The sequence below is a fragment of the Streptomyces malaysiensis subsp. malaysiensis genome (assembly GCF_040653035.1).
In the GTDB taxonomy this organism is placed as follows: Bacteria; Actinomycetota; Actinomycetes; order Streptomycetales; family Streptomycetaceae; genus Streptomyces; species Streptomyces malaysiensis.
In genome coordinates, this window is record NZ_JBEZNG010000005.1 from 56,911 (window position 1) to 171,063 (window position 114,153).

The 114,153-nt window shown below is 70.6% G+C and carries 102 protein-coding genes, 1 tRNA gene and 4 pseudogenes (2 of these 107 cut by a window edge); 51 read left to right on the plus strand and 56 right to left on the minus strand.

Features of this window, described 5'->3' with window-relative positions:
• The 3 genes in view from AB0E24_RS12135 to AB0E24_RS12145 are tightly spaced (at most 59 nt apart) and all read right to left on the minus strand, a layout consistent with a single transcriptional unit that may run on beyond the window.
• Positions 1-1,160, minus strand: the 5' portion of a protein-coding gene (locus AB0E24_RS12135) for a lipid-transfer protein (protein WP_359376459.1). The gene continues 7 nt to the left of window position 1, outside the view; only the first 1,160 of its 1,167 coding nucleotides appear in the window; it begins with the start codon at positions 1,158-1,160; the stop codon falls past the left edge of the window.
• Complete coding sequence (locus AB0E24_RS12140) at positions 1,157-1,660, minus strand: MaoC family dehydratase (RefSeq protein ID WP_359376461.1); 504 nt, start codon at positions 1,658-1,660, stop codon at positions 1,157-1,159. Before AB0E24_RS12140 ends, AB0E24_RS12135 begins: the two co-directional genes overlap by 4 nt.
• A 59-nt stretch (positions 1,661-1,719) precedes the next feature.
• Entirely contained in the window at positions 1,720-2,736 is a 1,017-nt protein-coding gene (locus tag AB0E24_RS12145) for a bifunctional MaoC family dehydratase N-terminal/OB-fold nucleic acid binding domain-containing protein (protein ID WP_359376464.1), read from the minus strand.
• Between the two features lie 653 nt (positions 2,737-3,389).
• Between AB0E24_RS12145 and AB0E24_RS12150 the strand changes: the two genes are divergently transcribed.
• Positions 3,390-4,517: a bifunctional DNA primase/polymerase gene (locus AB0E24_RS12150; protein WP_435865268.1), complete on the plus strand. Its 1,128-nt coding sequence runs from the start codon at positions 3,390-3,392 to the stop codon at positions 4,515-4,517.
• Positions 4,518-5,092: 575 nt separating this feature from the next.
• Positions 5,093-5,827: a hypothetical protein gene (locus tag AB0E24_RS12155; protein ID WP_359376468.1), complete on the plus strand. Its 735-nt coding sequence runs from the start codon at positions 5,093-5,095 to the stop codon at positions 5,825-5,827.
• A gap of 71 nt (positions 5,828-5,898) precedes the next feature.
• Here the strand turns inward: AB0E24_RS12155 and AB0E24_RS12160 are convergent, their stop codons facing one another.
• The gene (locus tag AB0E24_RS12160) at positions 5,899-6,225 is read right to left on the minus strand and encodes a helix-turn-helix domain-containing protein (RefSeq protein WP_359376471.1); all 327 of its coding nucleotides are present in this window, start codon (positions 6,223-6,225) and stop codon (positions 5,899-5,901) included.
• A 257-nt stretch (positions 6,226-6,482) separates the two neighbouring features.
• On the opposite strand from AB0E24_RS12160, the gene AB0E24_RS12165 reads away from it, so the two are divergent.
• Positions 6,483-6,905, plus strand: coding sequence for a hypothetical protein (locus AB0E24_RS12165; RefSeq protein ID WP_359376473.1), 423 nt, complete (start codon positions 6,483-6,485; stop codon positions 6,903-6,905).
• Positions 6,906-7,119: 214 nt separating this feature from the next.
• Here AB0E24_RS12165 and AB0E24_RS12170 read toward each other — a convergent pair.
• From AB0E24_RS12170 to AB0E24_RS12220, 10 genes and pseudogenes are all read right to left on the minus strand, one after another.
• Positions 7,120-8,315, minus strand: a pseudogene (locus tag AB0E24_RS12170) (tyrosine-type recombinase/integrase).
• A complete protein-coding gene (locus tag AB0E24_RS12175) occupies positions 8,315-8,524 on the minus strand; it encodes an excisionase family DNA-binding protein (protein WP_359376475.1) in 210 nt (69 codons plus the stop codon). Before AB0E24_RS12175 ends, AB0E24_RS12170 begins: the two are co-directional and overlap by 1 nt.
• A gap of 2 nt (positions 8,525-8,526) precedes the next feature.
• Positions 8,527-9,888: pseudogene (repSA, locus tag AB0E24_RS12180) on the minus strand (replication initiator protein RepSA).
• A gap of 210 nt (positions 9,889-10,098) precedes the next feature.
• Entirely contained in the window at positions 10,099-10,407 is a 309-nt protein-coding gene (locus tag AB0E24_RS12190; RefSeq protein WP_359376477.1) for a SpdD-like protein, read from the minus strand.
• A 20-nt stretch (positions 10,408-10,427) separates the two neighbouring features.
• Entirely contained in the window at positions 10,428-10,583 is a 156-nt protein-coding gene (locus AB0E24_RS12195; RefSeq protein ID WP_107062703.1) for a hypothetical protein, read from the minus strand.
• A gap of 14 nt (positions 10,584-10,597) precedes the next feature.
• Positions 10,598-10,789, minus strand: a complete 192-nt coding sequence (locus AB0E24_RS12200) for a mobile element transfer protein (RefSeq protein ID WP_359376480.1) — start codon at positions 10,787-10,789, stop codon at positions 10,598-10,600.
• 1 nt (position 10,790) lies between these two features.
• The gene (locus tag AB0E24_RS12205) at positions 10,791-10,985 is read right to left on the minus strand and encodes a hypothetical protein (protein WP_060953033.1); all 195 of its coding nucleotides are present in this window, start codon (positions 10,983-10,985) and stop codon (positions 10,791-10,793) included.
• 22 nt (positions 10,986-11,007) lie between these two features.
• Entirely contained in the window at positions 11,008-11,688 is a 681-nt protein-coding gene (locus AB0E24_RS12210) for a DUF2637 domain-containing protein (protein ID WP_359376483.1), read from the minus strand.
• A gap of 85 nt (positions 11,689-11,773) precedes the next feature.
• Positions 11,774-13,129, minus strand: coding sequence for an FtsK/SpoIIIE domain-containing protein (locus AB0E24_RS12215; RefSeq protein ID WP_359376486.1), 1,356 nt, complete (start codon positions 13,127-13,129; stop codon positions 11,774-11,776).
• A 2-nt stretch (positions 13,130-13,131) separates the two neighbouring features.
• Positions 13,132-13,479: an SCO3933 family regulatory protein gene (locus AB0E24_RS12220; protein WP_359376489.1), complete on the minus strand. Its 348-nt coding sequence runs from the start codon at positions 13,477-13,479 to the stop codon at positions 13,132-13,134.
• A gap of 422 nt (positions 13,480-13,901) precedes the next feature.
• Between AB0E24_RS12220 and AB0E24_RS12225 the strand changes: the two genes are divergently transcribed.
• Complete coding sequence (locus tag AB0E24_RS12225) at positions 13,902-14,945, plus strand: NsdA family TPR-like regulatory protein (RefSeq protein WP_359377014.1); 1,044 nt, start codon at positions 13,902-13,904, stop codon at positions 14,943-14,945.
• On the opposite strand, the gene AB0E24_RS12230 is transcribed toward AB0E24_RS12225, so the two are convergent.
• A complete protein-coding gene (locus tag AB0E24_RS12230) occupies positions 14,929-15,723 on the minus strand; it encodes an NUDIX domain-containing protein (RefSeq protein ID WP_359376491.1) in 795 nt (264 codons plus the stop codon). The two genes, AB0E24_RS12225 and AB0E24_RS12230, sit on opposite strands and share 17 nt — an antisense overlap.
• A 524-nt stretch (positions 15,724-16,247) precedes the next feature.
• Between AB0E24_RS12230 and AB0E24_RS12235 the strand changes: the two genes are divergently transcribed.
• Positions 16,248-17,627 (plus strand): hypothetical protein, encoded by a 1,380-nt coding sequence (locus tag AB0E24_RS12235; protein WP_359376494.1) that lies wholly within the window; start codon positions 16,248-16,250, stop codon positions 17,625-17,627.
• 497 nt (positions 17,628-18,124) lie between these two features.
• Here the strand turns inward: AB0E24_RS12235 and AB0E24_RS12240 are convergent, their stop codons facing one another.
• On the minus strand, positions 18,125-18,430 hold the full coding sequence (locus tag AB0E24_RS12240) for a hypothetical protein (RefSeq protein WP_359377017.1): 306 nt from the start codon (positions 18,428-18,430) through the stop codon (positions 18,125-18,127).
• A 593-nt stretch (positions 18,431-19,023) separates the two neighbouring features.
• A complete protein-coding gene (locus AB0E24_RS12245; protein ID WP_359376497.1) occupies positions 19,024-19,302 on the minus strand; it encodes a hypothetical protein in 279 nt (92 codons plus the stop codon).
• Positions 19,303-19,381: 79 nt separating this feature from the next.
• Here AB0E24_RS12245 and AB0E24_RS12250 point away from each other — a divergent pair, with 79 nt between their 5' ends.
• The gene (locus AB0E24_RS12250; RefSeq protein ID WP_359376499.1) at positions 19,382-20,137 is read left to right on the plus strand and encodes a GntR family transcriptional regulator; all 756 of its coding nucleotides are present in this window, start codon (positions 19,382-19,384) and stop codon (positions 20,135-20,137) included.
• Positions 20,138-20,284: 147 nt separating this feature from the next.
• Here AB0E24_RS12250 and AB0E24_RS12255 read toward each other — a convergent pair.
• Positions 20,285-20,371, minus strand: a tRNA-Ser gene (locus AB0E24_RS12255).
• A gap of 39 nt (positions 20,372-20,410) precedes the next feature.
• The gene (locus tag AB0E24_RS12260) at positions 20,411-22,024 is read right to left on the minus strand and encodes a S1C family serine protease (protein WP_079258232.1); all 1,614 of its coding nucleotides are present in this window, start codon (positions 22,022-22,024) and stop codon (positions 20,411-20,413) included.
• Positions 22,025-22,241: 217 nt separating this feature from the next.
• Between AB0E24_RS12260 and AB0E24_RS12265 the strand changes: the two genes are divergently transcribed.
• The 3 genes from AB0E24_RS12265 to AB0E24_RS12275 all read left to right on the plus strand — a co-directional run bounded on the left by AB0E24_RS12265 (position 22,242) and on the right by AB0E24_RS12275 (position 25,042).
• A complete protein-coding gene (locus AB0E24_RS12265; RefSeq protein WP_093705982.1) occupies positions 22,242-23,075 on the plus strand; it encodes a glycerophosphodiester phosphodiesterase in 834 nt (277 codons plus the stop codon).
• Between the two features lie 140 nt (positions 23,076-23,215).
• Positions 23,216-23,917 (plus strand): ATP-binding protein, encoded by a 702-nt coding sequence (locus tag AB0E24_RS45985; protein WP_435865269.1) that lies wholly within the window; start codon positions 23,216-23,218, stop codon positions 23,915-23,917.
• Between the two features lie 156 nt (positions 23,918-24,073).
• A complete protein-coding gene (locus AB0E24_RS12275; RefSeq protein ID WP_079258235.1) occupies positions 24,074-25,042 on the plus strand; it encodes a DUF5926 family protein in 969 nt (322 codons plus the stop codon).
• A gap of 626 nt (positions 25,043-25,668) precedes the next feature.
• Here the strand turns inward: AB0E24_RS12275 and AB0E24_RS12280 are convergent.
• Entirely contained in the window at positions 25,669-26,343 is a 675-nt protein-coding gene (locus tag AB0E24_RS12280; RefSeq protein ID WP_069861083.1) for a bifunctional DNA primase/polymerase, read from the minus strand.
• 607 nt (positions 26,344-26,950) lie between these two features.
• Here AB0E24_RS12280 and AB0E24_RS12285 point away from each other — a divergent pair.
• Positions 26,951-28,573: a GAF domain-containing SpoIIE family protein phosphatase gene (locus AB0E24_RS12285; protein WP_435865278.1), complete on the plus strand. Its 1,623-nt coding sequence runs from the start codon at positions 26,951-26,953 to the stop codon at positions 28,571-28,573.
• Positions 28,574-28,802: 229 nt separating this feature from the next.
• A complete protein-coding gene (locus AB0E24_RS12290) occupies positions 28,803-30,299 on the plus strand; it encodes an aminopeptidase P family protein (protein ID WP_359376506.1) in 1,497 nt (498 codons plus the stop codon).
• 166 nt (positions 30,300-30,465) lie between these two features.
• On the opposite strand, the gene AB0E24_RS12295 is transcribed toward AB0E24_RS12290, so the two are convergent.
• On the minus strand, positions 30,466-30,996 hold the full coding sequence (locus tag AB0E24_RS12295; protein ID WP_435865270.1) for a carboxymuconolactone decarboxylase family protein: 531 nt from the start codon (positions 30,994-30,996) through the stop codon (positions 30,466-30,468).
• 47 nt (positions 30,997-31,043) lie between these two features.
• On the opposite strand from AB0E24_RS12295, the gene pdxR reads away from it, so the two are divergent.
• Entirely contained in the window at positions 31,044-32,519 is a 1,476-nt protein-coding gene (gene pdxR, locus AB0E24_RS12300) for a MocR-like pyridoxine biosynthesis transcription factor PdxR (protein WP_359376508.1), read from the plus strand.
• 127 nt (positions 32,520-32,646) lie between these two features.
• Here pdxR and AB0E24_RS12305 read toward each other — a convergent pair whose 3' ends face one another.
• Entirely contained in the window at positions 32,647-33,150 is a 504-nt protein-coding gene (locus AB0E24_RS12305) for an ATP-binding protein (RefSeq protein WP_069861091.1), read from the minus strand.
• A 201-nt stretch (positions 33,151-33,351) separates the two neighbouring features.
• Here AB0E24_RS12305 and AB0E24_RS12310 point away from each other — a divergent pair, with 201 nt between their 5' ends.
• From AB0E24_RS12310 to AB0E24_RS12355, 10 genes are all read left to right on the plus strand, one after another.
• Positions 33,352-34,167 (plus strand): hypothetical protein, encoded by an 816-nt coding sequence (locus AB0E24_RS12310; protein ID WP_359376511.1) that lies wholly within the window; start codon positions 33,352-33,354, stop codon positions 34,165-34,167.
• Between the two features lie 98 nt (positions 34,168-34,265).
• On the plus strand, positions 34,266-35,021 hold the full coding sequence (locus AB0E24_RS12315; RefSeq protein WP_371350603.1) for a YcnI family copper-binding membrane protein: 756 nt from the start codon (positions 34,266-34,268) through the stop codon (positions 35,019-35,021).
• A gap of 146 nt (positions 35,022-35,167) precedes the next feature.
• Positions 35,168-35,827 carry an SCO family protein gene (locus tag AB0E24_RS12320; protein ID WP_359376514.1) on the plus strand — a complete coding sequence of 220 codons (660 nt, stop codon included), beginning with the start codon at positions 35,168-35,170 and terminating at the stop codon, positions 35,825-35,827.
• Complete coding sequence (locus AB0E24_RS12325) at positions 35,827-36,327, plus strand: copper chaperone PCu(A)C (RefSeq protein ID WP_100806784.1); 501 nt, start codon at positions 35,827-35,829, stop codon at positions 36,325-36,327. Before AB0E24_RS12320 ends, AB0E24_RS12325 begins: the two co-directional genes overlap by 1 nt.
• Before the next feature lie 6 nt (positions 36,328-36,333).
• Positions 36,334-38,475 (plus strand): copper resistance CopC/CopD family protein, encoded by a 2,142-nt coding sequence (locus AB0E24_RS12330; RefSeq protein ID WP_359376516.1) that lies wholly within the window; start codon positions 36,334-36,336, stop codon positions 38,473-38,475.
• Positions 38,472-39,713, plus strand: a complete 1,242-nt coding sequence (efeB, locus tag AB0E24_RS12335) for an iron uptake transporter deferrochelatase/peroxidase subunit (protein ID WP_069861099.1) — start codon at positions 38,472-38,474, stop codon at positions 39,711-39,713. The genes AB0E24_RS12330 and efeB overlap by 4 nt, the downstream gene beginning before the upstream one ends.
• Positions 39,714-39,827: 114 nt before the next feature.
• Positions 39,828-40,763: a prephenate dehydratase gene (gene pheA / locus AB0E24_RS12340; protein WP_069861101.1), complete on the plus strand. Its 936-nt coding sequence runs from the start codon at positions 39,828-39,830 to the stop codon at positions 40,761-40,763.
• 616 nt (positions 40,764-41,379) lie between these two features.
• The gene (gene serS, locus AB0E24_RS12345) at positions 41,380-42,660 is read left to right on the plus strand and encodes a serine--tRNA ligase (protein ID WP_069861103.1); all 1,281 of its coding nucleotides are present in this window, start codon (positions 41,380-41,382) and stop codon (positions 42,658-42,660) included.
• The gene (locus AB0E24_RS12350) at positions 42,657-43,490 is read left to right on the plus strand and encodes an HAD family hydrolase (protein ID WP_359376520.1); all 834 of its coding nucleotides are present in this window, start codon (positions 42,657-42,659) and stop codon (positions 43,488-43,490) included. The genes serS and AB0E24_RS12350 overlap by 4 nt, the downstream gene beginning before the upstream one ends.
• Before the next feature lie 60 nt (positions 43,491-43,550).
• The gene (locus AB0E24_RS12355) at positions 43,551-43,739 is read left to right on the plus strand and encodes a hypothetical protein (protein ID WP_359376523.1); all 189 of its coding nucleotides are present in this window, start codon (positions 43,551-43,553) and stop codon (positions 43,737-43,739) included.
• Here AB0E24_RS12355 and AB0E24_RS12360 read toward each other — a convergent pair.
• Together AB0E24_RS12360 and AB0E24_RS12365 are read right to left on the minus strand one after the other, a co-directional pair.
• The gene (locus AB0E24_RS12360) at positions 43,723-44,172 is read right to left on the minus strand and encodes a phospholipase (RefSeq protein ID WP_069861105.1); all 450 of its coding nucleotides are present in this window, start codon (positions 44,170-44,172) and stop codon (positions 43,723-43,725) included. The two genes, AB0E24_RS12355 and AB0E24_RS12360, sit on opposite strands and share 17 nt — an antisense overlap.
• A gap of 201 nt (positions 44,173-44,373) precedes the next feature.
• Complete coding sequence (locus AB0E24_RS12365) at positions 44,374-45,378, minus strand: Lrp/AsnC family transcriptional regulator (RefSeq protein ID WP_069861107.1); 1,005 nt, start codon at positions 45,376-45,378, stop codon at positions 44,374-44,376.
• A gap of 177 nt (positions 45,379-45,555) precedes the next feature.
• Between AB0E24_RS12365 and AB0E24_RS12370 the strand changes: the two genes are divergently transcribed.
• From AB0E24_RS12370 to AB0E24_RS12385, 4 genes are all read left to right on the plus strand, one after another.
• The gene (locus AB0E24_RS12370) at positions 45,556-47,100 is read left to right on the plus strand and encodes an MFS transporter (protein ID WP_147965851.1); all 1,545 of its coding nucleotides are present in this window, start codon (positions 45,556-45,558) and stop codon (positions 47,098-47,100) included.
• A gap of 80 nt (positions 47,101-47,180) precedes the next feature.
• Entirely contained in the window at positions 47,181-47,417 is a 237-nt protein-coding gene (locus tag AB0E24_RS12375; RefSeq protein ID WP_359376526.1) for a hypothetical protein, read from the plus strand.
• Between the two features lie 131 nt (positions 47,418-47,548).
• Entirely contained in the window at positions 47,549-48,259 is a 711-nt protein-coding gene (locus AB0E24_RS12380; protein ID WP_079258247.1) for a FadR/GntR family transcriptional regulator, read from the plus strand.
• A 65-nt stretch (positions 48,260-48,324) separates the two neighbouring features.
• Complete coding sequence (locus tag AB0E24_RS12385) at positions 48,325-49,617, plus strand: CynX/NimT family MFS transporter (RefSeq protein ID WP_099014296.1); 1,293 nt, start codon at positions 48,325-48,327, stop codon at positions 49,615-49,617.
• Positions 49,618-49,857: 240 nt separating this feature from the next.
• Here AB0E24_RS12385 and AB0E24_RS12390 read toward each other — a convergent pair whose 3' ends face one another.
• The 7 genes from AB0E24_RS12390 to AB0E24_RS12420 all read right to left on the minus strand — a co-directional run bounded on the left by AB0E24_RS12390 (position 49,858) and on the right by AB0E24_RS12420 (position 56,341).
• Positions 49,858-50,586: an ABC transporter permease subunit gene (locus tag AB0E24_RS12390; protein ID WP_069861118.1), complete on the minus strand. Its 729-nt coding sequence runs from the start codon at positions 50,584-50,586 to the stop codon at positions 49,858-49,860.
• 15 nt (positions 50,587-50,601) lie between these two features.
• A complete protein-coding gene (locus tag AB0E24_RS12395) occupies positions 50,602-51,528 on the minus strand; it encodes an ABC transporter ATP-binding protein (protein ID WP_069861120.1) in 927 nt (308 codons plus the stop codon).
• Positions 51,525-52,424: an ABC transporter permease gene (locus AB0E24_RS12400; protein WP_069861122.1), complete on the minus strand. Its 900-nt coding sequence runs from the start codon at positions 52,422-52,424 to the stop codon at positions 51,525-51,527. Before AB0E24_RS12400 ends, AB0E24_RS12395 begins: the two co-directional genes overlap by 4 nt.
• On the minus strand, positions 52,414-53,526 hold the full coding sequence (locus tag AB0E24_RS12405) for an ABC transporter ATP-binding protein (protein ID WP_079258249.1): 1,113 nt from the start codon (positions 53,524-53,526) through the stop codon (positions 52,414-52,416). Before AB0E24_RS12405 ends, AB0E24_RS12400 begins: the two co-directional genes overlap by 11 nt.
• Positions 53,527-53,776: 250 nt before the next feature.
• Complete coding sequence (gene pspAB, locus AB0E24_RS12410) at positions 53,777-54,361, minus strand: PspA-associated protein PspAB (protein ID WP_069861124.1); 585 nt, start codon at positions 54,359-54,361, stop codon at positions 53,777-53,779.
• Positions 54,362-54,364: 3 nt separating this feature from the next.
• Entirely contained in the window at positions 54,365-55,273 is a 909-nt protein-coding gene (gene htpX, locus AB0E24_RS12415) for a zinc metalloprotease HtpX (RefSeq protein ID WP_069861126.1), read from the minus strand.
• 159 nt (positions 55,274-55,432) lie between these two features.
• Positions 55,433-56,341 carry an LLM class flavin-dependent oxidoreductase gene (locus AB0E24_RS12420; protein ID WP_359376532.1) on the minus strand — a complete coding sequence of 303 codons (909 nt, stop codon included), beginning with the start codon at positions 56,339-56,341 and terminating at the stop codon, positions 55,433-55,435.
• 263 nt (positions 56,342-56,604) lie between these two features.
• Between AB0E24_RS12420 and AB0E24_RS12425 the strand changes: the two genes are divergently transcribed.
• The gene (locus AB0E24_RS12425; RefSeq protein ID WP_269788774.1) at positions 56,605-57,495 is read left to right on the plus strand and encodes a Cof-type HAD-IIB family hydrolase; all 891 of its coding nucleotides are present in this window, start codon (positions 56,605-56,607) and stop codon (positions 57,493-57,495) included.
• A gap of 103 nt (positions 57,496-57,598) precedes the next feature.
• Here AB0E24_RS12425 and AB0E24_RS12430 read toward each other — a convergent pair whose 3' ends face one another.
• The 6 genes from AB0E24_RS12430 to hisC form a co-directional block, all read right to left on the minus strand.
• Positions 57,599-58,444 (minus strand): hypothetical protein, encoded by an 846-nt coding sequence (locus AB0E24_RS12430; RefSeq protein WP_069861132.1) that lies wholly within the window; start codon positions 58,442-58,444, stop codon positions 57,599-57,601.
• Between the two features lie 660 nt (positions 58,445-59,104).
• A complete protein-coding gene (locus AB0E24_RS12435; protein WP_359376536.1) occupies positions 59,105-60,802 on the minus strand; it encodes a sensor histidine kinase in 1,698 nt (565 codons plus the stop codon).
• Positions 60,803-61,155: 353 nt separating this feature from the next.
• Complete coding sequence (gene cydD, locus AB0E24_RS12440) at positions 61,156-65,163, minus strand: thiol reductant ABC exporter subunit CydD (protein WP_359376539.1); 4,008 nt, start codon at positions 65,161-65,163, stop codon at positions 61,156-61,158.
• 19 nt (positions 65,164-65,182) lie between these two features.
• On the minus strand, positions 65,183-66,184 hold the full coding sequence (gene cydB / locus AB0E24_RS12445) for a cytochrome d ubiquinol oxidase subunit II (protein ID WP_283885780.1): 1,002 nt from the start codon (positions 66,182-66,184) through the stop codon (positions 65,183-65,185).
• A gap of 26 nt (positions 66,185-66,210) precedes the next feature.
• On the minus strand, positions 66,211-67,800 hold the full coding sequence (locus AB0E24_RS12450; RefSeq protein ID WP_359376541.1) for a cytochrome ubiquinol oxidase subunit I: 1,590 nt from the start codon (positions 67,798-67,800) through the stop codon (positions 66,211-66,213).
• A 203-nt stretch (positions 67,801-68,003) separates the two neighbouring features.
• On the minus strand, positions 68,004-69,083 hold the full coding sequence (gene hisC, locus AB0E24_RS12455) for a histidinol-phosphate transaminase (RefSeq protein ID WP_069861139.1): 1,080 nt from the start codon (positions 69,081-69,083) through the stop codon (positions 68,004-68,006).
• A gap of 404 nt (positions 69,084-69,487) precedes the next feature.
• Here hisC and AB0E24_RS12460 point away from each other — a divergent pair, with 404 nt between their 5' ends.
• The 4 genes from AB0E24_RS12460 to AB0E24_RS12475 all read left to right on the plus strand — a co-directional run bounded on the left by AB0E24_RS12460 (position 69,488) and on the right by AB0E24_RS12475 (position 74,065).
• Positions 69,488-70,588 carry a LacI family DNA-binding transcriptional regulator gene (locus AB0E24_RS12460; RefSeq protein WP_079152833.1) on the plus strand — a complete coding sequence of 367 codons (1,101 nt, stop codon included), beginning with the start codon at positions 69,488-69,490 and terminating at the stop codon, positions 70,586-70,588.
• Positions 70,589-70,819: 231 nt separating this feature from the next.
• Entirely contained in the window at positions 70,820-72,016 is a 1,197-nt protein-coding gene (locus AB0E24_RS12465) for a metallophosphoesterase (RefSeq protein ID WP_435865271.1), read from the plus strand.
• Between the two features lie 191 nt (positions 72,017-72,207).
• Positions 72,208-73,056, plus strand: coding sequence for a hypothetical protein (locus AB0E24_RS12470; protein ID WP_100806774.1), 849 nt, complete (start codon positions 72,208-72,210; stop codon positions 73,054-73,056).
• 241 nt (positions 73,057-73,297) lie between these two features.
• Entirely contained in the window at positions 73,298-74,065 is a 768-nt protein-coding gene (locus AB0E24_RS12475) for a BRO-N domain-containing protein (protein ID WP_359377026.1), read from the plus strand.
• A 132-nt stretch (positions 74,066-74,197) separates the two neighbouring features.
• On the opposite strand, the gene thiC is transcribed toward AB0E24_RS12475, so the two are convergent.
• Complete coding sequence (gene thiC, locus AB0E24_RS12480) at positions 74,198-75,961, minus strand: phosphomethylpyrimidine synthase ThiC (RefSeq protein WP_069861149.1); 1,764 nt, start codon at positions 75,959-75,961, stop codon at positions 74,198-74,200.
• A 180-nt stretch (positions 75,962-76,141) separates the two neighbouring features.
• Here thiC and AB0E24_RS12485 point away from each other — a divergent pair, with 180 nt between their 5' ends.
• Positions 76,142-77,584 carry a YibE/F family protein gene (locus AB0E24_RS12485; protein ID WP_283885774.1) on the plus strand — a complete coding sequence of 481 codons (1,443 nt, stop codon included), beginning with the start codon at positions 76,142-76,144 and terminating at the stop codon, positions 77,582-77,584.
• 279 nt (positions 77,585-77,863) lie between these two features.
• Here AB0E24_RS12485 and AB0E24_RS12490 read toward each other — a convergent pair whose 3' ends face one another.
• The 3 genes from AB0E24_RS12490 to AB0E24_RS12500 form a co-directional block, all read right to left on the minus strand.
• Complete coding sequence (locus tag AB0E24_RS12490) at positions 77,864-78,301, minus strand: SsgA family sporulation/cell division regulator (protein WP_044572700.1); 438 nt, start codon at positions 78,299-78,301, stop codon at positions 77,864-77,866.
• A gap of 444 nt (positions 78,302-78,745) precedes the next feature.
• Positions 78,746-78,940, minus strand: a complete 195-nt coding sequence (locus AB0E24_RS12495) for a DUF5326 family protein (protein ID WP_020870014.1) — start codon at positions 78,938-78,940, stop codon at positions 78,746-78,748.
• Positions 78,941-79,182: 242 nt separating this feature from the next.
• On the minus strand, positions 79,183-79,500 hold the full coding sequence (locus tag AB0E24_RS12500; protein ID WP_069861154.1) for a cupin domain-containing protein: 318 nt from the start codon (positions 79,498-79,500) through the stop codon (positions 79,183-79,185).
• Positions 79,501-79,566: 66 nt separating this feature from the next.
• Here AB0E24_RS12500 and AB0E24_RS12505 point away from each other — a divergent pair, with 66 nt between their 5' ends.
• The 5 genes and pseudogenes from AB0E24_RS12505 (at position 79,567) to AB0E24_RS12525 (ending at position 83,500) form a co-directional block, all read left to right on the plus strand.
• A complete protein-coding gene (locus tag AB0E24_RS12505; protein ID WP_069861156.1) occupies positions 79,567-79,947 on the plus strand; it encodes a phage holin family protein in 381 nt (126 codons plus the stop codon).
• Between the two features lie 24 nt (positions 79,948-79,971).
• Positions 79,972-80,484: pseudogene (locus AB0E24_RS12510) on the plus strand (low molecular weight protein-tyrosine-phosphatase); the annotation flags it as partial.
• A gap of 164 nt (positions 80,485-80,648) precedes the next feature.
• A complete protein-coding gene (locus AB0E24_RS12515) occupies positions 80,649-81,812 on the plus strand; it encodes a cystathionine gamma-lyase (protein WP_069861157.1) in 1,164 nt (387 codons plus the stop codon).
• 215 nt (positions 81,813-82,027) lie between these two features.
• On the plus strand, positions 82,028-82,924 hold the full coding sequence (locus AB0E24_RS12520; RefSeq protein ID WP_069861159.1) for a LysR family transcriptional regulator: 897 nt from the start codon (positions 82,028-82,030) through the stop codon (positions 82,922-82,924).
• A gap of 42 nt (positions 82,925-82,966) precedes the next feature.
• The gene (locus tag AB0E24_RS12525; protein ID WP_099017007.1) at positions 82,967-83,500 is read left to right on the plus strand and encodes an NUDIX domain-containing protein; all 534 of its coding nucleotides are present in this window, start codon (positions 82,967-82,969) and stop codon (positions 83,498-83,500) included.
• Between the two features lie 175 nt (positions 83,501-83,675).
• Here AB0E24_RS12525 and AB0E24_RS12530 read toward each other — a convergent pair whose 3' ends face one another.
• The 4 genes and pseudogenes from AB0E24_RS12530 to AB0E24_RS12545 all read right to left on the minus strand — a co-directional run bounded on the left by AB0E24_RS12530 (position 83,676) and on the right by AB0E24_RS12545 (position 88,454).
• Entirely contained in the window at positions 83,676-83,831 is a 156-nt protein-coding gene (locus AB0E24_RS12530; RefSeq protein ID WP_162496072.1) for a hypothetical protein, read from the minus strand.
• 1,227 nt (positions 83,832-85,058) lie between these two features.
• Positions 85,059-85,745: pseudogene (locus tag AB0E24_RS12535) on the minus strand (pyridoxamine 5'-phosphate oxidase family protein); the annotation flags it as partial.
• 185 nt (positions 85,746-85,930) lie between these two features.
• The gene (locus AB0E24_RS12540; RefSeq protein WP_069861161.1) at positions 85,931-87,469 is read right to left on the minus strand and encodes a globin domain-containing protein; all 1,539 of its coding nucleotides are present in this window, start codon (positions 87,467-87,469) and stop codon (positions 85,931-85,933) included.
• 352 nt (positions 87,470-87,821) lie between these two features.
• Positions 87,822-88,454, minus strand: a complete 633-nt coding sequence (locus AB0E24_RS12545) for an HAD family hydrolase (protein ID WP_069861163.1) — start codon at positions 88,452-88,454, stop codon at positions 87,822-87,824.
• A 227-nt stretch (positions 88,455-88,681) separates the two neighbouring features.
• Between AB0E24_RS12545 and AB0E24_RS12550 the strand changes: the two genes are divergently transcribed.
• From AB0E24_RS12550 to AB0E24_RS12560, 3 genes are all read left to right on the plus strand, one after another.
• Positions 88,682-89,188 carry a DUF2269 domain-containing protein gene (locus AB0E24_RS12550; protein WP_069861165.1) on the plus strand — a complete coding sequence of 169 codons (507 nt, stop codon included), beginning with the start codon at positions 88,682-88,684 and terminating at the stop codon, positions 89,186-89,188.
• A gap of 67 nt (positions 89,189-89,255) precedes the next feature.
• Positions 89,256-89,735 (plus strand): MarR family winged helix-turn-helix transcriptional regulator, encoded by a 480-nt coding sequence (locus AB0E24_RS12555; protein ID WP_069861167.1) that lies wholly within the window; start codon positions 89,256-89,258, stop codon positions 89,733-89,735.
• An 80-nt stretch (positions 89,736-89,815) separates the two neighbouring features.
• A complete protein-coding gene (locus tag AB0E24_RS12560; protein WP_359376550.1) occupies positions 89,816-90,271 on the plus strand; it encodes a GNAT family N-acetyltransferase in 456 nt (151 codons plus the stop codon).
• 131 nt (positions 90,272-90,402) lie between these two features.
• Here AB0E24_RS12560 and AB0E24_RS12565 read toward each other — a convergent pair whose 3' ends face one another.
• Both AB0E24_RS12565 and AB0E24_RS12570 read right to left on the minus strand, forming a co-directional pair.
• Complete coding sequence (locus tag AB0E24_RS12565) at positions 90,403-91,686, minus strand: SGNH/GDSL hydrolase family protein (RefSeq protein ID WP_359376552.1); 1,284 nt, start codon at positions 91,684-91,686, stop codon at positions 90,403-90,405.
• Positions 91,687-91,986: 300 nt separating this feature from the next.
• Complete coding sequence (locus AB0E24_RS12570; RefSeq protein WP_359376554.1) at positions 91,987-93,375, minus strand: serine hydrolase domain-containing protein; 1,389 nt, start codon at positions 93,373-93,375, stop codon at positions 91,987-91,989.
• Between the two features lie 118 nt (positions 93,376-93,493).
• Here AB0E24_RS12570 and AB0E24_RS12575 point away from each other — a divergent pair, with 118 nt between their 5' ends.
• The 3 genes from AB0E24_RS12575 (at position 93,494) to def (ending at position 95,144) form a co-directional block, all read left to right on the plus strand.
• A complete protein-coding gene (locus AB0E24_RS12575) occupies positions 93,494-93,925 on the plus strand; it encodes a MerR family transcriptional regulator (protein ID WP_359376557.1) in 432 nt (143 codons plus the stop codon).
• 126 nt (positions 93,926-94,051) lie between these two features.
• The gene (gene trxA / locus AB0E24_RS12580; RefSeq protein WP_069861177.1) at positions 94,052-94,390 is read left to right on the plus strand and encodes a thioredoxin; all 339 of its coding nucleotides are present in this window, start codon (positions 94,052-94,054) and stop codon (positions 94,388-94,390) included.
• A gap of 115 nt (positions 94,391-94,505) precedes the next feature.
• Positions 94,506-95,144, plus strand: coding sequence for a peptide deformylase (gene def / locus AB0E24_RS12585; RefSeq protein ID WP_347212716.1), 639 nt, complete (start codon positions 94,506-94,508; stop codon positions 95,142-95,144).
• A gap of 17 nt (positions 95,145-95,161) precedes the next feature.
• Here def and AB0E24_RS12590 read toward each other — a convergent pair whose 3' ends face one another.
• Positions 95,162-95,764 carry a class I SAM-dependent methyltransferase gene (locus AB0E24_RS12590; protein ID WP_359376561.1) on the minus strand — a complete coding sequence of 201 codons (603 nt, stop codon included), beginning with the start codon at positions 95,762-95,764 and terminating at the stop codon, positions 95,162-95,164.
• Between the two features lie 110 nt (positions 95,765-95,874).
• Positions 95,875-97,332 (minus strand): replicative DNA helicase, encoded by a 1,458-nt coding sequence (gene dnaB / locus AB0E24_RS12595; RefSeq protein ID WP_069861183.1) that lies wholly within the window; start codon positions 97,330-97,332, stop codon positions 95,875-95,877.
• 479 nt (positions 97,333-97,811) lie between these two features.
• Here dnaB and AB0E24_RS12600 point away from each other — a divergent pair, with 479 nt between their 5' ends.
• Positions 97,812-99,152 (plus strand): MATE family efflux transporter, encoded by a 1,341-nt coding sequence (locus tag AB0E24_RS12600; protein ID WP_099014318.1) that lies wholly within the window; start codon positions 97,812-97,814, stop codon positions 99,150-99,152.
• Positions 99,153-99,406: 254 nt separating this feature from the next.
• Here the strand turns inward: AB0E24_RS12600 and rplI are convergent, their stop codons facing one another.
• The 4 genes from rplI to rpsF all read right to left on the minus strand — a co-directional run bounded on the left by rplI (position 99,407) and on the right by rpsF (position 101,167).
• The gene (gene rplI / locus AB0E24_RS12605; protein ID WP_069861187.1) at positions 99,407-99,853 is read right to left on the minus strand and encodes a 50S ribosomal protein L9; all 447 of its coding nucleotides are present in this window, start codon (positions 99,851-99,853) and stop codon (positions 99,407-99,409) included.
• Positions 99,854-99,871: 18 nt separating this feature from the next.
• A complete protein-coding gene (gene rpsR / locus AB0E24_RS12610; RefSeq protein WP_003978893.1) occupies positions 99,872-100,108 on the minus strand; it encodes a 30S ribosomal protein S18 in 237 nt (78 codons plus the stop codon).
• 107 nt (positions 100,109-100,215) lie between these two features.
• On the minus strand, positions 100,216-100,794 hold the full coding sequence (locus AB0E24_RS12615; protein WP_359376563.1) for a single-stranded DNA-binding protein: 579 nt from the start codon (positions 100,792-100,794) through the stop codon (positions 100,216-100,218).
• Between the two features lie 82 nt (positions 100,795-100,876).
• The gene (gene rpsF / locus AB0E24_RS12620) at positions 100,877-101,167 is read right to left on the minus strand and encodes a 30S ribosomal protein S6 (protein WP_020869989.1); all 291 of its coding nucleotides are present in this window, start codon (positions 101,165-101,167) and stop codon (positions 100,877-100,879) included.
• A gap of 229 nt (positions 101,168-101,396) precedes the next feature.
• Here rpsF and AB0E24_RS12625 point away from each other — a divergent pair, with 229 nt between their 5' ends.
• The 3 genes from AB0E24_RS12625 (at position 101,397) to AB0E24_RS12635 (ending at position 104,048) form a co-directional block, all read left to right on the plus strand.
• A complete protein-coding gene (locus AB0E24_RS12625) occupies positions 101,397-101,714 on the plus strand; it encodes a hypothetical protein (RefSeq protein ID WP_079258271.1) in 318 nt (105 codons plus the stop codon).
• A 117-nt stretch (positions 101,715-101,831) separates the two neighbouring features.
• Positions 101,832-102,950: a lipid II:glycine glycyltransferase FemX gene (locus AB0E24_RS12630; RefSeq protein WP_069861193.1), complete on the plus strand. Its 1,119-nt coding sequence runs from the start codon at positions 101,832-101,834 to the stop codon at positions 102,948-102,950.
• 66 nt (positions 102,951-103,016) lie between these two features.
• Entirely contained in the window at positions 103,017-104,048 is a 1,032-nt protein-coding gene (locus AB0E24_RS12635; RefSeq protein ID WP_069861195.1) for an alanine racemase, read from the plus strand.
• 34 nt (positions 104,049-104,082) lie between these two features.
• Here the strand turns inward: AB0E24_RS12635 and AB0E24_RS12640 are convergent, their stop codons facing one another.
• Complete coding sequence (locus AB0E24_RS12640; RefSeq protein ID WP_069861436.1) at positions 104,083-105,567, minus strand: glycosyltransferase family 87 protein; 1,485 nt, start codon at positions 105,565-105,567, stop codon at positions 104,083-104,085.
• A 217-nt stretch (positions 105,568-105,784) separates the two neighbouring features.
• Positions 105,785-108,445, minus strand: coding sequence for a transglycosylase domain-containing protein (locus AB0E24_RS12645; RefSeq protein ID WP_079258273.1), 2,661 nt, complete (start codon positions 108,443-108,445; stop codon positions 105,785-105,787).
• Positions 108,446-108,802: 357 nt separating this feature from the next.
• On the opposite strand from AB0E24_RS12645, the gene AB0E24_RS12650 reads away from it, so the two are divergent.
• From AB0E24_RS12650 to AB0E24_RS12660, 3 genes are all read left to right on the plus strand, one after another.
• Positions 108,803-109,513: a PadR family transcriptional regulator gene (locus AB0E24_RS12650; RefSeq protein ID WP_069861199.1), complete on the plus strand. Its 711-nt coding sequence runs from the start codon at positions 108,803-108,805 to the stop codon at positions 109,511-109,513.
• Positions 109,514-109,562: 49 nt separating this feature from the next.
• A complete protein-coding gene (locus tag AB0E24_RS12655; RefSeq protein WP_093701340.1) occupies positions 109,563-110,645 on the plus strand; it encodes an inositol-3-phosphate synthase in 1,083 nt (360 codons plus the stop codon).
• A gap of 85 nt (positions 110,646-110,730) precedes the next feature.
• The gene (locus AB0E24_RS12660) at positions 110,731-112,068 is read left to right on the plus strand and encodes an MFS transporter (protein WP_359376570.1); all 1,338 of its coding nucleotides are present in this window, start codon (positions 110,731-110,733) and stop codon (positions 112,066-112,068) included.
• Positions 112,069-112,073: 5 nt separating this feature from the next.
• On the opposite strand, the gene AB0E24_RS12665 is transcribed toward AB0E24_RS12660, so the two are convergent.
• Complete coding sequence (locus AB0E24_RS12665; RefSeq protein ID WP_102935185.1) at positions 112,074-113,564, minus strand: CCA tRNA nucleotidyltransferase; 1,491 nt, start codon at positions 113,562-113,564, stop codon at positions 112,074-112,076.
• Positions 113,565-113,745: 181 nt separating this feature from the next.
• On the opposite strand from AB0E24_RS12665, the gene AB0E24_RS12670 reads away from it, so the two are divergent.
• A protein-coding gene (locus AB0E24_RS12670) for a DUF6049 family protein (protein ID WP_102935186.1) crosses the window boundary here: on the plus strand, positions 113,746-114,153 show its beginning. Its footprint extends 1,950 nt past the window's final position; only the first 408 of its 2,358 coding nucleotides appear in the window; its start codon is at positions 113,746-113,748; its stop codon lies beyond the right edge, outside the window.

A 114,153-nucleotide genomic window follows, 5' to 3' on the forward strand; every position in this document is an offset into this window, starting at 1 on the left:
TCTGCGCCGAGGAGAAGCCCGGATGTCGGTACCCCGGTGCCCGCGGTGACCAGGGCGCGGGCGGCCTCCGGCACCTGGTTGACGGAGGTGCCGCGGATCTGGCGGACGGCCTCGGCGATCCCGTTCATCCCATGCAGATACGCCTCACCGAGCTGACCGCCGTGCGTATTGAGCGGCAGCGCGTCCTCGGCGACGAATCCGGCCGCCTCACCGCGCCCGCAGAAGCCGAACTCCTCCAGCTGCATCAGCACAAATGGCGTGAAGTGGTCGTAGAGGATGGCCACGTCGATGTCGGCGGGGCGCAGTCCGCCGCTACGCCACAGCTGACGGGCGACCACCCCCATCTCGGGCAGCCCCGTCAGATCGTCACGGTAGAAGCTCGTCATCTGCTCCTGGCCACGGCCCGCGCCCTGCGCCGCAGCCGTGATCACGGCGGGCGGACGCGGCAGATCGCGCGCCCGCTCCACGCTGGTGACCACGATCGCCTGGCCGCCGTCCGTCTCCTGGCAGCAGTCGAGCAGCCGCAGCGGCTCGACGATCCAGCGGGAGGCGGCGTGCTCGGCGAGGGTGATCGGCTTGCCGTGGAAATACGCGGCCGGGTTGGTGGCCGCGTGACGGCGGTCGGTGACCGCCACATGGCCGAAAACCTCAGGTTTCAGCCCGTAGGCGTACAGATAGCGCTGGGCGGCCATGGCGACCCAGGAGGCCGGGGTCAGCAGCCCGAAGGGCAGCGACCAGCCCAGCGCGGCGCCCTCGGCGGACGGCTCGCGGTGCTGTACGCCGGAGCCGAAGCGGCGCCCCGAGCGCTCGTTGAACGCGCGGTAGCAGACGACGACCTCGGCGACCCCGGTCGCGACCGCGAGCGCGGCCTGCTGCACGGTGGCGCAGGCCGCGCCGCCGCCGTAGTGGACGCGCGAGAAGAAGGTGAGATCGCCGATGCCGCACGCCTGCGCCACGGAGATCTCGGGGCTGGTGTCCATGGTGAAGGTGACCAGCCCGTCCACATCGGCCGGGGTGAGCCCCGCGTCGTCCAGGGCCGCCTGGACGGCCTCGACCGCCAGCTTCAGCTCGCTGCGGCCCGAGTCCTTGGAGAACTCGGTGGCGCCGATGCCGACGATGGCGGCCCGGCCGCCCAGGGTGTCCGCTTTGCGGGCGCTCATCGGGCGTCCGCTGTCGCGGGGATGTCGGTCGTGGGGACGTCGGCGGCCGCGGGGACGTCGGCTGTCGTGCGGACATCGGCGGCCGCGGGGACATCGGCTGTCGTGGGGACATCGCTATGGAGCCGCACCGTGACCTTGCCGGTCACATGGTGGCCGATGCCGTTCCTGCCGATGACGGCGACCTCCGCCGTGCCCTCCGCGACCGAGGTGACCTCGCCCGTCAACACCATCTCATCCCCGGGGTAGTTGGGCGCCCCGAGCCTGATCGCGACCTTACGGAGCCGGGCCCGCGGCCCGAAGTGATCGGTGACGTACCGGCCGACCAGCCCATTGGTGGTGAGGATGTTCATGAAGATGTCCGGGGAGCCCTTCTCCCTGGCTGCCTCGGCGTCGTGGTGCACATCCTGGTAGTCCCGGGATGCGAGGGCGCCTGCGACGATCAGGGTCCGGGTGATCGGGATACGCAGCGGGGGCAGCTCATCGCCCGTACGCACCGTCATAGGTCCGCCTCCTCGTCCGTCCCTCATGCCACGTCCGTTCCCCTCATTCCTCACGCCCCTCACGCCTCCGCGCCCCGGAACACGGGCAGCTCCAGCTCCTCGTCCACACGCAGGAACTCCAGCTCGACGGGCATGCCGATGCGCACCTTGTCGTACGGCACCCCGGTGATGCCGCTGACCATCCGCACCCCCTCCGCGAGCTCGATCAGGCCGACCGCGTAGGGCGGGTCGAAGGCGGGGAACGGCGGATGGTGCATGACCACATAGCTGAACACCGTGCCGGCGCCGGACGCCTCGACCGCCTCCCACCGCTGGGAACCGCACCCCCCGCACCCGGGCAGCCAGGGGAAGCGCGGGGCGGCGCAGTCCAGGCAGCGCTGGATGAGCAGCTGATGCCGGGCGACGCCCTCCCAGAAACCGGCGTTGTCGCGGTTGATGACGGGGCGGGGGCGGCGGGGACGGTCGGCCGTGGGCTCCGGCTCCCGCTTCGGCTCCGAGGCCGGTTTCGGCTCCGAGGCCGGTTTCGGCTCCGGCTTCGCCTTCCTCTTCGGCCGCGCGGGTGCGTACTTGAGGATGCGGAAGCGGTGGGTGCCGACCAGCTCACCGCCGTCGCCGTCCTCACCGTCCCCCGCGCGGACGTTCATCCGGGTGGTGACGAAGTATCCGGTGCCCAGCTTGGTGGTCTTGCGCGGCGACACCGATTCGATGACCGCGTCGAAGGTGACCTGGTCGCCGGGGCGCAGCGGCCGCAGGTACTCCTGCTCGCAGTCGGTGGCGACCACCGAGGCACAGCCCGCGTCGTCGAGCAACGCCAGCAGCTCGTCGTACGCCTCGGAGCGGGTCGAACCGCCGGGGTGCCCGGCCAGCCCGCCCATCGTCCACGCTTGCAGCATCGTCGGCGGGGCGATACCCGGATAGGCGGGGTTGCTGTCGCCCATCGCCTCGCACCAGTGCCTGATCATCGGCTCGTTGACGGGGTCCCGGCCCGTGCCGCCGCTCGCGGCCGTCCGTCCCTCGTACGCCTTCAGCCGTCCGTACAGCTCGTCCGGGTCAACACCCAGCTCATCGCGCGTCATCGCTTCCCCTGCCGCATGTCTGCCGTAGAAAGCTATCTGACTATCCGTCAGATAAATCGGCGCTGTCAAGAACGCTGAAGCACACCACCACGTACGATCGCGCGATGGCGTCGATACGCCACCGCGCGACCGTACGACCTCACCCGTCCCGTTTCGCTCAATGAATCACCACAGCTCACTCAGATCGATCGGACACCGCTTCGCGCCTGCGTCTCCCTTACGAGCGCTCACGATGGCGGCGACCTGCCTCCGTGCGATCGGGTCAGATCCCAGGAGCCGCGCCCCGCCCTGGACGCGGAGAGCGGCGACGCGGCGATGACGCGGCCGGTACGGCCAAGAGCTGTCCGGGTGTCCGCCATCTCGATTCCTCCGTTGCTCCGACTCCTCCGACGCTCGCTCGGGAAGCGTCGCGGAAGCAGAGTTGCCCACCGATTCCCGGACGATGCATATGAGCCGCTGGAATTACCACGCAAGCATGACGAACTTGTTTTAAACACCCCTCCCGCCCCCACTCCGGCCGCCGCGCCAGTGCGCCGGTACACCACCTCGCCGGACGACAGGGCAAGCCCTACAGGGGAGCCGGTTCCACATGATTTCGGCCATCCTCGGCGACTTGCCGGGCCCTCTTCCCATTACCGAACACTTGTCCGAAAATGGATGGCATGGCGAATCCCTCACTCGCCCATGCTCTTGCCCACGCCCTGACCGCCGCCGCCCACGGCTTCCGCGTGATCCCGCTGACCCGCGCGAAGCTGCCCGCCGTGCGCTCCCCCCACCACCACGACCCGGCGCCCCTGCCGTGCCGCGGCGAATGCGGGCGGCTGGGCCATGGAGTCCATGACGCGTCGGCGGACCCGCGGGCGATCCGCGCCCTGTTCGCCGCCGCCCCCTGGGCCACCGGCTACGGCATCGCCTGCGGATACGCCCCGTACCACCTCATCGGCATCGACCTCGACCTCAAGGACGGCCGGCCGGGATATCCCGGAGAGCCCGGAAAGCCAGGAAGGCCGGGAAGGCCGGGAAAGCCGGGAAGACCTCAGGTGGCCGGGGCCGGGGGAGCGACGGGCGACCGGGACGGTCGGCCCTGGAGACCCGATGCGAACCGTAAGGACGGCATGGAGGACGGTGAGAACGGTAAGGACGGCACGGAAGACGGTAAGAGCGGCCTGGAGCACGGTAAGGACGGTACGAACGGTCTGGCCGCCCTCGCCCGGCTGGCCCGCGAGCATGCCTTCGCCATCCCCCGTACGGTCACCGTGCTCACCCCGAGCGGTGGCCGCCATCTATGGCTGAGCGGCCCACCCGGCCTCGCCGTCCCCAACTCCGCCGGCCGCCTGGCCCCCGGCATCGACGTCCGCGGGATGGGCGGCTATCTGGTCGGCCCCGGCTCATACGGTTCGCACGGCGGCTACCGCCTCGCGCCCGGCTCCCCCGCCTGGGACCCGGCCCCCGTCCCGGCCGCCCTGCTGCGCCTGCTCACACCCCCGCGCCCGGCCCCGCCCCGCTCCTACCGCCCCGGCCCGCCGTCCCATGACCCGCACCCCGCCGCCCTGGAGGGGCTCGTGCGGTTCGTCCGCGCCTCACGGGAGGGTCAGCGCAACGACCGGCTGTTCTGGGCGGCCTGCCGCGCCTACGAGACGGGCGCCGGGCCGGAATTGGCCCCCGCCCTGATCGATGCCGCGCTCGACACCGGCCTGCCCCCGCATGAGGCCCGCGCCACCGTCGCCTCCGCGGCCCGCAGCGCCGCCCGCCACCTCCAGCCCCCGGAGGCGTGGGCCTGACGCGTGCCGGCCGAACGCCCGACGCCCTGGGCCGGATGAACGGAGCGGAGGCGCCAGACGTACGGCAGAACGCCAGAGGCGGCGCGATCCAGCGGTACACGGACGGTGAGCCGTGCGCTATGGGAACGAAGAGCACTATCGTGACCACGCGACGAGGCGCTCCGTACAGGAACCGAGGGGCGCGGGCACCGAAGGACGTCGGAACCAGGCGGCGCAGGGGACCGAACGGCGCGGGGACGAGGCGACGTAGAGCCGAGCCACTGTAGGACCAACCGGCATAGCCAGACGGCGCAGGAACCGGACGGCGCGGGCACCGAACGGCCCAGGAACCACACGCCCACCCGCCGGTGCTTCCGCCCCCGAGGCGGACGGTGAAGGGATTCCCGCTCTCCCCGCGACCGGTGCACCACGACCGGTGCTACCCGCCCGGTGCACCGCGACCGGTGCCCAGTGCCCGGTGATCGGCCGACCGCCTCCGGCGCACCGGCACCGAGGCGCGAGCAGGGGGAGCATTGCACGAGCTCTACGCACAGGGGTGGTTCGCGGATGTCGCGTTACCCATAGGCGTCTGCGCGATGGTCACGTGGATCTCGCTGGTCCATCGCTTCGCCGACAAGGGCCGTCTGCTGGAGACCGTACGGTCCACGGCACTGTGCTGCGGAATCATCGCCTGCACCTGCGCGGCGGCGCTGCTCACCATCACCCTGCTGCTGCCGCACGCCGCCGATGTGCCACCCGCCGTGGCCGCTGCCGCCGCGGGCGGGGCCCTGGCGCCACGCGTCCGTCAACAGCAGAACCAGCAGTCCACCCCGCCCTTCGTGGCCGTGATCACGCTGGGCATCGCGGTACTGCTGAGCGAGCTGGAGCGACGGCTCGTCCACGACATGTACATCCACTGCCACCGGCTGGTCAGGGACTTCCAGAACGTGTCCCAGCTGCGCATATTCGCCTTCGAGGCCCGCCGCCACCTACGCGGCTGCGCCCCCGCGGCCAAGGACAAGACGACGATCAACACCCTGTACGAGGAGGTCGACCAACTCCTGGACGACGCGGCCAAGGTCGAGGCCGACATCGAGGCGAAGTGCCGGCAGCGCGAGGTCCAGGAGTTCCCGCCGGATCTGCACACCCCCACCCGTGAGGAGGCGGAGGACCGCCGCCAGGCCCTGGCGATGGCCATGGACGCCTGCGTCCGCATGCTGGAGTTCGGCTACCGCACCGGCAAGCGCAGCGGCGACCGGGAACTCATACGCCTCCGGGACGAGGCCCTGACGGTGCGCCCACTCGCCACGACGGGCACGCCACACCCCTGAAGCGACGCGGCACAACACCCCCCGGCGACGCACACGGCGCCCTCAACCGACGCCCCTCACCCAACGGGCCCTCAAGGAGCATAGACAAATGCATCGGACCCATCACCCAGCCCATGCGCCCGACGGGACCCGTCGTCCTTGGGCTCCACAAAACTGATCTTGACGTCCAGCTCCAGGGCCTCGGCCACGGCAGCGAGGCTCCGCAACGTCAAATTCTCATCCCCGGACAGTATTTGACTCACCCGTCCCGGGCTGACGCCCATGAGCCGGGCGAGGTCAGCACGGCTCATCTCCCGCTTGCCCAGCAACCCCGCGACCTCCACCGTGGCCTGACGCGCCAGCCGGGCCCCCGCGCGGTCCGCGGCCTCCGCCTTCTCACCTTTGCTCTTCCACGGCACGCTCAATCACCCTCCCAGCGCATGGTGCCGACGTCGGGCTTCGAGCGCCCTCGCTTACAGATTCCCACCTTTAGCTACAACTAAAAGCCCACTTCCGGGATCCCCACCCACGACCAACCCCCACACCGCCGATCCCCCGGCCCTGACCTGCACCAACACCCCACCCATAGCTTTTCGGCCAGATCTACCCACCACCGGGCCAGGCATCGACACCACGTCGCCGCGGCGAAGCGCAGCCCGCCTCTAACATCCGCACCGTGAAAATCGGCGAAGCAAAGACCCCCTCTGACGAAGCCCCCTACGTACGCTTCCAGAGCCCGATCCGGAACCAGCGCGGTTACTTCACCGGGGTGTTCGGCCTGGTCAACCTCCTGGCACGGAACGGAAAGCTGACCCCCGAGCAGGAACACTTCAGACGAGCCAACAACGACTGGTACAACGCGGCCTACCCCGACCCCTCAACCGCGGACCCAACGGTCTACGACCACGAACTCCACCCCGGAGCAGCGGCCTGGTTCAAGTCCACGTCCCAGCATCTGATCGCGCGGGTGGACGGCTACCTGGAGATCCTCGCCGCTCACGAAATCGAGTGCCGAATGATCCAGTCGTCCAGCCCGGGAAGGATCGTCTACGAGGACGAGCACCAGATCGTCGTCATACCGCACGAGAACCCACCTTGAGCCACGGTCGGGCATCAGAGCGCAATTCCAACGCCCCAGAGCGAGCCGCCGAGATCACGCAGAAGGGGCGCCCCCGAACCAGGGACACCCCTTCTGACCAGCTAGTTCGCTGACCTCTGCGGAGGCTGAGGGATTTGAACCCTCGGTGACATCGCTGCCACGACGGTTTTCAAGATCTCTCGCCGGTTTGCTGGGCCGGACGCTCCACCGCAGGTCAGACGGGCGCGAGCACCCCAGCGGAGCCGTCCTCATCGTCGTCGTGCCCGCTACGTGCCCCAGGGGCAGGGTCATGCCCGCTGAGCCAGGAGTCGGCCGCCTCGGCGACCTGGTCGTCACGACCGGCGACCGGTCGGGCGTAGTGCCGGGTCGTGACGCTCGCGTTCGAGTGGCCAAGCCGGTGAGCGGCGGTCATGACGCCGTACCGGTCGGCGACCCAGGTTCCGTGTGAGGCACGAAGATCGTGTGGGGTCACGTCGGTCAGCCCGGCCGACGACACAGCAGGGTCGAAGTACGCCTTGCGCCACTGGTTGTAGCGCAGCGGCTTGCCGCCGGGGGTCGTGAACAGGAGCGCGTCATCTCCGCCGGGCAGAGTCTCCAGATGCCGCCCGAGCCGCTTCGCGAGGGACGGGCCGACTCGCAGGAGCCGCTTCTGGTGGGACTTCGGTGTGTCGAAGACCAAGGCGCCATTGGCCTCCGCCAGGTTCTCATCGACCAGGACGAAGCCGCCGGACACGTCGATGTCCACGCGGCGGAGGGCGAATGCCTCGCCGACGCGAAGTCCCGCGTACGCGAGGAGCGCGATCAACAGGTCATGCGGCTTGTCGGCACTCCGTACGATCCGGGAGGCTTCGAGCGGCGTGAGGATATGCGGCTCGGTCTGCGGCATCCGAGGCAGCTTCACGCCCCGGCACGGCGTCTGCGCGGTCATGTCGTTGTCGACAGCCGCCCGCATGATCTGCGACAGGACCCGGTACGCCTGCCGGATACGTGAAGCGCTGAGCCCCTTGGTCTTCATCGCGCCGACCCACTCAGCGATCGTGATCGGCCGGAGGGTCGACAGTTCGCGGTCCCCGAGGGCCGGATTGATCAACGAGTTGATCAGCGAGCGGTACGAAGCCTGAGTCTTGTGCTTGAGCTGCGGCGAGACAGCAGCGAGCCAGCGGGCAGCCCAGTCGCGTACGATCGTCTGCCCCTCGACCGGATCGAGCCAGCGCCCCTCTTCGATCTCGATGCGCTTCCGTATCAGCCAGCGATCCGCGTCCGTCGACGTCGCGAAGGTGCGATCCGCCGGACGCAGGACACCGTCAGGACCCGGATACCGTCAGGTCCCGGATACCGAGCCTGGAACCGGCCGGAGGGCAGCTTGCGGACGCGTCCAAAGTTCCGGCGGGACTTGCGCTTGCCAGCCATCAGGCAGCCCTCCTGAGACCCGTAGGCCGTAGGGCGATCGACTCCACCGTATTGGCGCCCACGAACGCCTCTACTGCGCTCTCAGGAATGCGGACGTGCCGACCGACCTTGACGAAGGTGATGCGGCGTTCCTCGATGAGGCGGCGGGGGAAGCGGACGCCCGTACCGAGCCGCTCCGCGACCTCGTACAGGGTGAGGAGTCGGTCCATGGTCACCACTCCCCCTCGTTAGCCAGGGCCTCACGAGCTGTCTCGCGGTTGAGTTGCAGGTCGCGATGGATGGTGGTGGCAAGGGCGGATTCGCCGGGGGTGTGGCCGTGTCCTGCGTAATGCCAGTCGGCCAGGACGAGAACGGTGTCCGGCTCAACGTCCTTCAGGCCGAGGGCAGCGGTCTCCTGGGCAGCCCGGTAGTCGGCGCGTGCCTAGCGCAGGACGCCCAGGGTGGTGGAGTAGCGGCGGGACTTGGAGGAGAAGTGGCCCCGGAAGCCGAGCATGTGTGCCCAGGCCCATAGGCGCCGGTCGGCGTAGAGCGGGTCGAGCCGCTTGCAGGCGTCGATCAGGCGACGGGTGTGGTCGGGGACGTGGTGGCGGTCGAGTTCGGAGAGTTCGCCGATGCGGCGGTCCAGGGTGCCGGTGGTCTCGGCGGCTTTGGTGGCGTACTTGGCGACGTAGGAGGCGACGGCCTGTTCGGTGATGTCCGAGCCGTCTCCGAACGCCTTCACGGGCCGTACGTCGAGCTGGTTGCCCCAGCGGAAGGTGCGAGCGGGCTGGTCCTCGGCGGCCGGGACAGAGACGGAGGTGTAGGCATGCGAGACGGCGGCGTGGATGGCATCGGTGAGGAGCTGCACGGTGGCCCAGGACGGTGGCGGGGTGTTGGGTCCGTCGGGGCCGTCGAGGCGGATGACGGCGTGGAAGTGGATGGCGCCGCGCTTCTGGAACTCGGCGACCTTGCCGTACGAGAGGCGGGCGCACTCCTTCAGCTCTCGCCGCGTGATGCCGGCACGGGCGGCGATCTCGCGGCGTAGCCGGTTGGTGAAGCGCTGCCAGAGCTGTCCGGCATGGTTGTTGAACAGCACGGCGCCCGCGTAGTCGTAGCTGACCGGGTCGAGGGCGGTGCCCAGCTCCGGTGCGTCTGGAGCGTGGTGGGTGCCGCAGCGGCAGGCGCCACGGTCGGGGCGGTTGTGGACCGGGCCGAAGGAGGGGGCAGTAAGGGTGGCGAAGACGCGGGGGTGGTCGCGGACGGTGGCGCGGATGTCTCGGCGGTCGTCGCCAGCCAGGCCCGCGCGGATGAGGTGGTACGTGTCGCCCGCGTAGGTCCAGGCGCAGGCCGGGCAGCGGGAGGCGCGGCGGTTGCCGCAGGCGACACGGAGCCGTCCGCCCGGTTCGTCAGCGGTGGTGTAGTGGTGCAGCGTGGCGCCGGTGGTCTTGTCCTTTTGGATCACCCAGCCGCGCAGGTGGATGGGGTCGGCGCAGCCGCCGGTGCGGCGAATCTGGTCTTCCCAGCGGGTGTAGTCGGAGGCCGATGCCACCCTCAGTAGGTCGCCGAGGGTGGTCGGGTCGAGCAGGTTAGACACGGGCGCCCTCCCGGTTGCGGCGGGTGGTGCAGGTACCGGTGCCGTGGCAGGCCGGGCAGTCGGCGGTGATGGTGTGGAGGTGGCCGCGCTGATCGCGTCCGCCGGTGGTGATGGCGGCGGAGGCGAAGCCGTCGCAGTTCGGGCAACCGCGGGGCGTCGGGCTGGCGGGCGGCGGATGCTTGGCGGTATCGAAGCCGCCCGGGGGCCGGTTCAGCGGCGCTTGGTGTCGGAGGCGAGCAGGGAGCGCAGGACAACGGCGCAGACGGCGACCGAAACGCCAGTGATGGCAACGGCCAAGAGCATGGAGACCAGCACGGCACCGACGACCAGGACCACGGCCGTGCCGCCGCCGACGAGGGCTATCGCGCTGCTGGGCGTGAGCTGCACGACCGGCCGGGTAGAGGCCGGGGCGTTGGGTGTCGGCGGCGGGGCCGGAGTGCCAGGGGTGATGGTGGTTGGGGTCTGCGGGGCGACCAGGCCGGTCGGCTGGGGCATGGTCGGGTACTTGGGCCGGAGCATGGGTGGTTCTCCTTCCTGGGTTACTTGACGGTGGTGTCGACGACGGAGGCCAAGCCGCTCTCGGCGAGGAGGTAGCCGCCGAAGAGGAGTACGGCGATGAGCCACCAGGGCGGACGGATGAGCTTGACGCCGAGCCAGCCGACGACGATCAGGGCGAGCCAGAGCGGGACGTCCATGGCGGAACCTCCGGTCAGTTGATGCGGCAGCGGTGAGTGCGGGCGGCGAGTTGGGCAGCGGACCGGCTGGAGTAATCGGCGCACCAGCCGCACCGGTCGGCGGTGCACACGGCGGCGTGCACGGTGCGGCCGTTCCGGTCGCGGTGAGTGCCGATCTGCACCGGGCCGATCCGCATGACGGAGTGGAAGTGGTCGCGGGCGGGCATCTCAGTCGATCTCCGTTCGTGTGGTCGTCGGGTCGGGGAAGCTGGCGCGGATACCGGCTGCGGTGGCCGGGTCGGTGGTGCGTTGGGCGGCTTCCTCGGCGAGCAGGTGGGCGAGGAAGGGCCGGTCAGCGGCAGCCATCTCGCGGGCGCCGTCGAGGTAGTCGGCAACGGTCAGGTCAGCCGGATCACGGGTCATGGGGCGTCGCTTCCTTTCGGAGTCAGGCGAGCTGGGCCGCGATGGCGTCGGCGAGCTGGGGCGGGACACCGAGGCGGGCGCGGAGGGTGTCGGTGTCGATCGGGTTCCCAGTGCGGGCGTGGTGGTCGGCGGCGACCTTGCGGGCGTGGTCGACCAGCGCGGCCGGAACCAGCACGGCGGGAGCAGCGGTCGGGGCCGGGGCGGTCTGAGGCTCGGGGGCGGGAGGCGCGGCGCGTTCCTCGACGTCGGCCACCGGCGCGAGTGCGGATTCGGGCTTCAGCTCGTCCTCGACGGCCGGGCGCTGGGGTGTCGAGCCGGGGTGCGCCGACGCTTCCGGCTCCGGGTGGGTGGTGGTGTGGGCAAGGAGGGTGCCGCCCATGAAGGCCAAGGCAGGCCAAGCAGCGACGAGAATGCGCAGCCAAGCAGGGACGTGACGCATGTCGAGGAGTCCGGCGGTGGCGACGTTGGCGCCGAGGGAGGCAGCCAGGGCGATGAGGAACCAGCACCAGGCCAGCCGGGCGGGCCCGCCAGTGCGCAGTCGACGCCAAGCGGCGACCAAGAGCAGGTCGACGCTGATCGGGTAGGCCCAGGCTTTCCAGCCGTCCTGTCCCGCAGCGGCGGCCAGATCGTGCAGGTGGGCGAAGGACAGCGCCCCGGCTATGACCGCCTGGACCAGGACGGCGTCGACACGCAGGCGGGCCATCACGGGTTCCTTCCTGTCGTCGGGCATGGGAGGGGTACGGACCTGGCGCGAAGACGGTCACGCCGACCGGAGAAGAAGGTGAGGGTCAGGCGGAAGCGGGGGCTGTCTTGGACAACCGATCCCGGGCCGAGGGCACCGCTGCGGTGATGGGGCGGAAGGCCGCCAAGGCAGGCACGTCAGGGGTGCGGTGGGCGTGCTTGTTGCAGATGTTTCCGGCCTCGCGCAGCGAGGTGTGCGGGGCGCGGATGCGGTGCCATCCGCCAGTCGAATCACCCGCGATGGCCAGGCCGCGGGTCTCGGCCGGGATCTGGATCGCTGCCAGCACGGCGTCGGGGGCGATGTCGCCGAAGGCCATGTTGGCGGACGTTTCGTCGTTGACGCGGTGGGCGGTGCGGCCGGTGAGCTGGGCGCGGAGCATGGTGATGCCCTTGCCGAGTTCGGAGCCGAAGCGCTGCCCGCAGATCTCCAGGTAGATGCCGGCCGCGCGGCCGAGCTGAGCGATGCGGACGAGAGCGGTGATGATCCGGTCCCGGCGCTTCTCCTCGTCCTTACTGGCGTACAGGGCGAGTTCGGCAACCTCGTCGACCAGGACCACGACCGGCACCGGCCGGATGTCCTCGGGCAGGGCCCAGACGTCGGCGGCGATCTCCGCATCCGGCACGGCGACGCTGATCCTCTGCTCAGCCCGGATGAGCTGGTACACCTCCTCCATGTGCGTCACCAGCGCCTCCAGCAGTTCCAGCGCGGTGTCGGCGTTGTCGGCGAGCGCGGAGAACCGGCGGGCCAGCGGGAACAGCTCCACGCCCTGCTTGCAGTCGATGCCGACCAGGGCGACATGGTGCGGGGCGAGCCCGGCGACCAGGTTACGCTGGTAGACGGACTTGCCGGACTCCGTGGCACCGAGGGTCAGCCCGTGCGGGACGGCGCGGTAGTCGCGGTAGTGCACCGAGCCGTCCTCGCGCAGGGCGACCGGGATGCGCATCGGCCGGGTATCGAGCCGGGCGGGCATCTGCACCCGCTTGAGCACGTCGTAGCCGGTCATCCGCACCTCCACCACGCCCGAGCGGATCTCACGGGAGGTGACCCCGTACAGGCCGAAGGAGTGGCGGAGCCGGTCAGTGGTGGCGGCGACATCGAAGGCGTCCTGTCCGGGCCTGAGCTTGAGCCGTAGCACCAGGCCGGTGCGGGTCGGGCGCAGACGCAGGATGCGCGGCGGGCGGGGGCCCGGCACCTCCCGGCCAGCCATCCGAGCCAGGGTCAGGCGCCAGCGGGCGGGCGGGACGGTCAGCCCGCAGGCGTCCATGACCGAGGCGTAGCGGACCAGGACCCGCACGGTGGCGAAGGTGACGCCGAGGGAAAGCCAGTACCAGGCGGGGCGCCGCCACCGCAGGAGACCCGCAGCAGCGACGACCATCACCACAGCGACCATGGACCAGGTCATGATCAAGCCGCCCTCGCGCCCGAGGCAGCGAGCGAGGTGACCGCGAGTGCGCGGAAGGCGATCCCGTGCCGCCGCTGACCGTTGAACTCGTTCTCCCACGGCCGGGCGATCAGGCCCGTGAGCGCGACCGGGGTGCCCATGGCCAGGTCACCAGAAATACCGGTCTCCGGGACGGCGATGGACAGGATCTCAACGTCGTCGTTGGCCGCGAACATCACGTCCACGGTCATCAGCTTCACACCGTCCGCGTCCAAGGCGATCTCACCGGTACGGCGGTCACGGACCTTCGGCTGGGCGGGCTTGGCGACCATCACGGTCGCGGCGGACGTGTCGACGGGAATCTGACGCATGATGGAGGTCCCTTCAGGGGCGGGAGCGGCGTACTTGCTTGGCGGTGGGTCGCCGCTCCTGAACGTTGATTGAATGCCGCAGCAAACCTGCGGAGTGTTTGCGCCTCCAACTGGTGCGCACCAGAAGGTTGCATCTGGTGCGCACCAGATGTCAAGCGCTGTCGCTGGCCCGGCATCTCAACTCGCCCGACTGCGACGGTTCCAGGTAAGCGCGTCGAGCAACGCCGGTAGCCAACAGGGGTTAACAGCGGATTGGTTAACCCCTGCCGACCTGGGCCGATGTAGGGCATGCTGCTATTACGGCTCAACACCCCAACGCGGAGCGGCAGTACGCGATGAGTGGACTCAAAGCAGCGAGGACGGCACGGGCATGGTCGCAAGAGCGACTTGTGCGGGAGATCGAACGCCATGCGCGCCAGAACATGCTCACCGTCGCCTCAACCGCGAGTTTGCGAGTGTACGTATCGGAGTGGGAGAACGGCCGACGGACGATCTCCAGCCACTACGCCAAGATCCTCCGCGCGCTGCTCGGGATCACCGACGACGAGCTGACGGGCGGATCACAGTCGCCGCTGGCAGTCGCCACGGCCGACGGGTACGACGAGCTGATCGGCCGGATCGATGAGGCCCGGAACGTCAGCCTGACGATGGTCAAGACGTTCATGGAACAGACCGAACTGCTCCGGACCATTGACCGGCAGATGGGCGCCGCCAGCCTGGTCGACCAGATGACCGCCCACCTGACGCGGCTGGAGGACGCCCTCACCTTCGCGGTACTCCCGGAGACCCGACGCCCAGTCGCTCTGGCTCTGGCCGGAGCAGCCACCTTGGCGGCCTGGCAAGCCCTCGACGTCGGAGCCGTGGAACGAGCCTGGCGTCACTACGAGCTGGGGAAACGCGCCGCCCAGGAGGCCGAGGAGCCCATGTACCTCGCGCACGCCACCGCCGAACAGGCATATGTGCTCTGCGACGCCGGACGTCCTGAGCTGGCGGTGCAGCTGGTCCGAGATGCGCAGCGGCTCGGTGGAAAGGGCATGTCTCCGCGCCTCAGGGCTTGGCTGTACGCAGCCGAGGCGGAGATCTGCGCCCGAGCTGGGCTTCAGAACGAGTGTCGACAGGCTCTTGAGCTTGCGATGCGACACCTGCCCGCAGGAGAAGACGCCCGCGATCCGGACATGCTGAGCATCTTCCTGAATGAAGGGCACCTCACCAGGTGGCGCGGGAACGCCCTCGCCCTGATCGGCGACGCCGAAGCAGTGGACAGCCTGTACGCCGCGCTGGAGACGACCGACCCCACGTTCATCAGGTCCTCGGCGGGGCTCCACTGCGACTTGGCCCAAGCCCACCTGGCCCGCGGCGAGCACGACCAGGCGCAGAAGCACCTGCGGCAAGCCCAACTGGTGGCAAGCCGGACCAGGTCAGTACGTCACAGGCGCCGGATCGAGCAGCTCACGCAGCGCTTGTAGGCGACGCACCGGTACCTCGCGAAGCGAGCACATGAAGGAGGGCGACCAAGGTGCCGGACCCCATCAGCTCACCACGAGCCATCAGCCCGGGAATGTCGGACAGAGACACCCAGGCGATGTGACCGGCCTCTTCTAGATCGGTCGGCTCACCGACCAGCTTCGCCCCATGACCGATGAAGATTTCATGCGGCGAGTCGACCATGCCGACCATGGGCTGGTACGTGACCACATGTTGCAAGGCGTCCGGCCGCCAGCCGGTTTCTTCCTCGACTTCACGCAGGGCGGTCTGAAGAGGTTCCTCCCCCGGGTCGACGATGCCGCCCGGCAGCTCCCAGCCGAAGGAAGCAGGGACGAAGCGGTACCGCCACATCATGAGCACCCGGTCCTGGTCATCGATCACGGCGGCGATGGCCACATGGTGGAGCTTGACGACATGGTGCTCAAAGCGCTTCACGCCGGGCGGTTCCACGTCGACGAGGCTCAGCTTCACCCAGGGGTTGTCATACAGCGTCCGCTCACCATGGATCTGCCAGGGCTCGAGGTCCGTCGGCGCTTCGGTGGTCACTGACCGATCCGGCACCCGGTAGGAGCTACGGCCATGGACTTCGACGACGCCCTCAGCAACGAGCCTGGCCAGCACCTGCCGCAGGGCCGTACGGCCAATCTCCAGATCCTCCGACAGGGTCCGCTCGGACGGGAGCTTGGAACCTGGCGAGTACTTGCCCGTAGCGATCCACTCGCGAATCGTGCGGTAGACCCGCTCCGACTTGGGTCCCATCCGGTGAGCACGCTCCTGCCGTTCTGGTTAGTCGTTGCATTTGTAGCGACAACCAGGGTATCCACATGCCTACTCACGTGAGTAGGCATCGACCGACCAAGACGATCAACCAGAGCGCGGTAGAACTTTCCCTACTCGATCAAGGCGGCTCGCTCCGCTCACCGCGCGCGGCCCGGCCCCCGGCCGGGCCTGCGCTCCTGTCTCCGCCCCGCTCCAGCCCGGCCGCCGACCGTGCCGCGCTCACAGCAAGCAGCCGCCTGATGCCAGAGAAGGGGTACGTCGTGGCTGGGGCGGTCGGCTCCACGGCTTTAGGCACCTCCCCAGTCCGGGTCCCGCGTCGGGCATGGCCAGGGGGCCACTCGTGCTAATTGCGGGCAGGTCCAAAGCCTGCCCGAGTTGCCAACCAGCGTACGGCCCCCTGGCCATGCCCGACCCCAGACCGGGCAGGACACCGCCCAAACCCGCTCCGCCGCCCGCGATCTACAGATACCCTTTCGTCCAGCCAACGTAGGGGGAGACGAGCTATGGCCACTCAGGATCATGAAGAAGACTGGGGCGACGCAGAGCTGTCGGAGGAAAGCGAACAAGGAGAGAACTCACCGCCGGCAGCGGAAACAGCTTCGGAGCGCCGAATGATCCGCGAATTGGCCGAGCACAACATTGGACTCAAGAATACGACAGTCGATTCTTTTCAGTTTAGTGCACACCCTAAGTGGAACTCCACGATACATCGAGAAGTTCGCCTTCCTAGAAGCCACCACGCCACGCTTTTAACTCAACTCCAAAAGAAGGTCGAGCACACGAAAAGATGGGCCGGGATCATGACCCCCTCGGAAGGGTATCTGGAGGTACTTCTGGGCCCCAATCAAGCACAGATGCCCCCCTCCTACATTTCGAGGAGATTATCGGCACTGGTCGCCGACAGCACCGAAAGCGAATGCACCCGCCGCCACGAACCCGACAACTCTTCCTCCGTTCACTTTAGGCGGTTTCGAGACGAAAACCGCCCAGTCAAAATTCACCTGACCGGCGAGGATGCCTGTATAGAAATCTCTGGCCCCTCCCCGGCCTGTCACATCCTAACTAATTACGGCTTCAGCGATAGGCCGCGATACGCCACTTCCCTGCGTATCTTCTACGACAGGCCCATGAAGCCAGAGGAGCTTGAGGCATCAGCAGAGCCACTCATCGCCTCATTCCTGTACGAACTTGATGTTCGCAACCAGTTGAACATGCGACCACCTAAGTGGCCCAGCCAAACGGATCGGCGGCGCCCCGCGAATGCGGAGCAACCGGAGCGGATCGTCCGTTTCCCGGAAACTGTCATTGAGCCTGAGGTTTCTGTGCTATTCCGCTTCGCTGGAAGCGCCACGGAGAATCCTCCACTCGCCTTCCTGTCGTACTATCAGGTTCTGGAGAGCTTCTTTCCAGTCGCAGGCAGGAGAAGTGCGCTCAAAAAGATCGAACGGGAACTAACCAACCCACTTTTCAACCGCCGCAACGATAAGCACCTAGTGCGGCTACTCAACGTTGGCGAGAGTGCCGCAACAGCATCCGAGGCGGCACACCTTAAGATGCTGCTCGACGAATTCGTAAGACGCGACATCCTCGCAGACTTCTTCAAAGAAAATCACTGGGGCAAGCACTTCACGAAGCAAGGACCAATCAAAGGCATCGAAGAAAACATTAACTTGGAGAATCGACAAACCCCACTGACTCACCAGGTCGCCGAGCGCGTATACAGAATTCGGAACCGAATTGTACACGCAAAGGATGATCCTAAATATCAAGAGACTCCGGCCCTCCTGCCACAAAGTGACGAGGCCGAGGCTCTATGGCCTGACATTAATCTCGTAAGACTACTGGTTTGTGAGGTCATCCTCAGTGACCAAGTACGCGTCTGAGTTGTCAAAGCATGCAACATGCTATGGCACAAAAATCCCGCGCCCCGGCCTGCCCCCAGCGCAGCGAGCCCATGAAGTCCGGCAGCTTCGTTCCTCTCAAAGCGAGAGGACAATGGCCAACAAACCCGCCGGACGTCATGGAGGTACTGGTCGACGTGTCTAGTGGCGCTGGGCCGACCGGCCGGATGGCTCGTGGAAGTTTGCTCGGTGCCGCAGCTGTTGCGTTGACGCCCAAGGCTGACATCAACGCTCCAGGACGGCGGCGGCACACAACAGCCACGCGTGGCATCGGTGCACGGGACGAGCCCCGACCAGACCGAGGGGAGATCGAACCCCTAGAGCGGGTGTCGCAGGACCGACGTGTCACTTGAGCGCAAGAGAATTGTCCGTTCGCACGTGCGTCATACAAGAGAAGCAGGGAGGACTCGAATCGTGTCCGAGGCTCCCTGCTGTACTACACATGGCCCGCTCTGGGGCCACCGTCAACGATCGATCGGTCATTCCCCTTCAGAAGGATTCGGCGTTGCCAGACGGCTTCCGCGGCTGGTCGCCACGCGCAGCACGTCCCGCAGTGCGCCAGCCAACTGCGCGGCGACGAGCCTCAGTTTCTCTAGATCTGCGGTCTCGTCGTCGAGTACCTGAAGCGCTTGCCTCAGCAGTTCGGACGCCATCCCGAGTTGCTCCGTCTCGATGTGGTCCGCCAAGCGGGACATGTAGCCCTCCCGGTCATCGGTGTCCAGGTAGCACGGCTTGCCCTCTGGCCCAGCCCACGGGAGAAGCCTCAGCTCGTGCTGTGCCGTCATCCCTGCATCTGCCTCTCGTTGGATCTCGCCACTGGATGTCGGCGCACCGCCAGGTGCCCAGTCGCTCATTGCTTCGCCTCCGCTGGCCGGTCCTGGTCGGACGCCGAGTGACACGGGCAGCCACACGCCTCGTAGATCAACGGCACGTCGACCGGTGCCGGAGCTGGAGAGGACTCCGCGCAAGCCTGGTGCGTGCCGATTCGGCAGGCGGGCGAGCGGTAGGGGGCGGCCGAAGCGGCCGGGCTGTGGGTCTGCCGTCGAGAAAACATCAGCAAGCCCCCAGAAGGGCCGATCGGGCCTCGGTCGGCAGATGGGGAGCAACGACCACCGTCGGGTGCTGTCGTACGCGCCTTTCCCAGGCCAGCACGTACGGGCGGACGAGCGCGGTCTCCTCAGCCATGAGCGAGTAGCGGCGCCTCGCCCAGTCGGAGGCCCGGCTCAGGACAACCGTCGGTTCGTCTGCGGGCGCAGACGCGACGGGAGCGACCGGAGGGGGCGGCGTTAAGGGGCGGCGGTGCCTGCCCTTGGAGAAGTGACGCGCCCTGGTGAGGGAGACGGCACGGCGGATACGGTTGAGCACGTTGAATCAGCTCCTATCGCTGATGGCCCGGTCCCCTGACATCGCCCGTCGTGGGGACCGGTCTTTCTACGACCGCCCGGAGAGTGCGGCCGTTCTGGCAGGTGACGAGGAGCCCGAACCGATCGGCCTCGGCCAGCGCCGCCAGGACCTCCTTCCATGACTCGGCGGAGAGTGATTCCGGCACCTCCGCTTCGACCGATGTGAATCGGGCGTGCTCCTCCACGCGCGTGGGGAGCCCGACGGCGGACAGCCGGGCGGCGATGGCCGCCGCGCTAACTCCCGAAGCGGGCACAGGGCAGCCTCCGTCAACTGGCGATCACTTTCAGTAAAGCTAGTTAACTAGATTAGAGCTAGTGGACTAGATTTTCCATATGCCTGAGCAGCCGCCCTATCTCCGCATCGCCGACGAGCTCCGGCGGCGGATCGCGGAGCACGTATGGGAGCCGGGAGACCGTCTGCCGTCCCGCGCCCAGATCGGCCAGGAGTGCGGGGTGGGCGAGAACGTGGTCCGCCGGGCGCAGGAGTTGCTGATCTCCCAGGGTGTGCTGGAGGGCCGAGCCGGATCGGGCACATACGTCGCCGAGCCCCGGCAGCGGGTGCGGGTCGTCCGGTCGTCGGCGCGCGAGCAGCCTGAAGGGTCGCCGTTCCGCGCGGACATGAGGGCTGTCGGCAAGCACGGCGACTGGGAGAGCCGGACCGACGCCAAGGTGCCGGCCCCGGCGGACATCGCGGCGCGGCTCGGTATCGCCGAGGGCGAGTTGTGCGTCCGGACGTCGTACGAGTTCCTGGCCGACGGCAGGCCGGTGCAGCTCTCGACGAGTTGGGAGCCGTACGACCTCACCGCCGGCACGCTCGTCGTTCTCCCCGAGGGAGGGCCGCACGCCGGGGCGGGCGTCGTGAATCGCATGGCCGTTATCGGAATCACCGTCAGCCATGCCGTGGAGCAGCCGGAACCGAGGCAGGCGACCGCCGAGGAAGCCTCGCTGCTCGGGATCCAGAAGGCCGCGCTCGTCACGCACATCCGGCGGACGTACTACAGCGACCAGGGGCGGCCCGTGGAGACGGCGGACATCGTCGTACCCGCCGCTCACTGCGAGATCGTGTACGAGATTCCGATCAATCGGTAGTCGGCGTGGGGCCCATTCAGTCGGTGTCCGGCCGTGCCCCTTCCGTGCCCGATCGGTCGGGGAAACATGGGGAACGGCGGTCTCCGGCGGGTGGCGCGCATGGCGACGGCCCCCGACCGTCTTACCTGGTCAGGGGCCGTAACCCTGCGGAGGCTGAGGGATTTGAACCCTCGGTGACATCGCTGCCACGACGGTTTTCAAGACCGTTCCCTTAGGCCGCTCGGGCAAGCCTCCCCGCGCCATTCGTGGTGGCGCGGGGATCAGCCTAGCGCGTCAGCTGTCGCCCTTGCGCTTGCCCAAGGTGAGGTCGACCTTGGACACCTTGCCGCCGCGCTTGTAGGTGAGGGTGACCTTGTCGCCGGGCTGGTGGGTCCAGATCTCGCTGATGAGGGTCGGGCCGCTGTCGATGACCGTGTCGTCCAGTTTGGTGATCACGTCGCCGGACTTGAGGCCGGCCTTGTCGGCCGGGCCGCCGGGGACGACGGCGGGGCTGCCGCCGGCGCCGCCGGAGGCGATGGTGGCGCCGCTGGAGGAGTCCTTCATGTTGACCGTGGCCTCGATCACCGGGTAGACGGGCTGGCCGGTCTTGATCAGTTGCTCGGCGACGTTCTTCGCCTGGTTGATCGGGATCGCGAAGCCGAGGCCGATGCTGCCGGACTGCTGGGACTCGCCGAGACCGCTGCCGTTGCCGGCGGACTGGATGGCGGAGTTGATGCCGATGACACCGCCGTCCGCGTTGAGCAGCGGGCCGCCGGAGTTGCCCGGGTTGATGGAGGCGTCGGTCTGGAGGGCGCTCATGTACGAGGCGTTGCCGCCGCCTCCGTCGCTGGAGGCGACCGGGCGGTTCTTGGCGCTCACGATGCCGGTGGTGACGGTGCCGGAGAGGCCGAAGGGGGCGCCGATGGCGACGGTGGCGTCGCCGACGGCGACCCGGTCGGAGTTGCCGAGCGGCAGCGGGTCCAGTTTGGCGCCGGAGGCGTTCTTGAGCTTGACCACGGCGACGTCGTAGCCCTGGGCGCGCCCGACGACCTGGGCGGTGTACCGCTTGCCGTTGGAGAAGGTGGCGGTCAGCTTGCCGTTGTCGGCGGCCGAGGCGACGACGTGGTTGTTGGTGAGGATGTGGCCCTGCTTGTCGTAGACGAAGCCGGTGCCGGTACCGCTCTCGCCGTTGTTGCCCTGGGCCTCGATGGTGACGACGCTGGGCAGGGTCTTGTTGGCGATGCTCGACACCGAGCCGGGCGCGCGGCTCTCCGTCTTGGGGTTGCCGTAGGCGGAGACGGTGGTGGTGTCGCCGTCGCTCTCCTGGTCGGCGGCCCAGAAGCCGATGCCGCCGCCGATGCCGCCCGCGACCAGCACGGCGGCCAGGACGGCGGCGACCAGCCCCCGGGGCTTGCGCTCGGACGGGCCGGAGGAGGGCACGGGAGCGGTCCCCCACGGTCCGCCCGGGCCTCCCTGTCCGCCGTGTCCGCTCTGTCCGCCCTGCCCGTCGCCCGGGTCGCCGCCGTGCGGCTGCCCGCCCTCGGCCGACCACCAGGCGCTGGACTGCCCGGCGTCCGGTCCGGGGCCCGGGGCACCGGGTGCGCCGCCGCCGGATCCGTCGTCCGCGCCGGCCGACGCCGAGACGGCCGGGGGAGCGGCCGGTGACGCGGGCGGGGGCGTCGACGGGGGTTGGGCGGGGGGCGCGGCCGACGGTGCGGGGCCGGGGGCTCCCGGCGACCCTGCTCCGTCAGGCGTGCCTATTGGCGCGTCCGGTGCGGTCGGCCGCGAGCCCGCGGTGGGCTCATAGTCCGGCGCGGGCGGCACCGCTGGGTTCGGGTGCGGTGCCGGAGGGGCCGGATGCGACCCGGGCGCGGGCGGAACGGCAGAGCCCTCGTTCTCGGTGCTCACAGCTCTCTCCTCAGGTGCACGACAGTTTTCCTCGACGGCCCATGTGTGCGTCTTACCGTCGTCAGCTTTTCCCACAGCGCGTCAGACCGCCGTAAGGAGCGGCAGCCTCGCGGACTACCACCCTTTATCCCGGACAATTCGCCCTACCGCCATTCCGTGCGAACGAACGGAGGGGCCGCGTCGACCGGCTCACACCGGGCGGTGGCACCATAACGCGGTGACCTATGCGCGCCCTGCCCGGGACAGCCGCCCCTGGCCGCACACCGTCTCCGTCGTCGCCCATCGCGGCGCCTCCGAGGACGCTCCGGAGCACACCCTGGCCGCCTACCGCAAGGCCATCGAGGACGGCGCCGACGCCCTGGAGTGCGATGTCCGGCTGACCGCCGACGGCCATCTCGTCTGCGTCCACGACCGCCGCGTGGACCGCACCTCCAACGGCCGGGGCGCGGTCTCGGCACTGGAGCTGTCCGATCTGGCGGCCCTGGACTTCGGCTCCTGGCGCGGCCGGGCCACCGACAAGGAGGAGCCGGACCGCGACAGCCGGGACAGCACCTCCGTCCTCACCCTGGAACGGCTCCTGGAGCTCATCTCCGACGCCGGACGCCGCGTCGAACTGGCGATCGAAACCAAACATCCCACCCGGTGGGCGGGCCAGGTGGAGGAGCGGCTGCTCGCGCTGCTGCGCCGCTACGGCCTGGACACGCCGCCGCCCGGCGAACCTTCACCCATCCGTGTGATGAGCTTCTCAGCGCGCTCACTGCACCGGGTGCGGATCGCGGCCCCCGCCATCCCCACCGTCTACCTGATGCAGTTCATACTGCCTCGCCACCGGGACGGGCAGCTGCCGGCCGGGGTGCGGATCGCGGGGCCGAGCATCCGGATCGTACGGAACCACCCCGGGTATGTGGCGCGGCTCCAGCGCGAGGGGCACCGAGTGCACGTCTGGACCGTCGACGAACCGGAGGATGTCGAGCTGTGCCTCCGTCTGGGCGTTGACGCCCTGATCACCAATCGCCCCAAACAGGTACTGTCCCAACTCGGACGCTCATAATGGGCATTACAAGGCGTGCACCGGCGCGTTCGGTACGTATTCGATCGTGACGAGTGCGTCACGCGATGCCACTTGGCCGGTTTCCGCTCCAGCGCCGCGGGGCATTCATCCCGTGGCGTGGGGCTAAGGAGGTCTCGGGGGTGGCGTTGGTGGTGGCACGGCAGGTGCCGACGTCGTCGACCATGGCCGTACCCCATGGTCCTGCGGGCGTCCGCGCGGCAAGACAGCGGATGCGTGTGGATTTGGGCAGGACTGGGGTATCGGATTCGGTCATAGACGACGCTGTATTGATCCTTTCAGAACTACTCAGCAACGCATGGCGACATGGCCGCCCTTGGCGTTCCGGCCATGATGGGGCCACGGTTCGGGCTGCATGGAGTGTCGACGAGGACGACCGGTTGACGGTCGAGGTGACGGACGGCGGAGGGCCAACAAGGCCACTTCCGGCCAATCCCTCGGTGACCGCACGCGGCGGCCGCGGACTGAACATCATCACGTCGCTGGCCGAGGACTGGGGCGTGCGGGACGACATTGGCGAGGTCACCGTATGGGCCCTTCTTCCACCTGATGATGATTTCGCCCATCGCGTCACGATTCCCTCGGACATCTCCCCCGACCTGGGTGCGGGGCTGGCCTCCGGGCTGCGTCCGAGCCTCGACGCGAATCTCGAGACGAACCTCGGGGCGACTCTGGGGCCCCATCTCGAAGCCGGTCTCGACCCGAACCTCGGCACGAATCTCGGGGCGAATCTCGGCTCGAACTTGGGCTCGAACATAGAGGCGAACATCGACCCCGATTTCGATCGCGAGCTGGACTTCGCCGATCTGGACGAGCTCGCGTAGCCGACGCGGCTCATGGAGCCGACGTGGTTCGGCCAAAGGGCTAGGCTCGCGCCCGTACCAGTCGTACGCGCCGTAAGAGCACCGCCGCGGCCGTACGCAGACCGTCACGGGCGTACGAGCAAGCCCTGAGCCGCACGATCGGGAGACAGCCTCACCATGGCCAAGAAGCGCCGCCCCCAGACGAAGGCCACAGGCCCACAGGTTGCCACCGGCGAGATCCCTGTGGTGGGCGCGCGGGAGCCGTGCCCGTGCGGCTCGGGCCGTCGCTACAAAGCCTGTCACGGCAGGGAAGCCGCACACGCCGTCACCGAGCTGGTGCAGCGCCCCTTCGAGGGGCTCCCCGGCGAATGCGACTGGGTGGCCCTGCGCGAGCTGGTGCCCGCCGCGACCGTCGAGCTCACCCTCGCCGAGGGGCTGCCCGAGGGGGTTCCGTCGGTGACCCTGGCGACCGTGCTGCCCATGGCGTGGCCCGCGCTGCGCCGCGACAACGGCACCGTGCTGGTCGGCCTCCAGAACGACACGCCCTCCGGCGACATCAGCCGCGACCTGGCCGACACCCTGCGCCGGGCGCTGATCGCCGAACCGGGCACTCCGGTGACCGCCGAGCGGGCCCCGGGCGACGGTCCGCGACTCCAGGATCTGCTCGACCCGAAGGGCACTTTCTCGCCGACCCTGCACGAGGGTTTCGAGTTCTGGCTCGAGGACGCCGCGAACGCGACCGGAGAGGTCGCCGCGTCCCTGGAACGGGCCAACGCGGCCGCGATCCCCACCGCCCGGCTCACCGGCGTGGAGGCGGCCTACTGGTGCCGGACGCCGGAGAAGAACCACCTGCGCTGGGTGATGTCCCACCCCGAGGAGAAGCTGCTGGACGCGCTGGCCCGGCTGCACGCCGCGGGCGCCTCCTCGCTCGGCGAGAACACCCGGCTGGTGGGCTCCTTCCGGGCCCATGGGCTCACGGTGCCGGTATGGGATCTGCCGCTCGGGATGAGCGCCGAGGACACCGAGAAGCCGGCCGTGGACCTCGCCGAGCGGCTCGCGGAGGCCCTCGCCTCCGACACCCCGCTGACGCCCGAGCAGCGCCGCGCCCGGGGCGGTCTCACCAACCGTCAGGTGACGCTGAGCTGAGGGTAGCCGGACGAGTGGCGGGCGCCTCCGGAGTACGTGACGCTGCTCACAACTGACTGTTACGCCCTGCAAATAGACGTCCGGAAATCCGCGATCGAATTTGCTAACAGCCGATCTCTTGTTACGGTTCTAAAAGCCCGGTCGCTGGTGCATCCCCCGTCGCCAGCGACCGGGCGCTTCCATGTCCGCTCGGCGTCCGCGTCCGGACGGCGACGCGGGACGGCCGACAAGGTACGGACCAACTGACCGCGGCACCGCGGGAGTTGCTTCCGGAACCGGGCCCGCGACCGGCACCGGCACCGGCACCGGCACCGAGAGCGAACCCGAAGCACGGGGGCTCCGGCCCCGGAGAAAGTCCTGAAGCCGAGCGCCCGGGCCGCGGAGTTCCGTACACCGGAAAAAGCTCTGTACGCCACCCCGGAAAAGCTCTGTACGCCGCACAGGCCGCCCACGGAGCCCCGTGCGGCCGTGCCCCCCGGAAACGCCGGGCCCGGAGCCCGGGAAGTCGCCTCCCCGGCCTCCGGGCCCGTTTCCGAGTTCCAACGTCGAGCCCGCCTCCGAGCCCGCACAACGCCCCTGAGCCTCGCGCTCAGCGGCCCCCGAACCCCCGCACCCGGGGCCCGCCCTCAGTAGGCGAGCCGGCTGCCCCCGTCGGGCGCACTGGTGCTCGCCTCGACCAAGGCGTTCACCACTGTGGCCACCTGAGGCAGCCAGGGCTGCCCGGAGCGGCGCAGCGGCGGCCGCTCCCAGCGCACCCGTCCGAGGCCCGTCTGGGACGGCGGCAGCACCACATAGCCGCCTTCTCCGTGGAACCGCAGCGAGCTGGGCACCCAGTCCTGCTGGTGCAGCAGCTCGCCGAGGTCCTCGAGGGAGTACGGCTCCACCAGCAGCGACCAGCGGGTGGGCGTGGCGACCACCGGGCCGAGCCGCACTCCGGCCCGGTCGAAGACCGCCAGCGCCCGCGCCCCGGCGACCGCCGGCAGGCTCACCGCGCAGGGCGCGCGGCCGCCGGTGGCCAGGAGGAGGGGAGCGGAGGGGCGGTTGCTCCACCACCAGCGCACCATGCGCTCGTCGGTGGTGGCAGCAAGGAGAACAGGATCAAACGGGTGACCGCCCGGAACCGCACATTCCGGGTCGGGGCAGCCGCATACCCGCGGCCGACCGCCGCCGGACCGGAGTCCGACGCCGGGGACCACAGGCCACTGCCACTCGGTGGCGCAGGTGAGCGCCGCACGCAGCAGCGGCGACCGCGCGCCGCGCCGCAGCGAGAACTTGCGTCGCCTTCCGAGGATCTCGCGCATGAGCGCTCGTTCCTTTCCGTTAACGCCGAGGGCTGTCCGTCGCACTACATCGCACTTCAGATGGCACTTCACTTGAGCACTACGTGGCGCTGTCCGGCATCGTTCGGCCCGTCACAGCAGGTGGATCACAAGTCACTGCGCGTACAAGGCAGCGCATCATGCCGCAGGCCGAGCGTGGAACGTGGCGAGGGGTGGCGCGCGCATGGCGCTTGCCGTCCGGTTGGTGCTTTTCCTCGCCACTCGGGGATGGGCGCGGCCGTTGTGGTCTATGACGCCTGGACCGGCCGCGGGGTTCCGGGGCGATCCGAACTGCCCCTGCCCCTCTCCGAATGTGTACCCGCCGCGGTGGAGACGACGCGCTGTCGAATGACGTCAGTCGACCTCGAAGGTACAGCGTAATGGCTTTTTTTCGGCCAAGTTCAATTCCCCCCAGACACCAACAAGACCACCGGGACGATGCTGGACATCGCATCTCCGCTCCGTGTACATCTGGAGACAGTAGCGGCACAGTAGCGGCGCAGCACGACAGGGGGTTTGCGATGCTATTGAGCGAGCCGGACGCGGTGGGCGGAGGCAGCGGGCCATGAACTCGCCCCACGCGCCGAAAGTGGCTGGAATCGATCCTTCCCTCCCCTCGCCCACGCAAACTGCGGACCCCGTCACTCCGCCCCTGGCGGCGCCCAACTCCGGTGTCCAGGACCGGCTCGCGAGCTGGGTGTCGGATCTCACGACCCTTCATGAGCTCACGGAGCGGCTGGTCCGGACCGACACGCTCGACGAGGCGCTGCGCGAACTGCTGCGCGCGGGCGCGGCCCTGGTCGGCGCCCAGCGCGGACTGGTGGCGCTCGAACCGGCCGACGGGCTCGGCCCGGTGACCACCGTGGGGCTCGGTCTCGGCCACGCCGACCTCGGCCAGATCGAGACCATCCCGCGCGGCTCCGCCTCCGCCGGCCATCTCCTCGACGGGCTGCCCGAGCCGGACGGTGACCGGCGTGCCGATGTGACACACCCCGATATCGCCGGCGAGGCCGATCTCGACCCGCGCCACCGCGAGGTGGCCGCACGGCTCGGTTTCTCCGCGAGCTACGCGGTGCCGCTCGACCCGTGCCGGACCGGCCCGTGTACCGCGCCCGGTCTCACCGCCGTCCCCACGCCCGGCCTCACTGCCATCCCGGCGCCCGCCCCCGGTGCCGACGCCCATGGCGCCGGCTGCTCCGCGGGCGCGGGCGGCCATCCGCCCCCCGGCGCGGCGAGCTCCCCGAACGCCACCAGCGGCACCGGAGCGGGCCACGGGCGCGTCGCGCCGCCCGCCGCGGCCCCGCCCGGCATCGCCGCCGCCATGGGCGCCGGCGGCCCCTCAGGGCGGCTCGGCGGAGTCGCCTGGCTCTATGACGAGCCCGCCGAGCCCGCGGAGCGCCAGCGCCATCTCGTGGGCCTGTACTGCCAATACGCCGCCGCGCACATCACCCGGCTGATCGAGCTCTCCCGCGCCCGCGCGACCGTCGCGACCGTGCAGGAGGAGTTGCTGCCCACCCGGCTGCCCCGGGTCCCCGGGGTGCGCCTGGCCGTCCGCCACCACCCCGGTCCGCACGGCGGCGGGGACTGGTACGACGCGCTGCCGCTGCCGGACGGGGCGCTCGGGCTATCCGTGGGCGGGGTCACCGGCTCCGGGCCCAGCGCCGTGGTCGCCATGGGGCGGCTGCGGGCCTCGCTGCGGGCGTACGCGGTGATGGAGGGCGAGGACCCGGTCGCCGTCCTGTCCGATCTGGAGCTGCTGCTGCGGCTCACCGAGCCCGCCCGCTCCGCGACCGCCCTCTTCGCCTACTGCGAGCCCGGGACGCGCAAGGTGGTGCTGGCCGGGGCCGGGCACTGCCCGCCGCTGCTCACCGGGCAGCGGCGCACCGAGTTCGTGGAGACCACGCTGTCCGCGCCGCTGGGGATGCTCTCGTGCTGGGAGGCGCCCAGTGTCGAGATCGAGCCGTCCTCCGGAGAGACCCTCCTCCTCTACAGCGACGGGCTGCTCCACCGTACGGGGGAGCCGATGGACCGGGCCTTCAACCGGCTGCACACGGCCGCGGCGAGCGCTCCCAGGGGCGTGCGCGGCGATCCGGACGCCTTCGCCGACCATGTGCTCCGTATGGTCCTCCCCGATGGCCTCGCGGCCTCCGTGGGGCGGGCCTCGGAGGACGGCACCGAGGACCTCGTCCTGCTCGTGGCCCACTTCGACTGATGCACGGCGGCTCGTCTCATTGGCCGCCGTTGAACGGCGCGTCTCCTTGGCCGCCGTTCGAACGGCTCGTCTTATGGCTGTCGTTTGAACGGCTCGTCCACTCGTCCAGTGGTTCGTACCTGATTCATGGCCCGCGTGGACCGAGGCCGGAGCGGGACCACGGCCTCGGTCGGAGCCATGGTCACCCGGTGCCATGGGCCCTCCCTGCCGTCGGGCGCCCGCACATACCATGGGAGGGGTCCAGTTCGAGGAGGATGACGTGACCGAGGAGCCCACTCCAGAAGCCCCGGAGACCCCGGAAGGCGAGGAGCCCATCAAGCAGCGGAAGAACGGCCTCTACCCAGGCGTTTCCGACGAGCTCGCCGAGAACATGAAGTCCGGCTGGGCGGACACCGAGCTGCACGATCTGGAGCCCGTCGAGCAGGCTCCGCACACCGCCCGCCGCCGTGTCGCGCTCTCCGCGCGCTTCCCCGGCGAGCGCCTGGTCATCCCCGCGGGCAATCTCCGCACCCGCTCCAACGACACGGACTACAGCTTCCGCGCCTCGACCGAGTACGCGTACCTCACCGGCGACCAGACCGAGGACGGTGTGCTGGTGCTGGAGCCCGAGGCGAGCGGTGGCCACACCGCGACGCTGTATGTGCTGCCGCGCTCCAACCGGGAGAACGGCGAGTTCTGGCTGGACGGCCATGGCGAGCTGTGGGTCGGCCGCCGGCTCAGCCTTACGGAGGCCGAGAAGCGGCTGGGCCTGCCCGCCAAGGACGTCCGCAAGCTGGCCGACGAGCTCACGGACGCCACCGGCCCGGTCCGTATCGTGCGCGGTCACGACGCCGGGCTGGAGGCCGCCCTGACCGACAAGGTCACCGGTGAGCGCGACGAGGAGCTGCGGGTCTTCCTCAGCGAGCAGCGCCTGGTCAAGGACGAGTTCGAGGTCGGTCAGCTCCAGGCGGCCGTGGACTCGACGGTCCGTGGCTTCGAGGACGTCGTCAAGGTCCTGGACAAGGCACAGGCCACATCGGAGCGCTATATCGAAGGAACGTTCTTCCTTCGGGCCCGGGTCGAGGGCAACGACATCGGCTACGGCAGCATCTGCGCCTCGGGCGCCCACGCCACCACCCTGCACTGGGTCCGCAACGACGGCCCGGTCCGCTCCGGCGATCTGCTGCTCCTGGACGCGGGCGTGGAGACCACCACCCTCTACACCGCCGATGTGACCCGCACACTGCCCGTGAACGGCACCTACAGCCCGGTGCAGCGTCAGATCTACGAGGCGGTGTACGAGGCGCAGGAGGCGGGCATCGCCGCGGTCCGGCCGGGCGCGAAGTACCGCGACTTCCACGACGCCGCCCAGCGCGTCCTCGCCACCAAGCTGGTCGAATGGGGCCTGGTCGAGGGCCCGGTGGAGCGGGTACTCGAACTGGGGCTCCAGCGCCGCTGGACCCTGCACGGCACCGGCCACATGCTCGGCATGGACGTCCACGACTGCGCCGTGGCCCGCACCGAGACCTATGTGGACGGCACCCTGGAGCCCGGGATGTGCCTGACGGTCGAGCCGGGGCTGTACTTCCAGGCCGACGATCTGACCGTGCCCGAGGAGTACCGGGGCATCGGCGTCCGGATCGAGGACGACGTCCTGGTGACGGAGGACGGCAACCGCGTGCTGTCGGCCGCGCTGCCGCGGACCGCGGACGACGTCGAGGCGTGGATGGCCCGCCTCACCGCCTGAGGCGGCGGCTCATCGCCTGATCGCATGGGAGGCACTGTGGGGAGCGGCGGCGCCGCTCCCCACGGTTCGTTCTCGGGCCCTTCCCGGTCCGGCACCGGCCGTTCTCGGGCCCTCCCTGGTCGTTCTCGGGCCTGCCTTGGCCGCTCTCAGTCCTGTCCGGCCGCTCTCAGTCCTGCCCCGGCACCTTGCGGGTGGTCACCGCGATCCGGTTCCAGGAGTTGATCGTGAAGATGAGGGCGATGAGCTGAGCCAGCTCCCGCTCCTCGAAGTGCCGGGCGGCCCGCTCGTAGACCGCGTCCGGGACGCCGCCGGGCAGCAGCGTGACCGCCTCGGTGAACGCCAGGGCGGCCTGCTCCTTCTCGGTGTAGAACCCGGCCTTCCCGGCCTCCTCCCAGACGCCCGCCAGGGCGATGCGCTCGTTGCTCTCGCCCGCCTCATGGGCGTCGGTGGTGTGCATATGGAGGCAGTAGGCGCAGTTGTTGAGCTGGGAGGAGCGGATCTGCACCAGCTCCACCAGGGCCGGGTCCAGCCCCTCGCGGGCGGCCGCGTCCAGGCTGATCAGCGCCTTGAACGCCTTGGGGGCGGCCTTCGCGAAGTCGACCCGCCCGGTCTCGCGCGCCGTCGTCACCGTCTCGGCGGTCATCGTCCCGGCCGTCGTCCCCGCCATCGTCGCTGTGGTCGTCGCCGAAGTCGTCATGGGGATGAAATTAGGCCGCTAAGCGACCCTCTGTAGGGTGCATTTTCATGGCGGATTCATGGGTCAATTCGGCGGAGATCCTCGGCAGTGACCTCCATCTGGAGCTCACCCGCGCGGGCAGCCGCAGGACCGCTCTGATGGCCGCGCTGCGCGAGGCCATCCGCGACGGGCGGCTCGCCCCGGACACCCGGCTGCCGCCTTACCGTTCTCTCGCCGCCGACCTGGGCATCGCCCGGAACACGGTCGCCGACGCCTACGCCGAGCTGGTCGCCGAGGGCTGGCTCACCGCCCGCCAGGGCTCCGGGACCCGGGTGGCGTCCCGTCCCGCACCGCCCTCGCCCGGGCGGCGCGCGGCCCGCCGGGCGCGCGGCGGGCAGCCGCCCCTGCCGACCGGCGGCCGCCGCGGGCCCCGGCCGGCCCCGCGTCCGGTGCACAGCCTGCTCCAGGGCCAGCCGGACGCCGCCTCCTTCCCCCGCGCCGCCTGGCTCGCCTCGGCCCGCCGCGCCCTGACCGCCGCGCCCAACGAGGCGTTCGGCCCCGGCGATCCGCGCGGCCGCCCGGAGCTGCGCCGCGCCCTGGCCGACTATCTGGCCCGCGCCCGTGGCGTGCGCACCGACCCCGAGCGGATCGTCGTCTGCTCGGGGTTCGCGCATGCGCTGCGGCTGCTGGGCGAGACCCGGCTGACGCGGCCACGGATGGCCGTCGAGTCCTACGGGCTGGCCTTCCACCGCTCGCTTCTCAGATCCGCCGGGATCCGTACGGTCCCGCTTCCGCTGGACGCCGATGGCGCCCTTACGGATGGACTGGCCGACCTCGACGGCGTACGGGCGGCCCTGCTCACCCCCGCCCACCAGTTCCCCACCGGCGGTCCGCTGCACCCCGGGCGGCGGGCCGCGGCGGTGGCCTGGGCGCGGGAGAGCGGCGGTCTGGTCCTGGAGGACGACTACGACGGGGAGTTCCGCTACGACCGCCGCCCGGTGGGTGCCGTCCAGGGGCTCGACCCCGACCGGGTGGTCTACCTCGGCTCGGTCAGCAAGAGCCTCTCCCCGGCCCTGCGGCTGGGCTGGATGGTGCTGCCGGACCATCTGGTCGACCGTCTGCTGGCCGTCAAGGGGGAGCGTGAGGGATGGACCGGCGTCCTCGACCAGCTGACCCTCGCGGACTTCATGGAATCGGGCGGATACGACCGCCATGTGCGCCGTATGCGCCAGCACTACCGCCGTCGGCGCGATCAGCTCGTGGCGGCCCTGGCCGAACACGCGCCCCATATCCGGGTCTCGGGGATCGCGGCCGGTCTGCACGCGGTCCTGGAGCTGCCGCCCGGCACCGAGCGGTCCGCACTCCGCGCCGCCGCCTGGCAGGGGCTGGCGCTCGACGGCCTCGGCGGCTACCGCCACCCGGAGGCCACCACACCGCGTCTCGACGGGCTCGTGGTGGGCTACGCGACCCCGCCCGAACACTCCTTCGCGGGGGCGCTGGACGCGCTGTGCCGCGCTCTGCCGCCCGAACAGACGGCCGCCTGACTCCTTGAGCTTCCTGACTCCTCCCGCGCTTCCCCGGCTCGCTGAATCCCGCTGAGCCCGATGAGGTCGCTGAGGTCGCCGGTCTTGCTGAGGTCGAGGTTGAGGTTCCTGAAGGACCGTGACGCGCCTACGACGCCTTGAGCAGCGCCCCTTCACGCCACTTGAGGATCTTGTCGAAGCTCACCACCACCCCACCGCGGCCCGGACGGTCGCGGTAGCGGACATGGTCGGTGAGGGCCTCGATGAGAAAGAGCCCCCGCCCGTGCTCCGCCTGTGGCGGAGCCGGACTGCGCGGCTGCTGCGGTCTCGGCGGACCCGCCGGACGCCGCTCGCTCCGGGTACGTGCCCCACGGCGGACGGTGCCGCGTCCGGCGAAGCCGGGACCGGAGTCGGTGACCTCGATACGGCAGGTGTCGCCGTCGATATAGGCCGTGACTCGATAATCCCCGCCCGCGCCGTCGCGGCCCCCGTGCTCCACCGCGTTCGCACACGCTTCGGAGAGGGCGACCGACAGATCGTAGGAGATCTCCGGATCGACTCCGGCCGTCTCCATGGTGCCGAGGAGCAGTCGTCGTGCGAGCGGAACGCTCGCCGCCTCGCGGGGCAAATGGAGTGACCACCAGATGCTCATGCTCCAGCCTCCCGGCCGCGGCTCGACATACCGTTACGTATTGCCTGGGTCCATGGTCCGTAAGCGTCTTATCAACGTGACTCCGCTCATTCGGCGGACGCGCTCGATGCGCGAACCGGTGTATGGGCCTGTCCCGGTGTGCGCCGGTACGCCCCACCCCCTGTAGGTAACGCGGCCCCCCGGTGGGATGATGGCGCGGCCATGGCTTCCCCAGTCGCCCGTGCCGGCGCCGATCTGCGAATGCTGCGGGCCGCGGTGTTCACCGCGGTCTGCGTCGTGCTGTCCGCGGCGGGGCATGTGCTGGGGTCCTGCGCGACCGTGCCGCTGTGGACGCTGGGCGTGGGCTGCGCTGCGATGTTCACGGTGGCGCTGTCGCTGGCCGGGCGGGAGCGGTCGCTGCCCGGGATCGCGCTCCTGCTGGCCACCGGGCAGCTCGCGCTGCACACGCTCTTCGCGCTCGGGCAGGACCGGGCGGCGGCCGCCGAGGAGGCCGCCCATCGGGCCGACGCCGCCCAGGGCCATGTGATCGGCCTGGCCGCCAGGCTGCTGTGCGCATCGGGCCCCGGGCGGCTCGACGCCGCGACGGCCCACCGGATCGTGGCGCACGCGGGCATCGACCCGTCCGCCTCGCACGGCGCGCACGCCATGCCGGCGGCCACCGCCCCGGTGGAGCGGGCGGCGGGGATGGAGAGCCTGCTGCCGTCGCTGCCCATGACCCTGGGCCATCTGCTGGCCGCGCTGGCCATCGGCTGGCTGCTGCGCCGGGGCGAGGCAGCCGTATGGCGGGCGGTGCGGCTGTCGGTGGACGGGGCCCGGGGCGTCGCGGAGGCCGCGCTCGTACGGGCGCTGCGGGCCGCCCTGAAGCTCGTCAGGGTGCTTCTGGCCCCTTCGGCGGCGCCTTACGGCGGGCCGCGCCGTCCGCGCACGGCCGAGCGGGACGAGGGCGGGACGACGGCCCTGGTCCTCCAGCACAGCGTGATCAGACGGGGACCACCGGCCTGCGACCTGGCGGCCTGACCGACGCGACGCTCCTCCAGCGGGACCGGAGGGTGGCCGCGACGTCGCCGCACGCGCGCCCACCCATCTGCTCATTCCTGTCTTCCTGGAGTGTTGACATGAACGCCATGCGTCTTCGCCGTCTGCCGGTCATCGGAGCCCTCACCGCGGGCGGCCTGGTGCTGCTCACCGCGGGCCCGGCCTTCGCGCACGTCAGCGTGCAGCCCGGCCAGGCCGAGAAGGGCGGCTACAGCACCATCAACTTCAAGGTGCCCAACGAGCGCGACGACTCCTCCACCGTCAAGCTCGAGGTGAACCTGCCCGCCGACCACCCGCTCGCCTCGGTGATGCCCCAGCCGGTGCCCGGGTGGGACGTCAAGGTCACCAAGTCCAAGCTCGCCAAGCCCATGGAGATGCACGGCGAGAAGATCAACGAGGCGGTCACCAAGGTCACCTGGACCGGCGGAAAGATCGAGCCGGGGACGTTCCAGCAGTTCCCGCTCTCGGTCGGCCAGCTGCCCGAGGACGCCGACCAGCTCGTCTTCAAGGCGCTCCAGACGTACGACAACAAGGAGGTCGTGCGCTGGATCGAGGAGCCCCAGGAGGGCGCCGCCGAACCCGAGAACCCGGCACCGGTGCTCAAGCTGGTCGCCCCGGCCAAGGGCTCGGACGGCCAGGACGCCGCCGCGGCCTCCGGACAGGGGCAGGGCAAGGACTCCGAGAAGGCCGGAGCCGAGAATTCCGCCTCCGAGGACGCCTCGGACGACAAGGACGGCAGCGACACCACCGCCCGGGTGCTGGGCATCGCGGGCATCGTCATCGGCGCCGCCGGTGTCGCCTTCGGCGTGGTCGCCAGCCGCCGCCGTTCCGCCTGATCACCGACGACCAGCCGAACGACACACGCGTACCGCCGGTGACCGCGGGTCCTGAACCGACCGCGTGATCCCGTCGGGGGCGGCGGGCCCCGTGCCCGCCGCCCCCGCGCGCCACCGATCCACCCCTCTCCTGGGAGAACAGCTCCATGCGCACCAAAATCCTGGCCACCGCGCTCGTCGCCACCGCCGCGCTCACCCTCAGCGCCTGCGGCGGCTCGGACGGCGGGGGCAAGGGCGACAACGCCGCCGCCGAGGTCAAGGGCGGCCAGAAGTCGGGTCAGGCCATCGTCCTGGACCAGGCGAAGGCCAAGCCGGACCTCGTCCTCACCGACACCGACGACAAGAAGTACGACCTGCTCAAGGAGACCAAGGGCCGGCCCACCCTGCTCTTCTTCGGCTACACCCACTGCCCCGACGTCTGCCCGCTGACCATGAGCAACGTCGGCATCGCCGTGAAGAAGCTCTCCAAGGCCGAGCGGGAGAAGCTGCGCGTCGTCTTCGTCAGCACCGACCCCGCCCGGGACACCCCCAAGCGGATCCGGTCCTGGCTCGACGCCCAGGGCGGCACCGACTTCGTCGGCCTGACCGGCGACTTCAACACCGTCGAGGCCGCCGCGCGGCCGCTGGGCATCTATATCGAGAAGCCGAAGAAGGAGAAGGACGGCAGCATCACCGTCAGCCACGGCGCCGAGGTGATCGGCTTCTCGCCCAAGGACGACAAGGCCCGCTGGATCTACACGACGGAAGCCACCGCCGACCGCTACGCCAAGGACCTGCCGAAGATCATCGAGGGGCGGAACCCGTGATGAGGACGGGTCCCGGCATCCGTAAGGCGGCCGCCGCGGTCCTCGCCCTCGGTCTGTCCGCCGCGCTCGCCGCCTGCTCGGACGGCGGCGACGGTGGCGGGGGCGGCGGGGACGGCACCGGCCATAAGGGCGCCCCGAAGCTGTCCGTGAGCGGCGCCTACGTTTCGCAGCCGCCCATGGACGACATGGCGGCGGGATACCTGACCGTACGGAACACCGGTGGCGGCGCCGACGAGCTGACGTCCGTCACCACCCCACTCGCCTCCGAGGTCACCCTGCACAGCACCCAGGGCACCCGGATGAAGCAGGTGAGCTCGCTCGATGTCCCGGCGAACGGCCGGCTCGAGCTGACCAGCGGCGGAGATCATCTGATGCTGACAAACCTCACCCACCGGCCCAAGGTCGGTGAGAAAGTCAACTTCACCCTTCACTTCGCCACCTCCGCCCCCATCGAGATCAAAGTCCCGGTCGAGCCCACGACGTACCGCCCCAAGGACTGACGCCCGATGCCCTCGCTGACCTCCCTGGCCCCCGCCGGACCCACCGCGACCCGCTCCCGGACCACCGCGACCGCCCGGCGGCTGATGGCGATCTGCGGCACCCTGCTCGCCGCGCTGCTGTGCGCGCTGAGCGTGGGCGCGAGTTCCGCGTCCGCGCATGCCGCGCTCACCTCGACCGACCCCGCCGACGGCTCGGTGGTGAAGACCGCCCCCAGGGAGGTCACGCTGAACTTCTCGGAGGGCGTGCTGCTCTCCGGCGACTCGGTGCGCGTGCTCGATCCCAAGGGCAAGCGCGTGGACACCGGGAAGACCGCCCATGTCGGCGGCAAGTCCTCGACCGCCGCCGCCGGGCTGCACTCCGGGCTTCCGGACGGCACCTACACGGTGGCCTGGAAGGCGGTCTCGGAGGACAGCCACCCGGTGAGCGGCGCGTTCACCTTCTCCATCGGCGCCCCGTCCAAGACCACCGCGAAGGTGTCCACGGGCGGCGAGTCCGACGGCACGGTCGGCACGCTCTACGGGATCGGCCGGTACGCCGCCTACGGCGGTTTCGCGGCGCTCGTGGGCGGCTGTGTGTTCGCCGGGCTCTGCCGGTCCTCACGCCCGGTGCGGAAGATCGCCGTGGGCGGCTGGGTGACGGTCTTCACGGCCACCCTGCTGCTGTTGCTGCTGCGCGGGCCGTACACGGACGGCGAGGGCATCGGCGGGGTCCTCGACCTCGGCAGGCTGGGCGATGTGCTGTCCACCAAACCGGGCGCGGCGCTGCTGTCCCGGCTGCTGCTGCTCGGCGCGGCGGCGATCTTCCTGGCCGTCCTCTTCGGCTCGTACACCCGCCGCTCCGGGGATGCGGAGGTGGACGCCCGCCGCCGCCAGGACCTCGCCTTCGGGCTCGGCTTCGGCGGCACGGTGATGGCCGTGGGCCTCGCCGCCACCTGGGCGATGGCCGAGCACGCCTCGGTCGGCCTCCAGCGGCAGCTGGCCATGCCGGTGGACGTGATCCATCTGATCGCGGTCGGGGTGTGGATGGGCGGCCTCGCCTCGCTCGCGGTGACGCTCTGGGCGGGCGAGCCGATCGAGCGGGCGGCCGTGCGCCGCTTCTCGCGGCTGGCCTTCGGTTCGGTCGTCGCCCTGGTGGTCACCGGGCTGTACCAGTCGTGGCGGCAGGTGGGCTCCTGGGGCGCGCTGACCGACACCGAGTACGGGCGATGGCTGCTGGTCAAGGTGGGTCTGGTGGCGGTGCTCGTGGGCATCGCCGCCGTCTCGCGACGCTGGACCGGGCGCCTTACGGATGCCACGGCGGAGGCGGGGGCGGAAAAGGAGACGGAGGCGGAGGCGGAGAGCGCGTCGGAGGCGGCCTCGGACGCGAAGGCCACGACGGAGGCGCGGGCAGAGGCCGGGACCGACGCCGAGACGGCAGCAGCGGTGAAGGCCGCCCAGCCGACCCGTACCGGCGCGGCCGACGCGGCCATCGACACCCCCGCCGAGGCCATGTCCGCCAAGGCCAAGTCGGCCGCGGCCAAGTCCGGTGAGGCCGAGTCCGGTGAGGAGTCCGACGACGGCGATCCCGTACGCGCCGCCCAGCTCGCCCGTCAGCGGGCCGCCAAGGGCAAGGCCACCACGCGGCGGGAGCGGGACGCCGACCGTGAGCGCAGCGGTCTGCGCCGGTCGGTGATCGCCGAGACCGTCGTGGCCGTCGTGCTGCTCGCGGTGGCCACCGTGCTGAGCGGCACCCAGCCCGGCCGGGCCGAGACCGAGCAGGCCGGTGCCGCGGCCACCCAGCCCGGCCGCGACCGGCTGAACGTCGACCCGGTGAGCGTGCTGATCCCCTACAACACGGGCCCCAAGAGCGGCCGCGGCAAGGCCGTGGTCATGATCGAACCCGCCCTGCCGGGTGACAACGCGCTGCATGTCTTCACCACCGACCTGGCCGACCGTCCCGTGGACGTGCCCGAGGTCAAGCTGTCGCTGACGCTCGGGTCCAAGGGGATCGGGCCGCTGCGCATCCCGCTCGAGCGCCTCTCGACCGGACACTGGAGCGCCAGGACCGTCCAACTGCCCATGGCCGGGACCTGGCAGCTCTCCCTGACCGTACGAACCTCCGACATCGACCAGGTGACGGAGACCAGGAACGTGAAAGTCGCTCAATGACCACAGAGCAAGCACCCTCGTCCGGCATCTCCCGGCGGCGTCTGCTGGGCTCGGCGGGCGCCGCCGGCGCGGCCGGGCTGGTCGCCGGCGGAGCCGCCGGAGCCTACGCGGCCGAGGCCACCCGGAGCACGCCCGAACCCCTCAACTCCCTGGGCGCGACCGCCGTGCCCTTCCACGGCAGGCGCCAGCCGGGTATCACCACCCCTCTCCAGGCCCATGGCCATCTCATCGCCTTCGACCTGGCGCCCGGTGCGAACCGTAAGGCGGCCGCCGCGCTGCTGCGCCGCTGGTCGCGCACGGCCCAGGAGCTGATGGCGGGCGAGGCCCCGCCGGAGGACACGGGGATCGCGCTGGACGCCGGTCCCTCCTCCCTCACGGTCACCTTCGGCTTCGGCCGGACCTTCTTCGGCAAGGCGGGACTCGGCGGCCAACTGCCGGAGGCGCTCGCTCCGCTCCCCGACTTCGTCTCGGACGCGCTCGACCCCAAGCGCAGCAACGGCGATCTGTGGATCCAGATCGGCGCCAATGACGCGCTGGTCGCCTTCCACGCGCTGCGCGCACTCCAGCGGGAGGCCGCGGACACGGCCCGGCCGCGCTGGCAGATGAACGGCTTCAACCGCACCCCCGGCGCCACCGACCGCCCCATGACCACCCGCAACCTCATGGGCCAGATCGACGGCACCAACAACCCCAAACCGGCCGATGACGACTTCGAGCGGCGGATCTTCGTACCGGAGAAGGGCGAGCCCGCGTGGATGGCGGGCGGTTCCTACGCGGTCGTCCGGCGCATCCGGATGCTGCTGGACTCCTGGGACCACCTCTCCCTGAAGCGGCAGGAGAAGGTGGTCGGCCGCCGCAAGTCGGACGGCGCCCCGCTGTCCGGCGGCACGGAGACCACCCCGGTCCGGCTCGACAAGGTCAACGAGGACGGTTCGCTGGCCATCGCGGGCGCCGCCCATGTGCGGGTCGCGGCCCCAGCGTCCAACCAGGGCGCCGCGATGCTGCGCAGGCCCTTCTCGTACCACGACGGCTTCCGCGACGACGGGGCGCCGGACGCCGGACTGCTCTTCATCGCCTGGCAGGCGGATCCGATGAAGGGGTTCGTACCGGTGCAGCGGAAGCTGGACCTGGGCGACGATCTCTCGCGGTTCCTGCGGCACGAGACCAGCGCGCTGTTCGCGGTGCCTGCGGGCTGCGCTCCGGGGGAGTACGTGGGTCAGGCACTCTTGGAGGGATAGGGAAGGGACGAGCCGCCCCTGACCCCTCGCGTCCGAGCGTTCGGCAGGCGAGTCGGCGGGCCGGGCGGGCGCGGGTATCGTGGCGGTCTCGTCTGATCACAGGGAGCGACCGTGATGTCGGCCAGCCGCTATGCCTACCTCGGCCCCGAGGGCACCTTCACCGAGGCCGCCCTGCGGTCCATGCCGGAGGCCGCCACCCGGGAGCTGGTGCCGATGGTCTCCGTGCCGGTGGCACTCGACGCGGTGCGCTCCGGCGCCGCGGCGGCCGCGCTGGTGCCCATCGAGAACTCGGTCGAGGGCGGGGTCACCGCGACCCTCGACGAGCTGGCCACCGGCGAACCGCTGATGATCTACCGCGAGGTGCTGCTGTCGATCAGCTTCGCGCTGCTGGTGCGGCCGGGCACCGCGCTCGCCGACATCAAGACGGTGACCGGGCATCCGGTCGCCCAGCCCCAGGTCCGCAACTGGCTGGCGGCGAACCTCCCGGACGCCGTCTGGGAGTCGGCCGCCTCGAACGCGGACGGTGCGCGGCTGGTGCAGGAGGGGCGGTACGACGCGGCGTTCGCGGGCGAGTTCGCGGCGGCCACGTACGGGCTCGAGCCGCTGGTCACCGACATCCATGACGCGCAGAACGCGATGACCCGCTTCGTCCTGGCCGGCCGCCCCGCCCGGCCCGCCGCCCGGACCGGCGCGGACAAGACATCCGTGGTGATCTGGCTCGGCGACGACCACCCGGGCGCGCTGCTGGAGCTGCTCCAGGAGTTCTCCGCGCGCGGGGTCAACATGATGCGGATCGAATCGCGCCCGACCGGCGAGGGCATCGGCCGCTACTGCTTCTCGGTGGACTGTGAGGGGCACATCACCGACCGGCGGGTGGGCTCGGCCCTGATGGGGCTGAAGCGGATCTGCCCGAAGGTGCGGTTCCTGGGCTCGTACCCCCAGGCGGGGGTGGTGGCGGAGGAGATGGCGCCGCTGCGGCACGGGACCTCGGACGAGGCGTTCACGGAGGCGGCGGAGTGGCTGGCCCGCTGCCAGGACGGCCGGGCCTGAGCCGAAACCGCCCATGGCGGTCATAACGGGCCATCCATGGCGGGTCGCCCGCAGGGGCTCGCACCCGTCCGCGGGTCCGAGGCCGGGGAGCGCCGGAATTGCTGCGGAAAAGTTATCCACAGGCCGATGGTCCGCGCTGGGGATAAGTCGACATCACCAATCCGGCGAGGCGGACCTTTCATGACATTCAGCGCATCCGCCGCCATCGCCGGACATCCCTCACCTGTCACCCCAATTCTCTCCATCAACTCTTTGGAGTGAGGGATTCCTCTCTTGAGGAGTGTGTGAACGCGGTTTGATAGGGGAATCCATCGCCGAGCACCTGGGCGACCTAAACGATCACCGCGACATCCACAGATCTCACACACAGCCTGTGGATAACTTCTGGGATTCGCCCCGTGCCTGTGGACAACGAACCCCCAACTCACCCTGGACACACGGGAAGAAGGTCGACTCGGCGCCACCCCTTTGCCCCTTTTCGGGGAATGCGCAGGCATTCCTTGACGGTGACCATCACAGGAATTCCCCGGTTTACCCACAGCCCCAAAAGGGGGCAAAGCGGGACGCAAAGGAATATCGCGTCGAGCACCCGAGGTCACACCGGTAACCTGGGGGGGTGATTGACCTTCGCCTGCTCCGTGAGGACCCCGATCGTGTGCGCGCCTCCCAGCGCGCTCGTGGAGAGGACGTCGGCATCGTCGACGCGCTCCTGACCGCCGACGAGCGGCGCAGGTCCTCCAGTGTCCACTTCGACGAGCTGCGCGCCGAGCAGAAGGCGCTCGGCAAGCTCATCCCCAAGGCCGCCGGTGACGAGAAGGCCGAGCTGCTGAAGAAGGCGGGCGAGCTGTCCGCGGCCGTCAAGGCGGCCGACGCCGAGCAGGACGCGGCCGCCGAGGAGACCCAGCGGCTCCTGCTCCGGCTGGGCAATCTCGTCCACCCGGAGGTCCCGGTCGGCGGCGAGGACGACTTCGCCGTCCTGGAGACCGTCGGCACCCCGCGCGACTTCGAGGCCGAGGGCTTCGCGCCCAAGGACCACCTGGAGCTCGGCGAGCTGCTCGGCGCGATCGACACCGAGCGCGGCGCCAAGGTCTCCGGCTCCCGCTTCTACTACCTGACGGGCGTCGGCGCCCTGCTGGAGTTCGCTCTGGTGAACGCGGCGATGGCGCAGGCCACCGCGGCGGGCTTCACCCCGGTGCTCACCCCCGCGCTGGTCAAGCCGAAGGCCATGGAGGGCACCGGCTTCCTCGGCCAGGCCGCGGAGGACGTCTACCACCTCGACAAGGACGACCTCTACCTGGTCGGCACCTCCGAGGTCCCGCTGGCCGCGTACCACATGGACGAGATCCTGGAGGCGGACGCACTGCCGCGGCGCTACGCCGGGTTCTCCTCCTGCTTCCGCCGGGAGGCCGGGTCGTACGGCAAGGACACCCGGGGGATCTTCCGGGTGCACCAGTTCGACAAGGTCGAGATGTTCGTCTACACGACCCCGGAGGAGGCCGAGGCCGAGCACCAGCGGCTGCTGGAGTGGGAGAAGCAGTGGCTGACCTCGCTGGAGCTGCCGTTCCGGGTGGTCGACCTGGCCTCGGGTGACCTGGGCTCCTCGGCGACGCGGAAGTTCGACTGCGAGGCGTGGATCCCGACGCAGGGCAAGTACCGCGAGCTGACCTCGACCTCCAACACCACCGAGTTCCAGTCGCGGCGGCTGTCGATCCGGATGCGCGAGGGCAAGCGGGTCCGTCCGCTGGCCACGCTCAACGGCACGCTGTGCGCGGTCACCCGGACCATCGTGGCGATCCTCGAGAACCACCAGCAGGCCGACGGCTCGGTGCGGGTGCCCGAGGTGCTGCGGCCGTTCCTCGGCGGACGCGAGGTCCTGGAACCGGTAGCGGCGCGGTGACGAACGCCGGACGGACCGACGAGCTGCCCTACCGACTGATCGCGACCGATCTCGACGGGACGCTGCTGCGCCCCGACCACACCGTCTCGGCGCGGACCCGTGACGCGCTCACCGCGGCCACCGCGGCGGGCGCCGCGCACATCGTGGTCACCGGACGGACCGTGCCGGTGGCCCGGCACATACTCGACGACCTCGGCTACCAGGGGCTCGCGGTGTGCGGCCAGGGCTCACAGCTCTACCACGCGGGCGAGCACCGGCTGCTGACCTCCGTCACGCTGGACCGCCAGGTGGCCCAGCTGGCGCTGGCGAAGCTCGAGGCGGAGATCGGTCCGCTGGCGCTGGCCGCGGCCCGCGACGGGCTGGACGGCGAGGTGCTGTTCGGCGAGGGGTACCGGATGGACCACGAGGGGATGTCCCTGGTGTCGTTCACGGACCCGGACGAGCTGTGGTCGGAGCCCATCAGCAAGCTCTACATCCAGCACCCCGAGCTGGGCGACGACGCGCTCGCGGACGCCGCCCGGACGGCCGCCGGCGGCCTGGTCGGGGTGACGATGGCAGGCGCCGGGCTGGTGGAGCTGTTGCCGCTCGGGCTGACGAAGGCCACGGGACTCTCGCTGGCCGCGCGCCGGCTGGGGATGACCGCCGCCGACGCGATCGCCTTCGGCGATATGCCCAATGACATCCCGATGTTCGGCTGGGCCGGGCACGGGGTCGCGATGGCGAACGCACACCGGGATCTCAAGGCCGTGGCCGACGAGATCACCGCCTCCAACACGGAGGAGGGCATCGCCGTGGTGCTGGAGCGGCTCTTCCCAGCGGCGCGCCGGTGAACCGGCCGGATGCCGGTGCGGCCGCCTCGGCGGACCGCCCGGCATCCGGGCTCGGCAGCGGTGATCGGACCCTCGGCCGCGGCGTACGGGCCCGATCCGGGACAGGGTGGCGGGATCGGCAGGTTCAGCCGGGTCAGCCGGGTCAGCTGGTTCAGCCGGGTCAGCCGGGTCAGCCGGGTCAGCCGGGTCAGCCGGGTCAGCCGGGTCAGCCGGGTCAGCCGGGTCAGCCGGGTCAGCCGAAGATCTTGACCGCCTGGTAGTACGTCCAGGCCGTACCGTCGCACGACGTCTTGGTGGCACCGCTGTAGGCGCCGCACACTCGCTTGAGGTCCTCGTAGAAGGCGCTGTCGAGACGCGCCTTGTTGGCGTCGAAGATGCCCATCGCCTTGTGGTTGCGGTAGCCGAAGTCGTGCCGGGCGCAGGCGGTCTGGAAGGGGAAGCCGAAGGGGTTGTCGGGGGAGCTGCTGCAATAGTCGGTGGACCAGTCGAACTGGTAGGCGGACCAGGAGCCCTGGTTGTTCCGCGCCGCGAGCCAGGTGTTGTAGCTGCTGGCGCTGGTCTGGGTCCAGCTGGCGAGGACCTGCTGCTTGTCCGCGGGGACCGCTTGGGCGGGTGCGGCCAGGGCGATGGTGGCGGCCGCGGTGACCGCGGTGGCGGCGAGACTCGTGACGAGGCGACGCATTCTGGTTCCCTCCGTTTTCACTCCTGACACCCCCTCAACCGCTTGTGGCAAAGGGAGGGGGCGGCGCGGTGTGATCCAGCGCACGCCAAGAGTTCGCCAGGTCCCTGACAACCGTCAAGATCTACATCGACGTAGAGATGAACAGAGTTCGACCACCGGAGTTTCGGAGATTCCTCCAACTACAGCCGCCGCGCGGGCCGTTCAGGAAGCGCGCCAGGGCACCTGGGAAGGAGGGGTGAGCAACGGCCCCGGACCCTTGATCCTGCGCAGGATCGGGGAGGTCTCCATGTCCCGTACGGAGGGGAGTTCGGCGATACGGGTGGTCAGATAGGTGTAGAGGGCCGGGACATCGGCGCAGACCACGGACGCCATCAGATTCTTGGTTCCGGTGGTCGCACATGCGAACGCCACCTCGGGGTGGTCGGCGAGCCGCTGCCCGGTGGCGGCGAGCTCCGACGGCCGTACCGACAGCCATATCGTGGTGGTGACGGTCTGGCGGAACATCCGGTTGGTGTAGACGACGTCGAAGTACAGGGTGCCGTCCGCGCGGAGATCGGCCAGTCGGCGGCGCACCGTCGACTGCGACCAGCCGGTGGCGGCGGCCAGTTCGGCCAGCGGAGCCCGCCCGTCCCGCGCCAGGACGTCCAGCAGCTTGCGGTCCTCGGCGCTCACCGGTCCGCGCGGGCCTTTCGACCGGTCCACGACGGGCGCGCGCAGCCGCCGGATCTGCTCGGCCGTCAGCGCGTCGGACTTGTTGACCAGGTTCTGCTCCCCGCCGTAGTACTCATGGAGCACGCAGTGCGCGCTCACCCCCACCACCCGTGGGGTCTGCGGGAGTTTGCGCAGCAGCAGCGCGTCGCTGTCCCGGCCGGACGCCACTCGTGTCGCCGCGGCGACCTCGGTGCCGTCGGAGAGGACATGCACCCAGGAGGTGTCGGCCCGCCGGGCCAGCGCCTCGGCCACCGGCAGGGCGGCATCCGGCAGACATCGCACCCGCACCAGCCAGACCACCTCACCGACCGCCGCCGGGTCGGTGAGCCCCAGCACCCGGAGCGCTCCCGTCGTCCGCAGCCGGGTGTAGCGGCGGGCCACGGTCTGGTCGGAGACGCCCAGCACCTCGGCGAACCGGCTGAAGGGGGCCCGGCCGTCGAGTTGGAGGGCATGCACCAGCGCGCGGTCCAGGTCGTCGTACGCGTCGGATTCCACCGCACAAAGCTAGCGGATGTCGGATATCGCCGCCGGGGCGGTGCCGGCTGGAGGTGCGGCCGGGCCCGGGACGACCGTAAGGGTCGCGGGAACCGCCAATGGGGCCGGCCACCGCGTCCCTTTGTCGGAATGTGCCACATCCCCTCGCCGGAATGTTGCCGGATCCCGGAGTCAGTCATGCGCAGATCATGGTGGCCGCTCGCCGCCATCACCCTCGGCAATTTCATGCTGTTGATAGACGTCACGATCGTGAACACCGCACTGCCCCAAGTGGCGCGGGGGCTGGACGCGTCGTTCACCTCCCTCCAGTGGGTGATGGACATCTACGCGCTGGCGCTGGCCGCGCTGCTGATGGTGGCCGGTTCGGCGGCGGACCTCTTCGGACGGCGGCGGCTGTATCTCGTCGGCCTCGCCGTGTTCGCGCTCTCCTCCCTGGCCTGCGGTCTGGCACCGGACGCCGGGGTGCTGATCGCGGCCCGCGCCGTCCAGGGGCTGGGGGCCGCGGCCATGTTCGCCACCAACACCCCGCTGCTGATGGCGACGTACTCCGGACGCGACCGCGGTATCGCCTTCGGGGTGTGGGGCGGTACGAGCGGGGCGGCCGCGGCGGTCGGCCCGGTGCTCGGCGGAGTGCTGACCGAGTATGTCGACTGGCGGGCGATCTTCCTGGTCAACCTGCCGCTGACGGCGATCGCGGTGTGGATCACGGTCCGTTCCATCGACGAGTCGCGCGGCGTGCCGGGGGTGCGGATCGACTGGCCGGGCGCCGCCTCGTTCACGGTGTGCGCCGGGGGGTTGACGTATGGGCTGATGCGCGGCGGCGAGGAGGGTTGGGCTGACACCGGCACGGTCGCCTCGCTGGTGGTGGCGGCCATCGCGCTCCTCGCCTTCGCCATGGTCGAGCGCGGCAAGCGGCAGCCGCTGCTGGACCTCGCGCTGCTGCGCCGCCCGACCTTCGCGGTGCTGATGGCGGCGGCCCTGCTGCTCCAGGCGGCGGCCTTTCCGTACCTCACCTACGCCGGGCTGTGGCTCCAGTCGGTGCTGGGCATGAGCCCGGTGCAGGCGGGGCTCGCGGTGACGCCGATGGCGGGCGTCTCGCTGGTCGTCGGCGCGGCGGGCGGACGGCTGCTGGAGCGGGTCGCCCCCGGTCGGACGCTCGGCGGCGGACTGCTGCTGGTGGGCACGGGCGCGCTGGTCAACGCGGCGATGGTGACCCCGGACGCGGACTGGACGGCCTTCGCGCCGGGCCTGGCCCTGGCCGGGCTGGGGATCGGCCTGGCCATGCCGGTGCTGGTCTCGGCGGCCCTCGGCTCGGCCCCGCCGGAGCGTGCGGGCATGGCCAGCGGCGCGGTGAACACCTTCCGGCAACTGGGCTACGCACTGGGGATCGCCGTCCTGGGCACGGTCTTCGCGACGCGGGTACGGGACATGGTCGACGACAGCGGCAGCGTCCCGGCGCGGGCGGCCGGCCAGGCCGCCGAGGCCATCAGCGGCGGCCACGCGGACGCCGTGATCGCCGCCGCGCCCCCGGCCCGCGCGGACGCGGCACGGGCGCTGGTCCACGAGTCCTTCGCGGCCGGACTCGACCGCATCTGCGTGATCGCCGGCATCGCGGCACTGGCGGCGGGCCTGCTGGTCCTCGCGGTCGTCCGCGGCGGCCCCGGCGGCCCGCCCCGGAAGCCGACCACCGAGAAATCCCCGACGGAGCCGGTCCACGCCTGAGCCGTGGGCGGCATACGAAACGAGGGGCGGGCGCCCGACGGCGCCCGCCCCTCGTGGCGTTGAGGCCAGGGTCCGTCAACGTGCGTGGCACGAGTAACCCGGAGTCGCGCGCGCTGCGCGACAGCGTCATCGAACGGACGGATGTCCTCGACAAAGTCAAGATCCCGACCATGCTGCCCGATGGGTTGCATATCACCACACGCATGGTCGCGGAGTACTTCGAGGTTGGAGAAGAAGCCGTCAAGAGTCTGGCCAAGCGGCATCGGGCGGAGTTCCAGAGCAACGGGATGCATATCCTCCGAGGTCTGATCCCATAGGTTCGTTTTGGACCTATGGAAGGCTTGCAGGTCAGAGCCGCGGGGTGACGACCCGCCCATCGGGCTTTCCGGGCAGGAGTTGTAGGATGACTGGGCAACCGGGTGAATCGAGGGCGAGGGAGCCGAGAGGGATGGCGTTGCGGGCGGCCGGACGGCAGTCGCTGGTCGACACCGTGGTGGAGCAGTTGCGCGGGCAGCTCGCCGAGGGCGAGTGGAAGGTAGGCGACCGCGTGCCCACCGAGCATGCCCTCGCCGAACAGCTCCAGGTCGGCCGGAACACGGTCCGCGAGGCGGTCCGGGTCCTCGTACACGCGGGGATGCTCCAGTCCCGGCAGGGCGAGGGCACCTTCGTGGTCTCCACGACCGACCCCGCCGAGGTCATGCGGGATGTGAGGCGCGCCGGGATCCGGGATGTGCTGGAGCTGCGGATCGCGCTGGAGGCCGAGGGGGCGCGGCTGGCGGCGCTCCGGCACAGCCCCGCCGATCTGCGGCGGATGCGGGCGGCGCTGGAGTCGCTCGAGGCGTTCGAGGACGCCGGGGAGCAGTCCGCGTCCGGCCACCATGAGCTGCACGCGGCCCATGACCTCGAGTTCCACACCGCCGTGGTGGACGCCGCGCACAACGCCGCGCTGAGCGCGACCTACGGCTGGTTCAGCAGCTCGGTGCGCGACTCACTGGTGGCCTCGCTCGGCGACCGCGAGGTGCCGAGCATCGTCCCCGCCGATCACCGCGCCCTGGTCGAGGCCATCGCCTCCGGCGACCCCGCGGCCGCCGAGGCGGCGGCACGGGCCCTGCTGGAGGCGCCGAAACGCGCCATCGAGGCGTTGCTCGCCACCGGCTGAGTCCGCTCGCCGGGCCTCATCCACCACCGCCTCACTCATCTGAGCACCATGGAACGGAGTTCTTCTTGGCACGCCCGCACACCCCCGGCCCCGCGGCCGAACCCCTGCTCGTGGACGCCGAGACCGATCTGCGGCCGACCCCCGAGGTGGCCGTCGCGCGGCGCGCCCTGCGGGCCCACCCCGCTCTGCTCCTGATCGGCATCGTGCTGGCGTCGCTCAATATGCGGGCCGCGCTCGCCGGGGTCTCCCCGCTGCTCGGGGAGATCAGCGGCCATTTCGGGCTGTCCGCGACCATGGGCAGCCTGGTCACGACCATTCCGCTGATCTTCATGGGCCTGGCCTCGCCCTTCGCGGCCCGGTTCGCCCGGCGCTGGGGCACCGAGGCGGTGCTGCTGGGCGCGCTGGTGCTGCTGCTCGGCGGCATACTGCTGCGCGTGGCGCCGCCGGTGATGGCGCTCTTCGCCGGGGGCGCCCTCGTCGGCAGCGGAATCGCGTTCCTGAATGTGCTGATGCCGGGCCTGGTCAAGCGTGACTTCCCGCATCGGGCCGCCGGGATGACGGCCCTCTACACCACCTCGATGATCGGCGGGGCGACGGTCTCCGCCGCCTCCGCCGTGCCCCTGGAGAACGCGCTCGGCGGCTGGCGGGGTTCGCTCGCCTCCTGGTCGCTGCTGGCGGCCGTCGCGGCGCTGGTCTGGATACCGCAGACGGTGCTCGCACGGCGCGGAACGCACCACCGTGAGCCCGCGGCGACGCCCGTGAGGACGACGCCGGACGCGGGGCCGAGGCTGGGGCGCTCCGCGCTGGCCTGGCAGGTCACGCTGTTCATGGGGCTGCAATCGTCGATCGCGTACGTCTGTATCGCATGGCTGCCGACGATCTTCACCGACCATGGCATGAGCAAGAGCGCGGCCGGGCTGGTGTTCGCGTTCAGCACCATGTTGCAGATGGTGGGTTCGTTCGTGGTGCCCACCCTCGCGGGGCGGATGCGCGCCCAGCGGATGCTGGCCGTCGTGGTCGCCGCGCTGATGGCCGCCGGTATGGCGGGCCTGCTGGTGGCTCCCGTCGCCGGGGCGTGGGTGTGGGCGGCGCTGATCGGTGTCGGACAGGGCGGGTCCGTGGGGCTCGCGCTGACCATGATGGTGCTGCGGACCGGGGACGCCCACACCTCGGCACGGCTGTCCGGGATGGCGCAGACCTGGGGCTATCTGCTGGCCGCTGTGGGCCCTCTGGCGCTCGGCGTGGTGCACCAGACCACGGGCGGCTGGGGGCTGCCGCTCACACTGATGCTGGCGGTGTGCGGGGCGCTGGTGGTGCTGGGCCTGGGCGCGGGCCGCGACCGCAAGATCCGGGCCTGAGCCGCTCACGTTCTCACACCGTGACCGCCACCCTGGATCAGACCGGCGCAACCCCGGACACACCGCGGCGGCGGCCGTCACGACGACCGCCGCCACCGGGGAGACAACCGGGGCCGCTCCACCGTCCCGGCGCGGTGGCGACCGTAAGGCGGGCACGAACTCCCGGCGGCCTTCTGCGGCAGCCCCCGGATAAACCCCGTACGGGCCCCAGGCCGCCGGGGCGTCAGCTCATGCGGGTGGTCACTCCTCCCCCGCGAGTGTCAGCGAGCGCAGCTTGCGGCCCGCGTACCAGGTGGCGCCCACGGTCACGACCAGCAGCAGGATGACGCCGGTCGCCAGGCCGACATCCGAGGTGATCACATCGCCGTCCGCGACCTTCTGGCCGAGCGCCAGCGCCCACTGCTGGACGCTGAGCTTGCGGGCCCCGGCGACCACGCTGCCGAAGAACGTCTCCCACACCAGGGCGTAGACCAGGCCCGCGATCACCGCGTGGCGGGTGACGGTGCCCAGCAGCAGGAAGACCGCGCTGTAGGCGACCGAGGCCACGGCGGCGGCGACGGCGTAGCCGACGGCCAGCTGATTGGCGTTGCCGTTCAGTACAAAGCCCGCGAGCAGGGTGGGGATCGCGGAGAAGGCGGCCGTGACGCCGATGGCCACGATCAGCTTGGTGACGATGATCGTCGGCCGCTTCACCGGCTTGGCGAGCAGATAGATGACCGAGCCGTCGTCGATCTCCGGGCCGATCGCGCCCGTACCGGCGATCACGCCGATCAAGGGGACCATGGTGGCCATGGCGAAGCCGCCGAGGATCGCGTCGGCCGTGCCGTCGTCCGATCCGGTCAGCAGCCGTACGGCGAGCGAGATGATCAGCAGCAGCCCGGGGAGGGTGAAGAGGATCAGCGCGCGGCGGCGGCCGAGCAGGGCCCGGTAGGTGAGCCGGGCGACGGTGGGGTGGTAGAGCGAGGACATCGCTGTGGGCTCCTTTCAGGCCGCGACGAGGTAGGAGAAGACGCTCTCCAGGGACTCGTCGGAGGGCGAGACCGTGAGAAGCCGGATGCCCTGGTCACGGGCGACCCGGGGCAGCAGTTCGGTGAAGCGGGCGAAGTCCACCGCCTGGATGTGCAGTCCGCCGTCGACGCCGGTGCTCGCGTCGACCTCGATACCGGTGGTCGACGGGTCGGCGATCAGGGCGGCCGCGAGCGCGCGGTCGTCGCTGGACCGTACGAGATAGCGGTGCGGACGGTCCGTCATCAGCCGGCGGATCTTGCGGAAGTCGCCGGAGGCGGCGTGCCGTCCGGCGACGATCACCTCGATATGCGCCGCCAGCTGCTCGACCTCCTCCAGGATGTGCGAGGAGAACAGCACGGTGCGGCCCTCCGCGCCCATCCGCCGCAGCAGATCCATCAGTTGCATCCGCTGCCGGGGGTCCATGCCGTTGAACGGCTCGTCCAGGAGGAGCACCGACGGCTCGTGCACCAGCGCGGAGGCCATCTTCACGCGCTGGCGCATGCCCTTGCTGTACGTGGCGATCTTCCGGGAGCCCGCGTAGTCCATCTCGACCGTGTCGAGCGCCTTACGGGCGGCTCCACGCGGATCGGGCAGCCCGTGCAGCTCGGCGTTGGCGATCACGAACTCACGGCCGGTGAGGAAGTCGTACATCGCCTCGCGCTCGGGGACGATGCCGATGTGGCGGTACGCCTGCTCATTGCGCCAGATCGGGTCGCCGTCGAGGGTCACGGATCCGGTGGAGGGGGCCAGGAAGCCGCCCATCATGTTGATGAGGGTGGACTTGCCGGCGCCGTTGGGGCCGAGGAGCCCGGTGACACCGGGGCCGATGTTCATGGTCACGTCGTTGACGGCCACGACGTTCCCGAACCAGCGGGAGACGTTGTCGATGGCGATCGTGGTCACAGGCCGACCTTCCGGTAGCGGCGCATCAGCAGCCCGTACGAGCCGGCGATCAGGCCGAGGAGAACGAGGACGTAGACGAGCCCGGTGCCGGTGCCGGGGCCGACCCCGCCGGGGAAGGAGGAGGTGGCACCGAGGAACGCCGTCTGCACGCCGTCGATGATGGTGATCGGCGAGAACAGCCCGATCCAGCTCACCGGGCCGGAGTTGCCCTGGTCCCAGGCGATGGCCTGGACGGCGGACACCGCGCCATAGGAGATGGTCAGCAGGGCGATGACGGCGGCGACGCCGAAGCCGCGGCGCGGGGTGAGCGCGGCGATCACCAGGCTGATGCCGGCGAAGAGGAGCGAGAGCAGAGCCACGGAGACCAGTCCTTGTGCGAAGCCCTTCGTCTGATCGGCGAAGTCCAGCTTGGCGAGCAGTGCGCCGACGTAGAGGATCAGCAGGGGCACACCGGTGAGGATGAAGAGCGCGGAGGCCATGGCGGCCAGCTTGGCCACCACGTAGTCCATCGTTTCGATGGGGCGCGAGAAGTAGAGCGGAACCGTCTTGAAGCGCAGGTCCCGGGAGACGGACTGCGGCGCCTGGGAAGCGGTGTAGAGGCCGATGACGGCCTGAAGCATGATCGCGTAGCGGGTGTACTTGACGGGGAGCTCGTCCACGCTGGTGGCGATGGCCACCGCGACGATGATCGCGGCGGGCATGCACATCACGGCCAACAGCAGCATCGGCGCCACCTTGGACTTCGCCGAGCGGCCGAGGCCGTAGGCACCGCGCAGGCTCTGGGTGAAGAGCGAGCGGCGGGCGTAGGCGCGGCCGAGGCGCGGGCCGTCGTAGTGGCGGTAGCCGATGTTGTGAATGACGTCGGCGCGCTGCTGGGTCACGGTCTCAGGCGGCATCGACGGCACCCCCCTTCCCGTGTGCGCTTGCGGCGGCCGGTGCTCCGGGCGCTCTCGTGCCGTCCACGGCTTCCACGGCGTCCGTGGCCTCCGCCTCGTCGTCGGACCGGAAGATCTCCGCGATGCGGTGGCGGCGCTGCTCCATGCGGACCAAGCCGAGGCCGAGTCCCGCGATGGTGTCGCGGACCGTGTCGTACGTCTCCTCGCCCACCACGTCGACCAGCAGCACATGGTCGGAGCCGGGCGCCCCGTCGGCGCCGCGGCCGGCGGGCTGGACGGTGAGCCCGGCCCGGTCGAGGGCGGTGCGCAGCGCCGTGGTGCCGTCCGGGTGGTCGGCGGTGTCGGTCACCTCGACCGCGAGCGAGGCCGTCGCCTGGGTGAAGTCGCTGGTGGAGCTGGAACGGAGCAGCTTGCCGCCGTCGATGACCACGACGTGGTCGCAGGTGCGCTCCAGCTCGCCGAGCAGATGCGAGGTGACCAGCACCGAGATGCCGAAGTCGGTGTGGACGCGGCGGATCAGCCCGAGCATCTCGTCGCGGCCGACCGGGTCCAGTCCGTTGGTCGGCTCGTCCAGCAGGACCAGGCGCGGGTCGTGCACCAGGGCCTGGGCCAGTTTGACCCGCTGCTTCATGCCCGTGGAGTAGCCGCCCATGGGGCGGTACCGCTCCTCGTACAGCCCGACGTGGCGCAGGGTGTCGGCCGTGCGCTCACGGGCGGCGGAGGGCGGCAGCCCGGACATGCGCGCCATGTGGACGACGAACTCGGTCGCCGAGACATCGGGCGGCAGGCAGTCGTGCTCGGGCATGTATCCGACGCTTTCGCGGATGGCGCTGCCGTCCTTGGCCACATCGAGACCGAGCACGGAAGCGCGGCCCTCGCTGGCGGGGGACAACCCGAGCAGGATCTTGATCAGCGTGGACTTACCGGCGCCGTTGGCACCCACCAGGCCGGTGACCCCTGGTGCGATGTCTACGGACAGCCGGTCGAGCGCGGTGACGCGGGGGAACCGCTTGCTCAGACTTTCGGTGGCGATCACAGTCACGCGTTCGACGGTAGTGGGCCCGGACACAGGCGGCGTCCCTCCAGACGGTCGGATTCGCATCGTCCTCGGGTCTGACGCGCCCGTAGGGGGCGGGGCCCGACCGGAGGGGGTTACCGCGGGTATCCACAGCCGTTCCGTGGCCTTATGCCCGGTCTGCGGCCGGTCGCGGACTCGTGCCCATCCTGGGTACGACGCGGTGAACAGGCCGGAAGTACGAACCGGGCGCTGAACCGCCAGCGCCGCCACGGCGGCCGGACCGGCCGAGACGACCACGGCCGGAGCCACGGCGGAGACGGCGTCTCCAAAGGCGCTAGAGACCCGGTGCGCCCCAGACCGGGAACCAGCGGCTCAGGTCCTCCTCGATCCGCAGATCGTCCCCGAGCAGCGCCCGCATCTGGAGCTCCAGCGCGTTGTCCCGCTTCTCCACGGCGCCCGGCAGCGGTGCGAAGGGGTAGAAGGTGCCGCGCTTGTAGAGATACACCAGCGCGAGCGAGCGGCCCGACGTGTCCTGGAAGCCGATCAGGGAGCACAGCAGCTGGGGGCCGAACCCCCCGTCCTGGAGCAGCGAATTGACCGCGTGCACATCATTGACCAGGGAGGCCACGTCGTCGGGCGCCTGCCGCGCCAGCAGCCAGGTGTAGCCGTACGCGTCCTGGCTGAACTCCACGGGGATCCCGCCCCGGTCCGTATCCGCGTCCAGCAGCTCCCGGACGTCCCGCTGGAGCTGGGAGAAGGCGCCGCCCTCCACGCTCGCGAAGCAGACCGAGCCCCGGCCGGTGGAGGTGAACCCCGCCCCCGCCTCCAGGGTGACCGCAGCCCCCGGAAGCCCGAAGAGCCGGTCGAGGTCGGGCCGCGCCGGCTTGCTGCGGCCCAGGATGGCGTCCCACAACCTCACGCCTCAGCCCCTTCCCGCCTGGCCCAGCTGGGCGGAGATCCGGCCGAGCTGGTCGAGCCGCCGCTCCAGCGTCGGATGCGAGGAGAACAGCCGGCTGACGCTCTCGCCGGAGAGCGCGGGCGCGAAGAAGAAGGCGTTGAACGGCTCGACCTTGCGCAGATCCCGGGTCGGGATCCGGGCCATCTGCCCCGTCACCTTGGTCAGCGCGGCGGCGAGCGCCGAGGGCCGCCCGGTCAGCAGCGCACCGGCGCGGTCGGCGGACAGCTCGCGGTAGCGGGACAGCAGCCGGGTCAGCAGAAAGCTGATCGCATAGACCACGGCGCTGATCAGCGGGATGAGCAGCACCGCGATGCCCACGTTGTTGTTGCGGCTGCCGCGGCTGAGCCCGCCCCACAGCGCCGCGCGGGTCATGATGCCCGCCAGCACGCCGAGGAAGGAGGCGATGGTCATGACCGCCACATCGCGGTGCGCCACATGCGACAGCTCATGGGCGAGCACGCCCTCCAGCTCCTGCGGCTCCAGCCGGCGCAGCAGCCCCGTGGTGGCGCACACCAGCGCGTTCCGCTGGTTGCGCCCGGTGGCGAAAGCATTCGGCACATCGGTGTCGGCGATGGCCACCCGCGGCTTGGGCATGTCCGCGAGCGCGCACAGCCGGTCCACCGCACCGTGCAGCTCGGGGGCCTGCTGCGGGGTGACCTCCCGGGCACCCATGCTGAACGCCGCGATCCGGTCGCTGAACCAGAACTGCGCCACGAACAGCCCTCCCGCGATGATCACGATCAGCGGCCAGGCGCCCTTGAACACGGCGAGCAGCACACCGATGAAGACCACGTAGAGCAGCCCGATGAAGAACATCGTCGTGACCATGCGAGTGGTCAGCCCCCGGTCAGGGGCATAGCGGGTACGGGGCATGAGGTGCCTCCCCAGTGACGCGACGCCAAGGGCTCTGTACCGATGGCGCCAAAGGCTCTATACCCGATTCTGCCGCTTATCGGACGATCCGCGCCGCGTCCCTGGTCCCTTATTCGGTGATCTGCATTCGGTGATCTGCTATTCGGTTTCGGTGATCTGCTATTCGGTGATCTGCGCCGCGCCCTCCAAGGCAATCTTCTCGAAGACCCCGAGGTCGGCCGCGAAGATCGAATCGGGGATCGGCCAGTGCAGCACGATCTCGTCCATGCCCAGCTCGGCATGGCGTCCGGCGAACTCCACGAACGCGTCCACCGAGCTGAGCGGCCCCGCCGCCTCCGGGGTGAAACCGGTGAGCAAGATCTTGTCGAGCTCGCCCGGGTCCCGCCCGGCCTCCGCGCACGCCCGGCCCAGCCGCTCGATCTGACCGCCGATGGCAGCCAGCGAATCGTCCGGGGTGCCGGTCTCGGAGATCTTCGGATCGCCCGTGGTCACCCACGCCTGGCCGTGTCGCGCCGCGAGCCGCAGCCCGCGCGGACCGGTGGCGGCCACCGCGAACGGCAGCCGCGGCCGCTGCACACAGCCGGGGACGTTGCGCGCCTCGTGGGCGCTGTAGTGCGTGCCCTCGTACGTCACCACGTCGTGCGTCAGCAGCCGGTCGAGCAGCTCGACGAACTCGCCGAACCGGTCCGCCCGCTCCCGGGGCGACCACGGCTCCTCACCGCCCCGCAGCAGCGTCGTCGCGTCGAAGCCGGAGCCGCCCGCGCCGATGCCGAGCGTGATCCGCCCGCCGGACACATCGTCCAGCGTGATCAGCTCCTTGGCCAGCGTCACCGGATGCCGGAAGTTCGGGGAGGTGACCAGGGTGCCCAGCCGCAGCCGCGAGGTGGCCGCCGCGGCCGCCGTCAGCGTGGGGACCGCCCCGAACCAGGGTCCGTCGCGAAAGCTGCGCCAGGACAGGTGGTCATAGGTGTACGCGGCGTGGAAACCCAGCTCCTCGGCGCGCTGCCATATCTCCCGGCCGCTCTCGGACCAGCGGTGGACGGGCAGGATCACGGTGCTCACTCGCATACCGCGACCCTAAGCGGTGGGTGTGACAACGCCGCACCCGCGGGACGCCCGGGACCGCAGCGCAGGGCGACCACGCGCGCCACAGGCCGCGAACGAGCCTCGCAGGACGCGCAGCAGCACCCCAACGGCACCTCACCTCACTACTAGCACCTCACCTCACTACTAGCACCTCACCAGCACCGCGGGACGCGTACGAGCGCGCAGGGCGCGGGACGCCTACGGGCACCGCGCACCGGCACCGGCCCCTCACCGATGAGTGGCATATGCGGGAGGATGTTGCCGTGACTCCTGCGACCGAGCGGCCGAACACCCCGGCCACAGAGCGTTCCCGCCCCGCCCCGGCCCGGCCCCGGCTGATCGCCACCGACCTCGACGGCACCCTGCTGCGGGACGACAAGACGGTCTCCGACCGCACCGTGGCGGCGCTCGTGGCGGCCGAGCGCGCGGGCATCGAGGTGTTCTTCGTCACCGGCCGCCCGGCCCGCTGGATGGATGTCGTCAGCGCCCATGTGCACGGCCACGGCCTGGCGATCTGCGCCAACGGCGCCGCCGTGGTCGATCTGCACCAGGGCGGGCTGCCGATCGAGGTCCGCCCGCTCGCCACCGACCGGGCCCTCGCCGTCGTGGAGGCGCTGCGCGAAGCGGCCCCCGGCACCACCTTCGCGATCGAGCGCAGCGGCGGGATCTTCTACGAACCGCGGTACCCGCCGTTCCACCTCGACCCGGGCGCGATCGTCGCCCCCGCCGAGAAGCTGCTCCACGACGGGTTCGCCCACGCCGACATGCCGGTCCTCAAGCTGCTCGCCCACCACCCCGAGCTGGCGCCCGACGCCTTCCTCCAGCTGGCCCGCTCGGTGGCCGGGGCCCACGGCGACTTCACCCGCTCCAGCCCGTCCGCCCTGCTGGAGGTCAGCGGGCTCGGGGTCAGCAAGGCCAGCACCCTGGCCCGGTGCTGCGCCGAGCGCGGGATCTCGGCCGCGGATGTCGTGGCGTTCGGGGACATGCCCAACGACCTGGAGATGCTGATGTGGGCGGGCACCTCGTACGCGATGGCCAACGCCCATCCGGATGTGCTCGCCGCGACCACCCACCGCACGGCGAGCAACACCGAGGACGGCGTCGCCGCCGTCATCGAGCGGATGCTGGCGGGCTGACGAGCCGACGGGCCGACCCTGACGGGCCGATCCTGACGGGCTGAGCGCGCTGTGCCGCCCCCCGGCCACCGGACCGGGGGGCGGCGGGTTCACACGGCCGTGCTTACCAGAAGAAGACCAGGTAGCCGTTGCCACCGGCGGTGCCGGCGGAGCCCGCGCTGCCCGGGGTGTTGCCACCGGGGCCGCCGACGCCGCCGTCGCCGCCCGCGCTGGTGTTCGTCGGGGGCAGCTCGACGATGCCGTCGACCGCGTCGCCGCCCTCGCCGCCGTCGGCGCCGGAAGCCCCGTTCTCACCGGTGCGGTTCACCACGGAGAGGCTGTTGCAGGCGCCGGTGCCACCGGTGCCGCCGGTGCCCGGCGTGCCCGGGGCGGCCGTGCCGCCGCCACCGCCGGTACCGCCCGTACCGCCGCCGGCGATGAGCTGGACCCCGCTGGAGGAAGTCAGGGTGGTCGCCCCACCGTTGCCACCGGTACCCCCGGCACCACCGGGGTTGCCGCCCGCGGGGCCACCCGGACCTGCGGTGCCGGCGGTGCCACCGGTGCCCAGGTCCACGGCATAGCTGGCGAACGGCGTGACCGGGATGACGCACCAGGTGAAGCCGCCGGATCCGCCACCCCCACCGGTACCACCGGCGCCGGTCAGCGTCGCGCTGGCACCACCGCCACCACCGCCGCCACCGCCGCCCGCGCCCCACGCCTGGATGTGCACCGAGGTGACACCGGCGGGAGGCGTGAAGGTGCCGTCCGCGGTGAACTCCTGGATCCCGTGGATGATGGCCGGCGGCTTGGGCGGCTTCGGCCGACCGAAGCCGCCGCCCGTGGTGTCATCCGCCTGGGCGGCGGGGGACAGGGTCATCACCTGTCCGATGAGGGCCGCCGCGGTGACGGTGGCGAACAGGACCCGGCGACGCGTCCGGGATCGCTTGGGAGTGGGACTCTGGCTGTTCACGTCATGACTTCCTTCCCCGCGATCGGGCCAACATCTGTCGCGGAGTGCGATGGGATACGAAGGACCGAACGGCCCGCGAGGCTCATCCCACCGTCGGCCACCACGACCCGCACTCTGACGAGGCGCTAGTTGGCCCGCGTAGGTGAGCCGTTGAGCCGCCCGAGCGACAAACGCCGCCCCGGGGCGGCGTGTCAGACGCGGAGCGACCGGTCAGGCGCGTAACGGCCGTGAGGCGCGCAGCGGCCTCGTCAGGCGCCCATCGGGATGACCGGCACGAGGCCCACGGCGGCCCCGTCGAGCGCCTCATGACCACCGGCACCTTCAGGGTGGGACTGCCACCCGGCCGTCCTCGACACGAGGCACACAGCCGCCCGTCAGGCGCATAGCGGCGTCCGACACACAGCGACGGCCAAGCGCATAGCGGCCATGAGCCGCCAAGCGGCATGGAGTCCGCAGCAGCCCGCGAGGCACCCGGCGCCATGCGGCGCACAGCCGCGCGGCCGCCCGTCAGGCTCGTAGCGGCCATAGGGCGCGCGGCGGTCTCGTCAGATGCTCGGCGGCCCAGGGGCCATACCAGCGCCCTCAAGCGCCCAGCCGCGTGAGGCTCGCCACGTCAGCCCCTCAAGCACCCAAAACGTTAGCGAGACACACAAAACCCCATCAAGCGCCCTCGCCAGGTAGTGGTGCCTCCCACGTCACCGCCGTGCCGCGACCGCCCTCCCCCAGGCCGGGGCCGAAGGCGCTCGATCCGCCCAGGGCCTCGGCCCGCCGAGCCAGGTTCGCCAGGCCGCTGCGCCGGCCGCCCGCGGGCACGCCCACGCCGTCGTCGGCGACCGTCAGCCGGACCGCCGGGCGCCCGTCCGCGAGCCGAGCCGTGGCGTCCACGACCACCTCGATCCGCTGTGCCCGGGCGTGCCGGAAGGCGTTGGACAGCGCCTCGCGCAGTGCCGCGACGAGATGGGCGCCGGTCATCGGGCCGACCTGGTCGTCCACCGGGCCCACGAAGGTCAGGGACGGCTGGAAGCCCAGCGGTACGGCGGCCGCCCTGACCTCGCGCAGCACCCGGCCGCGCAACCCGGCCGGGGTTTCGGGCGGGGCCTGCTGGAGCGCGTAGATCGCCGTCCGCACCTCCTGGATGGTGGCGCCGAGTTCCTCGACGGCCCGCTCGATCCGCGCCCGCACCTCCGGCGCGTCCGACCGGCGTTCCGCGCTTTCCAGCAGCATCGCGGCCGCGAAGAGCCGCTGGACCACGAGGTCGTGGAGATCGCGGGCGATCCGGTCGCGCTCCTCGAGGACCACGAGCCGTTCCCGGTCGCGCTGCGCCTCGGCGAGCACCAGCGCGATCGCCACCTGCGCCGCGAACTGGGCGGCCAGAGCGCGCTCGCTGGCCGTGAACGGGCGGCCGCCGCGCTCGCGCGCGGTGGCCAGCGCGCCGAGCACCCGGTCGCCGCTGCTCATCGGCACCATCAGGCTCGGCCCGTAGCGCCCGGGGGCGCTGGTGCCGAGCAGCGGGTCGGCGGCCGGATCCTCGATGAGGACCGGCTGCCCGGCCAGCAGCCTCGGCACGGCCGGGGAGCGGGCCGGAAGCGCCGTGCCGAGCAGCCCGGACGGCTCGTCGGCGGCCACCGCCGCGACCTTCAGCCCGCCGCCACCCTCCTCCGGCAGCAGCACGATCCCCACCGCCGCGTCCGCGAGCTCCCGGACCTTCTCGGCGACCACGGACGGCCCGCCGCCCATCCCGCCTCCGGCACTGTCCCCGGCGCCGCCGGACAGCAGCGCCTGGGTGACGGCCACCGCCCCCTCGATCCAGCGCTCGCGCTGCCGGGTGGCCCCTTGGACGCGGGTGTGGCCGATGGCGATCCCCGCCTCGGTCGCCAGCACCTCGACCAGATGCCGGTCGGACTCGGTGAACGGACCGCCGTCCCGCTTCCCGGCGAGGCAGAGGGTGCCGAAGGTCTCCTCCCCCACCCGCAGCGGAACGGCCAGATACGAGCCCTGCGGCCCGGCGGCCGAGGGCACCCCGGTGCGGCGCGCCTCGGCGAGCAGTTCCGCGCACCCCTCCCGGTCGGCCTCGGTCTCGCCGTACGTGACCACATCGGCCAGGCCCCCCTGGCCCGCGGCCGCGTCGCCCTCGGCATGGTGCACCCCGATCGCGGCGCGGCGGGCACCCACCAGCTCGGCCGCAGTGCGGACGATCCGGTCGAGGACGGTGTGCGCGTCCGGCCCGGTGCCGAGCGCGCGCATCGCCTCGAGCAGCCGCGGCAGCCGGGCCGTGAGCTCGGTGGACAGCCCTCGCAGACCGCGGGTCGCCTCCGCGGCCACGTCCAGAGGGTCGGGGGAGGGGGCAGCGGCCGCCATGCCGTCGAGCCTAATGAATGCGGCGGATGAACGCCCTGCCGTGCCAGGCCCTGTCCGGTGGACTTTGGCGGCGCCTGTGGCACGACGGGCCGACGCCACGGAGCCCCGCCGTGGCCGGGGGCGCTGGGCGCCGCGTCGGCAGGCCCGTGAGGACCCGCCGACGGGGCCTGGTGGGCGCCCCGTGCCCGGCACCCACGGGCGCCGGGCCGGGCCGTCGCGGGCCCCGCGGCATCAGCCACACAGAACCTGCCCAAGCCCCCACCAGCACTCCACCCTCCACGTCGTCCTCCCGCCAGGGCCACACCTGCCCGGCACCCACCGCGCCAGGCCAGGCCGTCACCGACCCCACAGCATCAACCGCACAGAACCTTGCCGACACCCAGGCGCCCAGCCCCCACCAGCACTCCACCCTCCACGTCCTCCCGCTCCAGCATCCGGCGGAACGGTCCGTCGGCCGAGGCCAGCTCCTCGTACGTCCCGCGCTGGACGGCCCGGCCCCCGTCGAGCACGATCACCTCGTCCACCGCGGCCAGGCCCGCCAGCCGGTGGGTGATCAGGACAGTGGTGCGCCCCCGGGTCGCCGACAGCAGGTCGGCCGTCAGCGCGTCGGCCGTGGGCAGATCCAGATGCTCGGCCGGTTCGTCCAGCACCAGCACCGGGAAGTCCGCCAGCAGCGCGCGGGCCAGCGCCAGCCGCTGCCGCTGACCGCCGGAGAGCCGTGCGCCCTGCTCGCCGACGAGCGTGTCCAGGCCGTCCGGCAGCCCGTCCACCCAGTCCAGCAGCCGGGCTCCGGCCAGCGCCGAGCGGAGCTCGTCATCGCTCGCGCCGGGGCGCGCCAGCCGCAGGTTCTCGCGCAGCGAACTGTCGAAGACATGGGCGTCCTGGGCGCAGAGGCCGACGAGCCGCCGTACCGCGTCCCCGTCCAGGGTGGCGGCGTTACGGCCCGCCAAGGTGTAGGTGCCGCCCTCGGGGTCCAGGAAGCGGAGCAGCACCTGGGCGAGGGTGGACTTGCCCGCCCCCGATGGGCCGACGACCGCGACCCGGCGCCCCGGGCGCAGCTCCAGCCCGAACCCGTCCAAGGCGGGTGCGGACTGCCCGGGGTGGCGGGCGGTGATCCCGCGCAGTACGAGCGGATACGGCGTGCTGGGCGCCTCCTCGCGCCGCGCCTCGTCGGGTTCGCGCACCGGAAGCGGCTCGTCCAGCACCTCGTACACCCGCTCCGCGGCCCGCCGCACCCGCTGCCGGTGCTGCACCGCGAGCGGCAGCCCCGCGACGGCCTCGAAGGCGGCGAGCGGGGTCAGCACCACGACCGCCAGCCACACCCCGTGGATCCGACTGTCCGCCACGGCCGGCACCCCCACCCACGCCGCTGCCGCCACGGTCAGCCCGCAGACCAGCGCGGACAGCCCGGCACCGGTGCCGGCGGCGGCCGCCGTACGCCGGGCGATCCGGGTGAGCGCCCCATCGGCGCGGCGTACCTCGTCCAGCCGGCGCGGCAGCGCGCCCGCGACGGTCAGCTCGGCGGCACCCGCGAGCAGATCGACGACCTGCGCCGAGAGGGCACCGCGCGCCGGTGCCAGGCGGCGCTCCGCCCGCCGCGCGAGCGCCCCGGACACGGCGGGCACTACGACCCCCGCCACCAGCAGCCCCGCCGCCAGTACGGCCCCGGCCTCGGGCAGCACCCAGGTGAGGAAGCCCACCGAGGCCGCGCCGACGATCAGCGCGGTGCCGACCGGCAGCAGCCAGCGCAGGAAGTAGTCCTGGACGGCGTCCACGTCGGCTACCAGCCGGGAGAGCAGATCGCCGCGCCGCGTCCGGCCGAGCCCGGCGGGCGCCAGCCGCTCCAGCCTCCGGTAGACGGCGACCCGCAGCTCGGCCAGCACCCGCAGCACGGCGTCATGCGAGACGAGGCGCTCGGCGTAACGGAAGACGGCCCGCCCGATCCCGAACGCCCGGGTCGCGGTGACCGCCACCATCAGATACAGCACGGGCGGCTGCTGCGCGGCCCGCGAGATCAGCCACCCGGAGACGGCCATCAGCCCGACCGCGCTCAGCAGAGCGAGGCTCCCAAGCAACAGGGCCAGCCCAAACCGCCCCCGCCCACCACGAGCCCCCACCCGCACCCGAGCCAACACACCGCGCGGCGAACGTGCCCCGGTCCGGTACGACGAGACCGAGCCGCGCGACACGGCCAGGCGAGCGGACGCGACCGGGCCATCCGCCGCAGCCAGCCCCGTCCCGTCCAGCCCAGGCCGCGCCTCGCCCAACCGCCCACCGCGTCCGGCATCCGCCATCGGCCCACGCCCGCCACCGGACACAGCAGCCGGTACCCGCTCCGCACCCGCATCCGGCACGGCCAAACCGTGCGACGCAACCAGGCCATCCGACCCGGCCCGCGCCTCGCCCAACCCCCGGCCGCACCCGGCATCCGACGTCGGCGCCTGCGCGGCGCCCGATACGGCGGCGGGCGTGCGCTCCGCGCCAGCGGCCGCATCCGCCATCGGCTCATGCGCGCCACCGGGAACATCAGCCCGTGCCCGCCCCGCACCCGCGGCCGCTTCCAACTCGGACAGTCGCACCTCTGCACACCGACGCACGGATACGCACGCCTCGGTGCGTAGGTCCCCGGCCGCACCCGCGCCACCCCCCGCCGTCTCGCGCCCGGCAGCCGGCAAAGCAGCCACAGGGGCCCCGGCACCGGCACCGGACCCGGCACCACCCTCCGGCCCCGCCAGTCGCAGGACGCGGTCGGCCAGCGGAAGCAGTGCCGGGCGGTGGACCACCAACAGCACGGTGCGGCCCTCGGCCAGCCTCCGCACCGCCTCGACGACCGACGCCTCCGTCTCACCGTCCAGGTTCGCCGTGGGCTCGTCCAGGAGCAGTACGGGCCGGTCGGCCAGGAAGGCGCGAGCCAGGGCGATCCGTTGTCGCTGGCCCGCGGACAGCCCCGCGCCCATTTCGCCGAGCCGGGTCTCGATCCCGTCCGGCAGGACGGAGACGAAGCCAAGCGCGTCCGCGTCCCGCAGGGCGGTCCGTACCGCCTCGTCGTCGGCGTCCGGCCGGGCCAGCCGGACGTTCTCGGCGATCGTCCCGGCGAAGAGATAGGGGCGCTGGGGCACCCAGGCGATCTGGAGCCGCCAGCTCTCCGGGTCGAGCGAGGCCAGGTCCCGGCCCCCGATCAGCACCCGGCCCTCGTGTGGCGCAGCGAAGCCCAGCACGGCGTTCAGCAGGGTCGTCTTCCCGGCACCGCTGGGGCCCACGACGGCGACCGTCTCACCCGCGCGGATCTCGAACGAGGTCCGGGCGAGGGACGGTTCGGCACGTCCGGGATGACGGACCACCAGCCCGTCCAGCGCCAGTGCGGCGCCCCGGGCGTCGGGGGCCGGTGAACCGCCCGCCTCCGAGGGCTCGCGCTCCAGCACCGCGAACACCTCGTCCGCCGCCGTCAGCCCCTCCGCCGCCGCGTGGTACTGCGCACCCACCTGCCGCAGCGGCAGATACGCCTCGGGCGCGAGCACCAGCACCACCAGCCCGGTGTAGAGGTCCATCTCGCCGTGCACCAGCCGCATTCCGATGTCGACCGCGACCAGCGCGACCGAGACCGTGGAGAGCAGTTCCAGGGCGAGGGAGGAGAGAAAGGCCAGCCGCAGCGTCTTGAGGGTGGCCCGCCGGTAGTCGGCCGTGATCGCGCGGATCGAGGCGGCCTGGGCCTTCGCCCGGCCGAAGACCTTGAGGGTCGGCAGCCCGGCGACGACATCGAGGAAGTGCCCGGACAGCCGGGACAGCAGCCGCCATCGACGGTCCATCCGGGACTGCGTGGCCCAGCCGATGAGCGCCATGAACAGCGGGATCAGCGGCAGCGTCGCGACGATGATCAGCGCGGAGATCCAGTCCGCGGTGACGATCCGGGCGAGCACCGCCACCGGTACCACCACGGCCAGCCCCAACTGGGGCAGATAGCGTGCGAAGTAGTCGTCCAGGGCGTCGATGCCCCGGGTGGCGAGGGTGGTGAGCTCACCGGTCCGCCGGGAGTCCAGCCAGCTCGGCCCCAGCCGCACGGCCCGCTCCACCAGTCGCAGCCGCAGCTCCGACTTGACCGCCGCACCGGCCCGATGGGCGGCCAGTTCGGTGAGCCAGGAGACGACCGCCCGGCCGACGGCGACCAGGGCCAGCAACCCCAGCGGAAGCGTCAGCGCCCGCACACCGTCGCCGTGCTGGAAGGCGCCCACCACGATCTCGGCGATCAGCATCGCCTGTGCGATGACCAGCCCCGCTCCGGCCAGGCCCAGCGCCACGGAGGCGGCCAGGAAGAAGCGGGTGGCCCGTGCGTACCGCAGCAGCCGGGGGTCGATTGGTTTCACGTGAAACACCGCACCCGCGTCAGTGGGCCGCGGGGATGTGCCGAGTGCCGATGCGCTTCCGGAAGACCCAGTACGTCCACGCCTGGTAGGCCATGATCAGCGGCATCATGATGACCCCGACCCAGGTCATGATCTTGAGCGTATAGGGGCTTGAGGAGGCGTTCGCCGCGGTCAGGCTCCACTCCGGGTCCAGCGAGGACGGCATGACATCGGGGAAGAGGGCCAGGAAGAGCATCGCGACGGCGGCCGCGATGGTCACCCCGGACAGTGTGAAGGCCCATCCCTCACGCCCCCGCTGGTTCATGATCAGCGCCGCGGCCAGCGCCAGGACGGCGATGGCGACCGCCACCAGACTGGACACGTTCCCGCTGTCCCCCTGCGTCCAGACCAGGAACGGCACCGCGACCACGACGGTGGCCAGGCCGAGCCGGGCCGCGCACCGCCGTGCCCGCGTCCGGATGTCCCCATCCGTCTTGAGCGCGGCGAAGACGGCGCCGTGGAAGGTGAACAGCACCAGCGTGACCACCCCGCCCAGCAGGGCGTACGGCGTGATCAGATCCGTCAGACCGCCCGCGTAGTTCCCGTCACGGCCGATCGGCACCCCGTGCACCAGATTGGCGAAGATCGCTCCCCAGAGGAACGCGGGCAGCAACGAGCACCAGAAGATCACCTGCTCCCAGTTGCGCTGCCAGCGGTCCTCGGGGCGCTTGTGCCGGTACTCGAAGGCGACACCGCGCAGGATCAGGCAGACCAGGACGGCCAGCAGCGGCAGATAGAAGCCGCTGAAGAGCGTCGCGTACCAGTCGGGGAAGGCGGCGAAGGTCGCCCCGCCCGCCGTGATCAGCCAGACCTCATTGCCGTCCCACACCGGCCCGATGGTGTTGATCAGGACCCGGCGCTCGGTGCGGTCGCGGGCGAGCAGCTTGGTCAGTACGCCGATGCCGAAGTCGAAGCCCTCCAGGAAGAAGTAGCCCGTCCACAGGACGGCGATCAGCAGAAACCAGAAGTCGTGAAGGTGCATGATCCTCTCCCGATCCTCTCCGGCCGTCAGTATGCGAAGGTCAGCGGCTTGTCGGCGTCCTCGTCCTCGACGGCGCCCCCGCCGACCGGACCGCCCGAGGGCAGCCGCAGCTTCGGGTCCTTGGCGGGCGGCTTCTCGTCGGTGTCCGGTCCGGCCTTGGCGTACTTGGCCAGCAGCCGCACCTCGATCACCGCGAGCGCCCCGTACAGCAGCGTGAAGACGCCGAGCGAGATCAGCACCTCGGTCCGGCCGACCCCGGGGGAGACCGCGTCGGCGGTCTTCATCAGCCCGTAGACCGCCCAGGGCTGACGGCCCATCTCGGTGAAGATCCAGCCGAAGGAGTTGGCGATCAGCGGGAAGCCCATGGTGAGAATGCCGATCCGCCAGGACCAGGTGGACAGCAGCGGGGCCATCTCACGCTTCTTGGTGAGCATGAGCCGGGGCACCTCGTCCTCGCCGGTGCGGAAGGCGGGCGCCAGCCACAGCTTGCGCCGGGTCGTCCACAGCCCGATCAGCCCGGCGACGAACGAGGTCATCCCGAAGCCGATCATCAGCCGGAAGCCCCAGAAGGTCATGAAGATGCTGGGGATGTAGTCATCGGGCTGACCGCCGTAGGCGTCGGCCTCCCGCTGGGCGATGTCGTTGATCCCGGGGACGGAGTCGGTGAAGTTGCTGTGCGCCAGGAAGGAGAGCACCCCGGGGACCTCCAGCTCGACGCTGTTGTGCCCCTTGCTGACATCGCCGACGGCGAAGACCGAGAAGGGTGCGGGCGCCTGGGTCTCCCAGAGCGCCTCGGCGGCCGCCATCTTCATCGGCTGCTGCTCGAACATCACCTTGCCGAGCTGGTCACCGCTGATCGCCGTGCCGAGCCCGGCGATGACCGCGACCACCAGGCCCACCCGCAGCGAGGTCCGCATCGCCCCGATCTGCTTCTTCCGCCCCTCGCCCAGCTCCTCGCCGCGCGCCCGGAGGCGCTTGGCGCGCAGCAGATGGAGGGAGGAGATGCCGATGATGAAGGCGGCGCCGGTGAGGAAGGCCGCGGTCAGGGTGTGGAAGACCACGACGAGGGTGGTGTTCTGGGTCAGCACCGCCCAGATGTCGGTGAGCTGGGCCTTTCCGGTGGCCTTGTCGATGGTGTAGCCGGTCGGATGCTGCATCCAGGAGTTGGCGGCGAGGATGAAGTACGACGAGAGGATCGTGCCGATCGCGACGATCCAGATACAGGCGCAGTGGATCTTCTTGGGCAGCTTGTCCCAACCGAAGATCCACAGACCTATGAAGGTGGACTCGAAGAAGAAGGCCAGCAGGGCCTCCATCGCGAGCGGGGCGCCGAAGACATCACCGACGAAGCGGGAGTAGTCCGACCAGTTCATACCGAACTGGAACTCCTGCACGATGCCGGTGACCACACCCATCGCGATGTTGATCAGGAAGAGCTTGCCCCAGAACTTGGTGGCGTGGAAGTACTTCTCCTTGCCCGTACGGACCCAGGCGGTCTCCAGACCCGCCGTGATCGCGGCAAGAGAGATCGTCAGCGGCACGAAGAGGAAGTGGTAGACCGTTGTGATGCCGAATTGCCACCGGGCCAGCGTCTCCGGCGCCAGAGCCAGATTCACCTGAATCTCTCCTTACGGTCGTGCCTGCTCGCGGACGAGCTTGTGAACGTATTCACATTCACAAGCAATGATACGCACACGGCTTCGCCCCCTCCCACCAGGGGGGTGGGAGGGGGCGAATGCGGCACGTATGGATATCCTTCGCACCTCGCAGCGGGGCCGATGCCCCCTTGGCGGCCCCGCGGACGGCCGCCCCGCGCGGCTCAGAGCTCCTTGCGGAACTCCTCCGCGGTCCGCAGGAAGATCTCGTTCGCCTCGCGCTCGCCGATCGTCACCCGCACCCCCTCGCCCGGGAACGGACGGATGACCACGCCCGCCGCCTCGCACGCCACCGCGAAGTCGGCCGTGCGCTCCCCCAGCCGCAGCCAGACGAAGTTCGCCTGGGAGTCCGGGACCGTCCACCCCTGGGCGGTCAGCGCCTCCCACACCCGGCCCCGCTCGGTGACCAGCGCGTCCACCCGCTCCCGCAGCGCGTCCTCGCTGCGCAGCGAGGCCACCGCCGCGTCCTGGGCGAGCTGGCTCACGCCGAACGGCACCGCGGTCTTGCGCACCGCCGCCGCCACCGGCTCATGGGCGATCGCGAAGCCGACCCGCAGCCCGGCCAGGCCGTACGCCTTGGAGAAGGTGCGCAGCACACACACATTCGGCCGGTCGCGGTAGATGTCGATGCCATTGGGGACCCGGTCGTCCCGGATGAACTCGATGTACGCCTCGTCCAGCACCACCAGCACGTCGGACGGCACCCGCTCCAGGAAGCGTTCGAGCTCGGCGCGGCGCACCACGGTGCTGGTCGGGTTGTTGGGATTACAGACGAAAATCAGCCGAGTGCGGTCGGTGATGGCGTTCGCCATCGCCTCCAGATCGTGCTCCTCGGCATCGGTCAGCGGCACCTGCACCGCCGTCGCACCGGCGATCTGAGTGATGATCGGATATGCCTCGAAGGACCGCCAGGCGTAGATCACCTCATCGCCCGGTCCGGCCGTGGACTGGACCAGCTGCTGGGCGACACCGACCGAGCCGGTCCCGGTGGCCAGATGCTCCAGGGGCACATCGAAGCGGCTCGCGAGCTCGGCGATCAGCGCGGTGCAGGCGAGGTCCGGGTAGCGGTTGAAGGAGGCGGCGGCGTTCGCCGCGGTCTCCAGCACCCCGGCCAGCGGCGGATAGGGGTTCTCGTTGGAGGACAGCTTGAAGGCCAGGGGGCCGCCCGCGGCGGCCGGCTTACCGGGCTTGTACGTCGGAATGCCGTCCAGCGCGGCGCGCAGCTTGGGGCTCTTCTCGGTCACCGACAGTCCTCCTCGACCCATCCTGTCCCGGCCGTGCACAGCATTCGCACACGGCAATACTGCACACCTTATGAGGATTCCCCCGTCTCGCGTACCCGCCGGGGGGAGCCGCGTACCCGCCCCCGGCGCCCGCGTACCCACCGGGGGGAGCGCCCCACTTTTCCGCGTGCGCCCGTGGCGAGCGCCGTGGCGCGCATCACTCGTGCAGGTGAGTTGAGACCTCTTCGAGACATGTATCAATCAGCAGGTGTGGATATGCCAGGGGCGTCCAGAGGCCCGGTGGAACCCCCAACTGGCTTCACTTCCAAGGGAATTGGGGAAGGCGCTCATGCAGAAACGTGCCTTCCGAATACCGATGGCGGAATCGCGCAACCCTCCCACCCGCGCCCTACTATCGGCTGGCCATGACAGCAGCAGGGAAGCACCAGGTGAGCCGGTCGACCGGCCGCCGGTTAGGGCGGGCGGGCATCCGGGACGTGGCCGCCGCCGCCGGGGTCTCGATCACGACCGTCTCCGACGCGCTCAACGGCAAGGGACGGCTTCCGGAGGCCACCCGCCGCCATGTCCGCGAGGTCGCCGAGCGGCTGGGCTACCGCCCGTCCGCAGCGGCCCGCACCCTCCGTACCGGCAAGTCCGGCCTCATCGGCCTGACCGTGACCACGTACGGGGATGAACCTTTCACCTTCACCGAGTTCGCCTACTTCGCCGAGATGGCGCGGGCCGCCACCTCCGCCGCGCTGGCGCGCGGCTACGCCCTCGTCATCCTCCCCGCCACCTCACGCCACGACGTGTGGTCCAACGTCGCCCTCGACGGCACCGTGGTGATCGACCCCTCCGACCACGATCCGGTCGTCGCCGAGCTACTGCGCCAGGGCATCCCGGTGGTCAGCGACGGCCGCCCGGCCGGCTCCCTCCCGGTCACCGCCTGGGTCGACAACGACCACGAGGCGGCGGTGCTCGGACTGCTCGACCACCTCGCCGAGGCCGGCGCCCGCCGGATCGGGCTGCTCACCGGGACCTCCACCGACACCTACACCCGCCTGTCCACCACTGCGTACCTCCAGTGGTGCGAACGGGTGGGACAGGATCCGGTCTATGAGGCGTACCCGGCCCACGATCCTTGTGCCGGTGCCGTCGCCGCCGACCGGCTGCTCGCCCGCCCGGACCGCCCCGACGCGGTCTACGGCCTCTTCGACCCCAACGGCACCGACCTGCTCGCCGCCGCCCGCCGCTATGGGCTGCGCGTCCCGGACGATCTGCTGCTGGTGTGCTGTAGCGAATCGACCGTCTACCGGACCACCGAGCCGCCCATCACGACCCTCTCACTCAAACCCCGCCGGATCGGCACGGCGGTCGTACAGTTACTCATCGACGCCATCGAGGGCCTTGACGGCGACCAGCCCGTTGAACAGGTCATACCCACCGAATTGATGGTGCGGACGTCGTCACAGCGCCGTCCGCCACGTACGACGGTCAGCGCCCCGCGCAGCCGCTCCGGAGGCTGACCTGAGGGTGACTCAAGGATGACCCGAGGAGGACCTGAGGCCAATGGGCTTCCCCTACTGGGCCAATCCGGGATAAAAGTCCGACCAAGCAGGAGCGAGCAGCGATTGACGGCACCCTGGTGCGTCACAAGCCCTCACGGTCATTCCTATGATGGGCGGACGACACCGCGGACCGCCGTCGACCAGGCAAGGTCCACAAGGTGGCACGGCGGCGTGATGGTGGAGGGGTCGATGACTCAGGGGGCCGGTCTGGAAGCCACGGCAGGGACCACGGCTGCGATCCCGCTCGTGCCCGCGTACGGGGCGTCCACTCCGCCCAGCATGATCGCGCCCGGGGCCGTACCGCCCGGGGCCGGGCCCGCGCCCACCGCGCCGGGCCCCGCCGCGCCCGTACCGGCGCCAGCGCCCGCGCCCGAGGCGCCGGCTCCCGGGGCGCCCGCGCCCACCACGCCCCCGCCCGCCGAGTACACCCCGACCGAGCGGCTCCCGGTCATGGGCCCGGGGCACACCATCCCGGACACCCCGCTGGTCCCGCCGCAGGACCGCCCCACCGTGGCGCTCACCCCGGTGCCCGAGCCCGAGCAGGGCCCGCTCTCCCAGGACGAGGGGCCCGGCCCGCTGTACGTCGTGGGCGATGTCCACGGCTACCACGAGGAGCTGCGCGAGGCGCTCGCCGCCGAGGGCCTGATCGACGCCAAGGGCAACTGGTCCGCGGGCAACGCCCGGTTGTGGTTCCTCGGCGACTTCACCGACCGCGGCCCCGACGGCATCGGCGTCATCGACCTGGTCATGCAGCTGTCCGCCGAGGCCGCCGCGGCGGGCGGCTACTGCAAGGCGCTGATGGGCAATCACGAGCTGCTGCTGATCGGCGCCAAGCGGTTCGGCGACACGCCCGTCAACTCCGGTGCCGGAACGGCCTCCTTCCAGGCGGCCTGGCTGCTCAACGGCGGCCAGCGCACCGACATGGAGCGGCTCGAGGACCACCACCTCCAGTGGATGTCCCGGCTGGACGCCATGGCGGAGGAGGACGGCCATCTGCTGGTCCACTCCGACACCACCGCCTATCTGGAGTACGGCGACTCGATCGAGGCCGTCAACGACACCGTCACCGAGACCCTCCAGCGCAGCGACGCCGACGAGTGCTGGGACCTGTTCCGCAAATTCACCAAGCGGTTCGCCTTCCGCGACGAGGACTCCGGGCCCACGGCGGCCCGCGAATTGCTCGACACCTACGGCGGGGAGCGCGTCGTCCACGGCCACAGCCCCATTCCGTATCTGCTCGGCGAGGTCGGCTCCGAGGACGAGGACGGCGGCGCGCCCACCGTCGAGGGCCCGCATGTCTACGCGGACAATCTCGCCGTGGCCATGGACGGCGGCATCACGATGGCCGGAAAACTGCTGGTCGTGCAACTTCCCTTGGCGAACTGAGGGTTCAGCGAGCGCTGTCCGGGGCAGATAGAGAGCTTCACCGACGCGGGAGCAATTCACGAAACTTGCTGTCACCCCACGCCGGATCGGCTCTACCATCGGCTTATCCGTCGCAGGCTCTCCTCCGTTTCCGCCCGACTGCCCGGCGAAAGCCGGGTGTCACGGCCTTACGGAGCATCGGGGGATGCACCATGAAAAGCGCTCCGCACCTGCTGACCGAGGACCGCCCGGAGTTCGAGCGGGTTCTCGACGAGGCACTGCGCACCACCGACCGCCGCCCGGACCTCACCGGTGCCGGGCAGCGGCTCACCGCCGAGCAGCTGCGCACAATGGCGCTCGGCGCCTCGGCAGCGATAGCGGCATGCGCCGCCGCCGAATATCAGGACTACCGTGAAACTCGCGCCAAACTGCGCGAGCCCGCGCCGCTCTTCCCGCTCGCCGGGGACGTGGGCGAGCGCGAGCAGCCGGATGGCACGGTGGGGCTCGCCGGCGCGATGCAGGACGCCACGGGGGCGGGGCTCTTCGCCATGCTCGCGGTGCTGGCCCCGGTGCTCGCCGGCACCGCCGCGATCATCTTTCTCCTCGTCGGCTACATCCTCAACGTCCTCGATCCGGCGCCCTCCATCGCCGGGCCGATGGTCACCGCGGGCTGGCTCTTCGCCGCGCTGACCGCCGCGGGCATCCTGATCGCCGGCATCGGACTGCTGCTGACGGCGCTGCGCAACGGCTCCAGCGCGATCCGGGGCGAGGCGCGCAGCGAGCGGCTCGAGGAGGTGGACCGCGCCAGAGAGGTCTGGCGCCAGGCCCTGCTGGAGCGCGGCATCCTGCCGTTCCTCCACGAGGCCCTGGCCAACCCCTCGGCCCCGTCCCCCTCGGCCTACGTCCCGATCAACCCCGAGACGGTCAGCCGCACCCCGCACCTCGGCTACAGCCGCCCCGGCTTCAGCACCGACGGCGAAGGCCCCAAGGCCCGCCCCCGCTACAGCAGCCCGGACTACACCAGCCCCGACTACGGCGGACCGGAGCACCAGCCGGATTAGCACGGGTGCCGGATTAGCACTGATGGGCGGTTCGCCCTCGGATTGATCGCTTACCATCCTATCGAGCGAACTTCCGCCTATTCGGGGGAATTGATGGGCGGTGATGTTTAGCGTCCGTCAGTGGAGGTGATGCGCGATGCGCAAACACAACACACCGCCGGGCCCGTCCGCTCGGCACGACGCCATGGACGTCAACGACTTCGTCTACGCGGCCACGGGGGCCCGGCTTCGCCGACTGACCATGCCGGACGGCGAGCACTGGTTCCCAACGGTCGACGTCTGCGCGGAACTCGGCCACACCAACCCGCGAAAGGCGTTGGCGGACCATGTACAAGCTGGCGGAAAGTCTACGCTCGAGAACGTAACCTCACGTTACGGTCTCAGCATTCCAGCAGGTAGGGAGTGGCGCCGAGACTTGCATCTGGTGAATCTGCAAGGGCTGATTCAGCTCGTGAACGGCTGCACCAAGCCCGCGTGCCTGCCCTTCAAACAGTGGGTTTCCAGAGTGATCGCCACCGTCCAACGCGAGGGCTCATACGCGCTGGAGGTCTCCGAGATCTCCCGCCCCACTCCACCGAGCGAGCTCATGGACGCGATCGTCCGACTGGAGATGCGGACCGAACGCTTCCATACGGAGGTACTGGAGTCCCTGCACCGGTCCGAGCAGGCGTGGTCACAGATCCTCGACGCGCTGGGCTGCCGACCGGGCGCTGAGCCCGAGGCGGACAAGCGGGAGCTGAGGCTCAGGACGGAGAACCTGTTCGCACAGTGGAAGGACCGGCTGAGCATCACCGAGGACGTGTGGGCGGTGGCCGTCTACATCCTTCCCACGCTGGCCGAAGCCGGCCAGGTCGGCCACTCGCTGGAGACGCTCTCGACCAAGACGGGGCTCACTCGGCAGCGGGTGCACGACTGTCTGCGCTTTCTCCAGAAGCACCGCTGCATCCGTCAGAACGGGATGACGGACAGCGGGAACCCGATCTACGTGGCTGACCTTCCGCCCGCGTAGCGGCACGCTGAGGGTCCGAAGTCGCAAAAAGACGTTGCGGCTTCGGACCCGCCTCGCAGCGTATCGCCTGGTTCAATCCGCGGGCGCCGCTTTGCCGGACTCCACCCGCGATTTCGGCCTACGCGTCCGGGCTCAGTCCGCGAGCGGCAGGTACACGCGATTGCCCGCTGCCGCGAACTCCTTGGACTTCTGCGCCATACCGGCCTCGGCTTCCGCCGCGTCCATCGCGCCGCCGTGCTCACGGCGGATGTCTTGGGAGATCTTCATCGAGCAGAACTTCGGCCCGCACATCGAGCAGAAGTGTGCTGTCTTCGCCGGCTCCGCCGGGAGGGTCTCGTCGTGGAAGGAGCGGGCCGTGTCCGGGTCGAGGGCCAGGTTGAACTGGTCCTCCCAGCGGAATTCGAAGCGCGCGTCGGAGAGCGCGTCGTCCCATGCCTGGGCGTCCGGATGGCCCTTGGCCAGGTCGGCCGCGTGGGCGGCGATCTTGTAGGTGATCACGCCGGTCTTGACGTCATCGCGGTCCGGCAGGCCCAGGTGCTCCTTGGGGGTGACGTAGCAGAGCATCGCCGTGCCCCACCAGGCGATCATCGCAGCGCCGATGCCCGAGGTGATGTGGTCGTAGGCGGGGGCGATATCGGTGGTGAGGGGGCCCAGGGTGTAGAAGGGGGCCTCCTCGCAGACCTCCTGCTGGAGGTCGACATTCTCCTTGATCTTGTGCATCGGGACATGGCCCGGCCCCTCGATCATCGTCTGGACGCCGTGTTCCTTGGCGATCCGGTTGAGCTCGCCGAGCGTGCGCAACTCGGCGAACTGGGCCTCGTCGTTGGCGTCGGCGATCGACCCGGGGCGCAGTCCGTCGCCCAGCGAGTAGGTGACGTCGTACGCGGCGAGGATCTCGCACAGCTCCTCGAAGTGCGTATAGAGGAAGGACTCCTGGTGGTGGGCCAGGCACCACGCCGCCATGATGGAGCCGCCGCGGGAGACGATGCCGGTCTTGCGGCGGGCGGTCAGGGGGACGTACGGCAGCCGGACTCCGGCGTGGACGGTCATGTAGTCAACGCCCTGCTCGGCCTGTTCGATGACCGTGTCCTTGTAGATCTCCCAGGTCAGCTCCTCGGCCCTGCCGTCGACCTTCTCCAGCGCCTGATAGAGCGGCACGGTGCCGATGGGGACCGGGGAGTTCCGCAGCACCCATTCGCGGGTGGTGTGGATGTTGCGGCCGGTCGAGAGATCCATGACCGTGTCGGCGCCCCAGCGGGTCGCCCAGGTCATCTTCTCGACCTCCTCCTCGATGGAGGAGGTGACTGCGGAATTGCCGATGTTGGCGTTGACCTTCACCAGGAACCGCTTGCCGATGATCATCGGCTCGATCTCCGGGTGGTTGACATTGGCCGGGAGCACGGCGCGGCCCGCCGCGATCTCCTCCCGGACCACCTCGGGGGAGACGTTCTCACGGATCGCCACGTACTCCATCTCCGCCGTGACCTCGCCCCGCCGCGCATAGGCGAGTTGGGTCACGGGGACGCCCGGCCGTCCGCTCCGGGGCTGGCGCGGACGGCCGGGGAAGACCGCGTCGAGGTTGCGCAGTCCGCCGCGGGGCGAGGTGTGCTTGATCCCGTCGTCCTCGGGGCGGACGGGGCGGCCCGCGTACTCCTCGGTGTCGCCGCGGGCGATGATCCAGTTCTGCCGCAGCGGCGCCAGGCCGCGGCGGACATCGGTCTCGATGTTGGGGTCGGTGTACGGGCCGGAGGTGTCGTACAGCGTCACGTCCTGGCCGTTGGTGAGGTGCACTCGGCGGACCGGGACCCGGAGGTCCGGGCGCGAACCCGCGACATATCCCTTATGCCAGCCGAATTCAGCCTTTTCGGCGCGCGATTGTGCATCCTGCTGAGTCATGAGACCCACTCCCTACGCCGGCATTACCCGGTAACAGGTTCAGCGGTCGGCGCAGCTTCAGCGTCAGCGCCCTCTCAGCCCGGTGCTCCGAGCTCCCGCGATTGCAAAGGTTCGTCACCACGCTAACGGTTTATCCACAGCGCTGAACAGAGGGCCCACGTCTCTTGCGATGATGCGACCGTGACCGCCATCCAGCAGGACCACCCGCCCGAGCAGCCCCACCACCCCTCCGATCATGCGCAGGGCCACGGCCCTCCCCATGGCCACTCCCATGGCCATGGCCCCGCCGCACCCGTCTCCACCCGCCTCCGCAAGATCATCGCGGCGGTGCTCATTCCCTTCGCGGTGGCCGTCGTCGCCGGTCTGATCGCGCTCTGGCCGGGCGGCACGCCCGACCACAAGGCGCACGGCCGCAGCGGTCTGGGCTTCGACCAGGAGACCGTCGCCGGACGAGTGGTGAAGGTCGAGGAGGTGAACTGCGCCGATGTCAACGCCCAGCCGCAGGCGCCCACCGAGCCCGGCCAGGACAGCGCCGCACAGAACGGTGCCCCTGGGCAGAGCACGAAGAAGAGCGTCTGCGAGAAGGCCACCATCGAGGTCACCTCGGGGAAGGACAAAGGCCGCACTTTCCCTGAAATCGTCCAGCCCAACGCCTCGCGTCACTTCAGCGCGGGCCAGGAGCTGAAGCTCGCGTACGCGCCCAAGGCGCCCAAGGAGCTCCAGTACTCCGTGTCCGACGTCGACCGTTCGATGCCGATGGCGCTGCTGGCGGGGCTGTTCGCGCTGGCCGTCGTGGCGGTGGGGCGGCTGCGCGGGGTGTTCGCGCTGGTGGCCCTGGCGATCAGCTTCGGGGTGCTGACGCTGTTCATCCTCCCGGCGATACTCCAGGGTTCCAATCCGCTGGTGGTCGCGGTCGTCGGGGGCAGCGCGATCATGCTCCTCGCGCTCTATATGTGCCATGGACTGACGGCCAGAACATCGGTCGCCGTACTCGGCACCCTGGTGTCACTGCTGCTGATCGGGGTGCTCGGCTCGCTGTTCATCGGCTGGGCGAGCCTGACCGGCAATACGGACGACCAGACCGGGCTGGTGCACGGCCTCTATCCGAACATCGAGATAAAGGGGCTGCTGCTCGCGGGCGTGATCATCGGCTCGCTGGGCGTGCTGGACGATGTGACGGTCACCCAGACCTCGGCGGTGTGGGAGCTGCGGGACGCGGACCCGACCGTGTCCCGGCGCAAGCTCTACGGCGCGGCGATGCGGATCGGGCGGGATCACATCGCCTCCGTCGTGAACACCCTGGTGCTGGCGTACGCGGGCGCGTCGCTTCCGCTGCTGCTGCTGTTCTCCATCGCGGACAGCGGGGTGGGCGCGGTCGCCACCAGCGAGATCGTCGCGGAGGAGATCGTACGGACGCTGGTGGGCAGCATCGGGCTCGTCGCGTCGGTGCCGGTGACCACGGCGCTGGCCGTGCTCGTGGTCTCCGCGGACCGCGCCCCGGTGGCGGACGGCGGCGTGCGGCCGGGGGCCGACGCGGGCGGCGCGGGCGGCGCGCAGGGCGTTCAGGGAGCCCGGAGCGGACGGGGCGGACGCGGGCGGCGGCGCCGGGCGAAGACGCGCTGAGAGGACGGTCGCGACCTGCCGAGGCAGCGGACAAGACCTGCCGAGGCGACGGACGAGACCGCTGGGCCTGTGGGCGCAGGCGCGCCGAGCCGCCGGGCGAAGACCGCCCAGACAACGGGCGAGGACCGCCGAGCCGGCGGGTGAAGACCGCCCAGACAACGGGCGTGGCAGGCTGGCCGACGGGCTGGCACGCTGAGCCGATGGGCATGGCACGCCGCACCCGCGGCGGCTCGGTCAAGGCGCGGCACCGGCCCCCGGCCCGCCGCGCGCACCCGGCTCTCAGCCCGCGTATCGGTCCTCGGCCAGGATGCGGTGGAGTTCGGCGTCGAGATCGCCGACCGGATCGCAGGCCGCCGGCTCCTGGCCGAAAGGCACCACCCGGTCCGTCCGGTCGAGGAAGGCCACCAGAGGAGCGGCCCCGGCCCGGAACAGGGCACGTTCACAGCCCACTTGGAGTCTGATGAAGACGTCCGAAAGCCCCTCGGGGGAGGCGGGGGCGATGCGCACATCCCCCTCGCCGGTGGGTTTGCTCAACCCGTCCAACAGCAGCTCCCGTGCGAAGGCCCAGCTCACTGGCGCATCGCCGGGCAAATGGAAGGTGATCTCGACGGCGTAGGGGTCGCCGCTGTCGTAGGACAGCTCGACCGGGATCCGGAAGGAGAGATCCTGCGAGACCAGGAAGGTCATCGTCACTTCCGCCTGAACCGTGTCACGCATCTCACGCATCGTTCGCCGCCCCGGGTTGTTTGCGCTTCGCCGACTCTGGAGCGTAGCGACTCGATTGCGGTGCGGAGTCGGTTTGCCTCGTGTGAGGGAACGAAAATGGCCAGTGTTGCCGTGAGGAAACCCGCGGGGCCGGACGGCGCGGACGAGGCGGGTCCGGTGGGCGGGAGATCGGGGCCGGCGCACCGGCCGTATCGAAGATCGCTGTCGTCAACAGGCACCCCCGGGGTGTTGTTGCGAGGCAGACGCCGAGAGGAAGAACGCCGAGGACTCGCACTTTAACGGCAGGGGTGGCGCGGGGCGGTGCTCCCGCCCCGGCGGTATCCCTCGCGCGGCGTATCCACGCGCCGCGGGGGGCGTCAGGGCCTGCGGGGACGCGTCAGGCCCTGGGCGACACGCAGGCGCCGCGGGCCACGGCGGGCGCCGCGGGGCGGCGGGTCAGGAGGTGAACTTCCTCACCACATAGATCAGCCCGGCGATCAGCACCACCAGCAGCAGCGCCTTGAAGACGAGGCTCACCACGAACCCGATCACGCTCATGATCAGACCGCCGAACACGGCGAGGACGAGGACCGGTATCGCGATCCAGGTCACCCACCATGGCAGACCCTGGAATATCCCCTTCGTGGTCACGTAACTCCCTGCTTTCTCTCCGAGCCGTTGGGTCCGGACGCCGACGGCCGGTTTTCCCTGCCATCGATGCTAGGGCGGGACGGAAGCGCGCGGGCGCCCCGCGCCCCCCGTCCTCCCCTGACCGGACCCCTACGGGACCGGCCCACCGCACATCGGCTCCACGGTGGACGGGCCCGGCCGCGGAATCGGCTCTCCCGCGGTATCAGCTCCCCGGCTGCATCAGCCCCGGGGCGGCACCGGCATCAGCCCTCCGGGGGCGAGAACACCACCAGCACCCTCAGGTCCTCGGTGATGTGGTGGAACTTGTGCGCCGCGCCCGCCGGGACGTACACCACACTGCCCCGCGCCACCTGCGTCGTCTCCATTCCCACCGTGACCGACGCCCGGCCGCTCATCACGACGTACACCTCGTCCTGGCCGTGCGGCGACTGTGGGTCGGGCTGGCCCGCGTCCAGCGCGTACAGCCCCACGGACATGTTCCGCTCCCGCAGAAACTGTAGATACGCGCCGTTGTTCGCGGCCCGCTCCGCCTCCAGCTCATCCAGCCGGAACGCCTTCATTCGTCTCTCCACCCCTGCTCAAGGTGCCCCTGCCCATCGCGGGGCCCGTCTGCGACGATCTCAGCCATGAAGAATTTTCTCGTCAAGACGATCGCGAACGCCGGCGCCCTCGGCGTCGCCATCTGGCTGCTCAAGGACATCACGCTCACCGGTGAGAACACCGGCCGCCAGGCGCTCACCCTCATTCTCGTCGCCCTGGTCTTCGGCGTGGTGAACGTGGTGGTCAAACCGATCGTCAAGCTCCTGGCATTTCCGTTGTTCATCCTGACCCTCGGCCTGATCACGCTGGTGATCAACGCCCTGATGCTGCTGTTGACCTCCTGGCTGGCCGGAAAGCTGGATCTCAGCTTCCACGTCGACGGCTTCGGCACCGCGGTGCTCGGCGGCCTGATCGTCTCCATAGTCGCGTGGGCCCTGCATGTCGTGCTGCCCGATGACGATGACTGATCGCCGCCGGGGATGATGGGAAGCATGAGAGACCCGTCGCCCTACCGTGTCTGCTTTGTCTGCACCGGCAACATTTGCCGCTCGCCGATGGCCGAATCCGTCTTCCGCGCCCATGCCGTGGAGGCCGGTCTGGACGGCCGCGTCGAGGTGGACAGCGCGGGCACCGGGCCCTGGCACGAGGGCGACGGGGCCGATCGCCGCGCCATCGACGCGCTCACCGCCCATGGCTATGAGCAGGATCACATCGCGCGCCAGTTCCGTGCCGAGTGGTTCGATCGCCTCGATCTGGTGATCGCCCTGGACAGCGGCCATCTGCATGAGCTGCGCGCGCTCGCGCCGACCCCGCACGACGCCGCCAAGGTGCGGCTGCTGCGGAGCTACGACCCGGACGCGGACCAGGACGCGCTGGGCGGCCTCGATGTGCCGGACCCCTACTTCGGGGGTCCGGACGACTTCGAGGAGTGCCTGGAGATGATCGAGGCGGCGGGCGGCGGGCTGCTGGAGGCGGTCTCCGAGGCCGTAGACGCCATAGCGGCCATGGACGCCACGGAGCGGGCCGCCGACGAGTCCGCGGGGCGGATCCCCGCCGATGAGTCCGAGCGGCGGATCGCGGCGAAGGCCGCCGGGAGCGGCGCCGAGCGCGCCGGGAGTATGGAGAGCGCGTCGGCCGCCGATGGCCCCGGCGCGGGAAAGGAGCCCGCATGACCGGTGACGGCACCCGCACCGTACGGGCCGGACTGCCCGAGGCCGAGGCGTACGCGCCGACCCTGCCGGGCCCGGTCTTTGCCGCCCACTACCACCTGCCCGGCGACGCCGTCGGCCCCTACACCTACGGCCGGGACGGCAACCCCACCTGGTCCCTGCTGGAGCGGGCGATCAGCGAGCTGGAGTCACCGGGCACCGACGCCGAGACGGTCGTCTTCTCCTCCGGGATGGGCGCGATATCGGCCGTGCTGCTGTCCCAGCTGCGCCAGGGCGACGCGGCCGTCCTGCCGTCCGACGGCTATCAGCTGCTCCCGGCGCTGGTCGAGCGGCTGGCGGGCTACGGGGTCACGGTACGCACCGCCCCGACCGGCGAGGACGCCCAGCTGACCGCCCTGGACGACCGGACGAAGCTGCTGTGGCTGGAAACTCCGTCCAATCCCGGACTGGATGTCTGCGATATCCGCCGGCTCGCCGAGGCGGCGCACGCCCGGGGCGCACTGGTGGCCGTCGACAACACCCTCGCCACCCCGCTCGGCCAGCGCCCGCTGGAGCTCGGCGCGGACTTCGCCGTGGCGAGCGGCACGAAGGCGCTCACCGGCCATGGTGATGTGCTGCTCGGCTATGTGACCTGCCGCGATCCGCGGCTCGCCGCGGAGGTGCGGGCCTGGCGCAAGACGGTCGGCGCGATCCCGGGCCCCATGGAGGCATGGCTCGCCCACCGCTCGCTGGCCACCCTCCAGCTGCGCGTCGACCGCCAGGCGGCGACCGCGCTGGCCCTCGCCGAGGCGCTGCGCGACCGCCCCGAGATCACCGGGCTGCGCCACCCCGGGCTGCCGACCGACCCCGCCCACCAGGTCGCGGCCGGGCAGATGCGCGGCGGGCGCTTCGGCTGTGTGGTCTCCTTCACCCTGCCGGACAAGGAGCGTGCGGACCGCTTCCTGGCCGCGCTGCGGCTGGTGGACGACGCCACCAGCTTCGGCGGGGTGCGCTCCACGGCGGAGCGGCGCGGACGGTGGGGCGGCGACGCGGTGGCCGAGGGCTTCATCCGGTTCTCGGTGGGCGCGGAGGACCCGGACGATCTGATCGCCGATGTGCTGCGGGCGCTCGACGCGGCGTCCGCCGCCGCGTCCGACACGGCGCCCGCCGCGGCGGGTGGCTGACCCGCCACGGGTGGCTGAAAGCGGGCGGGTACGTCTGAACGGGCGTCTCAAGCCTCCCCCCTCGTGGCTTGAGACGCCCCGGATCCTCTCGTGGAGAACCGCTCGAACAAGGCTAGTTGACTCAGCGTCAGTGTCCAATCACAGTAGCGACATGGACCTATCGGCATATTTATAGTTGGCATGCGTTCGGGGCTCGACGAGGCGAGGGGAACCGCATGGATCTGGCCCTCTTACGCACCTTTGTCGCGGTTCACCGCGCCGGGTCCTTCACCCGCGCCGCCGGGCTGCTCGGGCTCTCCCAGCCCGCCGTCACCGGCCAGATACGCACCCTGGAGCGGCAGCTCGGCCGCCCCCTCTTCCTCCGTACGGCGCGCGGCGTCGTCCCCACCACCGTCGGGGACGAACTCGCCCACAAGACCGCGCCACATCTCGACGCCCTGGTGGAGATCGCCGAGACGGGTCTGGACAGCCGCTCGGCCCTGCGCACCCTGCATCTCGCGGGCCCGCCCGAGTTCACCGCGCTGCGCGCCCTGCCCGCGCTGACCGCCCTCGTCGCCCAGGGGCTGGCGGTGCGCTGCGCCTTCGGCAGTGCCGAGGAGCTCTTCGAGGGGCTGAGCGCCGGCCACTACGACCTGGCCATCGCCACCGCCCGGCCACGGGGCCGACTGCTGGCCGCCACCCCGCTGTGCGACGAGGAGCATGTGCTGGTCGCGGCCCCGCGCTGGGCCGCCAGGCTCGGCGGTCCAGCGGTGCTCCAGATCAAGGGGGTGAGCGCGCTGGAGGCGCTGCCCGTCGTCGAGGTGCACGAGAGCCTGCCGCTGGTCACCCGCTATTGGTCGACCGTCTTCGACGCCCGGCCCGTCACCGCCGGCACGATCATCGCGCCCGATCTGCGCGCGGTGCTCGCCTGCGTCGCGGAGGGCGCCGGGCTCGGCGTCCTGCCGCGCTATCTGTGCATGGACGCCCTGGACACCGGGCAGGTCGTGGCGCTGCTCAACCCGCCCGTACCGCCGCTGCGCACCTATTTCCTGGTGGTGCGGACGGGGGCACTCGCGCTTCCGCATATCGCGCGGGCGCACGAGTGGCTTCTGCGTGCGGCTGTCGATTGGTGAGTAAGTGGTTTCGCGGGGCGAACGGTGCGGCAGATGTCCTGCATGACCGAACGACCCGTGGTCAAACGCACAGCCCGCGCCATTCTCCTCGAGGGCGACACCGCCGCCCCCCGGATGATTCTGATCAAGCGCACCAAGCCCGGCGAGGCGCCGTACTGGATCACTCCGGGCGGTGGGATGGAGCCCGAGGACGCGACCGTCGTCGAGGCCCTGCACCGCGAGGTGGACGAGGAACTGGGCGCGAAGGTGACCGATGTGGTGCCCGCCTTCGTCGACACCGTCCCGCACACCGCCGAGGGCCCGGCGGGGGCGGACGGCACCGAGAGCGCTGAGTGCGCCGAGGGTGCGGTCGGTGTGAAGGTGCAGCACTTCTTCGTCTGCCGACTCGCCTCGATGGACCTCTCCCGGCGGCACGGCCCGGAGGTGGACGAGCCGTGCGGGGAGTACGACGTGGTGAGAGTCCCGTTCACCCGCGAGGGGATCGCCTCGGTCGGGGTGGTGCCGCCCTCGCTACGGGCCTACCTCGACGCCAACATCGAGGGCGTGCTGGCCCTGCTCGCGGACGACCTCGGCTAGGCGCCGCTGCCCGGCAGATCTTCCCGCGACAGGCCCCGGCGGGGCAGGGTCCGGGGGCGGGCGGGACCGGGGAAGCGGGCCCCGCGCGGGCAGGGCTCGGCGGTGACAGGATCTGGTGGTGACAGGATCCGGCGGTGACAGGATCCAGTGGTGACTGGATCCGGCGGGGACTGGCCTAGCGGAACCAGCCGCTGAACGGCTGCTGGGTCTTCCGGGCCGCCCGCTGACGCGCCTCGGCCAGCACCCGCTCGGCCTCCTCGCGCCAGGACTCGGGTCCCACCTCGGGGCGGACCGGCGGACGGATGGCCGGGCTGAGATCGGCACGCGACACGGTCGGCTCCGGCCCCCGCCGAGTCGCCTCGACGGATCCGGCCTGTGCGGCCGGAGGGGTCTGGGGGCCGGGGGCGCGCGGGGCGGCCGGGATGGCTACGGCCTCGGGGCCCGGGGCGGCCGGGGCAGGCGGACCGGCCAAGGCCGCGGGGCCTGGAACGGCTGGGGCGGTTGAGACGGCTACGGCCTCAGGTCCTGGAGCGGCTGGGATCGCCGCGGTCCCAGGGTCCGAGACGGCCGGTGCGGTCGGGATGGCCGCGGCCTCAGGGCCCGGGACCGCCGGGACGGGCTGGGCGGCGGGGGCCTCAGTGCCGGGGGCGACTGAGGAAGCCGCGGTAGTTGGGGCCTCGGGGTCCGCGGCCGCCGGGGTCGCCAGGCTCTGAGGGCCCGGGACGACCAGGGCGGTGGGGGCTGCCGACGTGGCCAGGGCCTGCGGACCTGGACCGACCAGGACAGCCGGTTCGGCCCGCAAGGCGGCGGGCGGCACCGAAAGAGTCTGCGGACCCTGGACGACCAGGCCCGGAGCGCCTGCGACAGCTGGAGCTGCCGGTACCGCCGGGCCCTGAGGACCCGACACGGCCGGGACGGCTGGCACAGCCGACGACTCAGAGCGCGAGACGGCCGGAGCCGCCGGAGAAGTCTGAGCCCCCGGGACAGCTCGCGCGGCCGGGATCGCCGGGTCCTGGGAACCCGACACGGCCGGGACGACTGGGATCGACGCCTCAGAGCTCGAGAAGGCCGAGGCCGCAGGAGAAGCCTGAACCCCAAGGACAGCCGGCGCGGCCGGGACCGCCGGGCCCTGGGAACCCGACACGGCCGGGACAGCTGGCACAGCCGACGCCTCAGAGCCCGGGAAGGCCGAGGCGACCGGAGAGGTCTCATGAGGGCCAGGGGCAACCGGCGCGGCAGGGGCTGCCGGACCCTGAGAACCCGAGAAGGCCGAGGCCGCTGAATGGGTCTGTGCGTCAGAGAGCGCCGGGGCGGCTGGGACTCCCGGGGCTGCCGAAGGCGTCTGAGGGCCAGGGACGCCCGGGGTCTTCAGGCCGGAGTCCGCCGGGCCCTGAAGGCCCGGGACGGCCTGCGTGGCCTGCCCATCCGGGGCAGCCTGGCCACCCGGCAAGTCCACCGGCCGGGAGGCCAGTGGGGCCCGCGGGGCAGGCATGGCCGGTGGAACAGGCGAAGCAGGCGGCTGCGAGGAAACAGGCGGAGCAGGGCGCGAAGGCGGAGCAGGGCGCGAAGGCGGAGCAGGAGGCGAAGGCGGAGCGGGCGGCCCGGGCGGGGTCCGGCGGCCCTCTCGGGCCTCCGCGGCCGCGCCGAAGAAGTCGCCGCCCTTCCGCTTGACGTCGTCCGTCCCCCAGTCCCGCTCCCGGTCGTGTTCGAGGGCCTGGTCACCGGTGAGTCCGCGGCGCCGGGCGTCGCCTCCCGCGGTGCGCCGCTGCGGCGGGACCTTCTGGAGGTGCGGGATGTGCTTGGCGCAGTGGATGTACGCCTCTTCGATGGTCACCTCGACCCACACCACCGCGCGCCGCCCCGGCACCGGGTCCACCGGCAGCCCGGGGTGTGTCTCGCGCATCTCGGCGTCCTCCACCACCCGGGCCCGGCCGTTCACATGCAGCCCGATCCGGTCCCGGAAGAAGTCGACCATGAGAATGCCGAGGTGAGGGTTCTCCTGGATATTGCCGAGGCTGGCCAGGACGCCGTTCCCCCGGTATTCGGGGTAGGCCAGCGTGCGCGCGTCGAGCACCCGCAGAAAGCCGGGCGGCCCGGCGCGGAAGGTGCTGTCGCACTCCCCGTGCCGGTCGGAGGTGGCCAGGAAGAACATTTCCTGGCGGTCGATGAACTCCCGCATCCGGACGTTGAGGTGGTCCAGCACCTGATCGTCGTAGAAGCGGTCGGCGCGGTCGACCGTGCCCAGTCGCCGCTGTAGCTGGTGTTCTCCGTCGCTCCCCGGACGCCACGCGCGGTCGTCCAGGTGCTCCGCACTGTCCACGGTTCTCGTCCCCGTCCCTGCTTCGCCGTCTGCGTCTGCCGTCTGATGCGCCGTCCGGATCGCCGGAATGCCTGCCTGATACCGGTGTTTGGCCGTGTGCCGTCCGCGTCCTACTCCGCGGCCGCGGCGAGCTCCTCGATGGAGTCGTGCCGGATGCGGTGGGACGGAATGCCGACGCCCACCAGGGCGTCGACACCGCTGCGGATCATCCCGGGCGGCCCGGAGAGATACGCGTCGAACGCGTTCCACGGGCCGTACTGCCGCACGGCGTCGGGCAGCCGGCCGCTGAGGCCGTTGGTAGGGCCGTCGGAGACGACGGGGCGGACGGCGAGCCACGGGTGCCTCTGCGCCAGCCGCAGCATCGTGTCGATGTCGTACAGATCGTGATCGTTGCGGGCGCCGTAGAAGACCTCGACCGGACGGTGGCGGCCGTGGTCGGCGACGTCCTCGACCAGCGCCTTGATCGGCGCGATACCGGTGCCGCCGCCGAGGCAGAGCAGCCCGTTGTCGCTGGCGTGGTCGACCGTCATGGAACCGGCGGGGGGCCCGAGTCGGATCACATCGCCGGGGCGGGCCCGGTGCACCAGCGCGGAGGACACCCATCCGGCCGGGACGGCCTTCACATGGAAGGAGAGCAACCCGTCGGTGCGCGGCGCCGAGGCGAACGAATAGTGCCGCCACACCCGGGGCCACCAGGGGGTTTCCAGTGAGGTGTACTGGCCCGCGAGAAAGGGGTACGGCTGGTCCGGGCGGACGGTGATCACGGCGATGTCATGGGTGCGCGACTCGTGCTCGACCACCTCGGCCTGCCACCACGCGGGAGCGATCAGCTCGTCCTCGGCGGACGCGTCGATCATGATCTGGGAGATCGCGGTGTAGGCACGCACCCAGGCGGCCTCGGCCTCGTCGTTCCAGGTGGTGACCGCATAGCGGGTGAGCGCGCCGATCAAGCACTCGCCGACGGCGGGGTAGTGCTCGGGCTGGGTGCCGTACTTACGGTGGCCACGGCCGAGCCGGGAGAGGAAGTCGGTGAGGATGTCGGGGTCGTCGATCAGCCGGGCGGCGGTGAGGATCGCCTTGAACAGCCGGTCGCGCTGGGCGTCCATGGCGGCGGGGAAGAGCGGCCGCAGCTCGGGGTGCTGGACGAAGAGCAGCGCGTAGAAGTACGAGGTGACCTTGTCGCTGATGGGCTCGACCTCGGCCATGGTGCGGCGCAGCAGGATCGCGTCGGGCGAGGCGGTCTCGGGGGCGACGAACGGCGAGTCGGGGCCGGGCCGGACATCCTGCGGGGCCGGGGCCGCCTCATCGGGGCGCTGATGCTCCTCGCGCCCGGTGGCGGCGCGGCCGGTGGGCGCGGGACCGGTGTTCGCAGGGCCGGTGTTCGCGGGGCCACCCGTGCGGCGGTTGTCGCCGCGGCGGTCGCCTGCCCCCGGGCCGGGTGCGGGGGCCGCGGGCGTACGGCGGTCGGCTTCGGTGCCGACCGGCCGTATCGGGTTCACCGGGCGGCTGGGCGCGCGCTCATCGCTCTGCTGGTCCGGGGCCCTCTGGTCCTCGGGCGGTCTCCTGCTCGGGGTGAACCAGCCCCAGTCGCCACTGTTTCCGCCGGAGCCGTCACTGCCGGCCGACGATGTGGTGGTCGGAGCGTCCATGGTTGCCTCGCCTCGAACATCTTTCTGTCGGTCTTCGCACTTCCGCTGCCGGAATGTGCCCGCAATTCCCCGTCCTGGTGCACTGGTTCAAGTGAGAATGGTCGTGCCGACCCTCTCCGTAACTCTCTTCCGGGCAGCATGCCACGCTCCCTCCCCGCCCCGGGCGCATAGGCCCGAAGTCTGGGGAACGGGGGCTGCGTTCCCGTTATGCTGATTGGCCTGGGATGCCCGTTCTGACCCCGTTACAGTCTGCCGCACGGAACCGGACCCGACCCTACCGGCCCGGGATGAATTCACAAGCCCCAAGTGCACCGCATCTGTTACACCCACCAACTCGGGTAATTACCGATAGTTACGTGTGGTTACCCATCAATTCGTAAGCGCCTCGGAGATCACGGCCGGTATAGGCGTGCGATGCGATTTCGCTCACATGGTGATCGGCGTTCACGGCGACCGAGACCGGGACCACCGTGAACAGTTCGGCGTCCGAGAGGGAATCCCCGTAGGCAACGCAGTGATCCCTGGTCAGCCCGAACTTCGCACAGAGTTCATCGGCGATCCGGACCTTCGCGGCCGGGGTCAGGATCCCCGCCGGATCCACCGGCTCCCGGAACGGCACGGAGGGCCAGGCCGACCCGTAGGTGGCGTCCACGCCCCACTCCAGCAGCCGCGACACGAAGAAGCCCGGCGAGAGCGAAATCACCGCACAGCGCTCGCCCCGCGACCGGATGTCCGCCCACACCTCACGGATCCCCTCCAGCCACGGCGCCCCCTCGAACGCCGCCGCCACATGGTCCTCCGTCAGCTCCTCCCACAGGGCACAGGCCCGCTCCGCGAACTGGGCCGTCGTCAGCTCCCCGCCCGCGAAAGCCCGCTCCAGCGCGGCGATCTCCCGCTCCAGACCGAGCTGCCGGGAGATCTCGATCGCGGCGGCGGAGCCGTGTATGAGCGTCCCGTCCAGGTCGAACAGATGCAGTCTGGTCATTCAACCGAGCGTAGATGCAGCCACCCGGGCCCCGCCGACCCGGCCCGGCACCAGGACCCGCGCCAAAGCCAGAACCAGAGCCGGAGCCGGAATCAGAGCCGGAACCGGAACCGGCGCCCACTCCGCACCCGCGCCGTCGCCCCGCGCCATCGCCCGCCGCCGGGAGTACCCGCGGATACTCCCGGCGTCAGACGCCGCGGGGGCCGCGCCGCCGCCACGGTGGGGGCATGCAGCAGCTCACCCGCCCCGTGCGCCGGGGCCTCCTCGTCGTACATGTCGTCGTCTCCGTCGGATGGCTCGGGCTGACCCTCGGGCTGCTGGCCCTGGGGATCACCGGCGCCGTCGCCGACTCGGCCGAAGAGGCCGGGGCCGCGTACCGGTCCATGAACGTCCTGGGCGACTGGCTGCTGATTCCGATCAGCCTGCTGTCGCTGGCCAGCGGAATCGTGCTGTCGCTGGGGACGCCCTGGGGGCTGGCGCGCCATCGGTGGGTGTATGTGAAGTTCTGGCTGACACTGATCACCACCGCCGCCACGGCGTTCGCCCTGCGTGCCCGCATCGACGCCGCGATGGCCGATGTGGTGGCCGGGCGGTCGGTCGGGGCGACCACGGACCTGATCCTGGCGCCGTCGGTCAGCCTGGGCATCTATACCTTTCTCACGGCGATCTCGGTGATCAAGCCCTGGGGGCTCACCGCCCGGGGGCGGCGGCTGCGGGCGACAAAGCGCCGATAATTGCATACGCGGTCTTTTTCATCTCTGGACTATCCTGGAATCCGCTCACCCACCAAGGAGGGGTTCCATGCCGGAAGAGCCGCACGGCGCCGTCGCCCCGCCCGCGGGGCAGGCCCTCGCCCAGGGCTGGTGCGCCCTGTCCTCGCTGCACGGCCGGATAGAGACGCATATCGAGCGTGCGCTGCAAGCCGGGCACGATCTGAGCGTCCGCGAATTCTCCGTGCTCAATGTGCTCAGCGGGCAGCACGACGGCGACGGCGGACATCTTCAGATGAAGCAGCTCGCCGACTCCGTCGTGCTCAGCCAGAGCGCCACGACCCGGCTGGTCACCCGGCTGGAGGACCGCGGTCTGCTCTCCCGCTACATCTGCCCCAGCGACCGCCGCGGCATCTACACCAACGTCAGCGCCGATGGGCTCAAGCTCCTGGAGGAGGCGCGGCCGACACATGACGCCGCGCTGCGCGAGGCCCTCGCCGACGCCGCCCGGCGGCCGGAGCTGGCGCCGCTCGTCGCCGCCGTCGAGGGGCTGACCGGCACCGCCTGCTGACCGCCGTCGGCCAAAATGGGCGCCCGCCCCGTCCTGTCGCCGCCGTCCGGGGCTCACGGGGCCCCGCGTAGGCTCACCGCATGAGCGACATCGAGATACGGCGCGCGACCGCCGATGACATCCCGGCGATCGTGGCCATGCTCGCCGACGACCCGCTCGGCGCCCGCCGCGAGTCCCCGGACGACCCGGCCCCGTACCGCGCCGCCTTCGAACGGCTGGACCGGGACCCCCAGCAGCGGCTGGTCGTCGCGGTCCGGGACGGCCGCACCGTCGGCACCCTCCAGCTGACCGTGATCCCCGGGCTGTCGCGGCGCGGCGCCACGCGCTCGATCGTCGAGGGCGTCCGGATCCACTCCGAGGAGCGCGGCGGCGGGCTCGGCACCCAGCTGATCGAATGGGCCGTCGAGGAGTCGCGCCGCGAGGGGTGTGCGCTGGTGCAGCTCACCTCGGACGCGACCCGTATCGACGCGCATCGCTTCTATGAGCGGCTGGGCTTCGAGGCCAGCCACGTCGGCTTCAAGCTGCCGCTGATCTGACCTGGCCTGGCCTGACCCAGCCTGACCTGGCCTGACCTGGCCTGACCTGGCCTGACCTGGCCAAGATCGTCCCGTCTGGCCTGCCTGCCCCGGCCCGGGCCGACCTGCCCTCACCAGCTCAGCGGCGGGCCTCATAGCGTCGCGAGGTCGATGGCGTCGGCCATCCGCCGGTAGCCCGCGTCGTTCGGGTGCTTGAAGTCGCCCGAGTCGTACGCCGGGTCCAGCCGCAGCGGATCGGACGGCGCGGCCATGACCTTCGCGAAGTCGACGACCGCGTCGAAGGCGCCCGAGGTGCGGATCCACTCGTTGATCGCGGCACGCTTCGCCTCGGAGCGCGCGGTGTGGTACTCGGCGCCCTTGAACGGGAGGATCGTGCCGCCGATGACCTTGATACCGCGGGCGTGAGCCAGGGCGATCAGCTCCCGGTAACCGGCGATCACCTCCTCGGCCGACACCTGCGGATTGGGCTTGTAGGTGGGCAGATCGACCTCGCTGAAGCCGATGTCGTTGAGCCCTTCGAGCAGGATCACCGACCGTACGCCCGGCTTGTCCAGCACATCGCGCCGGAAGCGGGCGCCCGCCCGGTCCCCGTACCAGGCCGAGTCGTGCAGCAGCAGATTGCCGCCGATCCCGGAGTTGAGGACGGGGCGCGGGGTGCCCGCGGCCGCGAGCCGCTCGGCCAGCAGATCCGGCCAGCGGTGGTCGGCGTCGTAGGTCGAGCCGAAGCCGTCGGTGATCGAGTCGCCGAAGGCCACCACCGTGCCCGGTCGGCGCGGGCCGCCGGTGACCTCGACATCGGAGAGGTAGTACCAGGAGTGGGTGGTCTCGGCGAAGGCCGTCCCGGTGCGGTCGGCGCGGTGATCGCCGTCCGCGCGGTAGCTGCGGGCGTACGCCTGGGCGTGGAAGGTGGCGGCGCCGGTCGGACGGTCGAAGTACAGCGTGACCGTGACCGGCTGACGGGGCGCCACGCGCAGCGGGGCCCCGTCGCTCACCGTCTCCCCGCCCGCCGGGATCTCCACCGACCGCCGGTGCCCGAAGGTCAGCGCGCGCAGACTCGCGCCGTGGACGGCGGCGCCGTGCGCGGTACGGGCGATGGTCGCGCCCGCGATCCGCAGCGGCGCGGTGCCATAGCGGTTCGACAGCCTGATCCGGGCGGCCGTGCCGCCGCCGGTGACCCGGACGACCTGACGCAGGGTCTGGGCGGTGCGCTCGGCGAAGCCGCTCTCGGCCCAGTTCTGCTCGAAGCCCGAGCTGGGGCGCTGGACGGGGGCGGCCCATCCGGCCACCCAGACGGTCCCCGGCCGGTCGCGGCCGGCCGCCGGGCCCCCGGGCCGGGCGGTGGCCGTCCCGGAGGCGGCGATGACGGTGGTGAGAGCGAGCAGGGAGGCGCTGAGGCGAAGCGTGGACAAGCGCACGGCAGGGCTCCTGGGGAGGGCGGGACAAGGGCGGACCAGGCACTCCCGTGCGGAGGTACATGAGCGCGCAAGCGCGGCGTACCTGCGTACCGGCGTACCGGCGTACCGAGCAACGTGACCACCGGCGTACCGGCGTGTTCCCATGTACCGCGGTACGGGGCCTTCGGGAGTACCGGAGACCAACCTGCCGCTCACCGCACCGCCGACCCAGCCCCCGGCCGTGCGTACCACTCGTGGGGTCAGGCTACGGCCGCCGGACCCCACGGCCGTCGGACGATCACGACGCCCTGCCCCGCGCCCTCAGAGCGGCCGCCAGCCCCCCGGGTCGACCCCGCCCGGCACCGCGTCACCCGGGGCGTAGGGCTCCCGGGTGAATACGAAGGTGCCCAGGTCCAGATGGGCGGGGGCGCCGCCCTCCCCCTCGACCACCCGCAGCGTCTCCCCCGCGTAATAGCCGTCTAGCCCCGTCCAGGTGCCGTCCTGCTCGGCCCTGAAGCGGGAGGCCCGGCCTCCCCCGACGGCCGGGGACAGCTCCAGTCCACGGTCCGCGCGCAACCGCAGATGGTGGGCGCGCGGACCCCAGTACCAAGGGCCGGTCAGCGCGAGCAGCGTCGGGTCGGCCTCGGTCAGCGGCCGCCAGGGCTCGGGGATACGGGGCTCGCGCTCGGCCACGATCCGTATGAGATCGGCGGCGATGGCGCCGATCGCGGGCCCTGAGGTGGTGTTGGTCAGCGCGATCCCGGCCAGCCGGTCCTCGGCGCTCACCCACAGCGAGGCCAGGAAGCCGGGCATGGAGCCGGTGTGGCCGTAGAGGAACCGCCCGCCGTGGCGGACGAGCTGTGTCCCCAGGCCGTAACCACCGTCCCAGTCCCCCTCCTCGGGGGCGACGGCGGGCTGCCGCATCTCGGCGAGCGTCTCCGCGCCGAGCACCCGCTCGTCCCCGTCCAGCAGGAAGGCGGCGAAGCGGGCCAGGTCCCCCACGGTCGACCAGAGCTGCCCGGCAGGGCCCATCCGCCCGGTGTCCTCGGCCGGTTCGGGCAGCAGCACATCGGCCCAGGGGTGCACGGCCCATCCCCCGGCGTGCGGGGCCCGCGGCTCCAGCGACGTACGCCCCATCCCCAGCGGCTCCAGCACCTCATGGGCGAGCACCTCGCCCCAGGGCGCTCCGCGCAGCCGCTCGACCAGCGCCCCGAGCAGCGCGAAACCGGGGTTGGAGTAGTGGTGGCGGCGGCCCGCGGGGTGGATCAGCGGGCGCTCGCCGAAGATATCGGCCGTCTCGGGCCGCAGCGCCCCGGACGTGCGCTCCCACCACGGGCCGCGGGCCTCCGCGGCGAGACCCGAGGTGTGGGAGAGGAGCTGGGCCACGGTCGCGCCCGCGGCCTCCGGCACGTCCAGATGCTTGGCCAGCGGATCGCCGAGGTCCAGCAGCCCCTCGTCGCGCAGCCGCAGCACCAGCACCGCCACGAAGGTCTTGGTCAGGGAGCCGATGCGGTACTGGGTGTCGGCGTCCGGGTCGGCTCCCTCCACACTGCTGCGCGAACCCGTCCACACCAGCCGCCCCTCCCGCACCACGGCCCCCATCAGGGACGGGGCACGGCCCTGAACCTGGCCGAGGGCGAGGCGCCGCAGCAGGGCACGGCGCGTGGCGGGGAGCGGCTCGGCGAACTCATCCACGTCGGGTGTGGTCATGTCGGCACTGTACGGCCGAGGTCCGACATCGGTCAGTGGGTCGTCCACAGCAGGGGAGGCGCCCGGGAGCGCACGGCGGTCTGGCCTTGACGTCGGGGTCAAGGTCTACCGTCGGCACATGCGGATCGGAGAGCTGGCCGAACGGGCGGGTACCACCACCCGCACCCTGCGCTATTACGAGTCGCTCGGGCTGCTGCCCGCGCGCCGCACCGGCAACGGTTACCGGTCGTACGACGAGGACGACCTGCGGCTGCTCCAGCAGATCCGCACGCTGCGGAACTTCGGCTTCGAGCTGGAGGAGACGCGTCCGTTCGTCGAATGCCTGCGCTCCGGCCATCCGGCCGGTGACTCCTGCCCCGCCTCGCTTGAGGTCTACCGGCGCAAGCTGGCCGAGCTGGACGAGTGCATCGGCCGGCTGAGCGCCATCCGGGAGCGGGTCGGAACACAGCTCGACCAGGCGGAGCGGGCCCGCGCGCGGCTGGAGGCCGCGGCGACGGCTCCCGAAGGGGCCCCGGAGCCGCGCTGCGAGCTGACGCCGCCCGGACCGTGAGCCCTTTTCCGTCACCACAGACGACTCCGAAACGACGACTTCGAAGCAACGACTCCGAGACGTCGGCTTCGAAGCAACGACCTCGAAGCATGAACTCCGCAACAAGGACTCCGAAGGGGAGATGAGATGTCGCTGACACACACCGGGGGAGTGGCCACGGTCACGGACGCCACCTTCGCCGAGGAGGTGCTGGCGGCCGAGCTGCCGGTGCTGGTGAAGTTCACCGCCTCGTGGTGCCCGCCGTGCCGGATGATCGCGCCGGTGCTGGCGGAGATCGCGCAGGAGGAGGGCCACCGGCTGAAGGTGGTGTCCCTGGACGTGGACGAGAACCCCTCCACCACCACCGCGTACGGGGTGCTGTCGATGCCGACGCTGATGCTGTTCCGGGCGGGCGAGCCGGTGCGGTCGCTGGTCGGGGCCCGTAGCAAGCGGCGGCTGCTGGAGGAGCTCGCCGACGCGATCTGACGCGTGCCACGACCGCGGCCGAACCGCCCCTGCTACGTTGTCCGGACAAGACCATCAGCGGGGGCGGCCATCTGTGGGGCGGCTATCAGTGGGGGCGGAAAAGGTGAGGTCAGCGGTGCGCGTCCAGGTGCAGGGGAAACCCGTCGACTCCTATCCGGCGCTGCCGCCCGAGGCCGAGCGCGGTTCACCGCGACGGATCACCGAGGTCGGTGAGGAGGTGCTCCGCCGCCCCTGCCGGGAGGTCACCGAGTTCGGCACACCGGAGCTGAACGCCCTCATCGACGACATGTTCCTCACCATGTACATCGCCGAAGGCGCCGGGCTGGCCGCCAATCAGGTCGACGTCGATCTGCGGCTGTTCGTCTACGACTGCCCGGACGACCACGGCGTACGGCATATCGGCCACATCATCAACCCCGTCCTGGACCAGCCCGCCCCGGCCGACCGGCTGCTCATCGAGGAGGCCGAGGGCTGTCTGTCCGTACCGGGCGCGCGGATGGACGTGCCGCGCACCGACCGCACCGTGGTCCGCGGCGTCGACAAGGACGGCAACCCGCTGGTGATCGAGGGCACCGGCTACTTCGCCCGGTGTCTCCAGCACGAGGCCGACCATCTCTCGGGGCATCTCTACATCGACCGGCTCTCCAAGCGCGACCGTAAGGACGCGCTGCGGCAGATGGCGGACCTCCATGAGGAGGTCCTCGCCCGACGCGCGGAGAAGGCGGCGGACCTGGGGCACCAGCTACAGCCCTGACCCGCCTCCCCCAGCGGCTATCGCAGGCGTCGCGCCCGCAGGACGGTGTCGCGGGTGTGGTGGGTGCCGGCGGGGGCGGCAGCGGTGCGCGGGCGGGTTTCGTTGACCAGTACGGTCCAGCTGTCGTCCAGGAGCCCGGCGATGTCGTCGGGCTGGTAGTAGTCGCCGGGGTTGAAGTCCCGCTCCTGGTCCGGGGTGAGATCGGCGAGGGCATGGGTGGCGAAGAGCAGGGTGCCACCGGGTGCGACGGCGTCCAGCAGACCGCGCAGCACGCTGTGGTCCGGCTGCCGTTTGAGCGGGAAGTACTGGGCGGACACCAGGTCGAACGCCGCGGCCGGGGGCGGTGTACTGGCGAGATCGGCGCGTGTCCACGCCACCCGGCCCTCGATGTCCGTGGCCGCCGCGGCGGCGCGTTCCACGGCGATCCGGGAGATGTCCACCGCGGTGACCTGCCAGCCGCGCCGGGCCAGCCAGAGTGCGTCGGCGCCCTCACCGCAACCCACGTCGAGCGCCTGCCCCGGCGGCAGGTCGGTGACCTCGGTGACGAGCACCCCATTGGGCGAGCCGCTGAAGAGCTGCTCACGGCTGCGATACATGTCGTCCCAGAACTGCGTGTCCATGCGCACCACCCTGCCCCCGCCCATGACGAGCCGACAAAGTTCTTTGCGCAAACGGCAAAAGGGGTGCGCGGCGAACGGCGGCACACATGTTGCGACCCCGCGCGTCCGCGTCAGGTCTGGGCCATGTCCACGAAGCGGGAGTAGTGGCCCTGGAAGGCGACCGTGATCGTGGCCGTCGGACCGTTACGGTGCTTGGCCACGATCAGATCCGCCTCACCCGCGCGCGGCGACTCCTTCTCATAGGCGTCCTCGCGGTGGAGCAGGATGACCATGTCCGCGTCCTGCTCGATGGAGCCACTCTCTCGGAGGTCCGAGACCATCGGCTTCTTGTCCGTGCGCTGCTCGGGGCCACGGTTGAGCTGGGAGAGCGCGATGACCGGCACTTCCAGCTCCTTGGCCAGCAGCTTCAGGTTTCGCGACATGTCCGAGACCTCCTGCTGACGGCTCTCGGGGCGCCGGGCGCCGCCGGACTGCATCAGCTGGAGGTAGTCGATGACGACCAGCTGTAGATCGTTGCGCTGCTTGAGCCGACGGCACTTGGCGCGGATCTCCATCATCGACAGGTTCGGGGAGTCGTCGATGTAGAGCGGGGCCTGGGAGACGTCCGGCATCCGCCGGGCCAGCCGGGTCCAGTCCTCGTCGGTCATGCTGCCCGAGCGCATATGGTGCAGCGCCACCCGCGCCTCGGCGGAGAGCAGACGCATCGCGATCTCGTTGCGGCCCATCTCCAGGGAGAAGATCACGCTCGGCATGTTGTGCTTGATCGAGCAGGCGCGTGCGAAGTCGAGGGCCAGGGTGGACTTACCCATCGCGGGGCGGGCGGCGATGACGACCATCTGGCCCGGGTGCAGCCCGTTCGTCAGGGAGTCCAGGTCGGTGAAGCCGGTGGGCACCCCGGACATCTGCCCGCTGCGCGAGCCGATCGCCTCGATCTCGTCGAGCGCGCCCTCCATGATGTCGCCGAGCGGCAGATAGTCCTCGCTGGTGCGCTGCTCGGTGACGGCGTAGATCTCCGCCTGGGCGCTGTTGACGATCTCGTCGACGTCTCCGTCCGCCGCGTATCCCATCTGGGTGATGCGGGTGCCCGCCTCGACCAGGCGGCGCAGCACGGCGCGCTCATGGACGATCTCCGCGTAGTACTCGGCGTTGGCGGCGGTGGGGACCGACTGGACGAGGGTGTGGAGATAGGAGGCGCCGCCCACCCGGGCGATCTCACCGCGCTTGGTCAGCTCGGCGGCGACGGTGATCGGGTCGGCCGGCTCGCCCTTGGCGTAGAGATCCAGGATGGCCTGGTAGACGGTCTCATGGGCGGGCCGGTAGAAGTCATTGCCCTTGAGGACCTCCACCACATCGGCGATGGCGTCCTTGGAGAGCAGCATGCCGCCGAGGACGGACTGCTCGGCGTCGAGGTCCTGCGGCGGAACGCGCTCGAAGCCGGAGCCCTCCCAGGGGGAGCCGCCCCCTCCGTCGCGGTCGTCGCGGCCCCGGCCGCCGCCTCCGTCACCGCGGCGGAAGCGGGGGGACGGGAACCGGTCGGACGGGCCGGAGTCCACCCATGGGTCGTCCATGGGCTCGGGAACGCTCACCCCGCCACCTCCTCCCGTCCGCGTAGCGAACCTCGCCGTGCCCGTCCTTCTTACGGCACGGCTATGACACAACTGAGCGGCCGGCTTTCCGGACACGGCGCATCGGAGTCTGGGGGTTCCCAGGGCCGGATCGAGTGGCGGGCGCCGGACCACGTTAGGCCCGTCGGGACCGCCAGCCAACTTGGTTATCCACAGGGCATGTGGATGATGGGATCCTTCCTGTGGGTAAGTCGCGTGAACCTGTGCACGGGTCGGGGGACAGTGCTGTGGACAAACACACAATCACCCCGAGAGTCCAAGCCTGACCTGCGGTTTCTCTATCCAGGGGCTGTGTAGAAGAAAAACTTCCGCCCCCAGCGCAAGATCACGACAAAGGGCGCAGAGAAGATCGTCCCGCGCGCCGCCTTGTAAGGACCAGCAGCAGCTTGTGTCTCTTACCTGTGGACGATTACATTGCCCTCATGACACAGGCCCCCACGAGCGCGCGGAGCGCCCTGCGCCACCACGACCGCGAGATCATCGCACTCGCGCTTCCCGCCTTCGGCGCACTCGTGGCGGAACCCCTCTTCGTCATGGTCGACAGCGCCGTGGTCGGCCATCTGGGCACCGCCCAACTGGCCGGGCTGGGCGTCGCCGCGGCCCTGCTCGCCACCGCCGTCAACATCTTTGTCTTCCTCGCCTACGCCACCACCGCGGCGGTGGCCCGTCGCGTCGGCGCGGGTGACCTCGCCGGGGCGATCCGGCAGGGCATGGACGGCATCTGGCTGGCCCTGCTGCTCGGTGCCGCCGTCATCGCCGTCGCCCTTCCCACCGCCCCCGCCCTCGTCGATCTCTTCGGCGCCTCGCACACCGCCGCGCCCCACGCCATCACCTATCTACGGATCAGCACCCTCGGCATCCCCGCGATGCTGGTGGTGCTCGCCGCCACCGGTGTGCTGCGCGGCCTCCAGGACACCCGCACTCCGCTCTATGTCGCCATCGGCGGCTTCGGGGCCAATGCCGCGCTGAACGCCACCCTGGTCTATGGAGCCGGGCTGGGCATCGCGGGTTCGGCCTGGGGCACGGTGATCGCCCAGAACGCCATGGCCGCCGTCTACCTCGTCGTGGTCATCCGGGGCGCCCGGCGCCATGGCACCTCCCTGCGGCCCGATGCCGCGGGGATCAGGGCCTGCGCCCACGCCGGGGCACCGCTGCTGATCCGTACGCTCTCGCTGCGCGCCGTGATGCTGATCGCGACGGCCGTGGCGGCCCGCCTCGGCGACACCGATATCGCCGCCCATCAGATCGTGCTCACCCTATGGAGCCTGCTGGCGTTCGCCCTGGACGCCATCGCCATCGCGGGCCAGGCGATCATCGGACGCTATCTGGGCGCGGGCGACGAGGAGGGAGCTCGGGTCGCCTGCCGCCGCATGGTGCACTGGGGCATCGCCTCGGGCGTGGCGCTGGGCCTGCTGGTGGTCGTCTCCCGGCCGCTGTTCATCCCCCTGTTCACCACCGATACCGCGGTACGGGACGCCCTGCTGCCCGCCCTGTTGGTCACGGCCCTCATCCAGCCGGTCTCGGGTGTGGTCTTCGTCCTCGACGGAGTGCTGATGGGCGCGGGCGACGGGCCGTATCTGGCTCGGGCGATGATCGTCACCCTCGTCGTCTTCGCCCCGGTGGCGCTGCTGGTGCCATCGCTCGGCGGGGGACTGACCGCGCTGTGGTGCACCATGGCGCTGATGATGTCGGTCCGAATGGCGACCCTGTGGCTGCGCACCCGCTCCGGCCGCTGGATCGTCACCGGCGCGGTACGAAGCTGAGCCGGGCCGACCCGCGGAGCCAGCCGACGGTGCCGGGTAGGCCCATGCGACCCGGCCCACGGTGCCGGGGTGCCGGGTCGGCCCACGCCCCACGACGGCCCCGGACAGAGCGCTCTCGACGGAGCGGTCCCGCGCACAGCGCGGTCCAGTCAGAACGGCCCAAGACACAGCGACCCCCGGCACGACGGAGGGCCGCACCCCACAGGGTGCGGCCCTCCGGTGCACGGTGGCCAGGGCGACCGTCGCGGTCGTCGTCAGGCGGCGATGACCTCGACGCCGACCTTGGCGGCAACCTCGGCGTGCAGACGGACCGAGACCTGGTGCGCGCCCAGGGTCTTGATCGGGGACTGCACCTCGATGCGGCGCTTGTCCACGTCCGGGCCACCCGCGTCCTTGATCGCCGAAGCGATGTCGGCCGGGGTGACGGAGCCGAACAGCCGGCCGGCGTCGCCGGCACGGGTCTTCAGCCGGACCTTGACGCCCTCGAGCCGAGCCTTGACCTCATTGGCCTGCTCGATCGTGGCGATCTCGCGGATGCGACGACCGCGGCGGATCTGCTCGACGTCCTTCTCGCCACCCTTGGTCCAGCGGATCGCCAGACCACGGGGAACGAGGTAGTTACGGGCGTAACCGTCCTTGACGTCCACGACGTCACCGGCAGTGCCGAGGCCGGAGACCTCGTGGGTGAGGATGATCTTCATGACTCGGTCACCCTTCCCTTATCGCGCGGTGGAGGTGTAGGGCAGCAGCGCCATCTCACGGCTGTTCTTCACGGCCGTGGCGACGTCACGCTGGTGCTGGGTGCAGTTGCCGGTGACCCGGCGGGCACGGATCTTGCCGCGGTCGGAGATGAACTTCCGCAGCAGGTTCGTGTCCTTGTAGTCGACGTAGGAGATCTTCTCCTTGCAGAACACGCAAACCTTCTTCTTAGGCTTGCGAGCAGGCGGCTTCGCCATTGTCTCTCTCCAGTGTGATCAAGAAGTGTGTGCTGGCCGCCCTGACCAGACCGCGCGCTGTTTCACGTGAAACAACGCCTCGTTTCACGTGAAACAACGCCTCCGGCCTAGAAGGGCGGCTCGTCCGAGTAGCCGCCGCCGGAGTTGCCGGAGCCGCCGCCCCAGCCACCACCACCGCCGCCACCCTGGCCGCCAGCCGGTGCGCTGGTTGCCCACGGGTCATCGGCCGGTGCGCCGCCGCCCTGCTGACCGCCGCCGGAGCCACCGCCCCAGCCGCCGCCCTGCCCGCCACCGCCGCCATAGCCGCCCTGACCACCGCGACCGGTGGTCTTGGTGACCTTGGCTGTGGCGTTGCGCAGACTGGCGCCGACCTCGTCGACATCCAGCTCATAGACCGTGCGCTTGATCCCCTCACGGTCCTCGTAGGACCGCTGCTTCAGCCGGCCCTGCACGATGACGCGCATACCGCGCTGGAGCGACTCGGCCACGTTCTCCGCGGCCTGCCGCCACACCGAGCACGTGAGGAAGAGGCTCTCGCCGTCCTTCCACTCGTTGGTCTGCCGGTCGAAGGTACGGGGAGTGGACGCGACGCGGAACTTCGCGACCGCCGCACCGGACGGGGTGAAACGCAGCTCGGGGTCGTCGACGAGATTGCCGACGACCGTGATGACGGTCTCGCCTGCCATTGGGGGAACCTCTCGGCGGGTACTGCTGGGCTGCTTGCTACTCGTTGCGATACGGCCCCGATGACCGCTGAACGCTTACGCGTCAGTGGGTCTCGGGACGGAGGACCTTGGTCCGGAGGACCGACTCATTCAGGTTCAGCTGGCGGTCGAGCTCCTTGACGACCGCAGGCTCGGCCTGAAGGTCGATGACCGAGTAGATGCCCTCGGGCTTCTTCTTGATCTCGTACGAGAGACGACGACGGCCCCAGGTGTCGACCTTCTCGACCTTGCCATCGCCCTCACGGACGACGGAAAGGAAGTTCTCGATCAGCGGGGAGACAGCGCGCTCCTCGAGATCGGGGTCGAGGATGACCATCACCTCGTAGTGACGCATGTGGAACCCACCTCCTTTGGACTCAGCGGCCACGGTCGATCCGTGGCAGGAGGGTCGTGATGCGTATCCGCTTCGGCGTCCGTACAGACACCACCGCGGACGGTACACAGTACCCGGCTACGGCCGCCCGCTTGAAATCCGGGCGTCTTAGCCCGCAATCTGTACACATCGGGTGTGAGCGGCATTACAGTTCGCCGCCTTGCTCTATGTGCCTACCTGGAGGTGCCTCATGGCACAGGCAGCACGACCCCATCATGGCTTGCTCTCCTTCCTGGACACCGATGGCAAGCCGCATCCCGTTCAGAACGCCTTCGCCGTGACCACGCTGGTGATCGGGGCGATCGCCTTCATCACGGCGCATTTCACCCAGCTCCACCTGGTCAGCTCCTGGACCGGGCTCGTCGGGATGCTCACCGGCGCCTGGGGCCAGCTGATCTCCGCGACCACCGGCGAGCGGTTCGTGCTGATCATCGGGCTCGGTGCCTCGGCGGTCGGCTTCTACCTCGGTATGGCACACGGAGGGCTCTTCGGCGGCGTGCTGGGCTGAGCCCGCCAGGGCCCGGTTGCCCCCAGGCCCGAACGGGGCGCGTCCCGGTCGCAGTAGGCTTCGGCGCGAGAGCCGGAGCCCCGACCCTGGGGACAAACCTGCCGAGGAGCGCCCCACATGAGCCTGACCCTGAGGACGATCAGCCGAGAGCAGCATCTGGCGTACATCCAGAGCCTGCCGGCGGCCAGCCACATGCAGGTCCCGGCATGGGCCGACGTCAAGTCGGAGTGGCGCTCGGAGAGCCTCGGCTGGTTCGACACCACGGGTCAGCTCGTCGGCGCCGGTCTCGTCCTCTACCGTCAGCTGCCCAAGATCAAGCGCTATCTCGCCTATCTCCCCGAGGGCCCGGTCATCAACTGGTACGCGCCCAACCTGGAGGACTGGCTGCGTCCGATGCTCGCGCATCTGAAGCAGCAGGGCGCGTTCTCCGTGAAGATGGGCCCGCCGGTCATCATCCGCCGCTGGGATGCCAACGCGATCAAGTCCGGCATCCAGAGCCCCGACGTCAAGCGGCTGCGCGATGTGGAGGCCACCTTCATCGAGCCGCGCGCCTTCGAGGTCGCCGAGCGGCTGCGGCGCATGGGCTGGCAGCAGGGCGAGGACGGCGGGGCCGGCTTCGGTGATGTCCAGCCGCGGTACGTCTTCCAGGTGCCGCTGGAGAACCGCTCCCTGGAAGATGTCCACAAGAGCTTCAACCAGCTGTGGCGCCGCAACATCAAGAAGGCCGAGAAGGCCGGTGTCGAGGTCGTCCAGGGCGGCTACGAGCATCTGCCCGAGTGGCAGCGGCTCTACGAGATCACCGCGGAGCGCGACCACTTCCGGCCCCGCCCGCTCAGCTACTTCCAGCGCATGTGGACGGCCCTCAACACCGAGGACCCCAACCGGATGCGGCTGTACTTCGCGATGCACGAGAACGAGGCCGTGGCCGCCGCGACGATGCTGATCGTCGGCGGCCATGTCTGGTACTCCTACGGCGCCTCCGCCAACCACAAACGCGAGGTCCGGCCCTCGAACGCGATGCAGTGGCGGATGCTCCGCGACGCCTACGCGCTGGGCGCGACCGTCTACGACCTGCGCGGCATCAGCGACTCCCTCGATGAGACAGATCATCTCTTCGGTCTGATCCAGTTCAAGGTGGGCACCGGCGGGCAGGCTGCCGAATACCTCGGCGAGTGGGACTTCCCGCTCAACAAGCTCCTGCACAAGGCGCTCGACATCTACATGTCGCGCCGCTGACCTCGATTCGCTGTTTCCCATAACTCCAATACACCGCGGCTACGAGAAAGGTTCCGGGACCGGTCAATGGCGCTCACCCTCTACGTCGACACCGCGCGCTGGCGGGCGCACCAGCAGATGGTGATCCAGCAGTTCCCAGGGATAGTCCCGGTCTGCAAAGGCAACGGCTACGGCTTCGGCCATGAGCGGCTGGCCGAGGAAGCGGCCCGCATCGGCAGCGACATCCTCGCCGTCGGGACCACGTACGAGGCCGCCCGGATGAAGGACTTCTTCAGCGGTGACCTGCTCGTGCTCACCCCCTTCCGCCGCGGCGAGGAGCCGGTGCCGCTGCCCGACCGGGTGATCCGCTCGGTCTCGTCGGTCGACGGCGTCTACGGCCTGGTGAACGCGCGTGTGGTCATCGAGGTCATGAGCAGCATGAAGCGGCACGGCATCACCGAGCAGGACCTGCCCAAGCTGCACGCCGCGATAGAGAACGTCCGGCTGGAAGGCTTCGCCATCCACCTCCCGCTCGACCGCACCGACGGCCTGGACGCGGTCGAGGAGGTCATCGGCTGGATGGACCGGCTGCGGGCGGCCCGGCTGCCGCTGCACACCATGTTCGTCAGCCACCTCAAGGCCGAGGAACTGGCCCGGCTACAGCAGCAGTTCCCGCAGACCCGCTTCCGGGCGCGCATCGGCACCCGGCTGTGGCTGGGCGACCACGATTCGACGGAGTACCGGGGCTCGGTGCTCGACGTCACCCGCGTCGCGAAGGGCGACCGCTTCGGCTACCGCCAGCAGAAGGCCGCCTCCGACGGCTATCTGGTCGTCGTGGCCGGCGGCACCTCCCACGGCGTCGGGCTGGAGGCGCCCAAGGCGCTGCACGGGATGATGCCCCGCGCCAAGGGGGTCGCCCGCGCCGGTCTCGCGACCGTCAACCGCAACCTCTCGCCGTTCGTATGGGCGGGCAAGCAGCGGTGGTTCGCCGAGCCGCCGCATATGCAGGTGTCCATCCTGTTCGTGCCCACCGAGGTCCCGGCGCCCCAGGTGGGGGACGAACTGGTGGCACATCTGCGGCACACCACGACGCAGTTCGACCGGCTGCTCGACCGCTGAGTCCGTACCACCGGGAGGAGCTCCCGTCCGGAGCTCACTCCCGGTGGACGCCCCAGTCCACCAGCGCCGCGCCCTCGTACCGGGAAGCGCGCCGCGCCTCCCCCAGCACGAACGCGTCCGGGGCCCGGTCCAGCACGCCTCCCCCTGGGTCGTCGGAACCGTCCTGGCGCACCGGGTCCCGCTCCGGCACCAGCGCGTCCCGGACGATCAGGGCGCACAGATAGAGCGTCCCCAGCAGATGCACGGCGATCGCCAGCTGATAGCCCTCGGCGGGCAGCCCCCGGTGCTGATCGCCGCTGCCCGTGTACGCGAGGTACATCCAGATCCCGAGGAAGTACATGACCTCGCACGCCTGCCAGACCAGGAAGTCCCGCCAGCGCGGTCGGGCCAGGGCCGCCAGCGGGATCAGCCACAGCACGTACTGCGGTGAGTACACCTTGTTGGTGAGCACGAACGCCGCGACGATCAGGAAGCTCAGCTGGGCCAGGCGCGGACGGCGCGGGGCGCACAGGGCGAGCGCCGCCACTCCGACGCAGGCCAGGACCATCAGGACGGTCCCGTAGGTGTTGACGTCCTCCAGGGGGTTCCCGGTGCGCTGCGAGATGATCAGCCACAGGGAGCCGAAGTCGACGGGGCGCTCCTGGCTGAAGGTGTAGAAGGTCTTCCACCCGTCGCGGATGTGCAGACCGCCCTGCGTGGAGACCATCACCGGGAGGTTCACCACGAGCCAGGCGGCCAAGGCGCCGCCCGCCGCCGTCCAGAAGGCCCGCAGCCGTCCCGCGCGGAGGCAGAGCAACAGCAGCGGGCCGAGCAGCAGCCCGGGGTAGAGCTTCGCGGCGGTCGCGAGCCCCAGCAGCACACCGGCGGCCAATGGGCGGCTGCGGGACCACATGAGCAGGGCGGCGGCCGTAAGGGCGACGGCGAACAGGTCCCAGTTGATGGTGGCCGTGAGCGCGAAGGCGGGGGCCAGGGCGACCAGCAGCGCGTCCCAGGGGCGGCGGCGGTGCGTACGGGCCACACAGACCGCGATCACCGCGGTGCAGACCATCAGCATGCCCGCGTTGACCAGCCAGTAGATCTGCTCGCGGTCCTGGATGGAGCCGCCGTGCGGGGTCATCCAGGAGGCGACCTCCATGAAGAGGCCGGTGAGGACCGGGTACTCCAGGTACTGCATCCCGCCCGAGACGCTGTCCGGTATGCGGTCGAAGTACGGGACGAGGTCGATGGCGAAGCCGCGGCCGTTGTAGAGGTGCGGTATGTCGGAGTAGCAGGCGTGGGTGTACTGGGCGGTGGCGCCGTAGAACCAGCCGCCGTCGTAGCACGGCAGCTTCTGCGCCATGCCGAGCGCGAACATGCCGATGGCGACGATCGCCACGATCCGCACCGGGGTCCACCAGCCCGTGCCGAGCAGGGCCCGGCGCCCGGCCGGCCCACCGATCAGCTCGCTGCCGGCCGCGGCCACCGGGTCCTCGGAGGTCGGCCTGACGGGCTGGGCCTGTGGGTCCTCGCGCACGCTCATGGCCTCCATCCTGCCGTACGAGCCTCACGGGAGGAGTCAGGACCGCCCCAGCGGCCGCTGAGCGCGCCGCGGACGCCTGGGTGGGCTCCCCGGGCGGGGAGTGGTGTGCGAGAGGCGCAGAGGGCCGTCCAGGGCCTGGAACGGCGTCGGCCGCGCCGGAGCGGTATTCGCTCCGGCGCGGCCGGCGAGTGGTGAACGGGTCGTACGGGGCTGCGGGCTAGTCCTTCTTGCGGCCCGATGGGCCGCCGAATATGCCACCGGAACCGCCGGGCGGCTCCGTGGTCGGCGACGAGGTCGGATCGCCCGGACCGCCGTTCCCGCCTCCGTTCTGGCCGCCGTTGCCGTTGCCGCCGTTGTCCTGGCAGTCGAGGTCCAGCGGGTCACAGGTGTCCGTCGGGCTGGGGCTGTCGGACGGCGACTCCGAGGGCGATTCCGACGGGGATTCCGAGGGGGACTCCGACGGGCTCTCCGACGGCTTGTCCGTCGTCGGGGTCGGGCTCGGGCTCGCGCCGTCGCCGAAGACCTTCTCGCCGAGCGGAGTGGCCGCGGGGAAGTTCTTGACCGGCACGCCCTCCAGGGCACCGCGCATGTAGTCGGCCCAGATCTGCGCCGGGAACGACGCACCGTGGATGGTCTCCTGACCGCCCACGCCGCGCATGGACAGGAACTTCTGGCTCTTGGCCTTGTCGTCCACCCGCCACATGCCGATCGCGGTGGACAGCTGCGGGGTGTAGCCGGAGAACCAGGCCGACTTGTTCTCGTCGGTGGTTCCGGTCTTGCCCGCGGCCGGACGGCCGATCTTCGCCGAGGTGCCGGTGCCGTGCTGGACCACGTTCTCCAGGACGTCGGTGACGTTGTTCGCCACGTTCGAGTCGAACGCCCGCTTGAGCTCGGCGTCCTGCTTGTGGTCGTAGACGGGGCCGTTCTTGTCCTCGACCCGCTCCACCGAGTACGGATCGGCCTGCTGGCCGCTGGCCGCGAAGGTGGCGTACGCCCCGGCGAGCCGGATGGCGCTGGGCGCGGAGGTGCCGAGCGAGAACGTCGGGGTGATCGAGGCCAGTTGCTCCTTGCTGAGGCCGGCCGCCAGGGCCGCGTCCCGCACCTTGTCGGTGCCGACGTCCATGCCGAGCTGGATGAACGGGGTGTTCACCGAGAACTGCATGGCGGTGCGCAGGTTGATCGGGCCCTTGTCCTCGTCACCGTCGTTCCTCTGGTGCCACTCCTTGCCGTCCTTGTCGTGCCAGACACTGCCGTCGTAGTCCCGCAGGGTCACCTTGTTGTCGCCGTTGTAGACACTGTTCGGCGCGACCAGGGTCCGCTCGGAGTCGGGTTGCTCCCGTGGGCCCTTCGGATCACGGGCGCCATTGGTCATCGCGGCGGCCAGCACGAAGGGCTTGAAGGTCGAGCCCACCTGGACACCGGTGTAGTCGGCGTTGTTGCGGTAGTGCTCCAGCGCGTTCTTGCCGCCGTAGATGGCCACGATCTTGCCCGTCTTGGGCTCCACCGAGGCGCCACCGAACTGGACGTACTTGTCCTCGACGCGCTGTTTCGGCTTGATGCTCTCCTTGGAGACCTTCTCGACCGCCCGGGTCAGCTCGCTGATCTTCTTCCGGTCGAAGGTGGTGTGGATCTGATAGCCGCCCTTGTCCAGCTGGGACTTGCTGATGTTGGAGTTGGCGATGATGTAGTTGTCGGCGAGGTCCGTGAGGTAGCCGATCTGGCCCTGCTTGTTGGTGGCCACCTTGGGGTCCTGCGGCATCGGGAACCCCTTGCCGATCCACTCCTGGGCCTCGGTCCCGGGCATCCTGCGCACCGCGACCTCACGCTTGAGGATCCACTCCCAGCGGCTCTTGGCCCGCTTGGTGTTGGCCTCCTTGGTGGCCGCGGCGCCGTAGCCACCGTTGGGGTCGTAGAGGTTCGGGCCATTGAGCGTCGAGGCCAGGAAGGCGCTCTGGCTCGGCGTCAGGTCCTCGCAGTCCCGGTCGTAGTACGCGCGGGCCGCCGCCTGGCAGCCATAGGCCCCGCGTCCGTAGTACGCGGTGTTGAGATACCCCGCGAGGATGTCGTCCTTGTCCACCTGAATTCCGACCTTGACGGAGATGAACAGTTCCTTGACCTTACGGGTGACGGTCTGCGACTGATCCAGGTAGGTGTTCTTCACGAACTGCTGGGTGATGGTCGAACCACTCTGGGTCGCCCCACCCTTCGCCATGTTGACGACCGCGCGGGCGATACCCATCGGGTCGACGCCGTTGTCGTCGTAGAAGCTGGCGTTCTCCGCGGAGATCACCGCGTTCTGCATGGACTTGGGGATCTTGCTGAGAGGGACGATCTGGCGGTTGAGGTCACCACCGCCGGAGACCACCATCTGCTTGCCGTCGCCCCAGTAGTAGACGTTCTTCTGGGTCTGGGACGCGGCCTGGGCGGTCGGCACCTCCACCAGCAACAGTCCTATGCCGACGGCGCCGAGAAGTACCGCGAAGAAGAAGATGAAGGTGCCCGTCACCAGCTTCCAGGACGGAACCCAGCGCCGGAAACCCGACCTGCCCCCGCGCGGGTAGTCGATGAAGCGCTTCTTACCGGGGTCCCCATCGCCCCCCGAGCCACGTCGGCCACCACCACCTCCCCTGCGGCCGCCACCGCCATGGCCAGGGCCTGGATCGGATACTCGTCTACGGCCACCGCCCCGTTGGGCGGCACGCCGGGCCGCCGCCCGGCCGCCGTAAGGACGCTCTTCCCCCTGCGGGGCGGCGCCGGAGCCGGCTGCGGCGTTGTGCGTCGGTGCTGCGCGGCGGCCGGACGGCTGCTGTCCGGCTCGCCGGGCCGCTGCTCGTCCGCCGCCTTGGGGCTGTGGCGGCTTGCGACGGTGCTCGCTCATGGAACGACTTCTCCTCGGGCAGGCGCTATCGCCTGAAAGCGGCAGATGGCTTCCGGTCCCCCCAGTGTGCGATCCGGCTGCACCAGGCAACCGGACGCACTGCATCCGGGACGAGGACGCATCGCGGCGTCACATGGTTCCCATAGGTCTGCATGGCGAACAGAGTACGCACGGTCAAAACCCGCCCAGCCGTCACCTTCACTCCATAACCGTCAGATTGAGTGCCACGAATTGATGATGTGACGGCGTTCACCGTGGTCCCTCTTGTCCCGCAAGGAGCACAGTTCTATCGTCTGGATGTATCGAGTCGATACATCAGCTCGACATAGCGGGTCCAAGAGAGAGGGGAGGCGGGGGATGAGCAGACGTTCCGGCGTGCTGGAGTTCGCCGTCCTCGGCCTGCTGCGCGAGTCCCCGATGCACGGATACGAGCTGCGGAAGCGGCTCAACACGTCACTCGGCGTCTTCCGTGCCTTCAGCTACGGCAGCCTCTATCCCTGCCTCAAGACGCTGGTCGGCAACGGCTGGTTGATCGAGGAGTCCGGCAGCGTCTCCCAGGACGCTCCCGCGACGCCGCTCTCCGGCCGCCGGGCGAAGATCGTCTACCGGCTCACGGCCGCGGGGAAGGACCGGTTCGAGGAGCTGCTCTCCCACACCGGGCCGGACGCCTGGGAGGACGAGCACTTCGGCGTCCGCTTCGCCTTCTTCGGCCAGACGTCACGAGACGTCCGGATGCGGGTGCTGGAAGGGCGGCGCAGCCGCCTGGAGGAGCGCCTGGACAAGATGCGCGCCGCCATGGCCCGCACCCGTGAGCGGCTGGACGACTACACCCTCGAGCTACAGCGGCATGGGATGGAGTCGGTCGAGCGTGAAGTGCGCTGGCTGAACGAGCTGATCGAGAGTGAGCGGGCCGGGCGCCACCAGCGCGGCGGCGCCGCCGGGCAGGACCGGACGACCGAGCGGGACGAGGACCGGCCGCCACAGCAGGACCAGTCAGGAGATACGGACGGCCCGCCCCGGCACCGGGGTGGTTCCCTGCCGGATCCGTCCGATGACACCGCCAAATGAGGCCCGGCATCCGCTCGGCCTCGTCCAGTACACACAGGGAGCAACCGGAATGGGTTCGGTTCGTGTAGCCATCGTCGGTGTGGGTAACTGCGCCGCCTCGCTGGTGCAGGGCGTCGAGTACTACAAGGACGCCGACCCGGACATCCGCGTGCCGGGTCTGATGCACGTGCAGTTCGGCGACTACCACGTGAAGGACGTGGAGTTCGTGGCCGCCTTCGACGTGGACGCGAAGAAGGTCGGTCTGGACCTCGCCGACGCCATCGGCGCCAGCGAGAACAACACCATCAAGATCTGCGACGTGCCGACGACCGGTGTCACGGTCCAGCGCGGCCACACGCTCGACGGACTCGGCAAGTACTACCGCCAGACCATCGAGGAGTCCGACGAGGCCCCGGTCGACGTCGTGCAGGTCCTCAAGGACAAGCAGATCGACGTTCTGGTCTGCTACCTCCCGGTCGGCTCCGAGGACGCAGCCAAGTACTACGCCCAGTGCGCCATCGACGCGAAGGTCGCCTTCGTCAACGCGCTCCCGGTCTTCATCGCCGGCACCAAGGAGTGGGCGGACAAGTTCACCGAGGCCGGTGTGCCGATCGTCGGTGACGACATCAAGTCCCAGGTCGGCGCGACCATCACGCACCGCGTGATGGCCAAGCTGTTCGAGGACCGGGGCGTCGTCCTCGACCGCACCATGCAGCTGAACGTCGGCGGCAACATGGACTTCAAGAACATGCTCGAGCGCGAGCGCCTGGAGTCCAAGAAGATCTCCAAGACCCAGGCCGTCACCTCGCAGATCCCCGACCGCGACCTGGGCGCCGACAACGTCCACATCGGCCCGTCGGACTACGTGGCCTGGCTGGACGACCGCAAGTGGGCGTACGTCCGCCTGGAGGGCCGTGCGTTCGGCGATGTCCCGCTGAACCTGGAGTACAAGCTCGAGGTGTGGGACTCCCCGAACTCCGCGGGTGTCATCATCGACGCGCTGCGCGCCGCGAAGATCGCCAAGGACCGCGGTATCGGCGGCCCGATCCTCTCCGCCTCCTCCTACTTCATGAAGTCCCCGCCGGTGCAGTACTTCGACAACGAGGCGCGGGAGAACGTGGAGAAGTTCATCAAGGGCGAGGTCGAGCGCTGAAGCGCCATGCGCTGATTCCCGCCGCATGATCACGGGCCTTCGGGTAATACACCCGGAGGCCCGTGCGGTGTGTGAGGCTGACACCATGCCTGTTGTGCGTGATCTCCGCGTACTGCTGCAACTGCGGGACTTCCGCCGCCTTCTGGCCATCCGTCTGCTGTCCCAGTCGGCCGACGGCGTCTACCAGGTCGCGCTCGCCACCTATGTGGTCTTCTCCCCGGAGAAGGAGACCTCCGCCGCGGCCATCGCCTCCGCCATGGCCGTCCTGCTGCTCCCCTACTCCCTGCTCGGCCCCTTCGCCGGTGTGCTGCTGGACCGCTGGCGCCGGCGGCAGGTGCTGCTCTACGGCAATCTGCTGCGCTCGGGGCTGGCCGCCGGAACCGCCGTGCTGGTCCTCGGCCAGGTGCCGGAATGGCTCTTCTATGTCTCGGCCCTGTCGGTGACGGCCGTCAACCGCTTTGTCCTGGCCGGGCTTTCGGCGGCCCTGCCGCGGGTCGTCGACAGCCAGGAGCGTCTGGTCATGGCCAACTCGCTCTCGCCGACCGCCGGAACGCTCGCCGCCACGGCCGGGGGCAGCCTCGCCTTCATCGTCCGGCTGTCGGGCCCGGGCGGCACCTCATCGGACGCGCTGGTCGTCCTGGTGGGCGCCGCGCTCTATCTCATCGCCGGGCTCACGGCCCTGCTGATGACACCGGGCCTGCTGGGGCCCGACCCCGCCTCCCTTCAGCCCCGTCTCTCCGCGGCCCTGATGAGCACCGCGCGGGGCCTGGTCGCGGGTGTACGCCATTTGCTGGAACGCCGGGACCCCACCGTGGCGCTGATCGCGATGACGCTGATGCGCTTCTGCTACGGCGCGCTCACGGTGACGGTGCTGATGCTCTGCCGCTACGCATGGGCCGATACCGAGTCCGAGGGGCTCGCGCTTCTGGGGCTGGCCGTCGGCGTCTCAGGGGCCGGCTTCTTCGCGGCGGCGGTGATCACGCCATGGGCGGTGGCCCGGCTGCGGGCCCGTACCTCCCCCCGGCCGGATGGCCGGCTCTCCTGGGTGATGGTGTGCGCGGGGAGCGCGGCCTTTCTGGAGCCGGGTCTCGGGCTGCCCTTCGAGCCCGCTCCCATGCTTGTCGCCGCGTTCGTCCTCGGGCTTGTCACCCAGGGCGCGAAGATCGCCACCGACACCGTGGTGCAGTCCGGCATCGCCGATGAGTTCCGCGGCCGGATCTTCTCCCTCTATGACGTGCTGTTCAACGTCGCCTTCGTGGGAGCCGCCGCGGTCGCCGCGGTGATACTGCCGCCGGACGGCACATCCGCCGCGCTGCTGATCGGTGTGGCGCTGCTCTACGCGGCCACCGCGCTCCTGGTCATGTTTCACGTGAAACATGACCAGGAGAACGCCAAGCGGGTCGACGTTTCACGTGAAACCTGAGGGGCTCAGCCCTCCGACTGGGCTTCCCACCACTCCTGGAGCGCGGCGATCGCGTCATCCCGCTCCATCGGGCCGTGCTCCAGCCGCAGCTCCAGCAGATGCTTGTACGCCTTGCCGACGTTCGGACCCGGGGGGATACCGAGAATCTTCATGATCTCGTTCCCGTCCAGATCCGGCCGGATGGCGTCCAGCTCCTCCTGCTCCTCCAGCCGGGCGATGCGCTCCTCCAGGCCGTCGTACGCCCGCGAGAGCGCCATCGCCTTCCGCCGGTTACGGGTGGTGCAGTCCGAGCGGGTCAGCTTGTGCAGCCGCTCCAGCAGCGGCCCGGCGTCACGGACATAGCGGCGGACCGCGGAGTCGGTCCATTCCCCCGTGCCATAGCCATGGAAGCGAAGATGCAGCTCGACCAGGCGTGAGACTTCCTTGATCAGCTCATTGGAGTATTTGAGCTTCGTCATCCGGTACTTGGTCATCTTGGCCCCCACCACCTCGTGGTGGTGGAAGGAGACCCGTCCGTCCTTCTCGAAGCGGCGCGTCTTGGGCTTGCCGATGTCATGCAGCAGCGCGGCCAGCCGCAGCACCAGATCGGGCCCCTCGGTCTCCAGATCGATGGCCTGGTCCAGCACCGTCAGCGAATGCTCGTACACATCCTTGTGGCGATGGTGCTCATCACGCTCCAGGCGCAGCGCCGGAAGCTCCGGCAGTACGCGGTCGGCGAGCCCGGTCTCCACCAGCAGCCGCAGCCCCTCGCGGGGGTGGGCGGCCAGAATGAGCTTGTTGAGCTCATCACGCACCCGCTCCGCCGAGACGATGTCGATACGGTCGGCCATCGACGTCATCGCGGCGACCACCTCGGGCGCCACCTCGAAGTCCAGCTGGGCGGCGAAGCGCGCGGCACGCATCATCCGCAGCGGATCGTCGGAGAAGGACTCCTCAGGCGTCCCGGGGGTGCGCAGCACCCGGGCTGCGAGATCCTCCAGACCGTGGTGCGGGTCGATGAACTCCTTCTGCGGGAGCGCCACCGCCATCGCGTTGACCGTGAAGTCCCGACGGACCAGGTCGTCCTCGATGGAGTCGCCGTACGACACCTCGGGTTTCCGAGATGTCCGATCGTAGGCTTCTGACCGATAAGTCGTGATTTCAATCTGGAAGCTCTGATCCGATCCGCTTCCTGGGGACATGCCCTTACGGCAGCCCACCGTGCCGAAGGCGATGCCGACGTCCCAGACGGCATCCGCCCAGGGCCGTACGATCTTCAGTACCTCGTCCGGCCGGGCATCCGTGGTGAAATCCAGATCGTTACCAAGCCGGCCGAGCAGCGCGTCCCGTACCGAGCCGCCGACCAGAGCCAGGCGGAAACCCGCCTGCTGGAAACGGCGGGCAAGATCGTCGGCAACGGGAGATACCCGCAGGAGTTCGCCCACGGCGCGGCGCTGGACCTGGCTGAGCGCGTTGGTCGGCTGCGGGGTTCGGCTGTCATTGTTGGCGTTCGGCACAACAGAACAGGGTACGTGGCCGTGCGCCCCGGAGACTCCACACCCGATGCGTACCACCACTGCGTAACGATCTTGTGGAGCCGTCCACAGCACTTCGTCACAGCGGGCATCGTTACCATTTCGTGGACGCACAATGCGACGACCACTGACGACCTACTGACGACGAGGGACGGGCGAGCGCGTGGCCGATGCGGCAGACCTCCGGGGGACAACTTCCGCTCGCGCCCGACGATGGTTGCGGCGCACGGCGGCCCTGCTGGCCGCGGCGCCGATGATTGCGGGCCTGACACAGATTCCGGCGGCACCGGCCGCCCACGCCGAGAGCAAGGCCACCGGTTCGCGGTCGGTGGACGTCTCCATTACTTCACTGACCCCCACCGCACCGAAGAAGAGCGACACCCTCACCGTCAGCGGCACCGTCACCAACGACACCAAGGGCACCGTCTCGGGCGCCCGGGTGGGCCTGCGCGTCGGTCCGACCATGAACGGCCGCAACGCGATCGACACCGCCGCCCACCGCACCGGCTACTCCGAGGGCCTCGACGGCACCGAGATCGGCGGCAAATACGCCAAGAAGATCGGCAAGCTG

Bases quoted from the DNA above. Each gene is read 5' to 3' on its own strand.
- rpsF (WP_020869989.1), bottom strand. From the start codon at position 101,167: ATGCGTCACTACGAGGTGATGGTCATCCTCGACCCCGATCTCGAGGAG.
- AB0E24_RS12615 (WP_359376563.1), bottom strand. From the start codon at position 100,794: ATGGCAGGCGAGACCGTCATCACGGTCGTCGGCAATCTCGTCGACGAC.
- AB0E24_RS12310 (WP_359376511.1), top strand. From the start codon at position 33,352: ATGGCTTCCCCAGTCGCCCGTGCCGGCGCCGATCTGCGAATGCTGCGG.
- AB0E24_RS12220 (WP_359376489.1), bottom strand. From the start codon at position 13,479: ATGCGTCAGATTCCCGTCGACACGTCCGCCGCGACCGTGATGGTCGCC.
- AB0E24_RS12175 (WP_359376475.1), bottom strand. From the start codon at position 8,524: ATGGACCGACTCCTCACCCTGTACGAGGTCGCGGAGCGGCTCGGTACG.
- AB0E24_RS12200 (WP_359376480.1), bottom strand. From the start codon at position 10,789: ATGCCCGCCCGCGACCACTTCCACTCCGTCATGCGGATCGGCCCGGTG.
- thiC (WP_069861149.1), bottom strand. From the start codon at position 75,961: ATGACTCAGCAGGATGCACAATCGCGCGCCGAAAAGGCTGAATTCGGC.
- AB0E24_RS12520 (WP_069861159.1), top strand. From the start codon at position 82,028: ATGGATCTGGCCCTCTTACGCACCTTTGTCGCGGTTCACCGCGCCGGG.
- AB0E24_RS12360 (WP_069861105.1), bottom strand. From the start codon at position 44,172: ATGCGTCGCCTCGTCACGAGTCTCGCCGCCACCGCGGTCACCGCGGCC.
- AB0E24_RS12225 (WP_359377014.1), top strand. From the start codon at position 13,902: ATGCTCACCGTCGCCTCAACCGCGAGTTTGCGAGTGTACGTATCGGAG.
- rplI (WP_069861187.1), bottom strand. From the start codon at position 99,853: ATGAAGATCATCCTCACCCACGAGGTCTCCGGCCTCGGCACTGCCGGT.
- AB0E24_RS12655 (WP_093701340.1), top strand. From the start codon at position 109,563: ATGGGTTCGGTTCGTGTAGCCATCGTCGGTGTGGGTAACTGCGCCGCC.
- AB0E24_RS12405 (WP_079258249.1), bottom strand. From the start codon at position 53,526: ATGCGAATCCGACCGTCTGGAGGGACGCCGCCTGTGTCCGGGCCCACT.
- AB0E24_RS12325 (WP_100806784.1), top strand. From the start codon at position 35,827: ATGAGGACGGGTCCCGGCATCCGTAAGGCGGCCGCCGCGGTCCTCGCC.
- AB0E24_RS12435 (WP_359376536.1), bottom strand. From the start codon at position 60,802: ATGGCGGCCGCTGCCCCCTCCCCCGACCCTCTGGACGTGGCCGCGGAG.
- pheA (WP_069861101.1), top strand. From the start codon at position 39,828: ATGTCGGCCAGCCGCTATGCCTACCTCGGCCCCGAGGGCACCTTCACC.
- pdxR (WP_359376508.1), top strand. From the start codon at position 31,044: ATGGCGGATTCATGGGTCAATTCGGCGGAGATCCTCGGCAGTGACCTC.
- AB0E24_RS12635 (WP_069861195.1), top strand. From the start codon at position 103,017: ATGGCGCTCACCCTCTACGTCGACACCGCGCGCTGGCGGGCGCACCAG.
- AB0E24_RS12190 (WP_359376477.1), bottom strand. From the start codon at position 10,407: ATGCTCCGGCCCAAGTACCCGACCATGCCCCAGCCGACCGGCCTGGTC.
- AB0E24_RS12155 (WP_359376468.1), top strand. From the start codon at position 5,093: ATGGTCACGTGGATCTCGCTGGTCCATCGCTTCGCCGACAAGGGCCGT.
- AB0E24_RS12590 (WP_359376561.1), bottom strand. From the start codon at position 95,764: ATGGACACGCAGTTCTGGGACGACATGTATCGCAGCCGTGAGCAGCTC.
- AB0E24_RS12560 (WP_359376550.1), top strand. From the start codon at position 89,816: ATGAGCGACATCGAGATACGGCGCGCGACCGCCGATGACATCCCGGCG.
- AB0E24_RS12500 (WP_069861154.1), bottom strand. From the start codon at position 79,500: ATGAAGGCGTTCCGGCTGGATGAGCTGGAGGCGGAGCGGGCCGCGAAC.
- dnaB (WP_069861183.1), bottom strand. From the start codon at position 97,332: ATGGACGACCCATGGGTGGACTCCGGCCCGTCCGACCGGTTCCCGTCC.
- AB0E24_RS12470 (WP_100806774.1), top strand. From the start codon at position 72,208: ATGAAAAGCGCTCCGCACCTGCTGACCGAGGACCGCCCGGAGTTCGAG.
- AB0E24_RS12320 (WP_359376514.1), top strand. From the start codon at position 35,168: ATGCGCACCAAAATCCTGGCCACCGCGCTCGTCGCCACCGCCGCGCTC.
- AB0E24_RS12315 (WP_371350603.1), top strand. From the start codon at position 34,266: ATGAACGCCATGCGTCTTCGCCGTCTGCCGGTCATCGGAGCCCTCACC.
- AB0E24_RS12460 (WP_079152833.1), top strand. From the start codon at position 69,488: ATGACAGCAGCAGGGAAGCACCAGGTGAGCCGGTCGACCGGCCGCCGG.
- AB0E24_RS12505 (WP_069861156.1), top strand. From the start codon at position 79,567: ATGAAGAATTTTCTCGTCAAGACGATCGCGAACGCCGGCGCCCTCGGC.
- AB0E24_RS12150 (WP_435865268.1), top strand. From the start codon at position 3,390: ATGGATGGCATGGCGAATCCCTCACTCGCCCATGCTCTTGCCCACGCC.
- AB0E24_RS12330 (WP_359376516.1), top strand. From the start codon at position 36,334: ATGCCCTCGCTGACCTCCCTGGCCCCCGCCGGACCCACCGCGACCCGC.
- htpX (WP_069861126.1), bottom strand. From the start codon at position 55,273: ATGCCCCGTACCCGCTATGCCCCTGACCGGGGGCTGACCACTCGCATG.
- AB0E24_RS12250 (WP_359376499.1), top strand. From the start codon at position 19,382: ATGCCTGAGCAGCCGCCCTATCTCCGCATCGCCGACGAGCTCCGGCGG.
- AB0E24_RS12465 (WP_435865271.1), top strand. From the start codon at position 70,820: ATGACTCAGGGGGCCGGTCTGGAAGCCACGGCAGGGACCACGGCTGCG.
- AB0E24_RS12280 (WP_069861083.1), bottom strand. From the start codon at position 26,343: ATGCGCGAGATCCTCGGAAGGCGACGCAAGTTCTCGCTGCGGCGCGGC.
- AB0E24_RS12210 (WP_359376483.1), bottom strand. From the start codon at position 11,688: ATGGCCCGCCTGCGTGTCGACGCCGTCCTGGTCCAGGCGGTCATAGCC.
- AB0E24_RS12290 (WP_359376506.1), top strand. From the start codon at position 28,803: ATGGGAGGGGTCCAGTTCGAGGAGGATGACGTGACCGAGGAGCCCACT.
- AB0E24_RS12660 (WP_359376570.1), top strand. From the start codon at position 110,731: ATGCCTGTTGTGCGTGATCTCCGCGTACTGCTGCAACTGCGGGACTTC.
- AB0E24_RS12275 (WP_079258235.1), top strand. From the start codon at position 24,074: ATGGCCAAGAAGCGCCGCCCCCAGACGAAGGCCACAGGCCCACAGGTT.
- AB0E24_RS12380 (WP_079258247.1), top strand. From the start codon at position 47,549: ATGGCGTTGCGGGCGGCCGGACGGCAGTCGCTGGTCGACACCGTGGTG.
- AB0E24_RS12545 (WP_069861163.1), bottom strand. From the start codon at position 88,454: ATGACCAGACTGCATCTGTTCGACCTGGACGGGACGCTCATACACGGC.
- AB0E24_RS12140 (WP_359376461.1), bottom strand. From the start codon at position 1,660: ATGACGGTGCGTACGGGCGATGAGCTGCCCCCGCTGCGTATCCCGATC.
- AB0E24_RS12630 (WP_069861193.1), top strand. From the start codon at position 101,832: ATGAGCCTGACCCTGAGGACGATCAGCCGAGAGCAGCATCTGGCGTAC.
- AB0E24_RS12305 (WP_069861091.1), bottom strand. From the start codon at position 33,150: ATGAGCATCTGGTGGTCACTCCATTTGCCCCGCGAGGCGGCGAGCGTT.
- AB0E24_RS12640 (WP_069861436.1), bottom strand. From the start codon at position 105,567: ATGAGCGTGCGCGAGGACCCACAGGCCCAGCCCGTCAGGCCGACCTCC.
- AB0E24_RS12215 (WP_359376486.1), bottom strand. From the start codon at position 13,129: ATGACCTGGTCCATGGTCGCTGTGGTGATGGTCGTCGCTGCTGCGGGT.
- efeB (WP_069861099.1), top strand. From the start codon at position 38,472: ATGACCACAGAGCAAGCACCCTCGTCCGGCATCTCCCGGCGGCGTCTG.
- AB0E24_RS12400 (WP_069861122.1), bottom strand. From the start codon at position 52,424: ATGCCGCCTGAGACCGTGACCCAGCAGCGCGCCGACGTCATTCACAAC.
- AB0E24_RS12425 (WP_269788774.1), top strand. From the start codon at position 56,605: ATGCGGGAGGATGTTGCCGTGACTCCTGCGACCGAGCGGCCGAACACC.
- AB0E24_RS12235 (WP_359376494.1), top strand. From the start codon at position 16,248: ATGGCCACTCAGGATCATGAAGAAGACTGGGGCGACGCAGAGCTGTCG.
- cydB (WP_283885780.1), bottom strand. From the start codon at position 66,184: ATGCACCTTCACGACTTCTGGTTTCTGCTGATCGCCGTCCTGTGGACG.
- AB0E24_RS12650 (WP_069861199.1), top strand. From the start codon at position 108,803: ATGAGCAGACGTTCCGGCGTGCTGGAGTTCGCCGTCCTCGGCCTGCTG.
- AB0E24_RS12555 (WP_069861167.1), top strand. From the start codon at position 89,256: ATGCCGGAAGAGCCGCACGGCGCCGTCGCCCCGCCCGCGGGGCAGGCC.
- AB0E24_RS12205 (WP_060953033.1), bottom strand. From the start codon at position 10,985: ATGACCCGTGATCCGGCTGACCTGACCGTTGCCGACTACCTCGACGGC.
- rpsR (WP_003978893.1), bottom strand. From the start codon at position 100,108: ATGGCGAAGCCGCCTGCTCGCAAGCCTAAGAAGAAGGTTTGCGTGTTC.
- AB0E24_RS12625 (WP_079258271.1), top strand. From the start codon at position 101,397: ATGGCACAGGCAGCACGACCCCATCATGGCTTGCTCTCCTTCCTGGAC.
- AB0E24_RS12240 (WP_359377017.1), bottom strand. From the start codon at position 18,430: ATGACGGCACAGCACGAGCTGAGGCTTCTCCCGTGGGCTGGGCCAGAG.
- AB0E24_RS12645 (WP_079258273.1), bottom strand. From the start codon at position 108,445: ATGAGCGAGCACCGTCGCAAGCCGCCACAGCCCCAAGGCGGCGGACGA.
- AB0E24_RS12475 (WP_359377026.1), top strand. From the start codon at position 73,298: ATGCCGGACGGCGAGCACTGGTTCCCAACGGTCGACGTCTGCGCGGAA.
- AB0E24_RS12145 (WP_359376464.1), bottom strand. From the start codon at position 2,736: ATGACGCGCGATGAGCTGGGTGTTGACCCGGACGAGCTGTACGGACGG.
- AB0E24_RS12295 (WP_435865270.1), bottom strand. From the start codon at position 30,996: ATGACGACTTCGGCGACGACCACAGCGACGATGGCGGGGACGACGGCC.
- AB0E24_RS12390 (WP_069861118.1), bottom strand. From the start codon at position 50,586: ATGTCCTCGCTCTACCACCCCACCGTCGCCCGGCTCACCTACCGGGCC.
- AB0E24_RS12550 (WP_069861165.1), top strand. From the start codon at position 88,682: ATGCAGCAGCTCACCCGCCCCGTGCGCCGGGGCCTCCTCGTCGTACAT.
- AB0E24_RS12515 (WP_069861157.1), top strand. From the start codon at position 80,649: ATGACCGGTGACGGCACCCGCACCGTACGGGCCGGACTGCCCGAGGCC.
- AB0E24_RS12420 (WP_359376532.1), bottom strand. From the start codon at position 56,341: ATGCGAGTGAGCACCGTGATCCTGCCCGTCCACCGCTGGTCCGAGAGC.
- AB0E24_RS12195 (WP_107062703.1), bottom strand. From the start codon at position 10,583: ATGGACGTCCCGCTCTGGCTCGCCCTGATCGTCGTCGGCTGGCTCGGC.
- trxA (WP_069861177.1), top strand. From the start codon at position 94,052: ATGTCGCTGACACACACCGGGGGAGTGGCCACGGTCACGGACGCCACC.
- AB0E24_RS12600 (WP_099014318.1), top strand. From the start codon at position 97,812: ATGACACAGGCCCCCACGAGCGCGCGGAGCGCCCTGCGCCACCACGAC.
- AB0E24_RS12570 (WP_359376554.1), bottom strand. From the start codon at position 93,375: ATGACCACACCCGACGTGGATGAGTTCGCCGAGCCGCTCCCCGCCACG.
- AB0E24_RS12230 (WP_359376491.1), bottom strand. From the start codon at position 15,723: ATGGGACCCAAGTCGGAGCGGGTCTACCGCACGATTCGCGAGTGGATC.
- AB0E24_RS12370 (WP_147965851.1), top strand. From the start codon at position 45,556: ATGCGCAGATCATGGTGGCCGCTCGCCGCCATCACCCTCGGCAATTTC.
- AB0E24_RS12540 (WP_069861161.1), bottom strand. From the start codon at position 87,469: ATGGACGCTCCGACCACCACATCGTCGGCCGGCAGTGACGGCTCCGGC.
- AB0E24_RS12490 (WP_044572700.1), bottom strand. From the start codon at position 78,301: ATGCGTGACACGGTTCAGGCGGAAGTGACGATGACCTTCCTGGTCTCG.
- AB0E24_RS12575 (WP_359376557.1), top strand. From the start codon at position 93,494: ATGCGGATCGGAGAGCTGGCCGAACGGGCGGGTACCACCACCCGCACC.
- AB0E24_RS12525 (WP_099017007.1), top strand. From the start codon at position 82,967: ATGACCGAACGACCCGTGGTCAAACGCACAGCCCGCGCCATTCTCCTC.